The sequence below is a fragment of the Arenibacter catalasegens genome, assembly GCF_002909235.1.
GTDB lineage: Bacteria > Bacteroidota > Bacteroidia > Flavobacteriales > Flavobacteriaceae > Arenibacter > Arenibacter catalasegens.
Genome location: NZ_PHQQ01000002.1, coordinates 1 through 115,343, shown reverse-complemented (window position 1 = coordinate 115,343; position 115,343 = coordinate 1). Strand labels below are relative to the sequence as shown.

General features: G+C 38.9%; 96 protein-coding genes (1 of these 96 running past the window's edge). 48 read left to right on the top strand and 48 right to left on the bottom strand.

The window, feature by feature from the left end; genetic code table 11:
- The 3 genes from CWD90_RS02365 to CWD90_RS02355 all read left to right on the top strand — a co-directional run.
- On the top strand, positions 1-414 hold the 3' portion of the coding sequence (locus CWD90_RS02365; RefSeq protein WP_103474333.1) for an ABC transporter ATP-binding protein. It extends 297 nt beyond the left edge of the window; only the last 414 of its 711 coding nucleotides appear in the window; its start codon lies off the left edge, out of view; it ends in the stop codon at positions 412-414.
- Entirely contained in the window at positions 407-1,189 is a 783-nt protein-coding gene (locus CWD90_RS02360; protein WP_103474332.1) for an ABC transporter permease, read from the top strand. Before CWD90_RS02365 ends, CWD90_RS02360 begins: the two co-directional genes overlap by 8 nt.
- Before the next feature lie 77 nt (positions 1,190-1,266).
- A complete protein-coding gene (locus CWD90_RS02355) occupies positions 1,267-2,436 on the top strand; it encodes a hypothetical protein (protein WP_239986438.1) in 1,170 nt (389 codons plus the stop codon).
- Here the strand turns inward: CWD90_RS02355 and CWD90_RS02350 are convergent.
- The 9 genes from CWD90_RS02350 to CWD90_RS02310 form a co-directional block, all read right to left on the bottom strand.
- Positions 2,433-2,837, bottom strand: coding sequence for a group III truncated hemoglobin (locus tag CWD90_RS02350; protein ID WP_103474330.1), 405 nt, complete (start codon positions 2,835-2,837; stop codon positions 2,433-2,435). The two genes, CWD90_RS02355 and CWD90_RS02350, sit on opposite strands and share 4 nt — an antisense overlap.
- A 132-nt stretch (positions 2,838-2,969) precedes the next feature.
- Positions 2,970-3,311 (bottom strand): 2Fe-2S iron-sulfur cluster-binding protein, encoded by a 342-nt coding sequence (locus CWD90_RS02345; protein WP_103474329.1) that lies wholly within the window; start codon positions 3,309-3,311, stop codon positions 2,970-2,972.
- Between the two features lie 6 nt (positions 3,312-3,317).
- Entirely contained in the window at positions 3,318-3,611 is a 294-nt protein-coding gene (locus CWD90_RS02340; RefSeq protein ID WP_239986437.1) for a hypothetical protein, read from the bottom strand.
- A gap of 10 nt (positions 3,612-3,621) precedes the next feature.
- Positions 3,622-4,083, bottom strand: coding sequence for a hemerythrin domain-containing protein (locus CWD90_RS02335; RefSeq protein ID WP_103474328.1), 462 nt, complete (start codon positions 4,081-4,083; stop codon positions 3,622-3,624).
- A 188-nt stretch (positions 4,084-4,271) separates the two neighbouring features.
- Entirely contained in the window at positions 4,272-4,997 is a 726-nt protein-coding gene (ric, locus tag CWD90_RS02330) for an iron-sulfur cluster repair di-iron protein (protein WP_103474327.1), read from the bottom strand.
- Between the two features lie 5 nt (positions 4,998-5,002).
- Entirely contained in the window at positions 5,003-5,275 is a 273-nt protein-coding gene (locus tag CWD90_RS02325; protein ID WP_239986436.1) for a cupin domain-containing protein, read from the bottom strand.
- On the bottom strand, positions 5,253-6,215 hold the full coding sequence (locus CWD90_RS02320; protein WP_103474325.1) for a tryptophan 2,3-dioxygenase family protein: 963 nt from the start codon (positions 6,213-6,215) through the stop codon (positions 5,253-5,255). The genes CWD90_RS02325 and CWD90_RS02320 overlap by 23 nt, the downstream gene beginning before the upstream one ends.
- Before the next feature lie 3 nt (positions 6,216-6,218).
- The gene (locus tag CWD90_RS02315) at positions 6,219-6,656 is read right to left on the bottom strand and encodes a hypothetical protein (protein ID WP_103474324.1); all 438 of its coding nucleotides are present in this window, start codon (positions 6,654-6,656) and stop codon (positions 6,219-6,221) included.
- A 44-nt stretch (positions 6,657-6,700) separates the two neighbouring features.
- Entirely contained in the window at positions 6,701-7,135 is a 435-nt protein-coding gene (locus tag CWD90_RS02310) for an RrF2 family transcriptional regulator (RefSeq protein ID WP_103474323.1), read from the bottom strand.
- Positions 7,136-7,395: 260 nt separating this feature from the next.
- Here CWD90_RS02310 and CWD90_RS02305 point away from each other — a divergent pair, with 260 nt between their 5' ends.
- From CWD90_RS02305 to CWD90_RS02295, 3 genes are all read left to right on the top strand, one after another.
- Complete coding sequence (locus CWD90_RS02305; RefSeq protein ID WP_103474322.1) at positions 7,396-7,770, top strand: hypothetical protein; 375 nt, start codon at positions 7,396-7,398, stop codon at positions 7,768-7,770.
- A 210-nt stretch (positions 7,771-7,980) separates the two neighbouring features.
- Positions 7,981-10,044, top strand: a complete 2,064-nt coding sequence (locus CWD90_RS02300) for a TonB-copper family protein (protein ID WP_239986435.1) — start codon at positions 7,981-7,983, stop codon at positions 10,042-10,044.
- Positions 10,045-10,061: 17 nt separating this feature from the next.
- Complete coding sequence (locus CWD90_RS02295) at positions 10,062-10,925, top strand: hypothetical protein (protein WP_103474321.1); 864 nt, start codon at positions 10,062-10,064, stop codon at positions 10,923-10,925.
- Between the two features lie 67 nt (positions 10,926-10,992).
- Here CWD90_RS02295 and nagB read toward each other — a convergent pair whose 3' ends face one another.
- On the bottom strand, positions 10,993-12,921 hold the full coding sequence (gene nagB / locus CWD90_RS02290) for a glucosamine-6-phosphate deaminase (RefSeq protein ID WP_103474320.1): 1,929 nt from the start codon (positions 12,919-12,921) through the stop codon (positions 10,993-10,995).
- Positions 12,922-13,188: 267 nt separating this feature from the next.
- Here nagB and uxuA point away from each other — a divergent pair, with 267 nt between their 5' ends.
- A complete protein-coding gene (gene uxuA, locus CWD90_RS02285) occupies positions 13,189-14,376 on the top strand; it encodes a mannonate dehydratase (protein ID WP_205161192.1) in 1,188 nt (395 codons plus the stop codon).
- A 123-nt stretch (positions 14,377-14,499) separates the two neighbouring features.
- On the opposite strand, the gene CWD90_RS02280 is transcribed toward uxuA, so the two are convergent.
- A complete protein-coding gene (locus tag CWD90_RS02280) occupies positions 14,500-15,168 on the bottom strand; it encodes a bifunctional 4-hydroxy-2-oxoglutarate aldolase/2-dehydro-3-deoxy-phosphogluconate aldolase (RefSeq protein ID WP_103474319.1) in 669 nt (222 codons plus the stop codon).
- Between the two features lie 16 nt (positions 15,169-15,184).
- A complete protein-coding gene (locus tag CWD90_RS02275; RefSeq protein WP_103474318.1) occupies positions 15,185-16,207 on the bottom strand; it encodes a sugar kinase in 1,023 nt (340 codons plus the stop codon).
- A 324-nt stretch (positions 16,208-16,531) separates the two neighbouring features.
- On the opposite strand from CWD90_RS02275, the gene CWD90_RS02270 reads away from it, so the two are divergent.
- From CWD90_RS02270 to CWD90_RS02245, 6 genes are all read left to right on the top strand, one after another.
- Positions 16,532-17,263 carry a carboxylesterase family protein gene (locus tag CWD90_RS02270; protein WP_103474317.1) on the top strand — a complete coding sequence of 244 codons (732 nt, stop codon included), beginning with the start codon at positions 16,532-16,534 and terminating at the stop codon, positions 17,261-17,263.
- A gap of 88 nt (positions 17,264-17,351) precedes the next feature.
- Positions 17,352-19,463, top strand: coding sequence for a thioredoxin domain-containing protein (locus CWD90_RS02265; protein ID WP_103474316.1), 2,112 nt, complete (start codon positions 17,352-17,354; stop codon positions 19,461-19,463).
- 245 nt (positions 19,464-19,708) lie between these two features.
- Positions 19,709-21,430: a GMC family oxidoreductase gene (locus tag CWD90_RS02260; RefSeq protein ID WP_103474315.1), complete on the top strand. Its 1,722-nt coding sequence runs from the start codon at positions 19,709-19,711 to the stop codon at positions 21,428-21,430.
- Between the two features lie 3 nt (positions 21,431-21,433).
- Positions 21,434-22,153: a gluconate 2-dehydrogenase subunit 3 family protein gene (locus tag CWD90_RS02255; RefSeq protein ID WP_103474314.1), complete on the top strand. Its 720-nt coding sequence runs from the start codon at positions 21,434-21,436 to the stop codon at positions 22,151-22,153.
- 44 nt (positions 22,154-22,197) lie between these two features.
- Positions 22,198-23,031 (top strand): sugar phosphate isomerase/epimerase family protein, encoded by an 834-nt coding sequence (locus tag CWD90_RS02250; protein WP_103474313.1) that lies wholly within the window; start codon positions 22,198-22,200, stop codon positions 23,029-23,031.
- A gap of 121 nt (positions 23,032-23,152) precedes the next feature.
- Positions 23,153-23,908 (top strand): M15 family metallopeptidase, encoded by a 756-nt coding sequence (locus CWD90_RS02245; RefSeq protein WP_239986434.1) that lies wholly within the window; start codon positions 23,153-23,155, stop codon positions 23,906-23,908.
- An 87-nt stretch (positions 23,909-23,995) separates the two neighbouring features.
- Here the strand turns inward: CWD90_RS02245 and CWD90_RS02240 are convergent, their stop codons facing one another.
- From CWD90_RS02240 to tsaD, 7 genes are all read right to left on the bottom strand, one after another.
- Positions 23,996-25,183 (bottom strand): THUMP-like domain-containing protein, encoded by a 1,188-nt coding sequence (locus CWD90_RS02240; RefSeq protein WP_103474312.1) that lies wholly within the window; start codon positions 25,181-25,183, stop codon positions 23,996-23,998.
- Between the two features lie 7 nt (positions 25,184-25,190).
- Positions 25,191-26,279 (bottom strand): AI-2E family transporter, encoded by a 1,089-nt coding sequence (locus CWD90_RS02235; protein WP_103474311.1) that lies wholly within the window; start codon positions 26,277-26,279, stop codon positions 25,191-25,193.
- Positions 26,280-26,282: 3 nt separating this feature from the next.
- Entirely contained in the window at positions 26,283-26,933 is a 651-nt protein-coding gene (locus CWD90_RS02230; RefSeq protein WP_103474310.1) for a DUF4159 domain-containing protein, read from the bottom strand.
- Positions 26,934-27,078: 145 nt separating this feature from the next.
- Positions 27,079-27,795, bottom strand: a complete 717-nt coding sequence (locus tag CWD90_RS02225) for a 16S rRNA (uracil(1498)-N(3))-methyltransferase (protein ID WP_103474309.1) — start codon at positions 27,793-27,795, stop codon at positions 27,079-27,081.
- Positions 27,796-27,831: 36 nt separating this feature from the next.
- Positions 27,832-29,292, bottom strand: coding sequence for an outer membrane protein assembly factor BamB family protein (locus CWD90_RS02220; protein ID WP_103474308.1), 1,461 nt, complete (start codon positions 29,290-29,292; stop codon positions 27,832-27,834).
- A gap of 121 nt (positions 29,293-29,413) precedes the next feature.
- On the bottom strand, positions 29,414-29,761 hold the full coding sequence (locus CWD90_RS02215; protein ID WP_103474307.1) for a TfoX/Sxy family protein: 348 nt from the start codon (positions 29,759-29,761) through the stop codon (positions 29,414-29,416).
- Between the two features lie 117 nt (positions 29,762-29,878).
- Positions 29,879-30,904: a tRNA (adenosine(37)-N6)-threonylcarbamoyltransferase complex transferase subunit TsaD gene (gene tsaD / locus CWD90_RS02210; protein WP_103474306.1), complete on the bottom strand. Its 1,026-nt coding sequence runs from the start codon at positions 30,902-30,904 to the stop codon at positions 29,879-29,881.
- 108 nt (positions 30,905-31,012) lie between these two features.
- Here tsaD and CWD90_RS02205 point away from each other — a divergent pair, with 108 nt between their 5' ends.
- The 4 genes from CWD90_RS02205 to CWD90_RS02190 all read left to right on the top strand — a co-directional run bounded on the left by CWD90_RS02205 (position 31,013) and on the right by CWD90_RS02190 (position 38,462).
- Positions 31,013-35,320, top strand: coding sequence for a translocation/assembly module TamB domain-containing protein (locus CWD90_RS02205; RefSeq protein WP_239986433.1), 4,308 nt, complete (start codon positions 31,013-31,015; stop codon positions 35,318-35,320).
- Between the two features lie 194 nt (positions 35,321-35,514).
- Complete coding sequence (pfkA, locus tag CWD90_RS02200) at positions 35,515-36,501, top strand: 6-phosphofructokinase (RefSeq protein WP_103474305.1); 987 nt, start codon at positions 35,515-35,517, stop codon at positions 36,499-36,501.
- 24 nt (positions 36,502-36,525) lie between these two features.
- Entirely contained in the window at positions 36,526-37,527 is a 1,002-nt protein-coding gene (gene gap / locus CWD90_RS02195) for a type I glyceraldehyde-3-phosphate dehydrogenase (RefSeq protein ID WP_103474304.1), read from the top strand.
- Positions 37,528-37,610: 83 nt separating this feature from the next.
- On the top strand, positions 37,611-38,462 hold the full coding sequence (locus CWD90_RS02190) for an N-acetylglucosamine kinase (protein WP_103474303.1): 852 nt from the start codon (positions 37,611-37,613) through the stop codon (positions 38,460-38,462).
- On the opposite strand, the gene CWD90_RS02185 is transcribed toward CWD90_RS02190, so the two are convergent.
- The 3 genes from CWD90_RS02185 to CWD90_RS02175 form a co-directional block, all read right to left on the bottom strand.
- The gene (locus CWD90_RS02185; protein ID WP_103474302.1) at positions 38,455-38,835 is read right to left on the bottom strand and encodes a RidA family protein; all 381 of its coding nucleotides are present in this window, start codon (positions 38,833-38,835) and stop codon (positions 38,455-38,457) included. The genes CWD90_RS02190 and CWD90_RS02185 overlap by 8 nt on opposite strands.
- A gap of 208 nt (positions 38,836-39,043) precedes the next feature.
- The gene (locus CWD90_RS02180) at positions 39,044-39,823 is read right to left on the bottom strand and encodes a hypothetical protein (RefSeq protein ID WP_103474301.1); all 780 of its coding nucleotides are present in this window, start codon (positions 39,821-39,823) and stop codon (positions 39,044-39,046) included.
- A gap of 61 nt (positions 39,824-39,884) precedes the next feature.
- A complete protein-coding gene (locus CWD90_RS02175; protein ID WP_103474300.1) occupies positions 39,885-40,598 on the bottom strand; it encodes a class I SAM-dependent methyltransferase in 714 nt (237 codons plus the stop codon).
- A gap of 63 nt (positions 40,599-40,661) precedes the next feature.
- Between CWD90_RS02175 and CWD90_RS02170 the strand changes: the two genes are divergently transcribed.
- Positions 40,662-41,159: a YkgJ family cysteine cluster protein gene (locus tag CWD90_RS02170; protein ID WP_103474299.1), complete on the top strand. Its 498-nt coding sequence runs from the start codon at positions 40,662-40,664 to the stop codon at positions 41,157-41,159.
- Between the two features lie 95 nt (positions 41,160-41,254).
- On the top strand, positions 41,255-42,106 hold the full coding sequence (locus CWD90_RS02165) for a sterol desaturase family protein (protein ID WP_103474298.1): 852 nt from the start codon (positions 41,255-41,257) through the stop codon (positions 42,104-42,106).
- Here CWD90_RS02165 and CWD90_RS02160 read toward each other — a convergent pair.
- Complete coding sequence (locus CWD90_RS02160) at positions 42,097-43,344, bottom strand: exo-beta-N-acetylmuramidase NamZ family protein (RefSeq protein WP_103474297.1); 1,248 nt, start codon at positions 43,342-43,344, stop codon at positions 42,097-42,099. The genes CWD90_RS02165 and CWD90_RS02160 overlap by 10 nt on opposite strands.
- A 3-nt stretch (positions 43,345-43,347) precedes the next feature.
- Here CWD90_RS02160 and CWD90_RS02155 point away from each other — a divergent pair, with 3 nt between their 5' ends.
- From CWD90_RS02155 to CWD90_RS02140, 4 genes are all read left to right on the top strand, one after another.
- A complete protein-coding gene (locus CWD90_RS02155; RefSeq protein ID WP_103474296.1) occupies positions 43,348-44,589 on the top strand; it encodes an ABC transporter permease in 1,242 nt (413 codons plus the stop codon).
- Positions 44,590-44,660: 71 nt separating this feature from the next.
- Positions 44,661-45,440 carry an aldose epimerase family protein gene (locus CWD90_RS02150; protein WP_103474295.1) on the top strand — a complete coding sequence of 260 codons (780 nt, stop codon included), beginning with the start codon at positions 44,661-44,663 and terminating at the stop codon, positions 45,438-45,440.
- Positions 45,441-45,450: 10 nt separating this feature from the next.
- Positions 45,451-46,083: a Crp/Fnr family transcriptional regulator gene (locus CWD90_RS02145; protein ID WP_103474294.1), complete on the top strand. Its 633-nt coding sequence runs from the start codon at positions 45,451-45,453 to the stop codon at positions 46,081-46,083.
- A gap of 61 nt (positions 46,084-46,144) precedes the next feature.
- Complete coding sequence (locus CWD90_RS02140; protein ID WP_103474293.1) at positions 46,145-47,323, top strand: cytochrome-c peroxidase; 1,179 nt, start codon at positions 46,145-46,147, stop codon at positions 47,321-47,323.
- An 18-nt stretch (positions 47,324-47,341) separates the two neighbouring features.
- On the opposite strand, the gene CWD90_RS02135 is transcribed toward CWD90_RS02140, so the two are convergent.
- Positions 47,342-48,220 (bottom strand): 3-keto-disaccharide hydrolase, encoded by an 879-nt coding sequence (locus tag CWD90_RS02135; RefSeq protein ID WP_103474292.1) that lies wholly within the window; start codon positions 48,218-48,220, stop codon positions 47,342-47,344.
- A gap of 148 nt (positions 48,221-48,368) precedes the next feature.
- Between CWD90_RS02135 and CWD90_RS02130 the strand changes: the two genes are divergently transcribed.
- The 3 genes from CWD90_RS02130 (at position 48,369) to CWD90_RS23560 (ending at position 51,911) form a co-directional block, all read left to right on the top strand.
- Positions 48,369-50,093, top strand: a complete 1,725-nt coding sequence (locus tag CWD90_RS02130) for a SulP family inorganic anion transporter (protein ID WP_103474291.1) — start codon at positions 48,369-48,371, stop codon at positions 50,091-50,093.
- 208 nt (positions 50,094-50,301) lie between these two features.
- Positions 50,302-51,711: an MBL fold metallo-hydrolase gene (locus tag CWD90_RS02125; RefSeq protein WP_103474290.1), complete on the top strand. Its 1,410-nt coding sequence runs from the start codon at positions 50,302-50,304 to the stop codon at positions 51,709-51,711.
- Positions 51,712-51,782: 71 nt separating this feature from the next.
- Entirely contained in the window at positions 51,783-51,911 is a 129-nt protein-coding gene (locus CWD90_RS23560; RefSeq protein ID WP_262494938.1) for a hypothetical protein, read from the top strand.
- A gap of 43 nt (positions 51,912-51,954) precedes the next feature.
- Here CWD90_RS23560 and CWD90_RS02120 read toward each other — a convergent pair whose 3' ends face one another.
- The 8 genes from CWD90_RS02120 to CWD90_RS02085 form a co-directional block, all read right to left on the bottom strand.
- A complete protein-coding gene (locus tag CWD90_RS02120; RefSeq protein WP_103474289.1) occupies positions 51,955-53,334 on the bottom strand; it encodes an exonuclease domain-containing protein in 1,380 nt (459 codons plus the stop codon).
- 169 nt (positions 53,335-53,503) lie between these two features.
- Positions 53,504-55,069 carry a hypothetical protein gene (locus CWD90_RS02115; protein WP_103474288.1) on the bottom strand — a complete coding sequence of 522 codons (1,566 nt, stop codon included), beginning with the start codon at positions 55,067-55,069 and terminating at the stop codon, positions 53,504-53,506.
- Between the two features lie 11 nt (positions 55,070-55,080).
- A complete protein-coding gene (locus CWD90_RS02110; RefSeq protein ID WP_103474287.1) occupies positions 55,081-56,481 on the bottom strand; it encodes a neutral/alkaline non-lysosomal ceramidase N-terminal domain-containing protein in 1,401 nt (466 codons plus the stop codon).
- Between the two features lie 8 nt (positions 56,482-56,489).
- Positions 56,490-57,569: a sialidase family protein gene (locus tag CWD90_RS02105; protein WP_103474286.1), complete on the bottom strand. Its 1,080-nt coding sequence runs from the start codon at positions 57,567-57,569 to the stop codon at positions 56,490-56,492.
- Positions 57,566-59,932 carry a GH92 family glycosyl hydrolase gene (locus CWD90_RS02100; RefSeq protein ID WP_103474285.1) on the bottom strand — a complete coding sequence of 789 codons (2,367 nt, stop codon included), beginning with the start codon at positions 59,930-59,932 and terminating at the stop codon, positions 57,566-57,568. Before CWD90_RS02100 ends, CWD90_RS02105 begins: the two co-directional genes overlap by 4 nt.
- A gap of 15 nt (positions 59,933-59,947) precedes the next feature.
- Positions 59,948-60,898, bottom strand: coding sequence for an alpha/beta hydrolase (locus CWD90_RS02095; RefSeq protein WP_157941145.1), 951 nt, complete (start codon positions 60,896-60,898; stop codon positions 59,948-59,950).
- An 18-nt stretch (positions 60,899-60,916) separates the two neighbouring features.
- Positions 60,917-62,197 carry an MFS transporter gene (locus tag CWD90_RS02090; RefSeq protein ID WP_103474283.1) on the bottom strand — a complete coding sequence of 427 codons (1,281 nt, stop codon included), beginning with the start codon at positions 62,195-62,197 and terminating at the stop codon, positions 60,917-60,919.
- A 16-nt stretch (positions 62,198-62,213) separates the two neighbouring features.
- Positions 62,214-63,104 carry a bile acid:sodium symporter family protein gene (locus tag CWD90_RS02085; protein ID WP_103474282.1) on the bottom strand — a complete coding sequence of 297 codons (891 nt, stop codon included), beginning with the start codon at positions 63,102-63,104 and terminating at the stop codon, positions 62,214-62,216.
- 588 nt (positions 63,105-63,692) lie between these two features.
- Between CWD90_RS02085 and CWD90_RS02080 the strand changes: the two genes are divergently transcribed.
- Positions 63,693-65,081 (top strand): OmpP1/FadL family transporter, encoded by a 1,389-nt coding sequence (locus tag CWD90_RS02080; RefSeq protein WP_103474281.1) that lies wholly within the window; start codon positions 63,693-63,695, stop codon positions 65,079-65,081.
- Positions 65,082-65,208: 127 nt separating this feature from the next.
- Here CWD90_RS02080 and CWD90_RS02075 read toward each other — a convergent pair whose 3' ends face one another.
- From CWD90_RS02075 to CWD90_RS02060, 4 genes are read right to left on the bottom strand one after another with little or no spacing between them, the layout of a single operon-like run.
- Positions 65,209-66,237 carry a polysaccharide deacetylase family protein gene (locus CWD90_RS02075; protein ID WP_205161191.1) on the bottom strand — a complete coding sequence of 343 codons (1,029 nt, stop codon included), beginning with the start codon at positions 66,235-66,237 and terminating at the stop codon, positions 65,209-65,211.
- Between the two features lie 26 nt (positions 66,238-66,263).
- On the bottom strand, positions 66,264-67,181 hold the full coding sequence (locus tag CWD90_RS02070; protein ID WP_103474279.1) for an alpha/beta hydrolase: 918 nt from the start codon (positions 67,179-67,181) through the stop codon (positions 66,264-66,266).
- On the bottom strand, positions 67,168-68,553 hold the full coding sequence (locus CWD90_RS02065; protein WP_205161190.1) for a PhoPQ-activated pathogenicity-related family protein: 1,386 nt from the start codon (positions 68,551-68,553) through the stop codon (positions 67,168-67,170). Before CWD90_RS02065 ends, CWD90_RS02070 begins: the two co-directional genes overlap by 14 nt.
- 30 nt (positions 68,554-68,583) lie before the next feature.
- Positions 68,584-69,876: a hypothetical protein gene (locus CWD90_RS02060; RefSeq protein WP_205161189.1), complete on the bottom strand. Its 1,293-nt coding sequence runs from the start codon at positions 69,874-69,876 to the stop codon at positions 68,584-68,586.
- Positions 69,877-70,178: 302 nt separating this feature from the next.
- Here CWD90_RS02060 and CWD90_RS23555 point away from each other — a divergent pair, with 302 nt between their 5' ends.
- The 9 genes from CWD90_RS23555 (at position 70,179) to CWD90_RS02015 (ending at position 88,156) form a co-directional block, all read left to right on the top strand.
- Entirely contained in the window at positions 70,179-71,129 is a 951-nt protein-coding gene (locus tag CWD90_RS23555) for a PKD domain-containing protein (protein ID WP_103474277.1), read from the top strand.
- Between the two features lie 50 nt (positions 71,130-71,179).
- Positions 71,180-74,581, top strand: coding sequence for a SusC/RagA family TonB-linked outer membrane protein (locus CWD90_RS02050; RefSeq protein ID WP_103474276.1), 3,402 nt, complete (start codon positions 71,180-71,182; stop codon positions 74,579-74,581).
- 17 nt (positions 74,582-74,598) lie between these two features.
- Positions 74,599-76,254: a SusD/RagB family nutrient-binding outer membrane lipoprotein gene (locus CWD90_RS02045; RefSeq protein ID WP_205161188.1), complete on the top strand. Its 1,656-nt coding sequence runs from the start codon at positions 74,599-74,601 to the stop codon at positions 76,252-76,254.
- 121 nt (positions 76,255-76,375) lie between these two features.
- Positions 76,376-77,497, top strand: coding sequence for a metallophosphoesterase family protein (locus CWD90_RS02040; RefSeq protein WP_103474274.1), 1,122 nt, complete (start codon positions 76,376-76,378; stop codon positions 77,495-77,497).
- Positions 77,498-77,511: 14 nt separating this feature from the next.
- On the top strand, positions 77,512-78,783 hold the full coding sequence (locus tag CWD90_RS02035; protein ID WP_103474273.1) for a hypothetical protein: 1,272 nt from the start codon (positions 77,512-77,514) through the stop codon (positions 78,781-78,783).
- Between the two features lie 17 nt (positions 78,784-78,800).
- Entirely contained in the window at positions 78,801-79,457 is a 657-nt protein-coding gene (locus CWD90_RS02030) for a hypothetical protein (protein ID WP_103474272.1), read from the top strand.
- Between the two features lie 318 nt (positions 79,458-79,775).
- On the top strand, positions 79,776-82,904 hold the full coding sequence (locus CWD90_RS02025; protein ID WP_103474271.1) for a SusC/RagA family TonB-linked outer membrane protein: 3,129 nt from the start codon (positions 79,776-79,778) through the stop codon (positions 82,902-82,904).
- Positions 82,905-82,949: 45 nt separating this feature from the next.
- Positions 82,950-84,395 carry a RagB/SusD family nutrient uptake outer membrane protein gene (locus CWD90_RS02020; RefSeq protein ID WP_103474270.1) on the top strand — a complete coding sequence of 482 codons (1,446 nt, stop codon included), beginning with the start codon at positions 82,950-82,952 and terminating at the stop codon, positions 84,393-84,395.
- A 353-nt stretch (positions 84,396-84,748) separates the two neighbouring features.
- A complete protein-coding gene (locus CWD90_RS02015) occupies positions 84,749-88,156 on the top strand; it encodes a VCBS repeat-containing protein (protein WP_103474269.1) in 3,408 nt (1,135 codons plus the stop codon).
- Between the two features lie 124 nt (positions 88,157-88,280).
- On the opposite strand, the gene CWD90_RS02010 is transcribed toward CWD90_RS02015, so the two are convergent.
- The gene (locus CWD90_RS02010; protein ID WP_103474268.1) at positions 88,281-89,129 is read right to left on the bottom strand and encodes an AraC family transcriptional regulator; all 849 of its coding nucleotides are present in this window, start codon (positions 89,127-89,129) and stop codon (positions 88,281-88,283) included.
- A 301-nt stretch (positions 89,130-89,430) separates the two neighbouring features.
- Between CWD90_RS02010 and CWD90_RS02005 the strand changes: the two genes are divergently transcribed.
- From CWD90_RS02005 to CWD90_RS01995, 3 genes are all read left to right on the top strand, one after another.
- Positions 89,431-90,357 carry a dihydrodipicolinate synthase family protein gene (locus tag CWD90_RS02005; protein ID WP_103474267.1) on the top strand — a complete coding sequence of 309 codons (927 nt, stop codon included), beginning with the start codon at positions 89,431-89,433 and terminating at the stop codon, positions 90,355-90,357.
- An 86-nt stretch (positions 90,358-90,443) separates the two neighbouring features.
- Complete coding sequence (locus tag CWD90_RS02000) at positions 90,444-91,892, top strand: PHP domain-containing protein (protein ID WP_103474266.1); 1,449 nt, start codon at positions 90,444-90,446, stop codon at positions 91,890-91,892.
- On the top strand, positions 91,889-93,667 hold the full coding sequence (locus CWD90_RS01995; protein ID WP_205161187.1) for a TIM-barrel domain-containing protein: 1,779 nt from the start codon (positions 91,889-91,891) through the stop codon (positions 93,665-93,667). Before CWD90_RS02000 ends, CWD90_RS01995 begins: the two co-directional genes overlap by 4 nt.
- Before the next feature lie 27 nt (positions 93,668-93,694).
- On the opposite strand, the gene CWD90_RS01990 is transcribed toward CWD90_RS01995, so the two are convergent.
- Both CWD90_RS01990 and CWD90_RS01985 read right to left on the bottom strand, forming a co-directional pair.
- Positions 93,695-94,603 (bottom strand): glycerophosphodiester phosphodiesterase family protein, encoded by a 909-nt coding sequence (locus tag CWD90_RS01990; RefSeq protein WP_103474264.1) that lies wholly within the window; start codon positions 94,601-94,603, stop codon positions 93,695-93,697.
- Positions 94,604-94,655: 52 nt separating this feature from the next.
- Positions 94,656-95,900 (bottom strand): type IX secretion system plug protein, encoded by a 1,245-nt coding sequence (locus CWD90_RS01985; protein ID WP_103474263.1) that lies wholly within the window; start codon positions 95,898-95,900, stop codon positions 94,656-94,658.
- 148 nt (positions 95,901-96,048) lie between these two features.
- Between CWD90_RS01985 and CWD90_RS01980 the strand changes: the two genes are divergently transcribed.
- The 8 genes from CWD90_RS01980 to CWD90_RS01945 all read left to right on the top strand — a co-directional run bounded on the left by CWD90_RS01980 (position 96,049) and on the right by CWD90_RS01945 (position 103,669).
- Positions 96,049-97,401: a Na(+)-translocating NADH-quinone reductase subunit A gene (locus CWD90_RS01980; RefSeq protein ID WP_103474262.1), complete on the top strand. Its 1,353-nt coding sequence runs from the start codon at positions 96,049-96,051 to the stop codon at positions 97,399-97,401.
- A gap of 3 nt (positions 97,402-97,404) precedes the next feature.
- A complete protein-coding gene (locus tag CWD90_RS01975) occupies positions 97,405-98,673 on the top strand; it encodes an NADH:ubiquinone reductase (Na(+)-transporting) subunit B (RefSeq protein ID WP_103474261.1) in 1,269 nt (422 codons plus the stop codon).
- Positions 98,674-98,675: 2 nt separating this feature from the next.
- Positions 98,676-99,428: a Na(+)-translocating NADH-quinone reductase subunit C gene (locus CWD90_RS01970; RefSeq protein ID WP_103474260.1), complete on the top strand. Its 753-nt coding sequence runs from the start codon at positions 98,676-98,678 to the stop codon at positions 99,426-99,428.
- Between the two features lie 3 nt (positions 99,429-99,431).
- A complete protein-coding gene (locus CWD90_RS01965; protein WP_103474259.1) occupies positions 99,432-100,079 on the top strand; it encodes an NADH:ubiquinone reductase (Na(+)-transporting) subunit D in 648 nt (215 codons plus the stop codon).
- A gap of 23 nt (positions 100,080-100,102) precedes the next feature.
- Positions 100,103-100,840 carry an NADH:ubiquinone reductase (Na(+)-transporting) subunit E gene (gene nqrE, locus CWD90_RS01960; RefSeq protein WP_103474258.1) on the top strand — a complete coding sequence of 246 codons (738 nt, stop codon included), beginning with the start codon at positions 100,103-100,105 and terminating at the stop codon, positions 100,838-100,840.
- Between the two features lie 2 nt (positions 100,841-100,842).
- The gene (nqrF, locus tag CWD90_RS01955; RefSeq protein WP_103474257.1) at positions 100,843-102,150 is read left to right on the top strand and encodes an NADH:ubiquinone reductase (Na(+)-transporting) subunit F; all 1,308 of its coding nucleotides are present in this window, start codon (positions 100,843-100,845) and stop codon (positions 102,148-102,150) included.
- 150 nt (positions 102,151-102,300) lie between these two features.
- Positions 102,301-102,660: a Na(+)-translocating NADH-quinone reductase subunit F gene (locus CWD90_RS01950; RefSeq protein WP_103474256.1), complete on the top strand. Its 360-nt coding sequence runs from the start codon at positions 102,301-102,303 to the stop codon at positions 102,658-102,660.
- The gene (locus CWD90_RS01945) at positions 102,638-103,669 is read left to right on the top strand and encodes an FAD:protein FMN transferase (protein WP_103474255.1); all 1,032 of its coding nucleotides are present in this window, start codon (positions 102,638-102,640) and stop codon (positions 103,667-103,669) included. The genes CWD90_RS01950 and CWD90_RS01945 overlap by 23 nt, the downstream gene beginning before the upstream one ends.
- Here CWD90_RS01945 and CWD90_RS01940 read toward each other — a convergent pair whose 3' ends face one another.
- The 3 genes from CWD90_RS01940 to gpmI form a co-directional block, all read right to left on the bottom strand.
- Positions 103,670-104,434, bottom strand: a complete 765-nt coding sequence (locus CWD90_RS01940) for a class I SAM-dependent methyltransferase (RefSeq protein WP_103474254.1) — start codon at positions 104,432-104,434, stop codon at positions 103,670-103,672. It lies immediately after the preceding gene.
- Positions 104,435-104,596: 162 nt separating this feature from the next.
- Complete coding sequence (gene map, locus CWD90_RS01935; RefSeq protein ID WP_103474253.1) at positions 104,597-105,424, bottom strand: type I methionyl aminopeptidase; 828 nt, start codon at positions 105,422-105,424, stop codon at positions 104,597-104,599.
- A 78-nt stretch (positions 105,425-105,502) separates the two neighbouring features.
- A complete protein-coding gene (gpmI, locus tag CWD90_RS01930) occupies positions 105,503-107,020 on the bottom strand; it encodes a 2,3-bisphosphoglycerate-independent phosphoglycerate mutase (RefSeq protein WP_103474252.1) in 1,518 nt (505 codons plus the stop codon).
- A gap of 227 nt (positions 107,021-107,247) precedes the next feature.
- Between gpmI and CWD90_RS01925 the strand changes: the two genes are divergently transcribed.
- The gene (locus CWD90_RS01925) at positions 107,248-107,643 is read left to right on the top strand and encodes an ankyrin repeat domain-containing protein (RefSeq protein ID WP_103474251.1); all 396 of its coding nucleotides are present in this window, start codon (positions 107,248-107,250) and stop codon (positions 107,641-107,643) included.
- Positions 107,644-107,752: 109 nt separating this feature from the next.
- Here CWD90_RS01925 and CWD90_RS23155 read toward each other — a convergent pair whose 3' ends face one another.
- From CWD90_RS23155 to CWD90_RS01900, 6 genes are all read right to left on the bottom strand, one after another.
- Positions 107,753-107,920: a DUF6747 family protein gene (locus CWD90_RS23155; RefSeq protein WP_192877976.1), complete on the bottom strand. Its 168-nt coding sequence runs from the start codon at positions 107,918-107,920 to the stop codon at positions 107,753-107,755.
- Between the two features lie 125 nt (positions 107,921-108,045).
- Positions 108,046-108,813, bottom strand: coding sequence for a M48 family metalloprotease (locus CWD90_RS01920; RefSeq protein WP_103474250.1), 768 nt, complete (start codon positions 108,811-108,813; stop codon positions 108,046-108,048).
- A 39-nt stretch (positions 108,814-108,852) separates the two neighbouring features.
- Entirely contained in the window at positions 108,853-109,587 is a 735-nt protein-coding gene (locus CWD90_RS01915) for a M15 family metallopeptidase (protein ID WP_103474249.1), read from the bottom strand.
- Positions 109,588-109,882: 295 nt separating this feature from the next.
- A complete protein-coding gene (locus tag CWD90_RS01910) occupies positions 109,883-111,052 on the bottom strand; it encodes a gliding motility-associated C-terminal domain-containing protein (protein WP_239986432.1) in 1,170 nt (389 codons plus the stop codon).
- A gap of 4 nt (positions 111,053-111,056) precedes the next feature.
- Positions 111,057-112,829 carry an autotransporter outer membrane beta-barrel domain-containing protein gene (locus tag CWD90_RS01905; protein WP_103474248.1) on the bottom strand — a complete coding sequence of 591 codons (1,773 nt, stop codon included), beginning with the start codon at positions 112,827-112,829 and terminating at the stop codon, positions 111,057-111,059.
- A gap of 6 nt (positions 112,830-112,835) precedes the next feature.
- Positions 112,836-115,343 (bottom strand): beta strand repeat-containing protein (locus CWD90_RS01900; protein ID WP_205161186.1); only part of this gene is annotated, 2,508 nt, incomplete at its 5' end.

The window sequence follows — 115,343 nt, the reverse complement described above, 5'->3', positions numbered from 1 at the left end:
ATTCGGCAAAAACCCACTGATGAGCAAAAGCTTATCAGTCTATTTGGATTGGAACCTTTTTTGGATAAAAAGCTGAGCAATCTTTCTGGAGGAACCAAACAAAAGGTAAATATTGTCTTAACCTTTATGTTTGATAGTCCCTTGATTATTTTGGATGAACCTACCAATGGACTAGATCCCATGGCACTGATTCGCCTCAAGCAACTTATTGCTGAAGAAAAGGCCAAAGGCAAAACCTTTTTAATTACCTCCCATATTATGCAATTTGTTGAGGAGGTTTCCGATGAGGTTGTTTACCTACTTGAAGGTGAAATTTACTTTAAGGGAACTATAGCCGAGCTTAAGACCAAAACAGGACAAACCAATTTTGAACATGCCATTGCGGCAATATCAACTCACAATAAGCATGATTAAGATACTAAAATACAGTTTTTACGACCTAATGCGGAGCAGATGGAGTTATGTTTATTTCCTGTTCTATCTGTTGTTGGGGTTTGTATTGTTGTTTTTGAACAACGAGCTGTCCAAAGCCGTTATTACCTTAATGAATGTTATAATAGTACTGGTGCCCCTAATAGGAACCATATTTGGGGTTATGTACTATTACAACTCCAAGGAATTTACAGAGCTCCTTTTGGCACAGCCAATAAAAAGGTCGTCCATATTTTTGGGGCAGTATTTAGGAGTAGCAGGCTCGCTTACTATGAGCCTAGTCTTGGGTCTAGGAATTCCCTTTGCCTTATACGGCTTGTTTGAGAGTAATGCCATTTGGGATTTTTCATTGTTGTTGATTACAGGAGCATTTTTAACTTTGATCTTTACGGCGGTTGCTTTTAATATTGCCCTATCTAACGAAAATAGGATCAAGGGTTTTGGATATGCCGTATTAGCTTGGTTGTTTTTGGCAGTGATATATGACGGATTATTTTTAATGTCTTTGATCGTTTTTGAAGAATATCCCCTGGACAGTTTTTCTTTGGTGGCTACCATGTTCAATCCAATAGATCTATCCAGAACTTTAATATTGCTAAAACTGGATATTTCCGCTCTCTTAGGGTATACCGGAGCTATTTTTAAGCAGTTTTTTGGCACTAATTGGGGACTTGTCATGTCCATATGTATGCTACTGCTATGGACTATAATTCCTGTTTGGCGATTAAGTTATGTAGCTAAAAGAAAGGATTTTTAATAGTACCTTTGGAAGAACCCCTATAAAGCGTGCTTAACACTAGGTTCCATATTAAAGTATCATTAAGCTATTTTTTATTGGCGGCATTCCTGGGGGTTGTATTGCGCACTTTTGTGGTAGTGCCAATACCGGTCAATTACCGCTTTATAGTCCATACACATTCCCATATAGCCCTTTTAGGCTGGGTATATATTGCGTTGACCACCTTGTTATATCATCTTTTTTTGAATAAGGATGAGCTGCAAAGGAAATATCGAAGGATTTTTTGGTTTACACAGATTTGTTTGTTGGGTATGTTGCTATCCTTTCCCTTTCAAGGATATGCCTTGTTTTCCATTGTTTTTTCGACCTTATTTTTATTAGCGTCCTATTGGTTTTCCGCTTTTTTTATAAAAAATGCTCCCAATTCCATAAAGAATACCAAAGCCTATAGCTGTGTAAAGACGGCCCTCTGGTTTATGATAGGTTCCAGTCTTGGACCGTGGGCCCTAGGTGGCATTATGACCGTTTTGGGACCCGAATCTATATGGTATAGATTGGCCATCTACTTTTACCTACATTTTCAATATAATGGATGGATGATACTGGCGTTGGCCGGACTCCTTTTTTATCTGTTGGAACAACAGCAAATTATTATTTCCCACAGGGCTTTTAGGAACTTTTTCTGGACAACGGTTTTAGGAATTGTATTGAGCTTTTTTCTGTCTACCCTATGGATAGGGCCAGAATTGATATATTATATTTTGGGAGGGTTGGGTGCATTTTTACAATTGATCGGCTTGGGTATCTTGATAAAAATCTGTTATGGAAACAGGTTGGTATTGCAAGCTGTTTTATCCAATTTTCAATTTGGCATTCTAAAATTGGGGGCCGCATTATTGATTGTCAAAATGATATTGCAATTGCTCACGGCAATGCCTTACTTCGCCAATTTGGCTTCAACCGTTTTGGATTTTACCATAGGCTATTTGCATTGGACCTTTTTGGGGGTCATAACCTTAGGCCTGTTCTTTTTTATGGAACTATTTGGATTGATAAAGCTTTCCAAATACAGCTATATATTTTATTTGATGGGCTTTGCAATAACGGAGGTGCTTATTTTTTATAAGGGGATGGCAGCCTGGTTGGGGTGGCCATTATTTGAAGGGTACTTAAGACTCTTGGCCATAGGCAGTTTTTTAATTCCTATTGCTTTGATACTGCTACTTTGGCAATCCAAGGGCGACATTCCAAAGTCCAAGCTTTAATCACTCTTATTCCTTTGCCTATGCTCGTATATCTGCATATAGAGCATGGTAGACATTTTTTGGGCCCTGTTTTTGGCTATCCATGCCACTTCTCCTTCAAAAAGTTCATCAATGGTGGCGAACCATTCGTTTAACCAAAGTCCAAAATGTTCGGGGGTTATAGTATGGTTCATTTTCTCGTCTACCTCTTGGTGGACTACAATGGGGTTGCCCATGTATTTTCGTTGTAACAATAATTGGCTCTCCCAAAAATCGGTAAGCAATTCCAAGTGACTGTCCCAATCTTTGATTATGCCATTGAAAATGGGTCCCAATGTTGGGTGTTTTCTGATTTTGGCGTAAAAATTAACCACTAAAAGATTAACATCCTGTCTTGTTTTTATTTCCGATTTTAATGACATACGTTTAATTTAATTCTTTGGGCAGATTACAAAGGTAGTTGGTTGAATTTTTAGTTGGTGATAATTATTCTTTTTTAAATGGCAACGGGTGTTCTTAGTATCTATAATTTCTACTTCTCGTGGGTCCACTAATTAATTGGTTCCGTAATCATTTTCTGTTATTATTTTAAAAACCATATTGTGCAACTCCGCATTGACAGGAATTTGACATGCCAATCTACTTTGTACGGAGGCACCATCCAGTTTGTACAAGGTATGTTTTTCATCGTGCTGCATTTTTGAACTTAAAGAGCCTTCAAGAATTTGAATGTGACATGTTCCGCACCAGGCCCTACCTTTACAATCTCCCCATTCCTGTAGGTATTTGTCAAAAAGAAGTTCCATTAGGCTATGATATTCGTTTAGTCTGAAATCGGCAGAATTACTATCCCCAAATTCGTCGATATACGTAAAGGTATACTTCTCCTGCTCCATTTATTTTTAAATAAGGTTTCCAATAATGGTTATGATACTGAAAAATACGCTTAAAACGAGTAGGTTAAAGGTTATTTTGGCACTCAGTCTGGCCAAAACGGCACCATTGTAGGCCATACAGAAAATGGTAACTAGGAAAAGTAACGTTAATTTGATTATGGTGGGCATATGGTTCATAAGAAGAACCATAGCAGCAACAGATCCAATACAACTTTGGCCAATAATGGCAATGGTGGAATATCCTGTTTGTTCCCTTTTAAACTCGTTTAGCAATTGATTGTAAAGCTTCATAATGTTCATTTTTTCGTTTTTATTCCCAAAACTTATCAGTGGTGCTGTCCAAAAACGTGGTTTCGTTATGATGATCCATAATGAATTGTAATTGTTGTTCGGTAGCTACCTTCTGAATTTCATGAAATAGCACGCGTTCTTCAAACCGTATATGTTGTTCCAATTCCTCCTCTATACGATTTAAGGACTTTTCTATTTCCAAATTGCTATTAAATAACCGGTGCAGCCTTCGGTGTTGGGCAATGGCTTTTTTGACCAATACATTATCATTCCCCAAAATGGGAAATATGTATTTTTCCTCCACCTTAAAATGTGGACTTAAATGGGTTTTATAAAACCAGTCTATGTAGTTCTTTATGCGTTCTATAGAGATACCCTTGGCAAAGCCCGTTCTAATTTTCCAAGATAATAGTAAGCCTTGATGATGGTCCCTGCTCAAAGGCTGTAAGGCCTTGTGTCTTTTAATAGGTTTTGTTTTCATAGTCATTATTTCATTTTTAGAATCTAAATTACCTTGAGTGGACACTTTTATTGAAGGGGCTTTAAGTATCGTCTATTAAACAGGAACCAAGACGGCACGTCAGGGGGGAATGAGTAGAGTCTTAATCCGTGCCGAATTGGTTTGCCTGCCTATTTCCATAATCATACTATTGTCCTTTGGGACACAATTTATTGGTTTAACTCTTTTTCTAGGGCTATAGCATTTGGGAAGAGAATGTTATTCTCCAAATGAATATGCTGGTGCAGATCTTCTTCGAATTCCTGTAGGAGGGAAAATGTTACACGGTAGGTATTACAGCCGTCCTCGGGAGGGGTGTAATTATCACTTAACTCTGCTATTAGCCTAAAGCGATCGCCTTCGTTCTCATGTTCCTCCATCATCATTTGTATTGGATTCTGAATAGTGCCAAAATGTTGTTCGGCCAATGGATTTCCGTGTTGTTTACTCTGGATCATTTTACGAATGGCAGGGAAAACAATCAGTTCCTCTTTTTTCATATGGATGGCAAGCTCTCCGGCACATTTGTTGAAATGTGCGGTAATTTCCAGCAGTTCTGGATGTTGCTCTCCGTGGACTCTGCATAGTTTGGCCAGATATTGATTTAAAATGGGCAATTGGGACTCCACATAACGGTGATGCTTTTTCTCTATATAGTCCGCCAGAAGATCTAAGGGCCAAGTTTTAAAATCGATATTGTTGTCGTTCTTTTGATCCTGTACAGTTTCAATTTCATTTATAAGGAGATTGACATCCAGCTTATTTTTTTCAGCCACGTCTACGATGCTTCTGTTGCCTTTGCAACAAAAATCTATTTTATGATTTTTAAATATTTGGGCAGTGCGATAGTTTTCCGCTACTATTTCCCCAATGTTTTTGGTCATTAAATTTTCCATGATTATCAATTGTTAAAATTTATATTAGAATCTTTTGCCATAATGGCAACAGCCTGAAACTCTTTAAGTACGGCTAGACTGTGTTCCAGTCCTGCTGGAATGATCATTGAAGATCCTTTCTTCAAAGTATAATCAGCATCTTTCGTTTTAAGGATAGCCTCACCCTCTAGCACCACAATGACCGCTTCTTTGGTGCTGTGATGCATAGGCATGTCCATACCGGACAAGGCCTTGATTTGTAGTATTTTTAAATTTTCACCTACCTGCAGGTGAGTCAATTCGGGTTTGTTCAAAACTTCCATGATTTTCGTATTTGTTATTTGTTCCCCAGTTTTGTTTTTCTGTTTCCGTCCATAAATCTGGAAAAAATTTACGTTGCTGATATTTTGGGTGTAAATATTTTTTCCATTCAGAACCACCTGTAGCAGTTTTATTCTGCCCTTTTTTATCTAAGTAATGTTCGGCGGTATGTAAATGGACCAAGGGCCATTCAATATTGTAAAGCTTGTCAAACGTGCGAAGTCTCTTTCTTAGGGCATCTGGAATATAAGGCAGTTGTGCAAGCTTGTCCTCTAAGGTGTTGCCCATTAAATTTTTAGCGGTTTCTGTATACTGCTTGGAATATTTTTCCTCAAAAAGTTTTAGCGTCAATGTTTTTTGAGCTGTTTTGGGATTGGTCCCGGCGTCTTTCCAATAAACATGTTCCAAACACTCCCTTAAATCTGGATAAGCAGATAGATGGCTTTTCTTCCTAATGCTGATCAGGTTGGTCAAGGAAGTACAATGCAGTTCTATAAACCTAAATTGCGCCGATTGAAAACCGCTGGCAGGGGTTAGGGTAGCGCGAAATGTATTGTAATCATCATAGTCCATGCCCACCGTCATAATATCAAAGGAAGTGATCAGCATAGAGGTGTATTTTATTAGGCGATCCAGTTTATTGGTAAGGAATTTAAAGGTTGGTGTTGGTTCAGCTGTTATTTGCTGTAGCTCATGTAGCATCATTTTTAAAAATAGTTCGGTGGCCTGATGATACATGATGAAAATGGACTCATCCTTAAAATTGGTGCGTGGTTTTTGAAGGGAGAGTAGCGTGTCCACTTCAACATAATCCCAATAGGTGATTGGTTTTGCATGTAGCAGCCCCTGAAGGTAGGTTTCAGGATTTTCCCCATGGGATTGGTATTTCTCTGTTATTTTCTGAATAATGTCCAACATGGTTTAGGTTTTATTAATATTAATGCCATAGATGAATAGTGATGTTACCTTGACGATCTCCAGACCAACATAATATATATGGGCCTTGGATACGGTAATGGATTCATTTTCGATAATCGCTATGGCCCTTGCATCAAGGATGGGCAGGAGAATTACGGTCTGAAAAATTAGAATGGTCAATGGGATAAGAAAAAAGAGATTTCTCCATAAATAAATTCCCTCCGATGCACTGTGCAATTTTAGCAAAATGATAATCGCCAAGACTAATTCTACCTTATTTAGAGCATTGAAAACTAATTTTCCAATCTCCAGTCCCACAGGCAGCGTAAGCGCAGGCACTTGAAATTTTAACCAGGCCTCCATAAAGCTAATGGCTCCCACAAATCCGATCCATAAAAAAACAGAAGCCAATATGGGTAGTTTATTTGCTGTTGTCCTCATATAAAGATTTTAATACCCTTTTATCCTTTATTATTTTAAAAATATTATCTTTTCAGATGGGTTAGTCCAATTTCCAGACCTGTGGCCAATTCATACAGGCTAGTATTTTGCAGCATTATTTTTAGATTGTCCCGAATCACAATAAATTTATGATGGACCGGACAAGGCTGTTTGGCATCACATTGTTTTAACCCTAGACCACAGCCATTAAAAATTTCGTCACCATCAATTGCATGTACTATATCGTGTAATTTGATAGTATCTATTCTCGATTCCTCAATTTGAAACCCACCTGTTGGACCCTTATGGGAATCAATAATGCCACTTTTTGCCAATGACTGTAATATTTTTGCCGTAAATGCCACCGGTGAATCCACCTCTTCCGCAATCTCTTTTAAGCTTACACGTTCTTGGTGTAAAGACTTAGCGGCTATATATATGGTGGCTTTTATTCCGTATTCGCAAGCTTTGGAAAACATATCGACTCTGAATTAGATTGTTACAAATATAAGTCTTATTCTTATTTCGGACAAATTTATCCTAAATAAAATTCGTTCCGATTGGAAATTTTGTTTTTAATATTTATTGTTTAAACCCAAAATTCAGAGTTCATGATATTTGTCATCTTTTTATTTCTGCTATATGTTTTATCTTTGAAACACATTAAAGAAAAGGGTCTCCTGTTCTTTGAAAATTACGGCCAAAAAACAGTTGTAATTTAGAAGATTAAAAATAAATAATGAAACAAGTTATACTGTTTGTTGCGTTGATCATGCTAATAAAGCCGCTATGGCCTTTAGCTGAATATGCAGTAAATTATGACTACATTGTTGAGAATCTTTGTGAAAACAAGGATACTCCTTCCATGCATTGTGATGGCAAATGTTATTTGGCAAAACAATTGGCCAAAGAATCAGAAGGGAGTGATAAAAATCCGTTTGAGGGCAAGCGGTTCAACTTAGAAATCCAGTACATCTCTTCATTCGAACCATTAATGGTTTTGGGAGCTGGTAATGAAAACCTTAATGGCATTCAAAATAACTATAAAAGAGCCCAGATTCTAATTTCTGGCTTATATACTACAGATATTGCGCAGCCTCCAGAGCTGGGATAATTCAATTCTCGCCTTTGTAGTTCTGGAATTATTGTAATTCCTATGTTACTATTTTGGCTTCCTAAACGAATTGTATTATCTGAAAAATCAGAAAAACGGACAATAGCAGGTTTTGAAAATTTATTCTCATAAAGATTTTAATGTGAGGGTGAAGCTGTTGCACATCTTCTTAATTCTATTTTTTTAGATAATTAACTAAAAATTATACATGTGAAAATTATTAGATGTGCCCATAAGGCATGCGTACTACTTATGGCAACAAGTAAACCTATTTCTACATGGGTGCTATTCTTTGGAATATTTCTTCTACCCATTTACAATGGCGCGCAGGAGTTGGTTTTGCAAAAGGATTCGATTATTACCATCAATTTGGACGAAGTTATTCTCATATCGGCCAGAAAGGCTTTGGATTACCATCGCCAGCCCAAACCCTTATCTAGCTTGGACGAATATTTGGAATCCTCTAAAAAAGTGGATATGGTAAAACGGGGAGCCTATGCTTGGGAGCCAACCTTGAACAATATGTTCTCTGAGCGTCTTTCGGTTACTATAGATGGGATGAGGATTTTTGGTGCATGTACGGACAAGATGGATCCCGTAACTTCTTACGTGGATGTATCCAATTTGTCAAATGCCCACATAGCTTCTGGCCAGCAAGGTGCGGAGCATGGTACTACCATTGGTGGTGCCATTGATTTGGAACTGGACAGGGGCAATTTTAAAGAGATTGGATTATACGGTGGATTGGAGACGGGTTTTGAAAGTAACAACCAGATGAGTGTTATTGGTACCGAGCTTAACTATTCTGATTCCAAATTCTATGTGGATACGGATATTATTTATCGCAAGGCCGAGAATTATTTTGCTGGAGGCGATGAAGAAGTTCAGTTTTCCCAATTTGAAAAATACAATGTTTCAGCCAATGGGGGGTATAAAATAGGGGAACATCAGGCGTTAACAGCTAGTCTTATTTTTGACGAAGCCAGAGATGTGGGTTATCCTGCATTAACCATGGATGTTTCTTTAGCAAGGGCAATCATCTCATCCATTGGTTTTGAACAGGATGATTTATGGGGAAGTTTAAGCGATTGGAAATCCAAAATATACTTTAATAAAGTTACGCATGTCATGGACGATACCAAAAGGCCCGATGTGCCCATCCATATGGATATGCCAGGTTGGAGCAATACCTATGGATTTTTCTCACAAGCCGAATTAAAGCTTAAAAGACATCAATTTTTGTTCAAAACGGATGGTTATTACAACAAGTCACTGGCCGAAATGACCATGTACCCCAATGACCCCAATGAGTTGCCCATGTTTATGCTCACTTGGCCCGATGTGCGAACCGCCAATGGCGGTGTATATGTGGAAGATGAACTTAATTTAAGAGGGAGCTTCTTAAAAATAGCGACCAGAATGGCCGTACAGAATCAGAATGTTGCGGATGAATTTGGCTTGAACAGTTTAAGAATTTTTTATCCGGATATGGAAAAATCCAAAACACGCTTGCTCAAAAGTATTTCTGGGCTATGGCATAAAATGTGGATGCCCTGGCACTTAAATACTGGGATTTCCTATGGTGATCGGGCGCCTTCCGTAACAGAGGGATATGGTTTCTATTTGTTCAATAGCTTTGATAACCACGATTATATTGGGGATCCAGGACTTGCCAATGAAAAATCGATGGAAGCCAATACTAAGATTTCTTGGGAAAAATCCAAATTTAAGGTGAGTGCAGAGGCCAATTATTTCCACATTAAGGATTATATCATTGGAGAGGTGGACTCTTCCCTTAGTGTAATGACCATTGGTGCGGATGGGGTCAAGATCTATAAAAACTTGGAGTATGCAAATTTGTTCAATACTTCGCTAGATATAGAATACTCTGTCTTGCCAGAATTGAAATGGTCCGGATTGGTATCCTATCATCTAGGAACGGACAATAATAAGGAGAACATTCCTTTTATAAGTCCATTTTCATATCGATCAAGTCTTCAATTTAACAATAGATCTTTTTCAGCCGGCTTAAGTGTAACCGGGGCAGGAAAACAAGTGAACTATAATCCCAGTTTTGGGGAGGATCAGACTGAGGCATATACGGTTTACTCCTTGACTTTTGGGATGACCTTTAATTTTAATAACGATTCAATGTATGCAAAATTCGGGGTAGAGAATATTTTCGATGAAAATTATTCTACTTATACCGATTGGAAGAACATTCCACGTATGGGAAGAAATTTATTCATAACACTTTCTTATTCAATAAATTAAATTTTTAAAAAAACAAAATGAAAACAATAAAATTATTTATAGTAACATTCATAGTGGCCTTGGGATTAACGTCTTGTACTTCAGATGGGGACGATTCGCCAAAAATTGATATAAATCCAATGTCCGAATTTAATTTGCTGGCAAACATTGAGGCCAATGGGCACAGTTTGGAGCTGTATTCCGAAGGGAATGACAGTTTTAGGACTGGATATAATGAAATCTTCGTACGTGTAAAAGACAATGCCGATGAAAACTATTTTGCTAATCCGGAAATTACTTGGATGCCCGTTATGCATATGGTGAGTATGAACCATTCCTGTCCAAAATCAGACCTTATTATTACCGAAGAAAATAACACGGTTGTGAAGGGTTACCTGGTATTTCAAATGGCCGGAATCACAGATGAATTTTGGGACATCACTTTTACATACAAGGTGGAGGGTCAGGAATATTCTTTAACAGAAACCATTGATGTTATAGCTCCCAGTGATGGTAAACAGAAGGTTACTTCGTTTATGGGTAGTGATGATGTAAGGTATGTTTTGGCCATGGTTGAACCCTCAGAACCACAAGTTGCAGTTAACGATATACAGGCGATGTTGTTTAAGATGGAAAGTATGATGAGCTTCCCCCAGGTGGAAAATTACACCATTTTACTTGATCCACGCATGCCCGGTATGGGGAACCATAGTTCCCCCAACAATGTGGATTTAACCTATGATACCGCTGCCAAAAGTTATAATGGAAAATTGTCCTTGACTATGACGGGGTATTGGAAGCTAAGCCTGAAATTGCTAAATGGGACAGGAGAAGTGTTGAAAGGCGAAGATGTTACCGAAGAGAACGAAGCCAGTAGCTTATACTTTGAGTTGGAGTTTTAGGAAAACTTAACTTTATAAAAAAGGCTGCCCAATCGGGCAGCCTTTTTGTTTTACAACTAATATTTAGTTAAAACTTATAGCGGACAAATGCCTCCATGGCGGCGTAATGTGCCAATCCCAATTCATCGTATTTGGCAGCGGTTTCCTTGTTTCTGTCCTCTGCACGTTGCCAAAACTCCCTGGAATCAGATCCTTGGAATACAACGCCATCCTTTTGGGATTGATGTTTGAAAATTCCATAACGCTTCGCCACAACCTGGCTTGGACTCATAGGTACAGCCATTTCTATATCTTCAATATCCCATTCTTGCCATGCTCCTCTGTACAACCATACCCAGCAATCTTTCATATAGGATTTCTGCTTAAGTCGTTTTAGAGACTCAAAAATGATGTCCAAACACACTTTGTGGGTGCCGTGTGGATCCGCTAAATCCCCGGCAGCGTAGATTTGGTGGGGTTTGATTTGTTCAATCAAATCCATGGTAATTTTGATATCTGCCTCTCCTAGTGGGTTTTTCTCAATGGTGCCGGTTTCATAAAATGGCAAATCGTTAAAATGGATCTGCTCGTCTGTAAGGCCAACATAATAACTGGTAGCCCTTGCTTCACTTCTTCGTATAAGTCCTTTGATATTTCTTACCTCTTCAATATCAATTTCACTCGTCTTTTTGTTTTTTAGAAACTCAGTGGCTTTTTTATAAATTTCTATAGATTTTTTGTTGTCCAGTCCAAAAGAACGGTTGTAGTCGATCACAAAATCCGAGAAACGCAATGCTTCGTCATCGGCAACAGCAATATTTCCTGAAGTTTGATAAGCTACATGTACCTCATGGCCTTGGTTCTGCAAACGCATGAATGTACCACCCATACTAATGATATCATCATCTGGGTGCGGACTAAAAATAAGTACTCGCTTTTTCCCTGGATTTGCTCTTTCGGGTCTATTACTGTCTTCGGCATTTGGCTTTCCACCTGGCCAACCAGTTATGGTATGCTGAAGTTTGTTGAAAATTCTAATATTAATGTCATAGGCGTCGCCAACTTCCGTCAACAAATCGCTCATACCATTTTCAATATAGTCTGCCTCGGTTAGCATTAGCACTGCTTTCTCTAATCTCAAAGCTAGCCCAACAACGGCTTTCTTGATCATTTTTTCGTCCCACACCACCTTCTCTACAATCCATGGGGTGTTTATCCTGGTAAGTTTGGTAGAAGACCCTTTGTCTAATATAAACACACTATTGGGATGCTCTTGTAAGTATGATGCCGGTACTTGTTCTGTAATAGGGCCTTCTACGGAGGCCCTTATAATAGAGGATTTACCTTCACCCCAAGCCATAAGGATTACTTGCTTGGCCTGCATTATTTGTTTTATTCCCAATGTGATCGCCGTTTTGGGCGTACTGTAAAGTCCTTGGAAATCTTTACTGGCAGCAACTCTGGTAATATGATCCAGTGTAACCAGTCTGGTTTTGGAATTGGGAAGGGAACCGGATTCGTTGAAACCAATATGTCCATTACCCCCAATACCTAAGACTTGCAGGTCTATTCCACCCAAAGCATCTATTTTGGCTTCGTACTCCTTACAATAATCGGCAATATCCTTTTTTGCCAATGTTCCATCCGGTATATGATAATTTTCAGGTGCTATGTCCACATGGTTAAATAGCAATTCCTTCATAAATCGCACATAACTTTGTATGGCATCTGGCTCCATTGGATAATATTCATCCAAATTAAAAGCTATCACATTTTTAAAACTGAGATTCTCTTCCCTGTGTAAACGTACAAGTTCTGCATACATCCTTTTTGGAGTGGAACCTGTAGCAAGTCCAAGGACGCACATCTCGTTTGCTTTTTGTTTTTTCTTAATTAATGCCGCAATTTCAGCCGCAGCTGTTTTGGACGCAACCTCTGAAGATTCAAAGATGACCGTGTTGGTTTTTTCAAACCTTTTCTCAAAACTGGTTACCTTGTCGATTTTACTTTTAATCATGGATAGCTAGATTTTTTGTTCATTTTTGGTTGAATCAATAAAAGTAGTACAAACGATCTAATTGCGTCAAAAAGTTAAAGAATTTTAACCAAGTTTACTATTTAAATAACTTTAAAGATACTTTTTTGCCTTTATGTAATATTAAATTTGCTTTATTTTTAAAATTAATATATTGGTGAATTATTTATTTTGAGGAACAGTTGAATTGAAATAACTTTATCAAATTGCCGCTTTTGAAGCGATATTTTATTAAAAAAATCAAAATTAATGAGTTTGACTTTAGAAAATACTTGGAGATGGTACGGGCCCAAAGATCCTGTTAGCTTGTTGGATATTAAGCAATCAGGGGCTACTGGAGTGGTTACCGCTCTCCATCATATTCCCAATGGTGAAATTTGGCCTATAGCGGAAATTAAAATGCGAAAAGCAGAGATTGAAGCGGTGGGATTAACTTGGTCTGTGGTAGAAAGTGTTCCAATCCACGAAAGTATCAAGACTCAACAACTAGGTTATCAGGAATATGTGGAGAATTATAAGATTACCATTGCCAATTTAGCTTCCTGTGGGATCGACACCATTTGTTACAATTTTATGCCAGTTTTGGATTGGACGCGTACCAACCTGGATTATGAACTGGAAGATGGTTCCACTGCCTTGCGTTTCGAAAAAGATGCATTTGCTGCTTTTGAAATATTTTTGTTAAAACGTCCTGGTGCCGAAAAGTCGTACTCCCAGGAGGAGCAGAACGGCGCAAAGGAATATTTGGAAAAAACTTCTGAGAAGGATCAGAAGAAATTGGTCCAAAATATTATTGCCGGGCTTCCAGGGGCAGAAGAAGGTTATAGTTTAAAGGATTTTAATAAGATTTTGGCCACCTATGATGATATCGGAGCCAAGGAACTTAAGGAAAATTTGTTTTCTTTTTTGAAAAGTATAATCCCAGAGGCCGAAAAGGGAGGAGTGCGTATGTGTATTCATCCAGACGATCCTCCATATCCGATCTTGGGATTACCGCGGGTGGTAAGTACAGAACAGGATATTTTGGATTTGTACAGTGCTGTGGATAGCCCCAATAACGGACTAACCTTTTGTACCGGGTCTTTTGGTGCCAGAGCGGACAATGATTTGGTGGGAATGGTAAAACGTTTGGGACATCGTATCCACTTCATGCATTTGAGAAGTACGGCGCGGGATAAAAAAGGTAATTTTCATGAGGCCGATCATTTGGCTGGAGACGTGGATATGTTTGGTGTGGTGAAGGCTTTGGTGGAAGAGCAACTAAAAAGGAGTGCTTCTGGAAGGAAGGATTTGCGAATGCCGATGCGTCCAGATCACGGACATAAAATGTTGGATGACCTTAGGAAAAAAACCAACCCGGGGTATTCTGCCATTGGCAGGCTTAGAGGTCTAGCGGAATTAAGAGGGCTGGAACTGGGGATAAGAAAATCCTTGTAGGTTTAAATTAATAGTATTTAAAGTGAAATACTGAGTACGTTATACATAAAACCCTCCGTTTTGAACAAAAACGGAGGGTTTTTTATATTACCCCAAATTTTAAAGACTATTTAGTGGACCAATTTAATTCCGTATTTTTTTGATCAGCGCCAGAGTGTCCCTTACAGTCTGTTCCAGTCCGCTGTAATCCTTGTTTTCCAATACCGACTTGCTAATTAAGTTAGATCCCATGCCAACACAAGTAACACCTGCATTGAACCAATCTCTTAAGTTGGACTCTTCCAAGGTTACCCCGCCCGTAGGCATTACATTGGTCCATGGTTGAGGCCCCCTTATGGCTTTAACAAAGCTTGGTCCGTAATTGGCCCCGGGGAATAATTTTATGATTTCACAGCCCAGTTCCTCAGCTCTATTTATTTCAGTAAGGGAGCCACATCCGGGACTCCATAAAACCTTTCTGCGATTACAGACTGTGGCAATATCTTCCCGCAAGGCAGGGGTTACAATAAAATTGGCACCCATTTGCATATATAGCGAAGCGGCTCCGGCATCGGTTACCGATCCCACACCTACGGCCATTTCCGGTAATTCCTTAATGACAAACTTATTTAGTTCAGCAAATACTTCGTGGGCAAAATCCCCACGGGCGGTGAACTCAATTAATCTCGCACCACCGTCATAGCATGCTTTTAATATTTTTTTTCCCAATTCCACATCTGGATGATAAAATAAGGGAACAAGCCCCGTTTCTTTCATTAATGTGGCAACTTCAATTCTCGTAAACTGTGACATATAAATCTTCTTGTGGTTATCTGCTTACTTTTCCGGAAGATTCCCCTCCTGCCAAAAGTTCTACCTCTTCAAGAGTGGCCAAGTTGAAATCTCCTGTAATGGTGTGTTTTATACAGCATGCCGCTGCGGCAAAATCGATAGTGTGTTGATTGTCTATTGTATCTTGTAGCAGACCATAGATCAATCCTCCCATAAAGGCATCGCCACTCCCTACACGGTCTACTACGGGAGTTACTTCCCTGATTTTGGCGTAATGTATTTTTTTTCCATCATATAGTATTCCACCTATTTTTTGATGGGAAGCATTTACCGAATAACGTAATGTAGTTGCAACATAACTTAGATCGGGAGAGTTTTTATATAAGAGGTCGTATAACTCGGGCAAGGAGTCCATATCTTGATAATCCGGATCCTTCTTCTCCTGGCCCGTCATAAAAAAGGCCGTATCCAAATCACCTAAAATAACATTGCTGTACTTTAGTAGTTCCGGCATAATTTCTTTGGGTTCTTTTCCGTATTTCCATAATTTGGAGCGATAATTTAAATCGGATGAAATGGTGATCCCCATCTTGTGCGCAGCCTTAACTGCTTCCAAACAAACAGCCGCTGCATTGCTGGAAATGGCTGGGGTTACCCCGCTCCAATGAAACCAATCGGCGTCCTTGAATACTACCTCCCAATCTATGGTGTTTGTCTCTATTTCCGCAATAGCACTATTGGCCCTGTCATAAACAACCTTACTGCCCCTGGTGCCAGCACCAGTTTCCAAAAAATAAATGCCCAAGCGGTCACCGCCAACCTGTATGTTGGTAGTAGCTACATTGTATTTTCTTATTTCTTGAAGCGCACAATCTCCAATATCGTTCTTTGGCAAGCGCGTAACGAATTCTGTATCAAAACCATAATTGGCAAGGGATACGGCTACGTTAAACTCTCCTCCTCCATAGGTGGCGTTGAAATTGGTTGCCTGCGAAAAACGTAGGTGCCTTTCCGTTGATAATCTTAGGAGGATTTCTCCGAAAGTAATGACTTTCTTCATACTATAATGTTTGTTTGCACGATAAAAGTACCAAAGTAAAACTGAAAACTCTAATAGAAAATACATTTTGACTTTTATAACTATTATCCTGTTTTTTGTTTAAGGAATGATCCAGAATGTTAAATAAACCTATATACTCATTAATTTGAATAAAAATGCATCAATTTGCGGATTTCCAATCAATTTGGAATGGTGTGTGATAATAACAATGTTTCCCTGGAATTCTCACTAAGGAAACAGAAAATGGGCTCTAATAGAAATAGACGTAAGCCGATTGTTTTTGTAAACACCATAAGGGCTAAAACGAAGAATAAATTTGAATAGATGAAATCAATATTATTAATTTTTTGCAGCCTATTTATCTTTGAGGGCTGCGCCTCACAATCTTCTCCCGAATTGGTACATTCCGAAATGGAGGTTACTACATCTGAACTATTGAGATACTATCTTTATTATCCAGAGAATTACGAGTTAAATACGGATGAAAAATTTCCCATATTGGTTTTTTTACATGGCGGAGGCGAATCTGGGGGAGATTTAAAATCTGTTAAGCGCAATGGCCCTCCAAAACTTATTGCGCGTGGCAAGAAATTTCCTTTTTTAATTCTGGCTCCGCAGAATCCCAACGAAAAAATGTGGTGGAACACTAGAGCGGTAAATAAACTCCTTGATACTATTATAGCCCAAAACAAAGTGGACGAAAATAGAATTTATCTTACTGGACTTAGTAGGGGCGGTGGGGCCGCTTGGGAAATGGCGGTTCAATATCCAGAAAGGTTTGCCGCTTTGGCCGTGGTTTGTGGTATGACGCCCGTACCCTATGCTTCATGGATCAATAGAAATTTACCTATTAAGGTTTTTCACGGAGATCAGGATAAATCAATTCCCATTTCCGAATCTATAGAAATGGTAGCCAAATTAAAGGAAATGGGTTATAATGTGGATTTTACTATTTATAAGGGCGTCGGACACAATGCTTGGGACAAGGCATATGAAAACGATGAATTGTATGATTGGTTTGCGAAACAGAAAAAACAAGATACACCCATACATTAGGAATAATACTGCAATAGAACTTTATGTAAATCTTTAATAATTGAGATCAATTTTTGTATTTTTCAAGACTGAACAATAATACTTTTTTATGACCCGTAATGTATACATGAGGTTTTCATTCTATAATCTATTTTTTTTATCTGCCATGATCTTATTTTCCTGCTCAGATATTAAAGGTCAGAAAAACGACCATAAGTTCACTAATGACCTTATTAATGAAACGAGTCCCTATTTATTGCAACACGCCCATAACCCTGTTAATTGGAGGCCTTGGAGTCCAGAGGCATTGGAGGAGGCTAAACGGGAAGACAAGTTGGTATTGGTAAGTGTTGGTTATTCTTCCTGTCACTGGTGCCATGTTATGGAAGAAGAAACTTTCGAAGATGAGGAAGTAGCAAAATTGATGAATGAAAATTTCATAAGCATCAAAGTAGACAGGGAAGAGAGACCGGATGTGGATCATGTATATATGACCGCTTTGCAACTTATCAACGGTAATGGAGGATGGCCTTTGAATGTAATTACGTTGCCTAACGGAAAGCCTATTTACGGAGGTACCTACCATACCAAGCAACAATGGAGCAAAGTTTTGTCCCAGGTTAGCAAATTATATAAAGATGATCCCAAAAAAGCAAATGAATATGCCGACATGGTTGCGCAGGGGATACAGGAAGTAAATATCATAACGCCAGTTTCCGATCTAGGGATGTTGACCCCAGATGTTTTAAAGAAAAGTGTAGAAAAATGGAAAGATAACTGGGATCTGAAATGGGGTGGTAATAATGGGTCGCAAAAGTTTATGATCCCTGTTAATTTAGATTTTCTATTGGATTACGCCGTCCTGACAGATGATGAGTCCGCCAAAAAGTTTGTTAAAACTACACTGGACAGAATAGCCTGGGGAGGGGTCTATGATCATATTGCAGGTGGATTCTATAGGTATAGCACTGATTCGCAATGGAAGGTTCCACATTTTGAGAAAATGTTATATGATAATGCACAATTAATAAGCCTTTATTCCAAGGCTTATAAAGTGTTTAATGAGCCCCTTTATAAAAAGGTAGTGGAGGAAACCATTTCTTTTTTGGATAAGGAGATGAAAAATCCGGAAGGGGGTTATTATGCAGCCATAGATGCCGATAGTGAAGGTGAGGAAGGCAAGTTTTATGTATGGAAAGAAGAGGAGCTAAAGTCAATTTTAGGGTCAGATTTTGAATTGTTCGCCAAATATTTTAATATAGAGCGTTCCAATATTTGGGAAAACGGAACCTATGTTCTTTCAAGGACCACTGGCGATACGGAATTTATTAAGGAGAATAATATAGATTCGGAAAATTGGGAAACCTATCTGGGCAGATGGCAAGAGAAAATATTAACCGAGAGAAATAAAAGAATACGGCCTAATACGGATGACAAGATCATTACTTCTTGGAATGCTCTATTGATTACGGGCTTGGTGGATGCTTATAATACTTTTGGGGAGATAACTTATTTGAATAAGGCGGAGGAAGTGTTCCGTTTTATTAAGAAAAATAGTCTAGATAAAGATCAGTTGGTACACACCTATAAAAAGGGGAGTAAGAAGAGTGATGGATTTTTGGAGGATTATTCCTTTTTGGCCAATGCTAGTTTAAAATTGTACGGGTCAACAATGACTTCTACTTATTTGGATTTTGCCAAAAGCATGAATCAAATTGCAAAAACCAAATTTGCTGATGAAAATTCCGGCATGTACAGTTTCAACTCCAATAATGAACTAATTGCTAAAATAATTAAAACCGATGATGGCGTATTGCCTTCACCCAATGCCGTGATGGCAGAGAATTTACTCCTACTTGGTCATATAGATTATGATAAGGACGCCACACTTAAGGCGCGGTCTATGCTTTCGGCCATGATTCCCGTTTTAGAGGAAAATGCCTATAACTATTCCAAATGGAATTCCTTGTTACTCAAATCAGCATTGCCCTTTTATGAAATTGCCGTTGTGGGCGATGATGCCAAGCAGTTATTGGCAGAGTTGCAGCAGCAAAATTTGCCCAACACCTTAATAGTAGGAAGTAATAAGAGTAGTGATCTGCCTTTGTTCAAAGGGCGTTATGCCGATGACGGGACTTTTATTTATGTTTGTCAGGACCATACCTGTAAACTCCCGGTGGCTTCTACCAAGGAAGCTCTGGAGCAATTGAACAATTTCTAGAATGCTATTTAATAGTATAAAAAGGTATCATAAATTCAATTCCTGATTCTTTGGTTTATTTCTAAAGTAATTTGGGTGGTAATCTTCAAGAGTCAAATCTAAGGAATTGATTCATCTAATAACATATTATCAATTATTAATGGTTTTATGTCAAATTACATGAATTTTGAGGTTGTTTGGATAAAAAATTTTAATTTAAACTCTTTTTAAACTTATATTGAACCTCAAAATTAATTACTTATAGTATGCAGATAAAAGAATCCTCAGAAATTTATGATGTAATCATTGTCGGTTCGGGTGCAGGTGGTGGTATGGCTACAAAGCAGTTAGCTGATGCCGGCCTCAATGTTGCCGTTGTCGAGGCTGGACCGTTTTTTGATCCAGCAGACCCGAAAACCATGAACCAATTAAAATGGAATTACGAATCTCCAAGAAGGGGAGCGGGCACCACTAGGGCATTTGGCGAATTTGATGCCGCTTATGGCGGTTGGGAGATAGAAGGAGAGCCATATACCCGTGAACCTGGGACCGAATTTGATTGGTTCCGTTCACACATGTTAGGGGGACGTACAAACCACTGGGGGAGAATTTCTCTGCGTTTCGGACCTAAGGATTTTAAGGGGAAGACTAGGGATGGTCATGGAGAGGATTGGCCGATAGGTTATGATGATGTAAAACCGTATTATGATAAAGTAGATAAATTAATCGGGGTATTTGGCACGAATGAAGGCTTGGAGAATGATCCAGATGGATTTTTCCTTCCTCCACCAAAACCAAGATTACATGAAATTTTCTATATAAATGGGGCTAAAAAGGCAGGGATACCTACTATTCCGGGTAGACTTTCCATGTTGACCAAAAGAATTAATGCGGATCGTGGTGTGTGCTTCTACTGTGGGCAATGTTCACGTTCCTGTTCCGTTTATGCTGATTTCTCATCAGGAAGTTGTCTTATATTTCCAGCTCAAAAAAGCGGTGGGCGTGTTAAATTATTCGTCAATTGTGTAGTTCGGGAAGTGACCACCAATGAAGAGGGGAAAGCTACAGGAGTGTCATACATCAGTAAGGATGATAGAAAAGAGTACAAATTAAGAGGCAAAGTTGTGGTCTTGGCGGCTTCCGCCTGTAGCTCCGCGCGTATTCTCTTGAATTCGAAAAGCAAACAGCATCCTAACGGATTAGGAAATAGTAGTGACGTTGTTGGTAAATACCTGCACGATTCTACCGGTGCCAGTAGAGCTGCTTTTGTACCTGCATTGATGGACAGAAAAGTGTCCTATAATGAAGACGGGGTAGGTAGTAACCATGTCTACTCTCCGTGGTGGGGAGATAACTCTAAGTTGGACTTTCCAAGAGGGTATCATATTGAAGTCGGTGGGGGTATGAGAATGCCGGGCTATGGTTTTAGTTTTAATCCTAATGAGTTTAATAAGTTTTTTGGGCTCAAAATTGGAGGTTATGGAGATAGCTTGCGAGATGATGTCAAAAAATATTACGGATCCGTATTAGGAGTTGCCGGAAGAGGCGAGGGTATTGCCCGTAAGGACAATTATTGTGAAATTGACCCTACCACAGTGGATGAATTTGGTATCCCAGTATTGAAGTTTAATTACAAATGGTCAGATTTAGAGAAAAAGCAGGCCAAGCATATGCAGGACACCTTTGAGGAGATTTTCCACAATTTAGGGGCTGAACCGTTAGGCGATAAGCCAGGCAAAGACCGTGATTATGGGTTAGAAGCTCCTGGACGTATTATCCATGAAGTGGGAACCACTAGAATGGGTAATGACCCCAAAACATCGGTCACTAATAAATTCAATCAATTGCATGATGTGGACAATGTCTTTATTGTAGATGCAGGACCTTTTACATCCCAGGCGGATAAGAACTGTACTTGGACCATTTTGGCATTATCTTGGCGCGCCAGTGATTATATTATTGAACAATTAAAACAGAAAAATATCTAGACCATGGATAGAAGAAAGAGTATACAGACAATAATTCTTGGTGCGGGCGCATCTGCCTTGGCCTTTCATGGCTGTAAGACCGATGGAGTCGATACAGCGAACGAAGCCGTTGCCGCTGCCGATAACACCCATTATTTTGGCCGTACCCCTGAGGAATTGGAGCTAATTGAAAAATTAAATGCGGAACAGCTTTTTACCGAACACGAAATGGAAACCATAGCGGTGTTGAGTACAGTAATACTTCCTCCTAAAGGCCCCAATGGAGGTCCTATAGAGGCAGAAGTTCCTGAATTTATAGAATTCATGGGTAAGGATATCCCTGAGATGCAACTTACGCTTAAAGGTGGACTAATGTGGTTGGATCACAAGAGTAATACCGATTTTGGAACTGAATTTAAATTGGCGACCCTTGAACAGCAAAAGCAAATATTAGATACCATTTGTTATCACGATCCTAAAAAATCGTTGGAGGTGCAACCGCTTGAAATACAATTTTTCTATATGATGCGCGGATTGACCATTTGTGGCTATTATTCCTCCAAAGTAGGAGTAGCTGAACTGGGCTATAAGGGAAATACACCTAACGTCTGGGATGGTGTTCCTCAGGACGTGCTGGATCAGCATGGAGTAGCCTATGATCCCGAATGGATTGCTAAGTGTATCGATCAGAGTACTAGAAACGAAATCGCTACTTGGGATGACAAGGGGAACCTATTGACATAGGTATCCTTTTAAGGTGCTTAAAAATAGGAGTAATTATATATAAGATGAAGAAATTACAGGTACTATGGCTATTTTTAATAGCCATAGTTTTTTTCGGATCTACAAATGTAACCGCACAAGAAGTTGGATTGCAATTGTACAGTCTTAGAAATCAATTCAAGGAGGATATTCCGAGCACTTTAAAAATGGTCAACGATTGGGGTATCCGTATTGTTGAAGGTGGAGAATCCTATGGTATGCCAGAGGAGAAATTTAAAGGCTTACTTGCTAAAAATAATTTAAAGGTGGTTAGTATTGGTGCCAGCTTCGACGATTTAGCAAATACCCCGGAGGAGGTTATAAAAAAAGCCAAAAGTTACGGCGCTGCCTACGTAATGTGCGCATGGATACCGCACGATGGAAATAATTTTGGATTAGAAGACACTAAAAAGGCCGTTGAGGTCTTTAATAAAGCGGGAAAACTTTTAAGGGAAAATGGATTAAAATTGGCATATCATGCCCATGGATTTGAGTTTAGGCCCTATGGAGATGGTACGTTGTTCGACTATATGGCGGAGAATGCGAACTATTTCGACTTTGAAATGGACGTGTATTGGGTGCATCACGCCGGCGTTGACCCCCTTAAATTACTTAAAAAATATCCTTCAAAATTCATTTTAATGCATTTAAAGGACATGGAAAAAGGCACCAAAAAAGATGATACCGGTCATGCAGATGTTGAAACCAATGTGGTTCTGGGTACTGGCGAAGTGGATATCGCCGGGGTGGTGGCCGAATCCAAGAAATTGGGAATCAAATATATGTTTATAGAGGACGAGTGTTCCAGAGTAGTGGCCCAAGTGCCAAAAAGTTTAAAGTATTTGGAGGGACTAAAATAGTCACATACATTTAATGTCCGTTTAAACTTATCACAAAGGCCTCTATTTAGAGGCTTTTTAGATTATTTGACTAAGATTGAATAGTCAGTTGAGGATTGGTTGGTAGAGCTTAATATTGGTAATGAAAAAAATGAAAAGGATTTTGATAGGTTTTAAGGGAATAGCGGTTTTGGCTGCAATTCTTTTTTTTAGCTGTAAAGAAGTTACTGTAAATAATAAAGCTATTGAGGATGTTGAAACTGAACTAGAGATAAGGGATTCCGTAAAAATTACAATTGGGAAGAAAGAAGAATTGTCTGTGGCCAAACTTAAATCCCTTGAGGGTCTGGCCGATACGCTTTTTGTTCGGTTGGCCGATTTCAGTGATGATTTTGTATATGACCTGCGCTACGCTACGGAAAACAACTTTTTAAAAGCCAAGGTTTACGATTGTGCGGAATGCTACACTAGGGTGAAAACAGCCCGAGCACTTCTTTTGGCCAATAAGGAATTTATGGGGAAAGGATTTAAAATAAAATTTTATGACTGTTATCGCCCAAATGATGTGCAATATAAAATGTGGGCCATAGTCCCGAATCCGCAGTACGTAGCCAACCCAGTCAAGGGGTCTATACATAATAAGGGTGGTGCCGTAGATATTACCTTGGTTACCTTGCAAGGCGTGGAATTGGACATGGGTACTGATTTTGATTTTTTTGGAAAAAAGGCTTATCATGATAATTTGGATCTTCCTAAATCAGTTCTAAACAATAGGTTGTTGTTGAAGGAAACCATGGAAGAATATGGTTTTTGGTCCATTCGAACGGAATGGTGGCATTACAATCTTGGTACTGCATCTAACGATAAGGTGGCTAATTTTAAATGGGATTGTGATTGATCGGGGTCTTGGCTTTGGTTATTTAGATATGAGTTGCTCTTTTAAGGGGATAGCTCAGGGCTATATTCTTGGCTGATTCAAGCGATTCTATTTAGCCTCTGTTTTAAGACATTCAATGACAATTTTGTCACCTTTGGAATTGGTGGTAAAAAAGAGATATACTTCCCCGCCGTCCTTAATTTTATATTTTTTCCTCAGGTCTGCCACGTTCATCGGAAAATTACGCACCGTAATATTAGCCTTGGCTAAGTTAAGTTTTTGGATTTCTTTTTTATTGAAAGGAATGGTTTTTACAATCTTAAACACACGTCCTGGAAATTCGATTAATTGGTTATTGGTGTATAAATGTGAGTGATCGTGTAGCTTGTATAAATTAAATCTGTTCCCAACGGTTTTAAAAGCTCCGGACTTTAAGATGGCCGAATTGGGCTCGTACAAATATTTCAGTGGATCGGAGAAGTTGGAAAGGGCCATTTTCTCTTCTCCCTGTATAAAATGGAAACCTTCCATTGTTAATCCGTTGAGATTTGCTGTTTTTATAAGCACTTCCCCATTGTGCCCCCGTTCCAATATCCAGAGAATTTCCTTGACTTCATTTTTAACGGAAATAATATGAATTTCCTTAACGAAGTCCAACTCCTTAAGACCAGCCGACAGATCCAGAAGGGGAGAGGTCTTTATCATGATTTTCTTGGCCTTCCCAAGAATGGCTTCTAGATTATCGGGTACATTAGGAAGGCAATCGGACAACAAAAAAACCTTCCCCTTGGCATCATGTCGCCGAGAGGGGTCTATAAATACCCAATCAAAAACAATTTCTGAATTTTTTAAAAAATCTATTCCATCCATTGCATGTGTATGGATGTTGGCCCTACCCAATACCTTGAAATTATATTCGGCTATTTCGGATAGTTCCCTATTCATTTCACAATGATGGACCTGTTCTATGCCTTGACTAAAAAAATAACTGTCTACCCCAAAACCCCCTGTCATATCCAAAAGAGTTTCGCCACTTAACAACCCAGCTTTATATTGGGCGGTGATTTCGGATGAGGTCTGTTCTATATTCACTTTGTTGGGAAAGTAAATGTCAGGAGTGCCAAACCAAATGGGGAGTTTGTCCTTGCATTTGTTCTTGGCTTCAATTTGCTCCGCAACTTCTTTATTGGTTACACCCTTTAAATGCAATGGTTTTAAAAGCATAGTTATAAGGTTGCTCCCCAAATGTTCGCTTATATAATCTTGAATTTCAGATGTTAAAATATTTTTATTCAAGGTAGAATTATAGATTTTTTGTAAGCGATTTTACAATTTTATTATCTGCGAAAAATTCCTTTAGGATTACCTTTATAGCGGTATAACCTGGTACGGCAATAATCATTCCCGTGACTCCAAATAGTAATCCCCCAATAATGATGATCAGAAAAATCTCCAAGGGGTGCGACTTTACACTATTGGAAAAGATAAAGGGCTGGGAGAAAAAGTTATCCACCAACTGACCAATGATAAAACCTATCATTACATAACCAGTCTTAGGTAAAATCACGCTACTAAAATCCGCACCCACATTACTGGTCATAGTTAAAACAGCCATTAATAACCCACCAATTATTGGACCTACATAGGGAATTAGGTTTAAAAGTGCGCAGAGGAAGGCGATGACTACTGCATTTTCAATTCCAAAGACGAATAGTACTATGGAATATATGACAAACAAGATCAGGATCTGAAAAACTAGACCAACAAAATATCTGGAAAGCAGATTCTTAATGGTTTCCATGGAATTTTGAAATCTATTTTCATTGTTTTTTGGAATAAATGTAAGTATTGATTCCTCAAAAAGCTTACTGTCTTTTAAAAAAAAGAAGGCTATAAATAACACTGAAAACAGCCCTACACTAAAACTTCCTAATATGCCGATTACTGAATTTAGGAAATCTGGAATAATCCCAAAGTTAAAGTTCGAAAACAAATGTGAATCTTTGATGCTTTGTTCCAAATCTTTTGATTGAACGCCAAAATATTCAAGGAGCTGACCATATAGACCTTCAAAATTGTTTTGCAGGGCATCCATGTTAAGAAGAGATAAGTTTTGTCCCTGTTTAATTAACAACGGAACAAACAAAGCAATGACCCCGCCAACAATTCCTATAAGGAATATCATCGTTATAATAACCGCAATGGTGTTGTTGAATTTCAACTTTTTGCGAAAAAAAAGTACAATTGGGCGTCCAATTAAACTGGCCACAGCGGCTATGGAGATGTATACTAATACAGCGCTAATTTTGTGTAAGAAAACCAAAAGGATAACAATGGCTACAACAATTCCAAGTGCCCTTAAAATACCTTCGGCAATAGTCTTTGGTGTCATATATTAACTTTTAAAAACGTAGGAGATTATATTGGCCCCCATTTGCAAAGCCATTAGGCGAACCTCTTTGGAGTCGTTATGTACTTCTGGGTCTTCCCATCCGTCTCCGAGGTCGCTTTCAAAGGTGAAAAGTAATATCAGACGATTTTGATCGAAGATTCCAAACGCCTGGGGCCGTTTGCCATCATGTTCATGAATCTTTGGCAAGCCTTTCGGAAATTGGTATTGCTGCCGGAATATGGGGTGGTCGGCACCTAATTCCGTCAGTTCTTGGTCTGGAAATACTTTGGTCAATTCCTTACGCAAGTAAGGTTCCATACCGTAGTTGTCATCTATATGTAGAAATCCTCCAGCCAATAAATAGGTTCTTAGGTTGTCCGCTTCCTCTTGAGAGAAATGTATGTTTCCATGCCCGGTCATGTGTAAAAAAGGATATTGAAAAATATTTGAGCTACCTACTTCAACAGTATGTGGTTTGGGATCGATCGTAGTCCTTAATTGTTGGTTACAGAAATTTATTAGATTTGGAAGTGCAGTGGGGTTGGCGTACCAATCACCCCCGCCTCCGTATTTTAAAATGGCAATTTCTTGGGCATATAAGGTGGTGGCCATAAAAAAATTGAAAATTAACAGGATTGCAACTAGCTGCTTCATGTACACTCGGAAAATTAAGGTATTCAAATTTAAGAATATTAACGAGTTAAAAAACAATAAGGAAAGGTATATCTCACTATGGCGTGCTACCGAGAGGTTTTATCGCAGCCTATTGTTTAACAAGTATTGTTACTAAAAGATGCTCTTAAGGAGTTTTTTGCAAGTTAATTAATGCTATGGTGGTGCAGGCTACAATGGCGGCAGTTTCTGTCCGTAACCTAGTGTTTCCCAAAGCAACAGCTTGAAATTTGTTTTCTAAGGCCAATTTAATCTCTTCAGGAGAGAAATCCCCTTCTGGACCAATTAATATAGTAGTATTTTTATGGGCCAAGGCCGACTGTGATAGTTCCTTTTTTTTGTCTTCCTCACAATGTGCTATGTAGATTTCACCGCTTCTAGATTGTGTCATAAATTCCTTAAAAGTGATGGTAGGATTTAATTGAGGCAAGAATACTTGTAAAGATTGTTTCATGGCTGATTGGATGACCTTTTCCATGCGGTCCATTTTGATAACCTTTCGTTCGGAATGGTCGCAAATAACTGGCGTAATTTCATGAACCCCGATCTCTGTAGCTTTTTCCAAAAACCATTCGAAACGGTCGTTCAGTTTTGTTGGCGCAACCGCCATATGAAGTTGATATGGTTTTGGGGGTATTTGGGTTTTTGATATAATTTTAGCAACACACTTCTTGTGATCTGGGCTCAGTATTTCGGCTTCAAACCAAATACCCTTACCATTGGTAATTTGCAGGATATCTCCGGATTTTTTTCGCAATACCTTGGAAATATGCCGACTCTCATCAGTTGGAAAAATAAATTGGTCCGTGTTGTTTTCTAATTCAGGATGGTAAAACAGTTGCATAATTTTTGGATATTTCGATTTTGGGAAGACTTAGATTTAATGGTCGTATACCCCATTGTAATTACTGCCCATATAACTTCCCCATTTTATTTTTTGACTTATTGGGATATCTGTGTCTATCCTGTTTATTTGTAATCCATCAAAGGTATATGTTTGTTTAAGATTTGTACCATGAATATAAATGATATCCAAAAATCCATTATTGTCTAAATCTCCAACCCATGGCGTGGACGATAGATTATTGCCTTCATAATTTAAATTTAATTTGATGGTTTCTTTTTTGGAAAAATCGATAATGGCCAGATCATTATAAAAGTATTTCATTTGTAGGCTATCAAACACTTGATAGTTCATTGGTAAAATCGCCTCTTCTTTTCCATCATTGTTTAAATCTACCGCTATGGGTGTGCTCATCTGATAATATCCCAACGAGTCCTTTAATTCTACTTTGCCATTTTTTCCGTTAACCATAATTTGTTTGGACCATTCCAAGGTTGGCCACTTACCTTGGGCATAGGAGGTAAAAAAATCCGGAATGGAATCATCGGTGAAATTCCCTATGGCCATAGAACTATGGGCTTGGGTATCCGGTATGATCACGCTCCAAATGGGTTCATAGGTTTTACCATCAAATGCTAACATTCTGCCATCAAAAGTATTGGCCACAATGTCATGAACGTCATCATCATTTATATCCACCCAAGCAGCGGGTCCAATGAACCCTGTAGCTTCCCCAGAGGCCAATTTAACCGAGTTGGATATATCACCGGTCATGATATCTTTTATAGAAGTTGCATACAGATTACCAGCTATGGTTTCTCCGCCAGTCCCATAGATTACGTTTGTAAATTCTTGGGATTCATTAGGCAATATGGTTACGGACATATAGGTCTCCTTTCCATCAGGCATTGGTGCTTTCTGTATTAATTCACCATTTTTACTGTTCAAAATCACCAAATAGCCCACAGGCCTATCAGGGTCATAGGGTTCTTTTAGGACATTGCCTCCGTTGGATACCAAAATATCTTCCTGTCCATCATTATTCTGATCAGGAATAAATTGAGGATTGTAAAAGTTGAACCAATCTTTTTTTTGATTCTTTGGAGGTTTAAACCGCCAAATTATTTTTCCAGTTCTCCCGTTAATAGCCAATAATTGTGCTGATCGGCCACCAATAAACACATCATTTACTTGGTCATTGGTAATATCTTTGAGAGTAGCCGAACCGAATATTTGATCTTTTGCCGATACTTTCCAAAGTAATTTTCCGTCTATACCGCTTACGGCAATGACAGCAGAATCGGAGGACTTTAATTCTTCCTTGCCGGCCCCTATAATAATATCGCCAGTACCATCTTGATTCAGATCTGCTATTCTTGGAGAGGAAAAAGTCCCGATACCAGGTAATTTTTTCGCCCATGATTTTTGAGAAAATGCAGAATTTTGAAATACTAAGATCATGAGTACAAGGCCAATGTAAAATTTATTGTACCTCATATTTATTTTAAAATATGTATAAAATATTTTTTTTTAAGCTTATGGGTATGGTGAAATATAATAGTCAGTATTATCATCCCATTTAGTGCGATTGTTCAGATACATAGGTTAAAAGTGATGATTACAGATGCTTCAATTTTTGTTTTGCATGTTCCAAACCCAATTCGATATAATTCAATAACTTTTCCTCCGTGGCAATTCCTTCTTCGGAAACATAAATAAATTCTTTCATGGGGCGTTTTGTAAAATCCATGGGTCTCACGTGTTTGGATTTTAGAGTTTTTTCCATTTTGTCGGAGATGACCCTTACCATAAGATTGTCCTTTACAATACCAACGGTCATTTTTCCACTATACAAAAAGGCTAGTCCACCAAACATTTTCTTTTCTGTAATTTTAGATCGGACAGATTGGGGTTGCAATTCAAAACTCCCCCTAATACGTTGTGCAAATTGTTCGTTGTATGCCATAATATTTAAAAATATTAAGATACAAAATCCATGTAAATGAATTGCATTAAGATTACAGTATCTGTTGTGCAGTAACCTGAGGTTATAACCAATTTTATATTTTAGATAATGGACTTTTTATTCGATTACATATCTCGCCTTGGCGGTAACACTTTGATCTACAAAGTTTAATTCTTTGTATTTTAAATATCCCACTATACCGATCATGGCAGCGTTATCCGTACAATATTCAAATTTGGGAATATAGGATGTCCATCCCCATTTATCCTCCGCATTCTGCAAGGCCTGTCTAATGCCTGAATTAGCAGAAACTCCACCACCTATGGCTATCTGTTTTATCCCAGTTTGCTTTACAGCCTTTTTTATTTTATCCATTAATATATTGATGATGGTATATTGGATGGATGCACAGATATCGTTCAGGTTTTCTGAAATAAAATTTGGGTTCTTTTTGGTTTCCCGCTGAATAAAATAGAGTATACTAGTTTTTAATCCACTGAAACTAAAGTTGAGTCCATCCACTTTGGGCTTCGGGAAGGGAAAGGCTTTAGGGTTGCCCAATTGTGCATATTTGTCTACCAATGGCCCGCCAGGATAGGGAAGTCCCAATATTTTAGCGCTTTTGTCGTAAGCTTCCCCTACGGCGTCATCTAGAGATTCTCCTAAAATTTCCATTTTAAAATGATCCTTAACCAATACAATTTGTGTATGTCCTCCACTAATGGTCATTGCCAAAAACGGGAAGGAAGGTGTTTTGAAATTTTCTTCCTCAATAAAGTGCGATAAAATGTGGGCTTGCATGTGGTTAACCTCAATTAATGGAATGTCCAATCCCAGGGAAAGCGATTTGGCAAAGGAGGTTCCTACCAATAAAGAACCCATAAGTCCTGGTCCGCGTGTAAAAGCTATGGCGGATAACTGTTTTTTATCGATATTTGCTTTGGCTAATGCTTGGTGTACCACAGGGACTATATTTTGTTGGTGTGCCCTTGAGGCAAGTTCGGGAACAACCCCCCCGTATTCCTCATGTATTTTTTGCGTGGCCACAACATTGCTTAGTGTCCTATTGTTGCATAATACCGCCGCAGATGTGTCATCACAAGAGGATTCAATGGCAAGAATATAAATAGTTTTATTTTCCACTTTGTTTGGAATAAAATTTGAATGTACAAAGGTAAAACATAAAGCCCTATCAAAAAATTAAGAAAAATTCTAGTCAGAGTATTTTTGGTGCTCGTTCTTATTTGCGTTTTGGGTAGTGTAATACTTTCTCTGCCGTTTGTCCAGACCCGTTTTGCCAAGTATGCCACTACCGAGATCAATAAAGAATATGGCACTAATATTAATATTGAGCGCTTAAGGATTTCCTTAATTTCATGGGATACTTCGCTGAAGGGTGTTTATATCGAAGATTACAAACAGGATACGTTGTTCTACATAGATAATTTAAGTACTTCTATCTTGAATGTTCGCAACCTGGTGAATGGTAAACTGGAGTTTGGCGATATTGCCATTGAGCGACTCAATTTTAAGCTTAAAACCTACCAGGACAACAAAAACACCAATCTAGAGGTTTTTATTGATAAATTGGACGATAAAAAACCGCGTAAACCCGGAGCGCCCCCATTTTATTTTTCTTCCGCAGATGTAGAAATTACGGATAGTAAATTTAGGCTCATTGATGAAAATCGAGAGACCACGGAAATGCTGAATTTTAATAATCTAAACATTTCGGCCTCTGAATTTACTATAATTGGCCCGGACGTAAATTCTAATATAGAAAAGATGTCCTTTCGAAGTACAAGGGGGGTGGTGGTAGAAAAAATGGCTACCGAATTCAAGTATACAAAACAGCAAATGCGTTTTGATTCCTTAAGCATTAAAACGCCTCAATCGAATATATTGGGTAAAGTGGTATTCGACTATGATAGGGAAGACTTTAAAGATTTTTTAAATAAAGTAAAAATTGACGCTGAATTCATAGAGTCCACGGTGGCCTTGAATGAAGTGAACCTGCTTTATAATCAATTTGGGAGCGACAAAATAGTAACATTTTCCACTGTAGCAAGCGGAGTATTGAACGATTTGAATACGAACGACCTGTTTTTGACTATGGATAATACAGGTATGCGTGGTGACTTTAATTATAAAAATTTGTTCACCAAGGATGGCAAATTTGCCCTTATGGCCAATATGAAGAATGTTACTTCCAACTACTATGAACTAAGGGCCCTGCTACCCAATATTTTGGATGTATTGCCGTCTTCAATCCAGAGATTGGGCCAGTTCACCGTCCGGGGCGACGCCCTTATCACAGAATCCTCTATAAATGCCAAAGCCAACATTAACACCCTAATTGGAAGTAGTTATGTGGATCTGGAGCTTACAGATATTGATCACATAGACGATGCCTCGTACAAGGGGTTTGTTTCTCTAATCGATTTTGATCTTGGAAATCTAATCGAAAGGGAAGATGTGGGTATTACAAATTTGGATTTTAATGTGGAGGGCAAGGGCGTCGTTATGGAATATTTAAATACCGAAGTCATTGGGCAGGTATATTCCTTAAATTTTAATGGCTATGATTACAAGGATATTAATGTTTCGGGGATTATAAAAGAACAACTTTTTGATGGGTCCCTATTGTGTAGGGACGAAAATATTAAGTTTAGTTTTAAAGGTTTGGCGGATTTTGCCGAAAACAGAAATAATTTCAATTTTATTGCCTCGGTTGATTATGCTGATCTCAAAAAAATAAACTTTATAAAGGATAGTGTATCTATATTTAAAGGCGATGTAAATATGGATATTACCGGAAATTCCTTGGACAATATTGTAGGGGATATAAAGTTTTCCAAAACCAATTACCAGAACAAAAACGACACCTACTACTTTGATGATTTTAAAGTTTCATCCACCTTTGAAAATGATAGTACCCGAATTATTGATATTAATTCCCCGGATATCATTACGGGATATTTAAAAGGCAATTTTAAGGTAAAGGAACTCGGCAGGTTGCTCCAGAATTCTTTGGGGAGTATTTACACGAATTATAGACCTTTCAATATTTCAAGTAATCAAAGGTTGGCCTTTAATTTTAAAATTTATAATAAAATTGTGGATGTGTTTTTTCCAGAGGTGAAATTTGATCCAAATACTTTTATAAAAGGAAATATTATTGCCGATGAAGGCGATTTTAAGCTCACTTTTAAATCGCCCAGTATAGTGGCCTATGGTAATGAATTGGATAATATAGATATAAAAATAGATAATAAAAATCCATTGTTTAACACCTATGTTTCCATTGGGGACCTTGCAACTCCCTACTATGATGTAAAAGATTTTAATTTAATAAATACCACCTTAAAGGATACTTTGTTTTTTAGAACGGAATTTCGTGGTGGCAGTGAATACAACGATAGTTATAACTTAAATTTCTACCATACCTTTAATAAGGAGAACAAATCTGTTATCGGCTTAAAGACTTCGGATATCAATTTTAAAGGAAACAAATGGATACTGAACAAGGACGGAAATAATAAGAACAAGGTAATTCTCAACAAGACACTGGATAGTATTACTATTGAAGAAATAGTAATGAACAATAGTGAACAGGAGCAGATTCGGTTAAGGGGGCAGTTGGCCGACTCTACTTATAAGGATGTAGAGCTTCAGTTTAAAATTGTAACACTGGGCAAGATCACACCGGCCATAGATAGTTTAAAGTTGCATGGGGAGGTGAACGGTACTCTAAACGTTTTACAGAGGGACAATGTTTATCTGCCGTCCTCCAATTTAAATATTAAAAATTTTGGTGTAAACGATATTACTTTGGGAGATTTAGCCATTGGTATAGTGGGCAACAGGGATTTGACCGATTTTGTTGTGAATACGTCTTTGGTGGATAAAGGGAATGAAAAGCTGAGTGTGGTTGGCAATATCTCCAATCGGGAAGAGATTCCCCAGGCCAATCTTATAGTGGATTTTAATAAGTTTAACTTAGAGCCATTTAGTCCATTGGGAGAAGGCGTTATAACCAATATCAGGGGGTTATTGCAGGGTAGCGCCATATTAAGGGGGCCTATAAATAATCCCGATATGAGTGGTGTGTTATCCTTGAATGAAGCTGGTTTGGCTATTCCATATTTAAACGTAGATTATAGTTTTGCTCCTTTCTCAAAGGTTAGATTGTCCAATCAAACCTTTGATTTTCAAAAAATTAAACTTACCGATGTGGCCATGAATACCAAAGCCACCTTGGATGGTACTATAACCCATAAGTTATTTAGGGATTGGAGTTTGGATTTGGATGTTGATACCAATAATGATCGTTTCTTGATTTTGAATACACCGTTCAAGGAAGAGGTATTGTATTATGGAGCTGGTTATTTAAATGGTACAGGGAGGATATTTGGACCAACCAATGCCCTTACGATAAATGTAGATGGTGAAACGGCAAGAGGTACCTCTTTGAAAATTCCAATTAGCGATGTGGTTAGTGTTGGGGATTTTTCCTTTATCAATTTCGTTGGTAAAAAAGTAGAAAACACGGATACGGCACAACGCGTTTTAAAAGAGGTGGAGGGGCTGGAACTGGCCTTTAATTTGGATGTCACCCCTGATGCGGAAGTCGAAATTGTAGTGGATACCAAAACAGGCAGTTCATTAAAAGGCACAGGTGCCGGGATTTTGTTCATTGAAATCAATACCAATGGTAAATTTAATATGTACGGGGACTTTGTAGTGGTTACAGGACAGTTTCGTTATAAGTTTGGCGGAATAGTGGATAAAACCTTTAAAGTAAAACCAGGGGGTAATATAACTTGGGAAAGGGAGCCCCTAGCTGCACAACTAAATATGGAAGCCATCTATTCCTTAAATGCCAATCCCGCTCCGTTATTGGATAATCCCGGGTATACCAGGCGAATACCAACCGATGTGGTGGTAAGTCTTACCGGGGAATTGGAAAGCCCTATTATAGATTGGAGAATCGATTTTCCGGGTACCAATTCCATTGTTAAATCTGAATTGGAGTATAGATTGCAGGATCCAACCATTGCAGAAAGAAATGCATTGTTTCTTTTGGCGCAAGGATCATTTGTCAACGACCAGACAGGTATCAATCAACAAGCGGTTACAGGAAATCTTCTTCAATCTGCCTCAGGAATACTCAATTCTTTATTGGCTGGGGACAATGATAAACTCAATTTCGGATTGTCTTATGAACAAGGTATTTTGGATCGGAGTACCGATATTCAGACAGAAAATAGGGTAGGGGTTACTTTGTCTACCCAAATCAGTGATAGGGTGCTGTTAAACGGAAGAGTGGGGGTTCCGGTCGGGGGCGTTACTGAAACTGTGGTTGCTGGGGATGTGGAAGTCCAGATTTTACTTAACGAGGAAGGAACTCTAAGTGCTAAAATATTTAATAGGGAGAATGAAATTCAACAATTCTTAGCAGACCGTCAGGGTTATACCCAAGGTGTTGGACTTTCCTATCAGGTAGATTTCAATAGTTTTAAAGAGCTATTGCGCAAAATTTTAGGAAGGAATAAATAGCTGCTTTTAGGGCTATTTTTAGTCGTTTTCGGTAATTTGGAAAAAATCACTTTTTGCTAAGAATTGATTATGAATTTAACAATTCCCAAGAAAATATTCAACGCAAACGTTTTAGTGCTCCACTATTGTCAAATTAAAGCCAAACTCTCGTATTTATTGGAATAAGTTTGCTAGTTTTGCCTTTTAAAATTTTTATGGCTTCAGCAATAAAAAAGATTGGTGTATTTACATCAGGAGGAGACTCACCGGGAATGAACGCTGCTATTAGGGCAGTCGTGCGTACTTGTGCTTATTTAAAAGTAGAATGTGTTGGTATCTATAGAGGATATGAGGGCATGATGGAAGGTGATTTCAAAGTAATGGACGCGCGTAGCGTAAATAATATAATTAATAAAGGAGGAACCATCCTTAAGTCGGCCCGTTGTATGCCATTTAGGACCAAAGAGGGTCGCCAAATAGCCTATGACCAACTAATTGCTGCAGGTATAGATGCCTTTGTAGTTATTGGTGGAGATGGTAGCTTTACAGGAGCATTGACCTTTAATAAAGAGTTTAATTTTCCAATTATTGGAATTCCTGGTACCATTGATAATGATATTTTTGGGACCACTTATACCTTGGGTTTTGATACAGCTTTAAATACAGCTGTTGAATGTATAGATAAAATTAGGGATACGGCCAGTTCACATAACAGACTTTTCTTTGTAGAGGTTATGGGAAGGGATGTTGGTCATATAGCCCTAAATGCTGGTGTTGGTGCAGGGGCAGAAGAGATTTTGATTCCAGAGGAAAACCTTGGTCTTGAAAGATTATTGGAATCTTTAAAGCGCAGTAAACAATCCGGGAAATCCTCTAGTATTGTAGTGGTTGCGGAAGGGGATAAAACAGGTAAAAATGTTTTTGAACTTAAAGAATATGTGGAAGAGCATCTTCCTATATATGATGTTCGTGTTTCTGTATTAGGACATATGCAACGAGGGGGTGCACCATCATGTTTTGATCGTGTTTTGGCCAGTAGAATGGGTGTTAAGGCGGTAGAGGCATTGTTGGAAGGGAAAACCAACCTAATGGTGGGTATTCAAGATAATACCATTACACTTACACCGATCAGTAAAGCAATAAAAGGACATACAAAAATTGATAGGGAGCTAATGAGGGTTTCTGATATCATGACAACATAATTTTAAACATTAAAAACAAACAAAATGTCAAACTTGAAAATAGGGATTAACGGTTTCGGAAGAATTGGAAGATTGGTCTTCAGAGCTACTGTAGAAAGAGATAATGTAGATGTAGTTGCTATTAACGATTTGTTGGATGTTGAACATCTTGCTTATTTGTTGGAATATGATTCAGTGCATGGAAAATTCAATGGTACTGTTGAAGTAAAAGATGGTCATTTGGTAGTAAACGGTAAAACCGTTAGAATTACAGCTGAAAGAGATCCTAAAAATTTGAAGTGGGATGAAGTTGGTGCAGAAATCGTTGCTGAATGTACCGGTATTTTCACCACTTTGGAAACTGCGCAATCACATATTGATGGTGGTGCCAAAAAGGTAGTTATTTCTGCTCCATCGAGCAATGCTCCTATGTTCGTAATGGGAGTTAACCATAAAGATGCCAAAGCATCGGATACAATTGTTTCTAACGCTTCTTGTACTACTAACTGTTTGGCTCCAATGGCGAAAGTATTGAACGATAGTTTTGGTATCGAAGAAGCTTTAATGACTACTGTACACGCTACAACGGCTACACAAATGACTGTAGATGGTCCTTCTAGAAAGGATTGGAGAGGTGGTAGAAGTGCACTTTTGAATATTATTCCTGCTTCTACAGGGGCAGCTAAGGCTGTAACCAAGGTTATTCCATCGTTATTAGGTAAATTAACAGGTATGGCTTTCCGTGTTCCAACTGCTGATGTTTCTGTGGTGGATTTAACGGTTCGTTTAGAAAAGGAAACTTCTTATGAAGAGATAAAGAAGGCGTTTAAAAAGGCTTCTGAAGGAGAATTAAAAGGGATTTTAGGATATACTGAAGAAGCGGTTGTTTCTCAAGATTTTATTGGTGATGCCAGGACCAGTATTTTTGATGCTGGAGCAGGAATTGAATTGAATTCTAAATTCTTTAAGGTTGTTTCTTGGTATGATAATGAGTCTGGATATTCCAACAAATTGGTTGATCTAGCGCAATACGTACACAAATTATAATCTTATTGGTATTAATTTAATGAATCCTGAAAGTGAGCAATATTTTGCTTATTTTCAGGATTATTTTTTAATAAACTTGTTATATGATATTGATTGTAGATAGTGGCGCAACAAAATCGGATTGGATTGCCCTGGATGAGAAGGGAAACCAGTTGTTCATGACCCAAACTTTAGGATTAAGTCCAGAAGTATTGACCCGTCCTGTAATCGAAGACCGTTTGGCCAATAATTTTGAACTTTCCAAGAACAGGGAGAATGTAACTCAGTTATTTTTCTATGGGGCCGGTTGTGGTACAGATAGGATGAAAAATTTTTTAACAGAGATATTTAATGATTTTTTTCCTAAAGCAAAAGCAGAAGTCAAGGAAGACACCTATGCTGCAATATTTGCAACTACAAAATTAGGGCAACATGGAATAGTTTGTATTTTAGGTACAGGCTCCAACTGTAGCTATTATGATGGTGAGCAGTTACATCAAAAGGTCACCTCATTGGGCTATATTCCGATGGATGATGGTAGTGGTAATTTCTTTGGAAGAAAATTGATACGGGACTACTATTTTAACAAAATGCCGCAAGATTTGGCTACCAAATTCGCCAAGGAATATAATTTGGATGCCGACGTAATCAAGGAAAATTTATACAAACAACCTAACCCCAATACGTATCTTGCCACTTTTGCTAGATTTATTGTGGAAAATAAAAATCATCCTTATTGCAGGGGGGTTATTGACAAAGGCTTTCAGCAGTTTATTAATAACTATATCATGCAGTTTGAATTGGCTACAAAAGTTCCAGTAAGTTTTGTGGGCAGTATTGCCTATTACTTGCGTGAAGAACTAGCAACCGTTATTGAGAGAAATGATTTAGTATTGGGTGTTATTAGGCAAAGACCAATTGAAGGTCTTGTTGATTTTCACAAAGCCTCTATTTAACAGCAATCATAGATATTTCCACGTTTACAAACTTGGGCAGATTTGCTACTTCAACAGTTTCCCTTGCTGGAGCAGTGTCCGCATCAAAATAAGCACCATATACTTCGTTTATTTGTGCAAACTGGTGCATGTCCTTGACAAAAATTGACGATTTAACAACATTTTCAAAAGTCATTCCTGCCTCGGTAAGAATGGCTTTTAAATTTTGCATGGATTGCTCCGTTTCCTTTTTGATATCCCCTGATACTAATTCTCCTGTTTTAGGGTCTAATGGAATTTGTCCGGAAATGTATAAAGTGTTACCTGTCAGAACCGCCTGATTGTATGGTCCTATTGGGGCAGGGGCATTATTTGTGGTGATTATCTTTTTCATAAAAATGGATTCTATGTCTATTTAATTGTAAAATTAGGGATTATTATTTAAGAAACTAGAATTTGACGTGTGTGTAAGTGTAAATGAATTCGACGGTATAATTCTAAGAATTTAAATCCGTTAACATGGGATCCTTTGTTTCTATTGTTGCTCTTATCCGGAATGTCTAGAGTTGGGAATTACTTGTATTGGGCAATTGGTTTTAGTGCTATTTTCCGCCATTTGCTTGTAGATCTAGAATACATTCCACACCAAAACTTGGAATTGCGCCATTTTTAGAAGTCAACATTTTAGCCATTCCCCAACCAAATTGGAGTTCTGCGCGCATTAGGCAATTTTGCACATTACAGTGGCTTTTAGCCTCGGTATCCTGATGCTCGTTTACGGAAGGGGTTCCTAATTCTACTAAGCCAAATAGGTGGCCTGCTTCATGGTTTAAAGTGGCAGATTCAACTGTAGAATTATTAATTAGGGTACTCCGAGCGGCCAATTTTCTAATAGTGGCTTCATAAATAACCATGGACGTATTTCTGTAAACAGCCCCAAGGGTTACCAAATCTTCTTCTGGCTTGTCATCATCGGAAGGTGCATCGGTAAAATAAATGTAAAGCCCTAAGGTGTCTCCGTTATTGAAAATAGTTCTATTTTCTTTTTCCAAATCGGAAATTTCTTCAATGGAAAGACTATCCTTTTCTGGGGAATCCAATTCCTTATAAATAATGCTAATATTATCTTTGTGGGCTCGTTCGTTCAAAAGGTCCACAAAATTCGAGATAGCCGTCTCTGTAGGGCCAAAATTGGTTACATAACCAATTTCGATTACTAAATTTTTAAATTTGGAGTCAGAAAGTAGGTCATTGGCAGAATCGCCCGGACTTTTTAAATTTGCTGTCTTGTCTACCTTTAGGGTTTCGCTTTCATTAGAGTCTTTAGAACAGCCTAGAATAAGTGCAAAGGTCAAGAAAAGTAAAATGGATAACTTCTTCATTTTTAATAAATTTGGAATAAGGGCATGTTACTTTAAAGATAACGACAAATTTCCATAGGTATTACCTTATTTGTGTAAGTTTAGCTAGATAGTCGTAATGTTTTCCTTTGCTTACAAGTTCACAAGCCAAGTTATTGGCGTTTGCCGCACGTTGTAAGGTGTTGTAATCCAAATACAACCAATCTAGAGGTTCGCTTTTATCTCCTTTATATTCCATTTCGAAGGTCACCTCTCCATAATAATTTTGGTCCTCGGGAATCCAGTATCCGCCATCCTCATCTTCATCATACATATAAATAATATCGCTGGAATCCAAGAGTATTTGACCTTGAGGTTTTAAAAGCGATTTTAAATGGGTAAAAAAGGAGTCGATGTTTTTTAACTTCCCCACAATACCTATTCCGTTCATAAGCATTAGTAGGGTGTCAAATTTTTGACCGTCAAAATCATGGATACCGGATAGAACGGTGTGCTCTACTCCACGTTGCCTACAGGTTTCTATGGCTCCGGCAGAATAGTCCAAGGCCGTAACGGGAAAGCCTTTTTTTTGTAAATAAAGACTATGGCTACCTGCACCACAGCCAATATCTAGGACACTGCCTTTGCAAAGCTTCAAGGCTTCTTGTTCTAAAGGCGGCATTTTTTTAAAGTCCCTGAATAAGTAGGGGATAGGGATAATGTCCTCTTCGTCCAAGGAAGAATAGGTCTTGATATCTTCGGTGTAATTCCCTGATTGATACTCCAATAGTGCCTTTCCTAGAATGTCCTTATTCATTTAAATTTGTAATTTACATGCAAATGTGAGACTTTTAACCAACTTTTAAAAGTTTATTCCATAATGCATGAAGTAATTAAGCATCTTCCCAAACTTGCACAAGAGAAGCATAATGAGAACAAAAAATTCTTTGGTAAATTAAAGAAAAAACCACCAAAGGATTTGGATTATATTATGCAAGACCTGCATGACACTGAATTTAAAAAGACCAATTGTTTAAACTGTGCCAATTGCTGTAAGACTACCGGTCCCTTGTTTACCAATGCGGACGTGGAGCGTATTGCCAAACATTTCAGGATGAAGCCCCAAAAATTTATTGATCAATTTTTGAGATTGGATGAGGATAATGATTACGTGTTGCAAGGGGTTCCCTGTACTTTTTTGGATGCAGATAATTACTGTTCCATATATGATGTTAGACCCAAGGCCTGTCGTGAATTCCCTCACACCGATAGGAAGAAGTTTCAGCAAATAAGTAATCTCACCCTAAAAAATGTGGCTATTTGCCCTGCGGCATATAATATTGTAGAAGAAATGAAAAAAATAATACATCTTAAGTAATTGGGTTTTATAGTATTTTTAATAACAGTAATTCGAAATCATCCAAATCATTTTTTTGCATCTAATGTCAGGTAACTATTTTATAAATTTAAAAAATGGAATCCATTTATACATATTTTGAAACTATTCCTCCCGCACACCGAAGTATCATATTGGTATCAGGAATTGCCTTTTTTTGGATATTGGAATATATTATCCCCTTGTTTCAGTTAAAATATAGCAAGATAAGACATGCCGGCATTAATATCTTTTTCACTCTTACTACCATCCTTGTAAATTTCCCATTGGCTTTTTTACTCTTAAAAACTAGTGATTGGACCATGGCCAATAATTTTGGGGTGCTCAACTGGTTACCCATTATGCCGATTTGGCTAAAGGTATTGATGGGGGTAATGTTGTTGGATTTATTGAGTGCATGGTTGGCCCATTGGGTAGAGCACAAGGTTAAAGTGCTATGGGGCTTTCATCTAATTCATCATACCGATCATGAGGTAGATACTACTACGGCGAATAGGCACCACCCAGGGGAGAGCGTGGTTCGCTTTGCATTTACCTGCTTTGGGACCTTGGTGGTTGGAGCGCCCGTGGCCGTAATAATGATATATCAGGCACTTTCGGTTGTTTTGTCGCAATTTAACCATGCCAATATTTCACTTCCAAAAAAGGTGGATGATAGGTTGAGTTGGATAATTGTCTCACCGGATATGCACAAAGTGCATCATCACTATAAATTGCCATACACCGATAGTAATTACGGTAACATCTTTTCTATATGGGATCGTCTCTTTGGTACTTTTTTGAAGTTGCCCAACGATCATATTGTATACGGCGTGGATACCTATCCCAATGAAAAGGAGAATTCGGATATACGGGCTTTATTGAAAATTCCATTTAAACGTTATAAAGCTCCAGAAAAAGTGGATTTGAAATCCACAGGTCAATTGTAAATTAGGTATTTAGCCCTTATTTCTTTGAAACGATTGATGTCGTTTTGCCAAGTTTTCTTAATTTCTTTTTGGGAAAGTCCGGCTTCTATCTGCTTTTGTAAGCTTGAAGTCCCCGCATGTTTGGTAAAGCCACTGGTGTTGAAAAATAGGCTCTTATCTTTGGTATTCCCATAAGCATCCAATATATAATCCAAATCCACAGTATTCATTATGGGAGTTTGTGACAGGTTCTTGCCGTAACAAATTTTTCCGTTGTGTTTAGGGTCCTTAGACCCAAAATTTGGGACGGGAGTATATTTAAAATCGTACTGGGTACTGTCCATAAAGGGAGCGCCATAACGCTGAAATTGAAATTCCGTTCCACGACCTGCATTAACATTGGTGCCTTCAAACAATCCCAAACTTGGATAAAGATAAATTGAGGTATTGTTTGGGAGGTTGGGAGATGGTCTAATAGGTAATATATAATCTTTGTGATGATCGTAGTTCTCCATGGGTATAACGGTTAGGTCTGCTACAACTTTATTTTTCAACCAGCCTTCTTGATTGATCATATTGGCATATTCCCCAATGGTCATCCCATAAACCAATGGGATATTGGTCATTCCCAAGAACCCTCTATGCTCGGTTTCCATGGTAGGACCATCCACATAATGACCATTTGGATTTGGTCTATCCAAGACAATTATTGGAATATTGTTTTCGGCACATGCCTCCATGACCAATTGCATGGTAGCTATATAGGTGTAAAATCGCACCCCTACATCCTGAATATCGAATAAAACAATATCAAGATCTTTTAATTGTTCTTTGGAGGGCTTACGGTTTTTTCCATACAAAGAAATTATGGATAGTCCGGTTTTTTCGTCCTTGCCGTCGCTTACCTTTTCTCCAGCATCGGCTTCACCCCGAAACCCATGTTCTGGTGCAAATACTTGTTTAATATCTATGTTCCGTGCCAAAAGCGAATCCACAATATGGGTAAAAGAAAAGGGTTCGGTATCCTTAAAGATAACACTGGTCTGATTGGCTACAATGCCGACCTTCTTTCCTCGGAGTATAGGTAGATAAGTTTCGGTTCTGTTGGCGGCAACCACTATGGGCAAATCAGTTGCAAGGGTATCTTGTACAACTGTGGGATTAAGTTCCTTATTATGGGCTTTGGTGGGGTTTCCACAAGAAGAAAGTGTAAAAAACAATAATAAAACTGTATTTTTGAAAACGGAAAAAACTACCATAAATTGAATTTAGAATTTTTTATTGCCAAGCGCCTTGTTATAGGTAAGGAGCATAAAATTAGTATATCTGCACCAATAATAAAAATAGCTATTGCAGCAATTTCATTGGGTGTAATCATGATGTTGGTGGCCATAGCTACAGGAGTTGGATTAAAACATAAGATACGCGAAAAAATAGCGGCTTTTAATGGTCATATCCAGATCGAGAACTATGACAATAATACTTCAGATGTGTCTATGGTGCCCGTTTCCCTTGATCAAGATTTTTATCCGGAATTCAAATCGGTCAGTGGTATACAACATATTCAGGCAGTAGCCACTAAGGCGGGAATAATAAGGACGGAAGAGACTTTTGAAGGTATTATAGCCAAAGGTGTTGGGGCAGATTATAATTGGGAAGTTTTTCAAGAGTTTTTGGTGGATGGGGCCCTGCCCAATTTTATGGAAGAGGTCAATGATGAAACCATGATATCCAGGGTTTTGGCCAACCGACTAAAACTGAAAACGGGGGATTCGTTCGTTGCGATTTTCTTTAAAGAAGATGATGAATCCAAAATGCCGAATCAAAGGAAGTTTACGATAACAGGTATCTACGATAGTGGTTTTGAAGAGCTTGATGGCTCCTATATTTTTATAGACCTGCGGCATATTCAGCATATGAATAAATGGGCGGATAATGAAGTGGGGAGCTTTGAAATATTTGTCGATAATTTTGATGAAATAGACAATAAAGCCAAAGAAATTTATGGAAAAACTTTGTCCGATCTAGATACACAGACCATAAAGGACAAGTATTATAGGATTTTTGAGTGGCTGGGTCTGTTCGATTTTAATATAGCACTGATTATAGGGATTATGATTATAGTAGGAGGTATCAACATGATTACCGCACTTCTAGTTTTAATTTTGGAACGGACCCAGATGATAGGGATTTTAAAAGCTTTGGGGTCATCTAATTGGAGTATACGTAAGATATTTTTATATAATGCTACTTATTTAATAGGTGTTGGATTGTTGTTGGGGAATATTATAGGATTGGGTATCATCGGGTTGCAGTATAAATTCCGTATGTTTAAGTTTCCAAACCCAAAGGAATATTATATAGATTATATTCCTGTGCACATTGATGTTTTAACGGTATTGTTCCTTAATCTTGGTGTGTTGGTTTTATGCTTATTGATGTTGCTTGTACCGTCCTATATTATCACTAAAATTTCTCCGGTAAAAGCCATACAATTCGAGTAGCACTATTGAACAATTTTATTGGTGATACAAAGACCGCAAATTGGTGAATTTCAAATAAAAAGTGAAAGTACATGGTGAATTTGGAACTACATAGTCAAAAAGTAAGAATCGACGCTGGTGAATTGATAGGTTATGAAATTGGTGGGCACGAGTACATTCACCAAAAGGGTAGTGCAGGTTGGCGAAACTCCGATACCGAAATGTTTCCAGTTATAGGCCCCACGAGTGATGCAAAATATAAGGTTGCTACCCCAAAAGGAATCGCTGTGCAGGATCAACATGGCCTATTGCGGGATATGGAATATGTACTTGTTTCTGAAACCAAAACAAACGTAATTTTTAAAAAAGAATATGTTTCGGGCACTCTTATAAAAAATTCTAAATATCCTTCTAAATCCACGGAAGAGTATTTATCATGGCCATATAGTTTCCAATTCCAAAAGTCCTTCGAAATCTTCGAAAATGGCCTGAAAATTCAATTTAAGATCAGAGGTGAGGAAGGAATGCCTTTTATGTTGGGGTATCATCCAGCCTTTAAGTTACATTCTGAAAATGTTTCGATAAAAACCATTGATAAAACAATTTCTTTGCAGCAGGTCCTTGATGCAGGAAGTAGGGCGCTACCAATATTGGAATGTAATTCCATTACCTTATCGGATGTTGGGGAACTTAGAATAAAAACAGAAGGTTTTGGTAATTTTATGTTGTGGACAGAGGTTCCAAATATGCTCTGCATAGAACCTATTTCCTTTTATCCCTATTCAGTAAGTCAGGAACAATTGCATACCGGATTTCAAAATATGAATAAGTTGGATAGGATTTTTTCGGTAATTATACAATCAATTAGTTGATACGGTAAAGATGATAGAAGCATTGAAATTACATTATGGTTATCTTTTTGAACCAGAATTGTTGGAGGAAATCAGGAAAGTTGGTTCATATAAAAAAGTTAGTCAGGGCCAAACTCTAATGGAAATCGGAGGGACAATTAAGTTTATGCCCTTATTGCTGAACGGAGCCATTAAGGTTATGAGGGAGGATGATGAGGGTAATGAACTGCTGCTTTATTTTGTTGAAAAAGGGGATACTTGTGCCATGACTTTTTCCTGTTGCATGGGGGACAAAAAAAGTGGCATAAGGGCAGTCGCGGAAACCGATACAGAATTATTAATGATTCCCGTTGGTTATTTGGAGACTTGGATGGGTAAATATAAGACTTGGCAAAGGTTTATCTTGGACAGTTACCATGCTAGGATGATAGAGCTTATGGAGACCATAGATACGCTTGCTTTTCTTAGAATGGACGAAAGACTGTTAAAGCACTTGCAGGATAAGGCCAAAGTTACGCACGATGAATTTTTGTACGCCACCCATCAGGAAATTGCCTATGATCTTCACACCTCCCGTGTTGTAGTGTCACGACTCTTGAAAAAAATGGAAAATGAAGGTAAAATAGAACTTTATAGAAATCAAATAAAAGTTTTGGATTTATAGGTTTAAGCCTTGTTATTGAGAATATTATGTGTTAAACTTGTCTAGGAAAAAGTTGAGATATATGAGGATTGATTTTGGTAAGTACGTCATATTCCTGTTTTTATTATTAACGGGATGCGGCAATTCTACAAAGGAAAAGCATAATGATGCGATTCAACCTAGGGAAATGGCTAAAGTTGCCGCCTTGCCAAAGAACATTAAAACGCCTATAGACAATCCAAATTCCAAGGAGAAGGAACTTTTGGGAAAGCTATTGTTCTACGACCCTATACTTTCTGGGGGTAAGGACATTGCCTGTGCTACTTGTCACCACCCAGCAACCGGCTATGCAGAGTTTTTGGATCTTTCCATTGGAAGTAATGGTCTAGGGTTAGGCAGTAAAAGGGTATTTAAGGAACCCAATAATATCCCCTTAATGAAACGCAATTCTCCCACTATTTTGAACACTGCATATAATGGGATTCATGGGAAAGAGGATTATGATCCTGAGAACGCTCCAATGTTTTGGGACGACAGGGTAAAGAGTTTGGAAAAACAGGCATTGGAACCTATAAAGACCATGGAGGAAATGAAAGGAGTCCATTTTTCAAAGTCGCAAATTTTAACGGAAGTATCAACAAGACTTCAATCTATTTCCGAATATAAAAATCTATTTGCAGAGGCTTTTGGCCCGGATACTCCAATAGATAGTATCCATATAGGGAAGGCGATTGCAGCCTTTGAAAGGACTTTGGTGGCCAACAATTCCCGTTTTGACCAATATATGGCAGGTGATGTAAACGTCATCTCCCATGCTGAAAAAGAAGGTTTGGAACTTTTTAAATCCGTGGGTTGTATCAATTGCCATAATGGCCCCATGTTTTCAGATTATAAGTTGCATGTATTGGGCGTGCCCGAGAATAAGAAAGTATTAGAGCCCGATAGTGGATTTGAGGAAAGTTTCGCATTTAGGACGGCCTCTCTCAGAAATTTACGTTTCACCGCACCGTATATGCACAATGGCGCCTTTCAAAATTTAAAGCAGGTATTGGAGTTTTATGAGGATATCTCCTTTGGGAAAACACGAAATCCGTCTGTGTCCAAGGATATGTTCGACCCCTTTGTGAAAGAACTTCAACTCAGCGTTAAGGATATGTCCTTGATTATTTCTTTTTTAAACACCCTTAACGACGACAATTTTGACAAGGAAATTCCTGAAAAAGTCCCCAGTGGATTGCCCGTTGGGGGAGATATACAATAGACCTAGGGGAGCGTAGTGTTAATTATACTTACAATCCTCGGGGTCAGATTTAATATAGTATTTCCTATAATTCGAGGCTTTGGGGTCCATGCATCCCTTTAAGTTCTTAATTTCCACTTTTCTAAAATCTATGGGTTGCCCTTCCGCCTGTAAGGCAATAAAGCCATCCTTCAATAATTTACCATCGATCTTGATTGCCGGATCATAGCGGTTGGCAACACCGCCGCCTATTTGTGGTTTGGTATATTGTAATACTTGATCACCATTAATAATATGGGTTACTATGGAATCCCCCATAACGATAGCCTCTGCACGCACCCATTGATCACCGAAATAGGTTTTTGAAGAGGAATTAATACAATGTCTAGGATCTATTTTACCTTCGTATACCACATCTGTTCCAGGCGAACACATATTTCCTGTGGGTCGTGACTTTCCTTCTTCCAAGCCAGCTAACAATTGCAATTCCACTGATATGGGCCAGTCTTGCTCTTTGGGCATGGTCCTGGGGTCTTGGGAATGAAACATTACCCCACTATTCTTTATGGTATAGCTGGGGGCCCCTGGATGTAATTCGCCTACAAAGCGATATTCCACAACAAAATGATAGTAGGAATAGGGGGTATTATAATATAGGTGTCCGTATCTTTCGTTAAAATCACCCTCATAATTGTCATAGCGTACTTTAATGATACTGTCTTCCACTCTAAAGGTATCTCCATAATTATCCCCAACGTCATAATGGTGAATTTTAGTGGTCCAATCATTAATGTCCTTTCCATTGAACATGGCAACCCAGCCATCGTTTTTTTCTTGGGCAACAGATTTTATGGTGGTGCATTGACTAAGAAGTAAGGAAACTATGAGGCAACCAATGACAGTTGTGAATTTTTGCATGTTTTATGGAATTATCTGATTTGAAGGTACAAGATAAATTATTTAAACTTTATTTATATCCAATTCCAATGAAGGAATAGATTTTTTAAATTAATAATGTGTAACCATCGTTACACACAAATTAGGTATTTAACATTAAATTTGGTGAATGAGGAGATATTTACCTTTTCTGGATTGGCTTCCAAAATACAATAAAAACCTTTTTGGAAAAGATTTGGTGGCCGGGATAACCGTGGGTGTGATTTTAATTCCCCAGGGTATGGCCTATGCCATGATTGCCGGACTACCTCCTGTTTATGGCTTGTATGCCTCATTGTTTCCTATTTTAGTATATGCCTTTTTGGGCACCTCTAGGCAGATTGCTGTTGGACCCGTAGCTATGGATTCACTTTTGGTGGCAGCAGGACTGGGAACCTTGGCCATAACAGGTGTTGAGAATTATATTCTAATGGCCTTGTTCCTTGCTTTTATGATAGGAGCTTTTCAGATGCTGTTGGGTTTTTTACGTATGGGGTTTTTGGTGAATTTTATGTCCAGACCCGTAATTAGCGGATTTACCTCGGCCGCAGCAGTAATTATTATTTTCAGTCAACTAAAGCATTTATTGGGCGCGGATATTGCCAGTAGCAATCAATTTCATAGATTGGTAATTAACGCTTTTCAACATATTTCGGAAACCAATATCTATGATTTTGGGATTGGGATTATTGGCATACTAATTATTGTTTCTTTTAAAAAGTGGTTTAAAAAATTTCCGGCTATTCTTTTGGTAGTTGTATTAAGTAGTTTGGCCGTTTACTTCTTTAACTTAGAAGCCTATGATGTTCAGGTAGTAGGGGAGGTACCGGCAGGATTGCCATCATTCAAAATCCATAATTTTAGTTTTGAAAAGTTTAGGGATGTCTGGCCCATTGCACTTACCCTGGCCTTTGTGGGTTATTTGGAGGCCATTTCCATTGGTAGGGCATTTGAGGAAAAAAATAAGGTTGAAACCATAGACCCCAATCAAGAATTGATTGCTTTGGGGGCTTCAAATATAGTAGGTTCATTTTTTCAATCGTATTCGGTCACCGCTAGTTTTTCTAGATCAGCGATTAATTACGAAGCGGGTGCAAAAACGACAATAGCCTCTGTAATAAGTGTTGGTATGGTGGCTCTGACACTTTTATTTCTAACCCCTTTATTTTATAATTTACCAAAGGCAGCACTCGCATCTATTATTATGGTTTCAGTTTTTGGATTAATAGATCTTACCTATCCCAAAAAATTATGGAAACAACGCAAGGATGAGTTTCTAGTACTTCTGGTCACTTTCTTAATTACACTTTCAATAGGTATAGTAGAGGGAATTCTAGTTGGGGTATTACTATCTTTATTATTGATGGTCTATAGAACATCCAAGCCACATTTTGCAGTATTGGGAAATGTAATAGGTTCTGAATACTACAAGAATATTGAGCGTTTTGGGCAAGAAGTAGAAGTTAGACCAGATCTTTTAATTGTGAGGTTCGATTCGCAATTGTACTTTGGAAATTCAACTTATTTTAAAAGTCAACTCTCTAAGTATATTAAAGCCAAAGGACCTGGATTAAAAGCAGTGATATTAAATGCTGAAGCTATTAATTACATAGATTCAACGGCTTCCACAATGTTAATGAATGTTATTGATGAGATTCATCAAATGAATATTCAGTTCTACATTGCAGGAGCTATTGGTCCAACAAGGGACATTATTTTCGAAAGTGGAATCGTCAAGAGCTTGGACAAGAAGTATCTTTTTGTAAAAATAAAAGAGGCCGTAGCTTATTATGACGATCCCAATACCATTAACGGTTTAAGGGAAAAAGTCGCATATCAGAACCTAAGTAACTAAAGTTACAGACTCAAAGGGTTAGATTATTTACCTTTGTACAGGTAAATTTCCATTTAATTTTTTTTGATTATTTTATAATAATACTTCACAAAAAACGAGGAATATGACATGTACCATAACAATTTTGGTTACCAACGAAAATGTATAATGGTGAATTACTCCCGATAAATATTGGGATGACCTTTTAAGAACTTATAAACATAAACAGATGAAAATAGAACAGATATATACAGGATGTTTAGCGCAGGGGGCATATTACATAGAAAGTAATGGAGAAGTGGCCATAATTGATCCTTTGCGGGAGGTAGAGCCCTATTTAAAAAGAGCCAAAGCAGATAACGCATCTATAAAATATATATTCGAAACCCATTTTCACGCAGATTTTGTCAGTGGTCACGTAACCTTGTCAAAGGAAACGGGTGCGCCAATTGTTTATGGACCCTCTGCCAATCCTTCTTTTGATGCTATTATAGCTAAAGATGGTCAGGAATTTAAGCTTGGGGATATCACCATAAGGGCATTACATACTCCTGGCCACACTATGGAAAGCACCACCTATTTATTGAAGGATGTAAACGGTAAGGATTATGCTATATTTTCGGGGGATACCTTGTTCCTTGGTGATGTGGGTAGACCAGATCTTGCTCAAAAGGCCGCCAATATGACCCAAGAAGATTTGGCAGGTTTATTGTTTGATAGTCTTAGAAATAAAATTATGCCTTTGGCGGATGATGTTGTGGTATATCCAGCCCATGGTGCGGGATCTGCCTGTGGAAAGAACATGATGAAAGAAACGGTGGATACCCTCGGGAATCAAAAGAAAATGAATTATGCCCTACGTGCAGATATGACCAAGGAGGAGTTTGTTAAGGAGGTTACAGATGGTCTTTTGCCACCTCCCAAATATTTTCCACTTAACGTAAAGATGAACAAGGAAGGCTATGAGGATATAGCCGAAGTATTGGAAAGAGGAACAACCTCCTTGTCTCCAGATGAATTTGAAGAGGCTGCTAATGCAACGGACGCCATAATACTGGATGTGAGGCATCAAAACGATTTTGTTCAAGGATATGTTCCTAGATCTATATTTATTGGATTGGATGGGAGTTTTGCACCATGGGTAGGTGCTCTTATTGCCGATACCAAGCAACCTATCTTATTGGTGGCGCCTGAAGGTAGGGAAGAAGAAGCCATCATTAGATTGTCTAGGGTTGGATTCGATGCGACCGTGGGCTATTTAGAAGGAAGTTTTAAGGCTTGGAAAACCGCCGGAAAAGAATACGACACCATCACTTCCATTCCTGCCAAGGAGTTGAAAGATACTCTTAAGAACGAAGAAAAGCTGGTTTTTGATGTGCGTAAGGAGTCCGAATATCTTTCCGAACATATAGAAAATGCAAATAATACCCCATTGGATTTTTTAAATGATCATATGGCGGAATTCCCCAAGGAGCAAACCTTTTACGTGCATTGTGCAGGAGGGTATAGGTCCGTAATTGCGGCTTCAATTTTAAAAAGTAGGGGAATACATAATCTAGTGGATATTGCAGGAGGATATGCGGAAATTAAGGATTCTGGATATGCAGTAACCGACTATGTTTGCCCAACGACGCTTTAAAAGTGATATTTATCATATTTTAAATTTGGGTTTGTATATATTTTAGCCTACTGAATCTAAAATACGTATCTATGATTTTACAGTACTTTCCTTTAGTGAATTGGAGCAACGGAATAATAATGATTGCGGTTTTTGCAGCTGTTTGTGTTGGTTTGGTTGTAGCCGTATTGATGTTGATGAACAGTGGCAAGAAGAAATAGATAGGGGCGCATCCTTAGTGTGATAATTTTCGGCTCCTTTTCTTTAAATGGAAATAGTGGATAACAGAATTGCTTTGTTGGGGTATTTTCTTAAATACCCTGAAAGAATTCGTTTTGTGTCCATATTTTCCTTTTGGAGTTCCAAAAAATTCTCCAAATGGTCCACGGTAATTACTTGTTCATTTTTTGGTATAAATCCGTAGCCTCTATATTTGTTGTTGGTAACCAAAACAAACCCTTCTTCCTTTTTATACCTTCCCTTTTCTTTGATTACGATATTTTGATTTTTGAGCATTAATTCCTCAAGGGCCGTTTTTACTTTGAAATTATATTCAGTAGGAGATTCCGTTCCTCTACAGATTCCTGTGCAGTTACTTATGCTATAATGGGAACAACTGGAGATGTTTTCCTGTAAATGGCAGAATTTTGGACATAGCCCATAGGCCTTGCACAATTCTTCCATAAACAATCTACATTCTGTTATGTTGTTAAAAGTCGCTAAGGGATTGGGGGCCAATTTTAATTTATTGTAGGCCAAGTGCAGTATGCCTTTTCTATCCTCATAGGAGAAAATAGCATATTCCTGAGGCGTTCGTTTTTGACTTTGATTGTACACTGGGAAATGTTGTTTTATAGCTGCAGACTCCATTAATAAGGCAACCAGCTCACTACCCGATAATTCAAAATATATATCATGTATAGCCTTGCACTTGAGAATTTCTTTGGTGGCCTTGTCGTAAAAATGACTCAATACCCGTTTTTTTATATCAATGGCCTTACCCACGTAAATAATGGTTCCTTTTTCATCCTTAAAATAATATACTCCGGGAGAATTGGGCAATCTTTCAAAGATTTCCTTAGCTAGCGAAGGAGGAAGTGTGGCCTCTTGTGAACGTGAATCCAAAAAGGACTTAAATACTTTTTCGGCACCATCAGAGCGTAGTAATTTTATAAATAAAAGTACTGTTGCCTGGGCATCTCCTTTCGCCCTATGGCGATCGGTCAGGGGTATATTTAAGGAGGTGCATAATTTGCCTAAACTATATGAATTTAGCCCCGGAATCAATTTTCGGGATAATCTAACGGTACATAATTTTTTACGGGAAAAATTAATTCCGATATTCTGAAATTCATTTTTAATGACGTTATAGTCAAAATTTACGCTATGGGCTACGAATATGGTGTCTTGGGTCATTGCCAGGACCTTTGGAGCCACTTCTTCCCAAGTGGGGGCATTGCGCACCATATTGTCATCAATTCCTGTTAAACCGGTTATAAAGTACGGAATTTCACATTCGGGATTTACTAAGGAAGTATATTCATCCAGTACCTCATAACCATCAAATTTGAAGATGGAAATCTCCGTAATCTTATTGCCTTTTATTCCGTTTCCGGTAGTCTCAATATCTATGATGGTGTACATGAAGTATGGTGATGGGCTAACAGAACTTTAAAGTTATGGCAAATTGATCAAAAAATGTGTCCCAGCTACATAAATCTCGATAAGGATGTTTTATTTTTTAGAAAGCATTTGTAATTACAATTAATAGGAATTGTCTTTTTGAGGCGGCCTAGGGGTTGCGATTGTTGTGCTAGTTTAGATCCTTGATGACTTCTGTTAGCGCCTTGTAAACGATTGGTCCAGTTTCTGGTCCCAATGAATTTTCTTCCCCATAAGTGTCCCCTTCGTCATTGTAGAGATAAGGTTTTCCCGTATCCCATTCACTTTTGGGAATGATATATCCAATTTCATCATTGGAGAGTCCTAAATAGAATTTGTACTTGTCAGTGATCAATTCCTGAAGTGGAGGTATCTCCATAGGCTGGATGTCAAATTCACGCCCTTCCGGAGCTTCAATTCCGCCATAAACAATTTCTGGATATATTTCTCCAGGGATACTCAAAAATAGGGCAGGGCCTATACGAATGGCACCTACCTCCGTTCTGGATTTGAAGTATTCTGGCATGCCCATTTTAATCAAGCCAATGCCACTGGCAATTTTAAAGGTGGTATTGTCCAAGGGCGCCAATATGGTTTTTGCCCTTAACGAAATATTGGAATTGGTTAGGGTATCTCCTTTTTGTTTTAGGGCAGCTAAAGACATTAGGGCAATTTGATCTCCTAGCGCTTTGGTTTTTTCAAAAGTGGGTTCAAAATATTCTTCTGCTGTAAAGGGATTTTGAATGCCTAAGGAAGGATGGGGGGCCATAAGGCCGCCAATTGCCCCTGAAAAATAAATGGCGACTCCACCTAGTCCTTCTTGCATCAATTCCTTTCCATTGTATACGCCATTTTCTATAGCTTCACGTATAAAATGTGGAAAATCGGAACTGATCAGTAAATTTTGGGACCATAACGTTTCGGGGTGATTTGCCCAATTGACAATAGTCCCCATGGTAGTATCGTTTTCGGCATCTAGAACCTGCATTAAATGAATTCCTGTGGCTTTTACAATGGGTTTTCGAGTGTCTTTGATGAGTTTGCCATCTTCACCGGATAGATCTTCGGCGAACACCAGTTTTGCCGGACGTAAATTATGTACGGCCTCCGTAATAGCGGCAACCGTTTGGGATTTCACATATTCCATCATTTCAGGATTTACGCCGGAATTGAAAATATTTTCTCCCCAGATGCCTACAAGGTCATTGCTCTCGTGCGTATGGGTGGAAGATAATAAGGTGTAATCTATTCCCAACTCTGCAGGTAAACGTTTTCTGATATCGATGACATCACCATGTAAAAAACCAATAGCATCCATAGAAATCATTGCGATCCTGCTTTTGCCATCGTCGATTACCATAACACGGGACCATACATCGTCATGGACACCCTGCGCCGGCTTGGCATTGCTCATTCCGGCTATCCAATAAGCATCAAATTTTCCATTATTGTTGTTGTCATTGAAGGTGTCGCCTTCGTCTTTACTGTATTTGTTGTTTCCATTGGCATCGTTCCAAGTATCCACGATGGTAGGCGTTATGGGTTTTTTGGCAAATCCGGCCTTTATGGGTTGAGGTGTTTTGTTTTCGATTTTTAGATCGATTGCATAATCGGGATGGCGATCACGCCAATTATACATCACGATGGATGCCCCGATCAACAATAGTAAAAGGATAGATATCCCGAATATTTTCAACCCCTTTTTTAAAGTTTTCATTAGATATAGTTTTATAGCTTGGTATGTGTTAATTCGTTGGCCATTTTATAATTGAGCTCCATTAGGTAATCACCCATGGTTGGGCCATACCATCCCATTAATCGGGCTTCATAAGTGTCATAATAGTAATATTTTTGAGGTACGATATAACCTAGATACTGCCCATTAAAACTGCTGAGCACGGAATTATAACCCTGCAGCTCTAAGGCGTTTTTTAGATCCAAGCCATATTCGCCGCTAAGTTCGTAGGGCAGGGCAAGCCAAATCAGGTTATTTAGTTTAAGGGCTTGCACATGAATAGGGTTCATTACGGGCATTAGCTTCCTTGCCAAGTAGGGTGTAAGTCTTAAACGGTCAGAGATATATAGGAATTGTAACTTTGGTATTTCGATTTCCGAAGATATCGCCGTTAAATCCATATTTCCGGAATGCTCCATTTTGTTTAAGGCCACTTGGGCCGAATCGGCAAGCGTTTCCCCTATGTATTTTGCCTTTTCAAATTTCTCGCCTATTCCCTTGTTGGAATGACTTCCGACCGTACCAGCGAAAAACATGGCGAGGTCCACCCCGTTTTCTTCCAAATGCCTTTGGAAATATCCGGGATAATCTCCGGTATACAGTTCATTATCGGTACCTATTACGGTGGCATGCGCGGAAAAAGCACCAATAGTGGCCCTTCTGCCATTTTCTTGAATAAAGGACAAAAGATCTAGTTTATCATTTAGTCGCCCCGACTCTCCTATGATTCTATTTCGAACCAAATTAGGGACTTTAATGTAGCCCGATGAAAATTGAGCAGGCTGTTTGTCTGCCAAAGCCTTTAAAATAAGGTCGGAAAATTTTTGGCCAAGCCATGCGACCACCTCTGGTTGATATTCGCCCCCAAAACTTTTGCCCACATAGCCGGGCATGCAATTGCCAATACTGGAATGGGTGTGGGTAGCTCCAAAAAAAAGTTGTTTCCTGGATATCTTTCCTTTTAGGATTTCGGTTACTTTTAAGACAAGATCTTCGGGTATGGCTACTAGATCCGCGTTGATCAGTACAATGGACTCATTGTTGACATCTATGGCGATTGCTTTGGCAAATATGGAATCGTGAACACCTGTTGCAATTTTGCCACTACCATAACCAGCCATTTTAATGCTGTTGAATTCCCCGTTATTGGGGTCTGGAGTTCCGCTTACAATTTTGGGGGTGATATTTGTTCTTGCAAATCCAGCTAGTAAAGACCCTTTGGCTTCCGTTTTATTTTTAACGGCTTCCTCTATATTTTCAATGGTATTCTTGTAATATTGCGTTTCAAAATACGGAGTGGTATCTATAGTGCTGGTACCTAAAAAGAAAAGAATAACTAGGAGCAGGATAAGTGCTCCAAAAATTTTAACCAATATTTTTAACCATTTTACCATGATTGTTTTTAATTAAGTTTTTGGGGGTCTAAAACGATATATTTTACCGTTTTTCTGTTCCACGTATAAACAATGTGCACCTTACCGTCTGTAGCCTGTATCATTGTTGGGTATGAATATTCTTCCCCTTCCTTATCCGTATTTTCCCGTAACGGTTCCAAGTCCAATACCCTCTTCCAATTTTTACCATCATTGGACAGGGCCAAACTTAAAGGTACCCTATCGCCCCAATTTTTACCAGTAGGATTGTATATCAATAATTGTCGCCCATCTTTTAAACTTACGCCATCAACTCCAGAATTGGGGTTGGGTAATGATGTGGCTTCCATTTTACTCCAAGTGCTGCCATAATCCGAAGACCAGTTTTCCGTGATAACTTCATTTTCCGTTCTGCTCAGTAGCTGTAATTTTCCATTTCCATAATTTAAGACCACTGGTTGAATGGCACCAAATTCCTTACCATCATTAAGGGCCTGTGTCTTGGACCAAGTCTTTCCGTTATCAGAACTAAGTTCAAGATGTATTTTCCAGCCGTCAGTGTCATCTTCGGTACTGGACGGAGAGAGTATTTCCCCACTTGCCAATTGTATGGGTTGATTTTTTATAGGTCCTAGAATGCCATCTGGAAGCATTGTAGGGCTGGACCAGGTTTTGCCATCATCCTCAGAGGTCATATATAGCCCCCACCACTCAGTTGGGCTAGGCCCTACCTTGTAAAATAGAATTAATGGTTGGTCTCTTGGTTTAAAGAGTATAGGGTTCCAACATGGGTATCTGGAACCATCTTCTTGCACACCATTTACAACTTCGATAGGGGTAGACCATGAACCGGCTGTTTTTCGGGATACCCAAATCCCCACATCGTCGTTCTTTTCTTCCGTTCCACCAAACCAAGATGCAATAACAGTCCCATTACTTACTTCTACAGTGGAAGCATGACATTCTGGGGTTAGCGCATTCTTTATTTCATAAACAAATTCCTGTTCCACTATAGCGGGATGATCTAATGGAACTACTTCAGGTAATTTATCCATTTTTCCTTTACATGATGCTATTAACAAAGTACATAATAAAAATAAAAGTCTCATAAGGTCGATTTTGATGATTGTTCGTTAATTGAATATTCTGGTTGTTTGGCCATGATGAATGTTAAATTACCACCATTGGCTATTTCTTTATGGTTGATCCAGGTGCGGCCCAAGGGTATGTTGTTGAGCAGCACTTGTTTTACATAGATATGTTTTGGGTCATAGTTTTTCGTACTAACGGTCAATAGGTTTTTACCCATGTTAAGAACTGCGCTTTTAAACAATGGTGCACCAAGTAGATAGATATCCGTTCCTGCAATGGGGTAAAAGCCAAGTGAGCTAAAAATATACCAAGCGGACAGTGTTCCTGCATCATCATTGCCGTCGATACCTACGTAGGTATTATCGTATTTATTATCCAAAATCCAACGGACCCATTTTTGGGTCAGGTCCGGTCTTCCAACAGTGTTGAAAAGGTAGGCGGCATGAATATCAGGTTCATTTCCATGCCAGTAGTAAGATCCTGGCGACCAAGTGGCTTTTTTAGGATCGGCCTTGGCAAAGAAATCGTTAAGTTCACTAATAAAATAGTCTTTATCTTTAAAAAGAGACACCAATCCATCCGTATCAAAAGGTACGGCCCATCGCCATTGAAGTGCGCTTCCTTCCGTGTAATCTTTAGTATACTCCTTGTCCCAATCCGTATATGTAAGTTGCAAAGGTTTAAATTTTTCTACAAAATGCCCATTCTTATGTCTGGGCTGGAAATATTGTGTTTCCGGATTCCATACATTTTTATAGAATTTGGAATGATTTTCAAACAATATTTGGTCTTCGTAGAAATTCAGTTCCTTGGCCAAAAGGCTTATAGAATAATCTGCCCAAGCGTACTCCAAGGTCTTGCTAACAGCTTCATCCCCAAATTCGGTAGGGCAATAGCCATAGGTAACATATTCGTTTATTTCTTCACGGCCTGTTGCAGAACTATCTTTTGGAATGGGCTCCAAGGCAACTTGTTTCATTTTTTGATAAGCAAGGTCCACATCAAAATTGCGGATACCTTTTATATAAGATTCTGCAATGACCATATCGGCTGGAGAGCCTAGCATGGAATTGCTATATCCGTAACCTGAGGGCCAGCGTGGTAGGCTCCCCCCTTGTTTGGCCATTTCTACCAAAGAAACCAACATGTCCCGTTGTTCTCCCTTGGCAATTAAATTAAATAATGGATGTACTGTTCGAAAGGTATCCCACAATGAAAGATCCGTATAATAAGTAAAGTCATTGGCCATGTGGACCTTTTTGTCGAAGCCCATATATTGTCCATTTATATCATTAAAAGTAGTGGGCATTTGAAAACTTCGATATAAGGCACTGTAAAAGACTCTTTTTTCCTCCAGTGAGCCACCCTCAATTTTGATTAAATCCAATTTGCTTTCCCATTTGTCCTTCGCAATTTGGAGTATATCCTCAAAATTTAGATTACCCACTTCTGTCTCAAGGTTTAAACGTGCATTTTCAATGCTAACATGGGAAATTCCAACCTTTACCAATATCTTTTCTTGGGCAAAATTCAAGCATACCTTTAGACTATCACTTTGGTCGAAAGTTGCATTGGTTTTATATTTTTTTCCATTCCAAATTCCATAGTTGGAAAAAGTTTGATCAAATTTAGCTACAAAGTATACTTTTATTCCTCCAAAACGACCTGCGAAGCTGCCGAATGTTTTAACGGAGCCTTCCAGTTCATTTTTTTTGGGAAGTATAGTAACTGCACCGTCTTGAGCGCTGTGGTTACCAGTGGTATTGGTAATATGGATAAGTATATTTTTATTACTGTCTTTGGTAAAGGTGTACCTATGCAGTCCGCATCTCTCCGTTGCCGTAAGTTCTGTTACGATGTGCTCTTTCTCTAAATTTACTCGGTAATACCCTGGAAAAGTAATCTCGTTGTTATGGGAGAATTTATGGGTGTAGTCCTCTTTGTAGTTAATATTGCTACTGGGTGTAGTTGTCGGAGTAAATAGAAAATGCCCTCCATCCGTAGCTCCTGTCCCGGCTAATCGTGTATGGCTAAAACCAAGTATTTTATTGTCTCCATAGTAATATCCTGAGGTGCTAAAATCTTTGGTATTGTTATAGCTGGACATGGTTTCAGGACTAAGTCGGACCATGCCGAATGGAACCGTTGCACCCGGAAAGTTAAATCCACAAACCCAAGGGGGGAAACCGCCGGTACCTATAAAGGTGTTTACATATTTACCTAATTGTCCTGGTTTTAAATTTTCTGTTTGATTTTGTGGTGTGGCATTTACAATGTTTTTATATTTCCAGCTAGCAATGAAAATAGCAATAAGCGCAAGGCATATGACCATTCCAATAGAATAGGCAGTGATTTTTGCTATTTTTTTCAACCTTTTCATTACGTATCCTTGGGATTAGTTTATAGGGATGTACTTTTCAAAAAACGCATCCATATGGTACTGGCAATACGCATTCACTTTTACGGATGCATCCATGGTATGTGGCCAGCCTTTAAGTTTGTGATAGTAAGAAATAGCTCCTGCTTTTTGTAGCGTGGCATGTAATATATCCGATTGCTCATAGGGTACCAATTCGTCCAGGGTACCTTGGAAGGTAATGGTTGGTGGGACATTTTTTGAAACCAGAAATAGGGGAGAGGCATTTTTATACAGTTCAGGGGCCTCCTCATAGGATTTACCTATTAAATATTGTACCGAGGCTGCTTTAATGGCAGTTTCATCCGTAAGATTGGACGGACCATAAAAATTCACGATGGCTTGTACAGCGGCAGATTTTCCGTTCTTATCTACATCTTGGGGAGTGTTGGAATAGGCGTTCATCATTGCCAAATGCCCCCCGGCGGAACCCCCTACCATGGCTACTTTTTCAGGATTTATATGGTACTGGTCCGCGTTTGTTTTTAGCCACCTTACAGCATCTTCCACATCATGGAGCTGGGCAGGATATTTAGCTACATCGGTTAACCTATATTGAATGGTAGCCGTTATATATCCTTTTTTGGCATAACTGATCAAATACGCCAAATAATCGTGTTTGTTACCTTTTTTCCATGCCCCCCCATGGATGAAGATAATTAAAGGAGCGTCTTTTTTAATATCCTTGGAGTGGTAGAGATCTAACTTCAGATCAAGGGAATCTATTGTTTTGTAGGTGACATCCTTGTGTTCCATTATATCTTCCGGAATGGGAAAATCGGTTTCTATTATTTTTAAGGCCCCAGTTGCGTAGGCTATTTTTAGGGTGGTATTGCTAGAGTAGCCTTTTGGGGGTACAGAAACATCATATTGTTTTGCTTTACATCCAACAATTAATAAGAATATCGATAAAATAAGTACTATTCTCATGCCCATGATTATTTTAACTTAAGGTTCCGATGTTTTTCCAGTGCCAAAAAATTCTTTAAGACTTATGGTTTTGTTGTTTACCAGAGGTTTGGCCCAAAATCCGATGCTAAAAATAAAACCTAGGGTTAGGTATAAAAAAATCATACCTCCTTTTAGACCAACCAGATCGCCAATAGCCCCAACTATAAGTGGAACTATGGCCCCGCCTACAATTCCGGAACAAAGTATTCCTGATAGGGCGCCGTGATTATCTTTAACCGAGTTCAATGCAAGGGAAAATATTATGGACCACATGACCGAAGCAAAAAAGCCAACCAAGGGGAATGCTAAAACGGCAATTTGTGCAGAGCCGAAAAGTCCTGCGGTCAAACTCAAGATGGCCGCCGCTGCAAATATTTTCAGGACCAATTTACTGTCCATAAATTTTAATAATAGCAGTCCCAAAATACAGCCAACAGTTAATAGCCCCCAGAACATTGCAATAGCGCTGGCTCCTTCAACCCTTGGGTCCAATCCATGATATTCCGAGAGAAATTGGGACATCCAATTGGCTACCCCTTGTTCAGTACCAACATAGGCGAACAATCCCATAAAAAACAAGATCACTTTTTTGTTTTTTAACAATTCTTTGTTCGTGGCCCATGTACCAGCTTTCTCTTCTACATTCCTTTCTACTTTGGGTAGTTTTATAGGATATATAAAAAGGAGCATAAATAATGAGATAATGGCAAATATCCAGTATAAGGAAACCCAGGGCAAGTTCTCTGGTACAATGTTGTGAAACGTATTGATGATAAAATTGGAATTGTCAGGACCAGAGTAATTTTCCAAATTGAGTACAAGATAGGAGAAAAGAAAAGGGCTAATAAATGAGGCCAGGCCGAAAGCGAGCTGTCCCATTACTGAATTAAAGGCAAAATGTTCTTCACCACCTGCAACCCGAAGCAATGGATTTATGGCCACTTGTAACATGGCCATTCCAGAGCCGATTAAAAATAGGGATACCAGCGCTATAGGGAAATTGGGATACATTGAAAATAAAATAGCGCCAAAAAAAGAGACCAAAAATGCAGCTAATATTACTTGTTTTTCGCCATAGCTTTCGACCGCTACTCCAGAGGGAATGGAAAACACACCATAGGCTACGAAAAAGGCAAAAGGTAATAGCGCTGCCATGGTTAAACTAACCTTGAAATCCGTGATGATATCCGGTATTAAGGGTCCTAAAATATTGGTAAGGAAGGAAATGACAAAAAAGATGAATAAAATAAGGACTACAATGAAGTAATTTTTTTTCATTTTTTGGGCACAAAGATTAATTGGCGGTGTCTTTTTTTAGGCTTAATTCATCTTTAACGCCAAGGGGTTTTCTGATAAAAATAATTACGGTAGCGGTTATAAACATTAACAATCCATAGATGGCAGGAACAATGGAGTATTCTGCATTATTCAAGGCAATTGTTGCCAGGGTTATGGCCAGGGTTCCATTTTGGATTCCTGTTTCAATCGAAATACTAATGGCCTGTGGTCTATTTAGTTTGAATAATACGGCCATTAAAAATCCTATGGTCATAGTACTCACATTTAATAGTATGGCCGGCAGACCAGCTTCGCTAAGATAGCTCATGAAAACGTCCTTAACACTTATGGTCACCCCAATAATTACCAAAACAAAAATTATTGCAGAAGCTATTTTAACAGGTTTGTCCATCTTGTTCGCGAAGGTTTCGAATTTATTCTTTATCAGCATCCCAATTCCAACGGGTATGATCACTATAATCATTAGTTGTTTCACCATAGTTAAGGCATCAACAGTAATGGCCATATTTTTATTGGAAAACTCTTCCAAGGCAAATTGCACAATAAAAGGGATGGTTAAAATGGATAAGATACTGGAAACTGCCGTAAGGGAAACGGATAAGGCCAAATCTCCTTTAGCTAAGTAAGTGAGCATATTGGATGTAGGTCCACCCGGACAGGCAGCCAATAACATAATGCCAATGGAGGTGGTTGGGGACAAGCTTAGGGAAATAGCGATGAAATACCCAATTAGTGGTAGTAACAGCATCTGGCAAAGCAGCCCTACGATCATGGCCTTGGGATAAGTAACCACTCTCTTGAAATCGGATAGGGTCAAGGATAGACCCATCCCAAACATAATAATGATCAAAGAAATGGCAAGGATAATTCCAGAGGTTGAATTCATGATAAATAGGTTTTAAAGAAATGCATTATCATTGTCCCGTAATTGGGTTACACACAAATAAAACTTTTTAAAAGGTATTTTCCTTATTATATTTTATTTGATTTACATTATATTTTACCTAAAAAGTATAATTATCTGAAATAATTTTAAAAAAGTGTTAGAATATTTGAAATTTCGAACCACTTTGTTTACCTGCTAAAATAGAAAAAACGGAATAAAGGCACAGCTGATGATGTCCTCAAGCTATTTTAGACTTAAGGCGCCAATGGTCCCATCGTTGGGCATTGATTTTAATCCTAAAACAGGTCTTGCTTTCGGGTTATGGACTTGGGTAGAGCCATAAGCTATTTGAGGTTGGTTATGCGGATAAGCGTTAATTATCCGGGATAAGGTGGAGGTGACTTTAGTGTTTATTTCTGGTTTACCTATTTATTGATGTTTCCTTTCTATACGTTAATATGCCATGAGTATCTCCTTGTAAATATATTAATAACCTATTAAGCCTATAGATTTTATTTTGTAGTTTTGCGCCTGCTAAGCTGGGTCCCAAGAATGGGATTGATATAAAATTTTAAACAACGGTCAATAATGGATAAATTAACAAGTAACATTTCGAATTTTTCTGGGAATTCCAGAGGACTTTTTTTAATATTTATTTTACTAATATGGGGCACAAATGCACAAGCCCAAGTAGGGCATGTACTGCAGGGGGTGGGAAGTGTTAATACCTCTATGGGTGGTGCTGCCACAGCCCAGCCGCTGGATATTAGCGGAGCTTTACTCTGGAATCCGGCCTCACTTTCATCTTTTGACGGACAAATACTATCTGTTAATGCAGGTTTGTTTTTTTCGGATCCTTCCATTTCATCTACCGTGCCTACCCAAAACGGGCCCTTCAGTGGATCCACGGGAGATGACAGGGGTGTTTCAATACTGCCGGCCCTAGCTTATGTCTGGGGCAAGGAAGAGAGCAAACATACCTTTGGATTCTCGGCCTATGGTGTTTCCGGTTTTGGCGTTACTTTTCCTGAAAGTCAGAATAACCCCATAACAATGCCACAGAGCTCAGGAGGGTTTGGCCGCATAGAATCGGATTATGCGCTACTGCAGGTAAGTTTTGCCTATACCTATCAAATAACCGACAAGATTTCTTTGGGGATACAACCGAATTTTAATTATGCCACTTTGGAAATTGGACCAAACCCACTAGCTGCACCAAGTCAGTCCCTAGGTTACCCAAATAGTGATAAAGCCGAGGCCGTTGGCATAGGGGCACAGTTAGGTGTTTTTTACGATTCCGGAAGCGGATTGAAGTTAGGTGCTTCTTATAAATCCAAACAGGTTTTTAATGATTTCAGTTTTAGCAATACGTATCTAGATGGAACCGAGGCTCCTGGCGTAGATTTTAATATGGACTACCCAGCAATTTATTCGGTAGGACTAGGATATTCTAAAGGGGATTTTGATTATGCCCTGGATTATAGATACATTGACTATGACAATACGGATGGCTTTAGAAAGTCGGGCTGGCAAATAGCAGAAAGTGGCGATTTCGCAGGATTTCCTACAGGTGCTGTACAGGGATTCGGATGGCAAAGTATCTCTGTCATCTCTACGGGTCTTCAGTATAAGGGTATTCAAAGACTGCCTTTGCGTATAGGGTATACTTACAGTGAAAATCCCATTCAGGAAGAATTTGTTTTCATGTCCTCTCCTGCGACCGCAATCATTAAAAATGCGCTTCAGTTTGGGCTCAGTTACAAGGTAAACGAGCGATTGAGCCTTGATGTTGCCTATCACCACGGAACTAGCAGTGGCCCCACAAGTGGCCCGTTGCTAAATCCAATACCTGATAGCTCAGGAGGTCCATGGAATGCGAACACCAATCCTACCGGGGCTATCCCGGGAAGCGAAGTGGCCTATGATATGACCACTGATCTTGTGATTGTAGGGTTTAGCTATGCCTTTGGACAGTAGTAATCGTGTTTAGTAGAATTGGGCAAATTCTTGGCTACGAACCAATGTATATTGGTGGTGGAAAGAAATTGCCCAATACTTCCTTTTTATGTTTAGGTGATGAATATTTAATAACTGGATATTCTTTTTATTTCATAGAATTGAACCGACTCATGATCTCTTTCCAATTCGTAAAAATAATATCTTCGTCCTTAAAGAAATTTATTAGGTCTTGGTCGGCAAATATTTCTGTTTCCCAAACCCTTTGTTGCCATGATCCCGTAATACTTCTTAAGTTATCGGTTTCTACGGAAGGGTGAAAAATGACTTCTGTTAGACCTGGTTGTAAGGATTTTATCAATTCTTTAAAGCTTTCCAGCTTTTCTTCATAAGTATCCGCCTTTGGTGCACTTGTAAAATAGTCCAATTTGGGCAGGGTATATGCTTCGGACATTTTAACGACAGAATCATCCATTGGATACCCTTTGGCCCTGAACTCTGCCAGTACGGAAGGTACGGAAAGATCAATAATATTTGCAGGAATACCGTATTCCTGGGCCACTTTAATGTATGCCTTTACATAACTGGGGTCGCCGAATAAAGTACCCATGTGGGTGTCAATATGATCTGGTCTATAGCCCCATGCTATAGATTGTTCTATTTGGGCCCTTATTTCCTTTTCAACTTCCTCTGCAGTCGCATGTTGGACTACTTCAGGTACGCTCCGCCATAGTTTGTTTTCCGGGTCCAATAGTCCTGGGACTTGTACCTCTGGAGTTATTGGGCCCCAACGATGTTTTTTCCATTCACTTGTAAGGGTTAGGTGTAGCCCTATATCCATATTGGGATGTTCTTTGGCCCAAGTGATGAATTCTTCCGCATTGGGACATGGTATCATTACTGCAGCAGATTGGATATGCCCGTTTGTCAATAATGCATCAGCGGCCATATTTGCCTCTGGACACATCCCGATGTCATCGGCATGAAGCATTATTACCTTTTTGCCGGCAGGCCATCCTAATTTTTCAGCCCAAGTTTTAATCTCGGCCGATGCCTTTTGTTCTGTAGATTCGGAATTTGTGGCTTCATCAGTATTTTTTTTCTTTTCACCACAACTAATTAGTAGCAGGGCCATACAAAGGACCATGTACAAAGTGATTGAATATGACTTTTTCATTTTAATTATTTTTTTGATGTATAGATTTATAAATATTTTTTAAACCAGTTGAGCCCGTCCCCGAAAATTATGTCCAACGGGGCATCCCTGTGTTTGGCATCGTACCATATAATTTCCTTAGGTTCCTTAGCTCCTTTAAAAAGTAAGGTGCTCATTAAGGGAGGTACTATTTCATCATTTTTTGCATTTAACATTAGGAACGGACGGGGAGCAATGTGTTTTACAAAGTTTAAAGGCTCTATGATGCTAACAAAATTTTTTGCCTCTTTGGAGAGGGCTTTCTTTTCGTACAACAAATTCAATTGTCCACCTGCCAAAGCCACTATTGGAACCTTCACACGGCTTTCAACCCCGCAAAAAACAGTGCCGGTAATTCCACCAAGGCTAATGCCGTAATATCCTATTCTTTGGGCATCCAATTCCTTGCGGGTCTCAATAAAATCGACTGCCCGTCTTAGGTCAAATACGGTCTGACTAATGATGTCCCTGCTCCAGTGTTTATAATTCCCGGTCAGATTAAAATCATAAACATCATTCTTCCGTTCGCCGTGCTGACTAAAATCGATCCGTAATACAGCATAGCCGTTTTTCAGGAAAAGTTCGTTACCATAGGATACATAATCCACACTCTTGTTGTCTCCCAAACCGTGCATTAAAATAATTACGGGTAGGGGAGAGGTGCTGATTTTAGGCAGACTTAATAAACCGGTCACTTTTTTGTCGTGCACACTGTAGTAGGAAACATGAAAAAGGGTATGGTCTGTAGTATCCTTCAATAGCGTTATGGAATCCTTAAGTGGTATGGCCTTGTCATAACCGTAATACTCACTCACAGGGAGGTTTTCGCTGGTATCACTTGCGTAAATGAAGGTAAAGGCCAGCAGCAAAAGAATGGTGATAATTCCTAAAAACCAATATGCCTGTTTTTTACTAAAGGATTTCATCGTCGTCAGCTACATACATTCTAGTGCTCTTGGTGTATTTTCCACCATTGGGATCGGCGTATTCTAAATCTATATAAAAAGCCTTGAAGCCACTTTTTGGGAATTTTACCTGCTGAAAAATATGTTCATGATCTTTTGAATCTATTTGTTTTGAGGTCCATTTCTCGTCCCTAAAGTCTCTGTCAGAGGAATCTGCAGACCATATATAGGCATTCTGAAGTTCATCGGAAGTAGTTTTGACCGTTAAGGTCGCCGAGGTTTTATCCGTTTTAAGATCGTAAGCTAAGGACGTCTGAGGTGTCTTTTTTAGTGATTTCCCCCAAAAGGCACTCAGGGCTCTCACAGCCTGTTCGCCACCACCCAGATCATGACCGGCATTGGGCACATAGTGAATGTAATTTTCACCAGGGATATCGTTAATGTAATTCTTAATGGCATCTACGGGCCAATATTCATCATTGGTGCCAATAAAGATTAATTTTGGCATGGTCAAATGGGTCCTATAGGAATAGGGGTCCACCATTTGGGTTAACGCTTTACCATCTTCGGTTCCTACGGTTTGCGGAATTTCCAATTTAATGTAGTCGTTGATTTGTATGCTATACTCGTTCCAAGCTGTAATTTGGTAATCCAAACTAACGGGCATATTTAAAACATCTATTACCATTGGCGCTATGGTCTCGACCCTCTTGTCGTTCGCACCTGTTAGCCAAGTGGTCCAGCCTCTCTTGGAAGCTCCTGTTACGGTAAAGCGTGTAATATCCTTTTGTAGGTTTTTACTGCTGAATTCTTGAACTGCATCCATAGCCCTAACCGCACTTTTTACCATGGGGAAAAGTAAAGGCCATGTTGGGTCTTTATCATTTTTATAATTGTGAAGGGTAAAAGAAATAAGCTCGTCTTCCGTTAAACCGTCATATAGCGGTTGATTGGGAACCTGTCTTACGATAGCCACTATGGCCTTATTCTTTTCGGCTACCTTCGCAAAACTAATCGATTTACTGTCCTCTTCATTAGAAGACCAATTGGGCATACCTTCTTTTACGCTTCCTCCGGTAATTAATAATAGGGCTCCGTCATATGAAACCTCTTTGGGTACCAATACCGTGAGTTCATGTGTCCAGACATGCTCTCTCCATTTCTGGGAGGTCAGTAAGAGTTCGTAGGCGGTTACATCTCCTATGGGGTAATTCTCTTTGAGTTCCCACTTAAAGGTTTGGTCGTCATTTTTTAGGTAACTCTGCAGTGCTATTTCGGGAGTTACTATCGCTTCGGTTGGGACAACATTTTCCACTATTTTTTTTGGACTGTCCTTACAGGAGGATATACATAATAAGGACATCGATACAAAAAGAGAAAGCATTTTTTTCATAAAGTTATTTTGTTAGGATTAGCAATTATTTTACTTCTTGGGTTTTGGATTGTTTTTAATTAGGGTCAAAAGTTCATTGATGAGGATTTCTCCTGTTTTTTCCCCTAGGCTGGTGCGACTTACATATTCATATCTTTTAAAACTGTTGAAATCTTCCTTGGTCAATATATACCCAAAGGCATCGTTGGTCAATCCAAAAAGGAAAGGATGTTCTGTAGGCATATTTCGTTTTAAATAATATCCTATATTGGGTAGGGCTTCCCCGGGAATGGTCAGTATTTGGGCCGATCCAATATTTATAAGGTTAAGGGTGGTACTAATACTACTCTCAGAATTCCCCATTTTTAAAGGCGAATTATTAAAAATGTATCGCATCATTTCGGAATCTATAGGGAATTCGGCCTGTTTGGAGGTGCAGTAAAGTTCAGGATTCTCCTGGATATTGGCAGCTGATAAGATTCTTAAGGCCTCATCTGCCAACAAATTTCCGATGCGGTTGCATTCTTCCCAATCATAGGCCTCAGCATTGTTGTCCAGCCTATTGTCTGCAGTGACCATTCCTCCCTGGGCACTATTCATAAAAACTGCCATCCCGCCGGTCTTGGCCTCAATTCTATCGTATAGTGGTCCAATAAGATCAGGGCTCAAAATTCCACGATCGCTGCCTATTACTTCCGGATGTATGGCATAGTTTACCAGAGTAACAATTGGCTGGTCTTTATTTTTTCCTCTGGTACCCAAGGCTTGTATTACCCCACATCTTGGATCGTATAATTCTGGAGCGTAATAATTGTAGGCTATTTTGCCCTTGGCTTCCCCAACTGCTATTTTTAGCTTGGCGGGTTCTAAATTTTTTGAAGCTTCATTCACCGCATCTGCAATTTGGTTTACGCACCAATCAAGGTATTCTAAATCTGCTGCAAAATTGCCTTTTTCGTCCGGAAAAGCATAGGCATCTGGAGCGCTATGGGTATGTGTTGCTCCTATTAATATATTATTGAAAGGTATGTCCTTGATCAATTTTCGTGATTTATTTCCAAGCGCTGCTGGCCATCCCAAATTGTCGATATTAACAATCGCTATTTTTTCTTCCCCCTTTTCTATCACCATGGCCCTAACGTATAGTTCTCCTTTTTTTTCAATAGCGGGCTTGGGAGTTCCTACACCGCCAGAAACCGGAATTAATGGGTTGGGAGTAATTATACGTTTGGCCGCACCCACCTTTAGTTGTTGTGAATGGACATTTAGGGAAACTAGAAAGAAAAATGGAATAAGTAAAAATATCAATTTCGCCTTACATAAGACGTAAGATTTTTTTTTCATAAATCTTCACATTTAAATGTTAAAAATGCTCTTATTATGCATGCATAAAAGATAATAAGAATATTGACTTATTTCACAAAATTATATTTAATTTATTAAATCGAGGGTTAATATTTAATGCATATTTAATAATATATCTGAATTGTATTGAAAAATTTAAATATATTTTTGATAAAAGTGTAATTAAATGGTTCTAATATTAACGTATTGTTAACTGGGGTCATCAAGTTGGGAACAAGATTCAGGTAATTAGTAATATTTAACCCTTGATTACATAAAAAACTAACTTAAAACTATTATTTATGACTAAAAAAAATCTAATACTGCTGTATGGAGTTTTGTTTTCAATGATGCTGTCCCTGTCTTCTTGTAGTTCAGATGATAGTGGTAGTTCGGAAATTATTCCACTTTCCGCTGATATTTTTCAGAGTACGGTAGGAAAGAAAGTAGCCTTCCAAGGGTTGACCAATAACGCGACCTCTTGGTTGTGGGATTTTGGTGATGGGGTTACAAGTACAGAAAAGAACCCGGTACATGTCTTCACAGAAGGAGGATATTACAACGCGAAGTTGACAGCTACTGCTGCAGATGGAAGTTCTGTAAGCAAGGAAATTAGTCTGGCGGTAGATTTAACACCTTATATATTACTTACTGGAGGGCCAACGGCTACCAATGGTAAAACATGGAGGATATCTAGTGGACATTCAGATGGTGATTATTTTGCCAATGCAGATGCAGGTTTAACGCCTTATGCTGCAGCTCCCACACCACTTCCAGCAGGCATATTGGGAGCAGGTTTAGGATTGGGTGAAGTTTACCAGGATGAATATACTTTTCATTTTGATGGGAGTTATTCCATGGATATAAAGGATGGGGCTGCATTTAGTGGTCTGGTCTATCAATTTTTGACCACAGGTGGTGCGGGAATTAAAAATCCTAGTTCGAACCAAGATTTTGGTTTGTGTACCGGATTCTTTACCCCCGAGCCAAATTCAACTTTCACCTATGAGGAAAGTGCGGATTTAACGGTGTCATCTGTATATGGCCCCGGCGGAGCTATGACCTATAGTGGGGTTAGTACATTGGAATTTTCAGGTGACATGTTTTTTGGAATGATAGATTATGAGCGAAGGGTGATTATTAAGGAGGTTAAGGATAATACAATGAAGGCAATCATGTTTATATCTGCCTCTCCGGATTTTGCGCCACTTAATACCCACGCTCTTGTGCTTACTTTTGAGGTCGTGAAATAAGCAGTTATGTGGAAATTCAATCAAAAAAAATAACTAACTAAAATAATTCTATGAACACATATTTAAAAAATAAAATACAGAGGTTGGGGCAATTGTTCTTGCTGATGCTAGTTGTTGGTACAACCTCTGTAATGGCCCAATCCGCACAACATACGGTATCGGGTAATTTAACATCCTCCGAAGATGGTATGCCTTTACCAGGGGTCAGTATCGTTTTAAAAGGAACCACTCAGGGTGTATCTTCTGATTTTGATGGAAACTATAGTATTAATGTCCCCAATGGAAATGGGGTATTGGTGTTTACTTATATAGGTTTTGAAGCCCAAGAGGCGGCGGTTAATGGAAGAACTTCCATTAATATTGTCATGGATCCAAGTGCAGAGGCCTTAGATGAGGTGGTAGTAACTGCTTTAGGTATTAAACGGGCGGACAAATCTTTGGGTTATTCCGTAGAAAATGTAGGAGGTGAAGAACTTACTAGGGTTGCTCAAGAGAACGTGTTAAATTCTTTATCCGGTAAGGTAGCGGGTGTTACCCTAAACTCTACAGGAGGTACGGGTTCTTCTGTAAGTATGGTAATAAGGGGGGCTATTTCCTTGAGTTCTGACAACCAACCTTTATTTGTTGTTGATGGGGTGCCCATAGCCAACTCGGTAAACAATGTTGGTGGTTTTGGTAGCGACAACCGCGTGGATTATGGAAACGCCATTTCGGATTTAGATCCGGAGAGCATAGAAAATGTAAGTATCCTTAAAGGACCAAGTGCCGCTGCTTTGTATGGCTCGCGAGCTGGTAACGGGGTTGTGTTGATTACTACAAAAAAGGCAAACGAGAAAGAAAAGATGAAAGTCTCCTTCACATCCAATACGGTTTTTGATGTTCCTTATAAATATTTGGAGCAACAAACTCGTTTTGCCTCCGGTTATTTTTCATTTTCCCCTGAATCCCAAGGTGGTAGTAATATTATGCCGCCAGTTGCTCTTTCTGGAGGAAATTCAGGACCTGAGTTAGATCGTGGTTATTTTGCGGTACAATGGAATGCGCCCTTGGATGCCAATGGCACGCCTATCCCTACTGAACTAAAATCGTATCCTAATAACATCAAGAATTTTGTGCAGACCGGTATCACTACTACCAATAGTTTAACGGTAACCAATAGTACAAAGGCAGTTAACTATAGAATGGGAGTTACCAATATGGAAAATACAGGGCTGGTTCCTAACTCTGACGTAAATAGAAACAGTTTTTCCTTGTCGGCTTCGTCCAATTTAAACGATAAATTGGAAATAAGTACCAATGTCAATGTAGTGCATAGTTTTGCCGATAACAGACCTGCCTCAAATAGGGGGGCAAATCCTTTACAATGGGCTTATGCCATGCCTGCAAATATCGACATCCTGAAAATTAAAGATTACGATTTGCCCGGTACCGATGTGCTTAGTGTTTCGGAGGATTACAATAACCCATACTTTTTGGCCAATGAGATAAACAACAGTTTTTCCAGGTACAGAATTTTCGGTAATATGGCGTTGGATTGGAAAATTTCTCCCTCATTTAACATTAGAACAAGTTATAATTTAAATAGCTCCAATGAGACACAAGAAACCAAAATGTCGCCTGGTTATAGTGCGGAATCCAACAATGGTACCTATGGTATTTCCAAAACAGATGGGGTAGAGACCAACGTGGATCTATTGGCAACCTTTAAAAAGGAATTGGGTGATTTTGATATGTCCATTTCTGGAGGCGGTAATTTAATGTATCAAAAAGGTTCCGGTATAAGCAATTCGGCCGCATCTAGGGTGGGACTTATAGTTCCAGACCTCTTTACCATAAAGAATATAGCCCCTACCGCTTTGGTATACTCCAGTTACTTAAGTGAAAGAGCAATAAATAGTGTTTATGGTCTTGCTAATTTTGGATTTAAGGATATGTTGTATTTGGACGTTACTGCCAGGAACGATTGGTCAAGTACACTGCCTATAGATAATCGCTCGTATTTCTATCCATCCGCTTCCTTGAGTTTCTTGGTGAGCGAGTTGGTAGATATTCCTAAGGTGGACCTTTTTAAACTTAGGGGTGGTTGGGCCAGAGTTGGTAACGACACCAGTCCATATCAGTTAGGTGCTTATTATAATAACGCAGGGCAATGGAATAATGCTATCCTTTACAGTGCATCTGGAGGTTTAAGTACGCCAACCTTGGAGCCTGAAGAGGCTACCTCAAAAGAATTTGGGGTGGATCTAACCATGTTTAACAATAGGTTCCGTTTTGAGGGAACTTATTACACCGTGGAAAATAAAAATCAAATTGTACCAAGCGTACCTATCCCAGGATCATCTGGTTATAGCAGCGTAAGTATAAATGCCGGAGTCTTGGAAAGTAAAGGTTATGAACTTTCCTTAGGATTTACACCGATTAGAACTGAAAATTGGAACTGGGATTTAAATCTAAATTACACAACCAATGAATCTCAGATAAAGGCCCTTGCCGACGGTGTGGATTACATTGAGTTTTGGAGCGAGAACAAAAGTGTTTCTAGAGGCTACGTAGCCAATGCGGCCACTGGGGAAGATGGCTTGGTAGGAAACCTATATTCTCCTAAGATCAAAAGGGTTACCGATACCAGTTCACCTTATTTTGGATATCCTTTATTGGGTGAAGGTGAGGATGCTGAATGGTTGGCCGAGGATGAAAGGGTAAAAGTGGGTAACTATAATCCAGATTTTGTTATGGGATTACAGTCTAGTTTCTCCTACAAGAATTTTTCCTTGAACATGACCTTCGACTGGCGTTCCGGTGGGCAATATATGTCACAAACCTCCAGATATATGACGGAAGATGGGTATAGTCAACAATTGCTGGATAATTTGATTAATCCAGGAATTGGCCAAACTGGTCCAGAATTGAAACAATGGGTGCTGGACAATGCAGATCTTTTAATTTTCGGTGAAAATTTTATCTCTATCGGTGGCCCTCCAGGTGATGGTGGATTTCCAGAAGCATTGGGAGGTAGCGTTGTTTATGACGGTGTTTTCAATGCTGGTGTAGTGGGTTTTCATGATGAAAATGGTAATTTTATCTTGGAAAATGAAAATTTAGGTCTGGATGGCACAAATTTTATTCCGTTTTCCGTGGCTAATGCATGGGATTTTGGAACGCCCCATATGTTTGATGCCGACTATATAAAATTAAGGGAGATATCACTAGGATACGACTTGCCACGTAAGTTTGTGGAAAGGGCAGGTTTGGATAATGTAAACGTATCCGTGTATAGTAGGAACATTATGTTATGGACCAAAGATTCCGCTTTTGGAGTAGATCCGGAAAGGGCGTATCAGGCTGAATCTGGACAAGATAAACGCGGTACACAATTTAAGCAGGGTATAGAGCGCTACAATGTGGATCCATGGGTTGTTCCAGTAGGTTTTAAAATTGGTATAACATTTTAATAAAAAAAACTAAGATCATGATGTATCAAATAAAAAGTAAATTGGCCATATTGGTTTTGGGACTCACCGTTTTGGTTTCTTGCCACGGTCTGGAGGACTTAAATGAAAACCCAAATCAGATTGGCTCAGAAAATGTAGATCCCAACCTGTTGGTGCCCACGGTAATCAGTGGAGCTGCCAAAACTACTTTGGGATTGGGCTTTGGGGATATTGCCGGAGTTATGCAGCATACCCAAAAAGATGGTTGGTCCAGTGGACATAATGCATACGACTGGAGCAATGATTCCCACAGTTGGAATGGATACTACAGTCTGTTGACCAATAATAAGACCCTAATAGAAAAAGCCGAAGCCGATAATTTGGAATTTCATAAGGGAGTTGGTTTGGTTATGAAAGCCTATTTGTTTGGGATGATTACCGATTTATGGGGAGATGCTCCCTATTCCGAGGCCCTAAGGGGAGATGAAGGTGCAGAGTTTTTTGACGCTGCCTTTGATAATCAAAGGGATATTTATTTGGGTATTTTGGCCGATTTAAGTGAGGCTAATACACTTTTGTCCAAGAGCCAGAGCGCATATTTCAGTATTCAGGCAAATCAAGACGTTCTCTACGCAGGGAATGTTTCCAAATGGAGAAAATTCGCTAATTCATTGGCGCTGAGGTATTATATGCGTATATCTTCTAAAGAAGCTACATTGGCCGAAGAAGGCATTAGAAGAATTACATCCAATGCCGGACAATATCCATTGATTTTGAATGCCGCCGACGATGCCGCCATGTCCTATGTAGGTAATACTGGGAACGATTCCTGGCCTACTAATACCAAGTTCGACACAGATTCACAGGGAGCGTATTTCAGAATAAAAATGGCAGAAACTTTGGTAGATGTATTAAAGGAGTTAGATGATCCCCGTTTAGGTGTATGGGCCAACAAAGTTGGGATACCCTTGGTTTTGGACGTAGGAGCTCCAAATGGCACTGATTATATGTTGAATGGGGAGCGACATGTTTCCCAGGATATCGTGGATGCCTATGAAGCAATTGTTAAGGTTCCTGTAAACTACTCCAAGGATTATATTGGCTTGCCAACAGCTATTACATTAGGTCCAGCGTATAATTTAAAGGAGGAATTTAAACAAGGGTCTTATAACCCATATGTTTCCCAGTTAAATAATATTTATAAAGCCGCTAGTGGTCCGTTATTGAAAGCTCGTTTACTTTCTGCGGCCGAGGTTCATTTTATTATGGCGGAAGCAGCTCTCAAAGGATGGGTGAGCGGTGGTCCTGAGGCCCATTATAACCAAGGTATTAAGCAGTCCTTGGAAGCTTGGGGTGTTGGTGGCCAGTATGACAGTTACATAGCTGGAGCTGCCTATGGAGGATTGGAAGATATCATGGAGCAAAAATGGATAGCTAGTTGGTCTGCGGCCACAGAATCTTGGTTTGACTATAGAAGAACGGGGCTTCCTAATTTGCAAACTGGACAGGCTTCCAAACGCGATGCATTGCCGCTGAGATTTTACTATCATATAAATGAAACTGATACCAATTCTGAAAATGCCGACGCGGCCATTCAGAAATTGGAAACCACTCCATTTAAAGGAGAAGATACCAGTAATAACAGTGCATGGTCCAAAATGTGGTTATTACAAGGTACAGGAAAACCGTATTAACAGTAATTATTTGAGTTAGTTTAGCAGCTATTTTTAAGGAGGCATTCCGTAAGGACTGCCTCTTTTTATTATATTTTTTCAAACATCGGATTAAAAGTTCCGAACTTTAAATTTTAAAATCATGCAAAAAGTATTTTTCTTATCTCTTTTATTTATCAGTTTCATAGGTGTTTCACAAGAAAAAGATAAAATTGCCTTTGGCCCATATATTCAGCAAATGGGGACCAAAGATGCTACTGTATGCTGGTCTACTTTAGAAAGTGCTCCAACAATTACCGATAAGGATGGCAACGTTAAAACAATAGGGGAGTATAAGCACCATAAAATTCATTTAGGAGGGTTGGAGCCCAATACCGAATATAAATATGATGTACTTAATGATGGTTCTGATGAAGGTAAAGGTACATTGACCACCTATCCGGATAAAATAATGCCTTTTAATTTTGCGGTTACCGGGGACTCCAGAAACAGGCACGATGTACATGCGAAAATAGTGGCCAAAATTATGGAAACTAACCCACGGTTTATCATCAATTCAGGAGATTTGGTGGCCAATGGCAGATCTATTAGTGATTGGGAAGCTTTTTTTGGGGTGAACAAGGAGCTAATGAGAAGTACACCTTACTATCCTGTATTGGGCAATCACGAAAAGGATTCTCCCTATTATTATGATTTATTCGATCTTCCCAACAATGAAAAGTACTACTATTTCACTGTTGGTGATGCCCTCTTTATAGTTTTGGATAGTGAGGGGAAGCAAATTTCGGAACCGGAATTTGTCTCTGAAAAGAATAGTGACGCTTTTTGGCAAAGTGCCTTTTCGGAGTATTTTAATACCCAAAAAAAATGGTTGGATAACGTTTTGGATTTAAATAAGGAAGCGGGTTTTGTTTTTATTTTTCAGCATAAACCTTTGTATAGTGCCATGAAAAATAGAAAGGCCGAGGCCGAACAGACTCGTAAGTTTTGGGGCGATATTTTTGAAAGACACAATGTACAAGTATTTTTCAATGGGCATGATCATCATTACCATCGTGCTTTTAAGAACGGAGTGCATTATATAACTTCAGCCGGGGCCGGAGCACCCTTGTACGATATTGATTTTGATCTTCCAGAGACTAAAAAATCCAGTAAAATTGAGCATTTTGTAAATGTACAGATTGACAAGAAAAAGGCCTATTTGAATGTTACGGATATAAATGGAAACGAAATTGAGACCATTGAGATAAAAAGAAGAAAATAATCTAGGGCAAAGTCATGAAAATCAATAAAATAGGAATGCCAATATTGATCGTAGCAATGGCACTCGCTACAGCATGGGCTATACGGGGTCAGTTTGGACATGAACAAGGTGCCGCCTGGGCAGGCGCAATTGGAGGACTTGCCCTGGTACTCGTTTCAGGGCGAAAGGATTGGTATAACAAGATGATGCTAGTTGCTTTGGCTTCGGCAGTAGGTTGGGGAGCTGGAGGCATGATCAGTTATGGAGTGGTGGTTGGTTATGGTTTTGCCGATAACTTTATCAATGCCTACTACGGTCTTGGAATGCTCTTCGTTATTGGCGGCCTGTTCGGATTATTAGGTGGAGGTCTAGTTGGCTTAACTTTAGATTCTACAGAAAGTAATAGGGTTAAATGGGGGCAATTGCTATCTATGATGGTTGCTGGCGGACTAGTAAGCTACTATTTTTTAGTGGAGCAAATTGGCTTTAAAATGACCCCACCGCGATCAGAGGCTTGGGCCCTGTGTTTTGGAGCTGGTTTGGCCATGTTGTGGTATATGGCCAAGGAAAAAAGAAACTCCGCTATTAGAGTAGCATTATTCTCTATGTTGGGTGGAGGTATTGGTTTTAGCTTTGGTAATTTTTTACAGGTTCTGGGAAATACATGGGAAATACCGTTTAACATGTGGAATGTTATGGAATACAGTATTGGGTTTTTCGGTGGATCTGGAATGGCCTATGGGGTATTTAGTTCCAAATGGCCTAAAGAAATTCCAAGTGCAAAAAAATGGGAAAACTGGTCTGCCTTTATCATTGTAGTGCTCTTTATTCCATTGATCGTTTATAGGGAATCTTTAACCTATGGTCATATTGCTAGACGTTTGGAGAGTTTGCCCAATATAGAATCTATTGCCTCAACCAGTACTTTAATGGTGCTCTTGGTTTTATGTGCAATGGTCATCACTATCTTTTGGAAATTTAAAAAAGAAGAATTCTCACAAAAAGACGTTTTGGTTACATTTTTTGCCATGCTTGTTGCATACACGTTTGTGAGCTATGCTGTAACGGGTATATTTGGAGGGGAAATGCACCTGAACCATCATCTTTATGTGTTAAATATTATAGTGATTTTCGCTTTGCTCCGATTCAAGAGCATACAATTTTCATTTGGAGATATTGATAGGTTGGACCTTAAAAAATGGCTTGTTTACTTGATAGCTGTACTTGTGGTAATCGCTATTTTGGCCTTAATAGCCATAAGCGTACATGGGGATTTGGGTGACAGGAATAGATTTCCTATTAATTAAATTGAGAATTGTTTTTTATGGTTGTAAGTGAACAAAGAAAATACATCAGGTTAATATGGACTGTTTTAGGTGTCTCCATGGGTTATGCTGTCTTGAGATACAATGTGGTGGGCACGGTAGCATGGAAAGATTTGCCCATATTTATTTTGAACAAAGGGGTGTCATTGGCAGCAATCGTATTGCTGGCCTTTAGTTTTTCAATTAGACCCCTAACCAATTTGGGAATGACCCATTTTAATTTGGGATTGGAAAGCAGAAAGGTACTGGGTATATCCGGTCTACTGTTGACCATATTTCATGTGCTCCTTAGTTTTTTGATTTTCAATCCTCAATATTATCCAAAGTTTTTTGAAGGAGATAATACGTTGTCTGTAATCGGGAATTTTAGTTTACTCAGCGGAATGGTAAGTTTTATGGTATTGGGGCTTTATCATTGGTGCTTTAGAAACCGAAGTAAGGGTAAAGAAATGCTAATAGAAATTATTACCTCAAAAATATTTTTATTAGGACTGCTATTTCTGTTGGGTGTACATCTTTTTTTTATGGGATACTCCTCTTGGTTTACACCTTCCAAATGGCAAGGTGGTTTGCCTCCAATAAGTTTGATTTCTTTTTTGGTGGTGCTTTTAGGATTTGTTCTAAATGTATTTGGTAGAAGGCCAAGGAAATCATAGATAATGAGCAGGATTCCCTAGCTGTATTTACCTGAATGGTACGAGTACTATACCAAATTCTTAATTGTTTAGAGCAGATACTAGGTTGTAAATAATGAAAATTTTTATTTGAAAATAGATATCGAATTCATCTTTTTATTACCTTCGAGTTATAATATTTGTAAAACTGCTGTAGTATAACTCAAAGTGATTTTATTGTTAAGAATAGGTAAATTCCTTTAGAGCACAAAAGATTTATTTATTTTAGCTTAAACGTTATACTAAATTCGAGTGCTATTAATAACAAGTATACTAATTAACCAACTAATTAAATTGTAGATGAAAAAACAAGAACACGTGGTATTTTCCTTTTTCTTACAAAGATGGAGGGATTTATCTTTTTTACCAAAATTGGAAATTAAGCACTTTCTGTTGCTTTCTACCCTTCTTTTTGGGATGGGTGTGGAGAATGGATGGGCCAATTTGTCCTATGCTCTGATTGATTACCCCCAAGATCCGGTTACAGTGCGGGGTAACATCACCGACTCACAGGGAACGCCGCTTTCAGGAGCATCCGTGCAGGAAAAAAATACCAGCAACGGGGCTGTTGCGGATTTTGATGGTAATTATGTCATTGAAGTAAGCTCTAGCAATGCCATATTGGTATTTTCCTATTTAGGGATGCAGACTTTAGAAAGAACCGTAGGACAGGACACCAATATCAATATTCAATTGGAAGAGGATGCCAATTTTTTGGATGAGGTGGTAGTTGTGGGTTATGGTACCACAGCAAAGAAAGACGTTACCGGAGCTATTTCCTCCATTAAGGGAGACGATTTCAAGAATCTACCAGTATCCGGAATTGATAAGGCCTTGCAAGGAAGAATGGCCGGTGTGCAAGTAGTGCCTAACGGAGGTGCGCCGGGTGGTTCTGTAGCCATAAGAATTCGTGGAACAGGTACGGTTAACAATTCGGAACCTTTATATGTTGTTGATGGAATACCAACAGCAAACATCAATGGAATTAACCCAAACGATATTGAGTCCATCCAGGTCTTGAAGGATGCCTCGGCTTCAGCTATTTATGGTACAAGGGCTGCGAACGGTGTTGTTATCGTAACTACCAGAAAAGGAAAATCAGGGGAAAAGCTGAACGTGAATGTTGATGTATATTCCGGTTTTTCCAATGTAGTAAAAACCCTTGACGTGTTGGATGCATCCACTCTGGCCGAAATAAAAAGGGAACGTTATGCCAATGATGGTATTCCAGTAAACCCAATTTGGCAAGATGCACAATATCAAACACAACTTACCAATTGGCAAGATGCCGTTTTTTCAACGGGAATGACCCAGAATGTTGATCTTAACATCAGCGGAGGAAACGATAATTCAACATTTTTGTTTGGTCTGGGTTATTACAATGAAGAAGGTATCATTGAGAGATCGGCAGCTGACAGGATAAGCTTGAGAATTAATTCTGACCATAAGGTAAAGAAGTGGTTAAAAATAGGTCAAACAATGTCTTTGTCCTCTAGGACCAACACTGGCTTCAATACTACTTCCGCCCAAAATGGATTAATTTGGAGCGCGATACGTTTTCATCCAGGTTTACCTATTAAGGATAGCAATGGTAATTATAGTTCCAATCAAATTAGTGGTGAGTTTGGGGATATCAATAATCCTCTTTTCGAAATTGAGAGACTGGATGCTGATGACCGTATAACACGGTTACTTACAAGTGTTTCACCTGAGATTTCGTTGACCAATGATTTAAAATTCAAGGCCAATTTTGCAATAGATGCCTTGGTCAGGGATAGAAGAAGTTTCAATTCACAGGTTTTAGATCAGATTAGGACTACTAATGAAAATAATGCCAATAGGAATTACGATGAAGAATTTTCCTTTTTAATGGAGTATTTTCTAACCTATGATAAAATATTTGGAGATCATAGAGTTGGATTTGTAGGGGGGTATACCCAGCAATCATTTGATTATCAAGGTTTTTCTGCGAGTTCGAAAAATTTACCGGATGAAGATCCTAGCCAACGCCTACTTAGTACTGGGGAGTTGAGCGGGAACAGCGAATACAAGGCGCATGATGGACTCGAATCTATTTTTGGAAGACTTAATTATTCTTATCTAGATAGATATTTATTAACGGCTACCGTAAGATCTGATGAATCTTCAAAATTCACTGAAGGAAACAGAACGGGTGTTTTTCCTGCCTTTTCTTTGGGCTGGAGAGTTTCTGAGGAATCCTTTTTTCATGTCCCTTTTATGGATAACTTAAAAGTTACCGGAGGCTGGGGAGAACTTGGTAACCAAAACATAGACAGACTCCAATACTTAGCAAGAATAAGTCGAGGGCAAAGATACTCCTTAGGCCTGGACGGCAGTGTTGATTTAGTTGGTGCCAATCAATCCAGTTTTGCCAATGAGGACATTAGCTGGGAAACGGTAAGGATGACCAACTTTGGTGTTGATATGGGTTTCTTGGATAACAAATTAACAACCAATTTCAACTATTTTATTAAGGATACGGACGATATGTTGCTTAGGCCGCCAGTAATTGGATCGCAAGGTAGTAATCCCTCCCCTTTCCTAAACATTGGAAAAGTTAGGAACAAAGGATTGGAAATGGAATTGAACTGGCAGGATTCCAAGGGCGACCTTGGATATAGCATAGGAGCCAATGCTTCATTTGTTAAAAATGAGGTAGTAAAATTGGTTAGTGGAACCTTTTTGGGAAGCCCATTATATGGTAGACCTAATCAAGAAATAGTGCGTACCTATGAAGGTAATCCAATTAGCACATTTTACGGATGGAGAGCTGATGGTCTTTTTCAAACTCAAGGAGATATAGACGCTCACGCGGTGCAGCCTGGAGCGCTTCCTGGTGATGTACGATTTAAGGATTTAAATAATGATAATGTTATAGACGATAAGGATAGGGAAATTATTGGAAGTCCTCACCCAGGTATGACTTATGGGATAAATGCAAGTGCAAATTATAAAGGCTTTGATCTAACCATGTTCTTTTTAGGAGTGGCTGGGGTTGAAATTTATAACGCAGATAGAATGCAGGGACTAGATGCCAGTTATCCTTTTAATTTGTATTCGGACATTACCGGGCGTTGGACAGGGCAAGGTACAAGTAATGAAATCCCTAGGGTTTCTACTTTACGTACTAATTTAAACCACAGAACATCGGATTTATTTATTGAAAAAGGAGATTTTTTTAGGCTAAAAAACCTTACTGTTGGATATACTATCCCTTCGGATATTACGGATAAAATTGGACTTTCAAGGCTTCGGTTCTATGTCACTGGACAAAATGTATTTACCATTACTGGTTATTCCGGGTATGATCCTGAATTAGGAATAACGGATGGGAATCAAATAAATGTGGATTTTGCACAATACCCTCAGGCAAGAACATATTTATTGGGCGCTAATATTGGTTTTTAATCCATTGGTATAGATTCAATTTAATAAATAGAAAACTTAAAAATCATGATAAAGATTATAAAAAACAGATACATATTGCCTCTAGCGTGTTTATCGCTATTGGTTGCCGGCTGTGATAAGAATATACTGGATACCACGGCTTATGGAGAATCTACTTCAGCAACGTTTTGGCGTAATGGGGAAGATGCAGTAGCAGCGGCAAATGCGATGTACACGCTTTTACGTGAGGAAGATTCCTATGGTCATAACGAAAATGTATTCGACAATTGTGCGGATGATATTTTTAGGGCTGGGGATCACGGTTATGAAGAAGCCATGGAGAATTTTACTATGGATGCCAGTAACAATGGTGTAAGAGCCGGCTGGAAAAATAAATACGAAATGATCAATAGGGCCAATGCGGTGCTTATTAATGTTCCGGGAATTGAGGGCATGGACGAAACCTTAAGGAATAGGGTTTTGGGAGAAGCACATTTCCTTAGGGCATTCGGATACTGGAGATTTTCGGTAATTTATGGTGGAGTTCCATTAATACTTGAGCAGAATATATTGGAAAGTAATTTTAATGTTCCAAAAGCTACTCTTTCAGAGGTACAGGCTCAAATAGAGACAGATTTAATTGCGGCCGTAGGTTTATTGCCACCCACCCATACCAGTGAAAATTTGGGAAGGCCAAATAAAGGGTCCGCTAATGGACTTTTAGCAAAACTGTATCTATATCAAGAAAATTTTGATGGCACCATTGCTGCTGGGACAGAGGTCATAAACGGCCCTTATCCTTTGGCAGATAACTTCAGGGATAATTTTACACCTGCTACAGAAAATAACCCAGAAATGCTCTTCGCAGCACAAGGATCTGATTGGTCGGATAACCCACAATATTTTGTAACTCCAAGACCATGGGGTGGATGGGATTTTCACAACCCGGTTCAAAATGTAGTAGATGAGTTTGAGGACGGAGATCCGCGCTTGGAGAATTCTATTTTTAAACCTGGTGATATGGTGCAAAGAGGCCCGGAATTAACAGAATTTACTGCGGATTTGACCCAGACCGGATTTAGCCTCTCTAAATTTACCACCTTTAATGACGATGGTAGTCTAAGCAACCAGGCCAATGTGCCAATTCTTAGGTCTGCCGATGTGTATTTGTTGGTAGCGGAAGCCAAGATTAGAAAAAGTGGTCTTGGAGCCGGGGATGGTGAAATTAATGTTGTTCGCGATAGGGTAGGATTGTTGCCGGTATCCAACGCAGGAATGCCGGAATTGATCCATGAGAGAAGGGTAGAATTAGTGGGCGAAAATCAACGTCATCAAGATCTTATGAGATGGGATAAGGCAGGAATTGTGGATATAGTTCAGATTTATGGTGAAGATAGAGGCCAATTTGACCCTGTAAGAGTCTTTACTAGGCCCAAAAATTATTACTTCCCTATTCCTCAGAACGAAATTGACCTTAGTAATGGGGTCTTAATACAAAATCCCGGTTATTAATTCCGTGAGGTGATAATTTTAGAATATGAATGGTTCTCGTAGGTTGGAATAAGGACAAACTTGAACGATTCAGTTGAAATTTTCTTAGTACTGACAGATTTTCTTTAAAGGGCAATTTAGCTTTTCAAAGTAAATCTGTCAGTACTTTTTAATAATAGACTAATGCTGATGGGAGAAGGTGCAAGGATTCAATATCTTATATTTGAGGCTTTTGATTGACCCTGATTCATGGCCTAAAAGCGCTAGGGTTGATACTATTTTAAGTAAATTGAAATTTATTTCACATTGGAATCATAGGTAAACCAATGCAAGGTTTAATGGCCAAGTCTTTTATAAAATAATACTTATAGATAATGAACAAGAGTAGTATCATTTTGGGTTTAATTTTCTTATTTCTTAGTTGTGGAGAAAAGAAAGAGATGCCAAGAACGGATGATAGTAACCAAGCCTCTGTTGAAGCTCTATTTACACTATTGGGTCCTAATGAAACCAAATTAAATTTTATAAATGTCATAAACGAAAGTCCAACAGTCAATGGGGTGCTTTATGAATACCTATATAATGGAGGAGGTGTAGCCGTAGGGGATTTAAACAATGATGATCTTCCCGATATTTACTTTATTTCAAATTTATACTCGAATAAACTCTTTATAAATAAAGGTAATTTGACTTTTGAAGAGACCACTTTGGTGTCAAAAGTGAAGGGTTTAAATGGTTTTCCCACAGGTGTAACCATGGTGGATATTAATTCAGATGGACTTTTGGATATCTATGTCTGTAAATCCGGTGATTATAATAATTTGGATCAAAGGAGAAATGAGCTTTACGTAAATAAAGGAAATAACAAAGAAGGAATACCTGTGTTTGAAGAGGAGGCTTCCGAATATGGGCTGGATCTTCCGCATTACTCTACCCAAGCTGCATTTTTGGATTATGACAAGGATGGGGACTTAGATATGTTCTTGATAAATCATGGCATTGAGCCTGCAGATGTGGAACCTAAACTAAGCACGCTTATTAACGAAAAATCTGATTATAGTAGTGAACGGTTATTTCGCAACGACAATGGCAAATTTATAGATGTTTCAGAGTCTAGCGGTATTGTAAATAATTCAATCGGTTTCGGCCTGGGTATTTCGATTGGGGATTTGAACAATGACCAATGGCCGGATATATTGGTGGGTCAAGATTATTCAGAAAAGGACCATCTCTATTTGAATCAAAAGGATGGGACTTTTAAGGAAGAGATTTTGAAAGCTACCAACCATATTTCAAATTTTTCGATGGGTAACGATATTGGGGACATTAACAATGATGGTTTACTGGATTTTATTTCGGTGGATATGGTATCCAACAACAATTATGACCTTAAGACCAGTATGAGCGGTATGAGCATAAAGAGGTTTCAGGATATCGTAGATATGGGCTTGCACCACCAGTACATGTTCAATACCCTACAATTGAACAATGGAAATTTTAAGGAGGACGGTGTTCCTGCATTTTCGGAAATTGGGAAGTATGCCGGAATATCCAATACCAATTGGAGTTGGGCCCCTCTTTTATTTGATATGGACAACGATGGTTGGCAAGATGTTTTTGTGTCCAACGGTATTTTAAGATCGTTTAGAAATAACGATTTTGTGATTTATAAGCGTAAAAGAGTAGATCAATTGTATAAAGATCTTGAAATTTATAAAAATAAGGATTCGCTAATTAAGACATATTACGATGATGTTCTAGCACGAATGCCGGAAAAGAAGGAAGTAAATTTACTCTACTTGAACAACAGGGATTTTACGTTTTCGGCAATGAATGAGGCTTGGAACTTAAATACCCCGAGCTGTACCAATGGTGCGGTTTACGCCGATTTGGATAACGATGGTGATCTGGATATCATTGGGAATAATATTAATGACCCGGCCTTTGTTTACAGGAATAATTCCAGCGAGTTGTTGCCCAAAAACAATTATCTTAAATTGAAATTAAATGGCCCTAAAGGAAATAGTATAGGTCTTGGAGCTAGGATTACTGTTGAAACTAAGGATGAAAAGCAGACCAAGGAACAATATTTGTCCAGGGGCTTTCAATCATCTGTAAGTGAAATAGTGCATTTTGGTGTGGGTGCAGTGGACAATATCAAGAGTTTAAATATTGTTTGGCCCGATGGGAAATCCCAGCTTATAAGTGGTTTAAACGTAAATCAGCAGCTGAATTTAAACTATTCGGATGCCACCGTTTCCAAGAATCCAATAAAAGAAATTTCTAAACCTATTTTTCAAGATGTAACAAACATTGTTCAAGCGAATTATAAACATGTGGAGAATGATTTTGACGATTTTAAGAGGGAAAGTTTATTACCACATAAATTTTCTGAAAACGGACCTGCATTAGCTATTGGGGATGTAAATAACGATGGCCTGGATGATTTTTTTGTGGGAGGTGCAAAAGGCGAAATAGGAGAATTGTTCCTACAGCAACAAAGTGGCAGTTTTACATCTGAGCAGCGGTCCCTATGGGCAGGGGATAGGGCACATGAAGATGTGGCCTCTGTATTCTTTGACGCAGACAAGGATGGTGATCTTGACCTATATATCGTATCGGGAGGCAATGAGGAATTGCTACAGAATGAATATTATCGCGATCGCTTTTACGAAAATTTAGGCAAAGGCAAATTTGTGAAAAGCCAAAATGCCCTTCCAGATGATCTGGTTAGTGGCTCCTGCGTTAAAACAGGGGATTTTGATAATGATGGAGACCTGGATTTATTTGTGGGTGGTAAATTGATTCCAGGTAAATACCCACTTCCTGCCAGTAGTTATCTATTAAGAAATGATAGTAGCAGTGGAAATGTGAAGTTTGTTAATGTAACTGAGGAATTGGCTCCATTTATGGCCAATTTGGGGATGGTCTCGGATGCGGAATGGGTAGATGTGGACCATGATAAAAACCTAGATCTTGTCATCGCCGGGGAATGGATGCCCATCAGAATTATTAAAAATACCGGGACAAAATTCACCGATATTACTGAGCAGTCAGGTTTGGAAAATGAGACTGGGTGGTGGTTTAGTATTGCATCGGCCGATTTTGATAATGATGGCGATATGGATTTTATGGTTGGAAATTTGGGATTAAACTATAAATATAAGGCGTCCATGGAAGCACCTTTTGAGGTATATGCCAATGACTTTGATCGGAATGGAAGTTTGGATATTGTACTTAGTTATCAAGAAAAGGGGGTTGCTTATCCGTTAAGGGGTAGGGAATGTACTTCCAATCAAATGCCTTTTATTAAAGAGAAATTTCCTAGTTATCATGATTTTGGAATAGCAGATCTATCTACCGTATATGGAGCTGAGGAATTAAAGAAGGCCACTCATTATAAGGCAACTACATTCGCTACTACCTATGTTGAAAATTTGGGCAATTTCAAGTTTAAAACCCATATGATAGAAGGGCCGGTACAATTCTCTTCCGTCAATAGTATTTTGATAGAAGACTATGATAAAGATGGTAATTTGGATGCCTTATTATCAGGAAATTTATATCAGTCCGAGGTAGAGACTCCAAGGAATGATGCCAGTTACGGAGTTGTACTAAAAGGTAATGGGAAGGGGCAATTTTCAACCCTTTATCCAAGTTCAAGTGGTTTATTGGTTAAGGGAGATGTGAAAAATGCAGGAATTTTAAGGACACAGGATACGGATTTGAAACGTATAGTTTTTGCAAAAAACAAGGATGGGTTACAATTTATAGAGTATTGAGGAATTGATTGGTATTAAAATGTTTATTTCAGAATGATCTGTAAATTCATAATGAACGTAATCCATTTGAGAATAATTAAAAGTCTAATACACTAAGTTAAATGTAGAGGAGTTCCCCACAAGGTTACCGAAATGTTTTTCGGTAATCTGATGGCGTTTTGCCCATTATATGCTTAAAGTAGTGGTTAAAATTGGCTAGATTATTGTAGCCACTTTCAAAGCAAATCTGTGTTATTTGCTTATCGGTCTCTGCCAGTAATTTGGCCGCAATACCCACCCTAACGCTTTTTACATATTCCATAAAGGTTAGATTGGTCTTCTTCTTAAAATATCTGCAAAACGAACTAGGTGCCATATTCAATACAGAGGCAGCTTCTTCCAGTTTAACACCTTCCTGAATATTTTGGAAAACATATTCGTACACCTTATTTATTTTATCAAGGTTTTTGGAGAATATGGCAGAACTGTTATTGGGATTGGAGAGATTCTCCCTTTCCTCTATTTGTAGTAGAAAATTAAATATTTTAAGCATTTCAATATAATACTCCAGTCCTTGTAATTGCGTCATTTTCTCTAGACTGTGTCTTATGTGACTGTCATTTTCTAGTTTAAAACGAAGTCCTGTGCTAGATTGTTTTAGCAAATCCACAACCCTTTCCAACTCTGGCATTCTAAAGAAATCGGAGTTAATAATGTCCTCGGAAAAGTGGGTAACAATACAAAAGGGATCATTTTCTTTTTCAAAATCCAAAGCTTCCCAACAGTGTGGTAAATTGGGCCCCAATAAAACTAGGTCACCTTTTTCAAAACCAGAAATGTTGTCCCCAACAATTCTCCTGCCCGATCCCGTGGTGATAAAGTTTAGTTCAAAATTTTTATGGGAATGTATTTTAGCATTTGATGCCAAAGGCAGCTTTCTTGATATAAATGAATGTTTGTTGGGGACAAATATTTTTTCGAAGATAAATTCCATAAGTTGGTATATTGACAATATTGGACTAATATAATTAAATTATTCAGAATTAAGGTTAAAATTTAATGTAATTAAAACAATATTGTAGTGGCGAGAGATGTTAAATTGATTTTAATTTGTTATAACAACAATTCATGTCTCAAATCTTTAGAATCTGTAAGTCCTGTTGTTAATTTCTAGGGTTTATTACTAATGATTGGATTCATGAACTACCTAAAAAACCAACCACTATGAATGCAATTATTACAACAATTTATCAGTCGGGGAGGTCTTCCTATTTATTTAACCTATTAAATATATAATGATGAATTTACCTGTGAAAGGAATAATACCTCCGATGATTACTCCATTGCTGGAGAATAAAGAACTGGATTTGTTAGGATTAAATAAATTGGTTAATCATTTGTTAGAAGGTGGTGTCCATGGCATTTTTATTTTAGGAACCACTGGTGAAGGCCCTAGTTTAAGTTATGAGGTTAGGAAACAGCTTATAACGGAAACCTGTAAAATTGTAAACAAAAAGGTCCCGGTAATGGTAGGGATTACAGATACCTCTTTTGATGGTACCTTGGCAATCGCAAACCATGCGAAAGAAGTGGGGGCAGATTCATTGGTTGTTGCTCCGCCGTACTATTTTCCAATTTCCCAAGAAGAAATGGGAGATTATCTTGATAGTCTGTTACCAAAGTTGCCATTACCTTTTATGTTATATAACATGCCAAGTTGTACAAAGCTTCATTTGTCCATTGAGGTCGTTAGACGGGCAAAGGAGTTAGGGGCAATTGGTATAAAGGATAGTTCAGGGGATCTTAGCTATTTGTATATGTTGATAGAGGAGTTTAAAGGTGATCCGCTATTTTCAATAATAGCAGGAACAGAATTGTTTTTACCGGAAACAATTATGAACGGAGGACATGGTGCAGTTGCAGGTGGGGCCAATTTTTTTCCAAAACTGTTTGTAGATTTATACAATGCCTCAGTGGATAGGGATTTGGAAAAAGTAAAATCATTACGTGACCAAGTGCTTAAGATTCATACCACAATTTATGAGGTTGGTGACTATTCTTCAAGACACATCAAGGGAACCAAGTCGGCATTGTTGGCAATGGAAATTTGCCAGGATCACACTGCAGAACCACTTCAGAGGTTCAGTGAGGTACAACGTAATCAGATTAAAGCATATATTGCCCAATTTAACTATGAAAATGAACACAGTCCAGTTCACTAAAAGCGTTGGTGGGGAATCTTGATCATGCTTCATGAACTATGTTTTTTCTGTTATAGAAAAGAGGACTATCTTGAAGCCTTTTGATAATGGATAATCATAAAATATTTAAAAAATACTTTGTTGTAATTCCGCTGTTTATTATCGCTGTTCTAGCGCTTTTAATTCATTTGGATTTACATATTATCAATGCCCTTACTTTAGAAACTGACCCTAATTTTGGAGTAGAGATCCAGATATGGCGTATACTTTTTGAACCTATTTTGGGGTTGTTACTTTATTTTAACCGTTCCCTTTATCCATTAGTGGAATTGCCTATAACATTATTGTGGATCGTGGTTTTTTACATAGGCTTTAGCCTAATAAAAGTTTTTAAAGTTCCTACTGGCACACATAGAAAACAGAGGTTGCTATGGCTTTTGGGTAACATACTGTTATTGATAGGAATTTGTTTTGCTGCCTTTGTTGTTATTCTTTTCCTTCCGTTACCTAATAATACTATAGTTAATAATACATCGGATGAGGTGTTGGTCACTACCCACGCCCATACCGAGTTTAGTCATGACGGATTAATATCACAGGATAATATGTGGGCATGGCATAAAAGAAATGGCTTCGATGCCTTCTTTATTACTGATCATGCCAATCATAAAAAAACATTGGATTTCTCCTTAAAACAAAGAAATAACCAAGTTCCAAGGGAACCATTGATCATGGTAGGCCAAGAACATTCAGGTTCCAATCATATGAGTTTATTGGGGTTGAACGGAAATTTCGAAACCAAGGATAAATCGGATTCCCTTATAGTAAATTTGGTGCATAAGTACGGGGGAGCAGTTATCATTAATCATTGGTTCGATGGTAAGGGTAATGATAAGGAGTTTTATAAGGACCTTGGTGCTGATGGCTTTGAAATTGAAAATGTAGGCAAGGAATTGTATTACGATAGAGCCATCTTTAAGGACCTAAAAGAATTTTGTGAAGATAACAAGCTCCTAATGATTGGTGGACTTGATTTTCATGGTTACGGGCGGGCCTGCGGTATTTGGAATGCTTTTAAAATTCCTAATTGGCATCAAATGAATCCTGATAAAAAAGAAAAATCTATTCTGGAAATCATCAGAAATAGAGATCAGAGTAAGGTTAAGGTGCTTATGTACCAAGATCGACCTTTTTATATTGAAGAAAATCTATTGTTTCAACCCTTTATTACCTTGGTCAATTATTTTAGGACGCTGAACTTTTTTCAAGTTTTATCATGGGCCGTTTGGTTGGTTTTGTTCCAATTGCTTTGGAATTACAGGAAGGATCATTTTATTCCAATGCATAAAAGAATGGCCTTGACAGGATTGGCGAGCGCACTATTCTTGGTTGCCTTGGGCTTGTACTATATGGTAAGGGGCAATGCCGTTAAGGGCTATAGTAAAGTGTTCGCCGAATACAGTTCCATGTTGTTAACCATTGGCGCTGTCTTTATGATCTATTCTCTTTTGATCGTTTATGTTAGATTCTTCAGAAAATTAAAAGCCAAAAATTGAAAAAAAAGATACTAAAGATCGGTGTTTTGGTTTTACTGATTTTAAGTGTAATTTCTTATTTTTATTGGGTTTTGCCAGTCTGGGGAATGCCATTCAATGACCATCGACATGGAAATCCGCCTTTGACCCCGGCATGGGCATTGGAATGTTGGCTATGGGAAGATGATGTAAATACTTCAGAATATGTGGATGAGTTATTAACAGGGTATAAGGATAACGATATTCCTGTGAGAACCATTATTTTGGATAGTCCGTGGTCTTTGCGCTACAACGATTTTGATGTTGATACTACTCTTTATAAGAATCCGGACCAATGGTTTAAGAAGCTTCAGGATAATGATTATAGGGTAGTGCTGTGGATGACCTCTATGGTGAATAGCTTTAGTAAGGACACCCAAATAAAGGATTCCAAGGATTGGTATAAGGAGGCTATGGAGAAAGGCTTCTTGGTAAAATCCAATAGCCCTAATAAATGGTGGAAAGGCGAGGGTGGTTTTATAGATTATACCAATACAAATGCCATGAACTGGTGGAGAACCTTACAACAAGACGTTTTTGATTTGGGTATTGATGGATGGAAGTTGGATGGTACTGCAACCTTATTCTGGAGTCAACTGGGGCCAATACCCATATTTTACAAGAAGACTTCCAAAGGAATAATGACCACTAGAACTTATATGGATCATTATTATAGGGATGAATACCGGTATGGACTTACCCAAAATTCAGAATTTGTTACCCTATCCAGATCTATAGATCGTGGGTTTCATCCCGAAGGTTTTTCGCCAATTGATGCCTCTCCAGTAAATTGGGTTGGAGATCAGAAGCACGAATGGGTGACGGATGAAATGATAATGGAAAGTGGGGAGGAAAAAGTTGATATAGCCTTGGATGGGGTTCAAGGTTACGAGTCGGCTATAGAGAGTATCCTGAAAAGCGCCGAATTGGGCTATAATATTGTAGGGTCCGATGTGGCTGGATTTTCGGGAAGTACAATTCCTCCAAGACTTTATATGCGGTGGACGCAATTTTCAGCCTTTTGTGGTCTGTTCATGAACGGTGGACATGGCGAAAGGCGACTTTGGAAGAGAACGGTGGAGGAGCTACAGGTAATACGAAAGTTTTCCTGGTTGCATACTGAATTAGTGCCTTATATGTATCACTATGTGGTAACGGCCCATGATGGAGGCAAAAGGTTGCAGACACCCTTAAAAGAAGGTAAATATCACTATATGTTCGGAGATGATTTTCTGGTTGCACCGATTTATAGGGACTCAAAAAATAGAAATATTACTTTGCCCAAAGGCCAATGGAGGTACTTTTTTGATGATAGGGAACTCATTGAAGGAGCCCAGGATATTCAAGGTGAATTTTCAATGGACGAATTTCCAGTTTATGTAAAGGAAGGTGCCATTATCCCAATGGATATTAAGCGTTCCTATACTGGATTAGGGGATGTGGATTCAGAAGGGTTTACTACAATTTTAGTATATCCCAAAGGTGAAAATAGCTTTGTTTACTATCATACGGATGCTGTGGGTGAAACTAGGATTTTATATTCCACCTCAGCTAATAGATTAAAACTTTCGTTGGAAGGGATAAAAATACCCCATATTTTAAGAATCCATTCCAACCACATTCCGGAATCCATCACCTTGGATGGGCGTCTATTGGAAAAGGACGTGTTTTGGAATTACGACACCCAAAAACATAAACTAATTATTAAGAACAACAAGGAATATAAGGACGGGGTTTACAACATCAGTTTCCGATGATTTCTTTCCTGTATCTAAACAGTTGATCTATCGGTGTAGGTTCCTCGACCTAAGATAGGTAAGCAGTTCTTCCGGTAAATCGGTTTGAATTACGTTGACGTATTTTCGAGTTAATAGGGCATCAAAACCTGAATCTTTCTTTTTACTCTCCATCGTATCGTACTTGCCCAGTGCATTTATCCATACTCTATATCCGGATTTTATCGTCCTGCGCATGATGCCATTTTTGTAATAGCTTTCATCAATATGAATAATGGAAATATCCTCTAATTTTTTAATGGCCCTAATGTCTTTCCTAGAATAGGCCCGGGGCATTATTTTTATGTTTTTGTTTAACTTTTGATATTGTGTAGTTTCAGGATAATCATAAAGGAAAAATAATATCTGATCCTCCATTCCGTATTTTTCGATCAAGGCAAACGTTTGTTTTACCAAGGCCTCGCCTTCTAATTTGAAATCTACGTCAAGAATAATTTTTCCCTTAGTTAGCTGCAATACTTCCTCAAAGGTTGGAATTTGCTCCTTTGTAATGTCACTACCAAATTTAAGACGGAATTCTTTTAGCTCGGCAAGGCTGAAATCATCCACTTTACCACTGCCATTTGTGGTTCTGTCAATAGTTTCGTCGTGCATAATTACGAGTTCGCCATCCTTACTTTTTCTAATATCTATTTCTACGATATCTACCCCAATACGAATACTTTCCGCTATGGCGGCCAGGGAATTTTCTGGGTAATTGGGATTGGTGGCCCTGTGTGCAGCAACAAGTATATGTTCCGGATGATTGCTATAATCATCTAAAAGACTGTCCAGTTTTGTTTCCTGTGCCAAAGAGGTAAGGGATAAAAACAAAAAGGATATAACGAAGAATATTTTTGGCATTGGATTGGTAGCGATATTCATAATGTAATTAACTGGGGTTTGCTTATAGGTCATGGTAGATCTTGTAATTGTAGTATTGACTTTTTGGCAGAGTAGCTTTTGAACTTTAGTTGGTAATGGAACGGGAATTAGCAGAGCCTACTCCAATAATACTGTCGTAGATATCTCCAAAATTACGATAATATACCAAGATTAGATAGTTGTTTTCAGTGAAATGAAAGTTTCCGGAAATAGTGTTCATGTCAAGTACACCTTCGTTGTTTTTCATTACATATTTGTAATTATAAAAACCTTGTTTCATTTTAATAACCGCTTCCATATTACCGGTATCCTCATTATAGGTCATTTTATTTTCTTCTTCCAGTGCATAATTGTTGAATTTCCCCATGACAAACACATCATTCAGGCCAATTTTATCGGTGTAGGGAAGTGTAAAGTGTACGTAGCTATATTCGGCTTCCCTAGAACTATCGTCTCCTTGCAGTGTCCTGACCACAAAATCCCCATTAACGTCGGGATAATAGGTATAGGGGCGATCATCCCTAAAGTAATCTGTAAATAAATAGTGACTGTAGAGTTCGTCCAATTCTATGCGGGAGATAGAAGAACTGGGAGCCCTTAAATCTTTTGTGTCAAAATTAAAGTACTCATTGCCGCCAAAAAAACTGGTTTCCTTATCATATTTATATACCAATTCTGTACCCAGGATAAACTGAGGGCTAATATTGCTGATAGTGGTAGGCCATTGATAGTTTTGTATAATGGCAACCTTGACTTCTTTGTTGGGGTTTACCAGTTTTACCTGATTGGTATTAATGGTAAATTGTACAACTTGTTTTTCATTTAGGTATGTAAAATCCCTTGATCGCTTTACGACCCCGCCCACATTTACCAAATCCTCATATACCAAAAATCTACGTGAAAATTGAAGCTCATTATAGCTATTGTAAATTTCTAACAGGTAATTTCCACTGACTTTTAAACGTGTGTTGTCATTAGGGATAGTTAGCTTATAGTTGGAATAGGGCTGCAATGTAGAATAACTATTTTCGTAATCCACAATGCGTTCGTTGTCCATTCCATTTAGATATTGTGATTTTAAGAGGGACGAGGGGGTCCAGTCGTAATCGCAGTGAACAATCTTGTAATAGTAATCCTGTTCATTGGCCAAAAGATCATCAAATTCCAAATTAATGGGATCGCCCAGGTTTACCACTGGAAATTGGTCATCGGTGGTGCCTTTAAATATAATAGACTTAATATTGTTGGGAGGGTTAATTTCCAACTGCACCTGAGTATAAGCTAAATGGGCAGAAAGGAGCAGTAAAAGCGCATAAAGATTCAATCGCATTTGGTAATATTTTCTCGTAAAGGTAAGCAAAAAGCAAGCCTAAATGGGTAAGGACGGTTTAATCTCTAAATTTATAAGTAATAATTATGAAAACTTTTTATTAAGTAGTAAATTTGCTCGAAATTTGATAACCTAAGGTCTACTAAATATGTCTAAAGACATCCGAATTAAAAAAGGCTTGAACATTAATCTTATTGGTGAGGCGGAGAAGACTACTTCCAAAGCTGTTTTAAGTAATGTTTATGCAATTAATCTTCAGGATTTTCACGGAATTACCCCTAAATTAATAGTTAAGCAAGGCGCCGAAGTTAAGGCGGGAGAACCACTTTTTTATAATAAAAATGTGGAAGAGATGCTTTTTGTTTCCCCCGTAAGCGGAGAACTGGTGGAGGTAGTAAGAGGTGCCCGAAGAAAAATCTTAACCTTGAAGATATTGGCCGATAAAAGCCAAGAATTTGTTTCACATGCATCTTTGTCTCCTAGAAGTGCCAAAGCAGAGGATATTAAAGCGTTGCTTTTAAAATCTGGATGTTGGCCTTTTGTTAAGCAAAGACCTTATGATATAATAGCTAATCCGGATGTAACTCCAAAGGCAATATTTGTCTCGGCCTATGTAACTAGTCCTATGGCAGCAGATTTGGATTATTCACTAAAGGGTAAGGAAAAAGAACTGCAGGCAGCAATTAGTGCGCTAGGAAAATTAACTCCAGGCAAGGTTCATGTTTCGGTTGGTAAAGGCGGGCAGTCCATTTTTGCTAATTTAGAAGGTGCTGAAATTCATAATGTTAGTGGTCCTCATCCAGCTGGTCTGGTAGGAACGCAGATCAACAAAATTGATCCGATAAATAAAGGTGAAGTGGTATGGACCATTACACCACAAGATTTGGTTATTATTGGAGAGCTGATGCTAACGGGAAGGTATAATCCTGAAAGGGTGGTAGCTTTGGTTGGGTCTAGTGTTAAGGCACCAAAATATTATACTACTAAAATAGGGTCTGAAGTTTCTACTTTTCTTTATGCCAGTGGTGTTAATACAGAGAATTTTAGAGTGATCAATGGAGATGTGTTAACTGGAACCAAAACTAAGCCAGATGGTTATTTGGGTCATTATAACAATACTGTGACGGCTATTCCCGAAGGTGATGATTATGAACTCTTTGGTTGGAACAAGCCCGTTTTTAATAAAGTTTCTACGACTAGGGCACTTACTTTTTCATGGTTGCAGCCTAAAAAGAAATATGATTTGGACACTAATACCAATGGTGAACATAGGGCATTTGTGGTTACCGGATTATATGAGGAGGTTTTTCCAATGGATATCTACCCGTTACAACTTTTAAAAGCTTGTATGGTGAAGGACCTGGATGAAATGGAGCAACTTGGACTTTACGAGGTGGCTCCCGAAGATTTTTCACTTACAGAATTTATTTGCATCTCTAAACAGCCCCATCAACAGATTATTAGGGAAGGGTTGGATTTATTATATAAAGAAATAGGATAAAAGATGAGCTTAAAAAGTAATTTACATAATCTAAAGGAGAGGTATAAGGGCAAAAAAATGGCACCAGCATTCAATGCTATCCATACTTTTTTGTATGCTCCTAATGAAACAACACATTCCGGTTCCCATGTACGCGTTGTAGATGATTTAAAACGGACCATGAATACGGTAATAATGGCCTTGGTGCCCGTACTTATTTTTGGAATATTCAATGCTGGATATCAGCACTATGCTGCTGTAGATGCCGCAAATGGTGTTCTTAGGCAAGCTTCGGTTTTCGGAAACTTCTTAACTTTTGAAAACTTTATCATGGGGGCATGGACAGTCCTGCCTTTGGTAATCGTTTCTTATGCCGTTGGACTTGCAGTGGAGTTTTTGTTCGCTGTTATAAAAGGTCATGAAGTAGAGGAAGGGTATTTGGTAACAGGGATGTTGGTACCCTTAATAGTTCCTATTGATACTCCTTTATGGATGTTGGCAGTAGCCGTTGTCTTTGGAGTTGTTATCGGTAAGGAAGTTTTTGGCGGTACAGGCATGAATATCTTGAATCCCGCACTTACTATTAGAGCCTTTTTATTCTTTGCCTATCCTACATGGATGAGTGGTGATAAGGTTTGGGTGCATCAAGCTGTTGATTTGGCAGGTGGGCCGGATGCTATTTCCGGAGAAACCATATTGGGTTATTTGGCCCAGGGGAAAGGTGCTGAAATGAGTTATTCTGTTTCCGATATGTTTTTTGGATTTATTCCTGGATCTGTTGGCGAAACTTCTACTATACTAATATTATTGGGGGGTCTATTCTTGATCTTTAGTAAGATTGCCAGTTGGAGGATCATGGTGAGTGCAGTGGCAGGAGCTTTGGTAATGGGACTTATCTTTAATGGTGTAGTTGATGCAGGCTGGATAACAGAAACCAGTAAATTCTACGGATTAATGAGTTTTGCTTTTTGGCAACATTTGATCGTAGGTGGTTTGGCCTTTGGTATTGTATATATGGCAACCGATCCGGTTACTGGGGCCCAGACCAATAGAGGAAAATGGATCTATGGATTCTTTATAGGTTTTATCTCAGTATTGATAAGGGTGTTCAATCCCGCTTACCCTGAAGGCGTTTTCTTAGCAATTTTGTTGATGAACGTTTTTGCACCTACAATTGATCATTATGTTATTAGAGGAAATATCAATAGAAGATTGAAGCGTGCTAAGAACGCTACTATTTTGCCTAGGGACAGTGAAGGGAAAACACAAGAATTAAAAGCAGAAACAGTATAATCATGGCAGTTAATACAGATAAAAATAGTTACACCGTTATTTTTGCGGCCATTATGGTGGTAATTGTAGGGTCGCTCTTGGCATTTTTTGCATCATCACTTAGTGAAAAGATTCAAGAGAACGAACGGTTAGAAAAACAACAGAACATTCTTTATGCCATGGGCGTAAACGCAAATGAGGATGAAGGAAGTGTTAATTTTATTTCCACCGACAATGTAGCTGGTGAATTTCAAAAATACATTATTGAGCAATTGGTAATTGAAGGAGATCAGATTACAAAAAATGATCAAGCCTATCTTATTGATCTTAAGAAACAGGAAACAGAGGCCAAGGCGGGGAAAACAAGAAAGTTGCCGTTGTTTATCGGTGAAAAGGATGGATCCAAATTTTATATCATTCCTATGAGAGGTAAAGGTCTTTGGGATGCTATATGGGGCTTTGTTGCCTTGGATAATAATTTGGTGGTGAAAGGTGTGTATTTTGACCATAAGGGAGAGACCCCTGGGTTGGGAGCAAATATAAAGCAACGCTACTTTATGGATGATTTTGCGGGAGAATCTATATTAAAAGGTACGCAATATGCTGGGATTGCTGTAGCAAAAGGCAATAACGATCCTACCAACGAAATTAAAGATGACAATGAAGTTGATGCATTGGCAGGAGCCACCATTACCGGTAATGGTTTGTCCGCAATGATCAAAGAAAGTGTAAACCTATATAAATCCTATTTGGAATCAATAAGAGCTAAAAAATAAACTATGGCACTACTTTCAAAAAAAGATACGAGTCTAATATTAGACCCATTGGCCGATAACAACCCCATCACTATTCAAGTGTTGGGAATTTGTTCTGCACTGGCAATTACAGCAGAACTTAAGGCATCCATTGTAATGGCCATTTCCGTAATGTTCGTATTGGGTATAGGGAATGTTGTTATTTCATTAATGAGAAACATTATACCATCAAAGATTAGAATTATTGTTCAATTGGTCGTTGTAGCCGCCCTTGTAATTATGGTGGATCAGGTGTTGAAGGCATTTGCCTATGAATTGAGCAAAACACTTTCAGTTTTCGTTGGGTTAATTATAACCAACTGTATCATTATGGGGCGTTTTGAGGCTTTTGCCTTGGCCAATGGCCCTTGGAGGTCCTTCTTGGACGGTATTGGGAATGCAGCGGGATACGGTTTAATTTTGGTTGTAATAGGTTTCTTTAGGGAGCTCTTGGGTTCAGGTACTTTGCTTGGATTTAAGGTGTTGGGAGATCCTATTGAAAAAACAGGATTATATGCTATCGGTTATGAGAATAACGGATTTATGTTATTGTCGCCAATGGCCTTGATCGTAGTTGGACTCATTATCTGGGTACAGCGTTCTCGTAATAAAGCATTAATTGAAGAAAACTAGTAGTCATCATAAGATAAAATGTTATGTTAGAGCATATTGAATTATTTTTTAAATCCATATTTATAGACAATATGGTATTTGCCACGTTCTTAGGAATGTGTTCTTATCTAGCCGTTTCTAAAAAAGTGACTACAGCAGTTGGTCTTGGAGCAGCGGTAATATTCGTATTGGCGGTAACAGTGCCCTTAAACTGGTTGTTGGATCAATATATTTTAAGAGATGGTGCCTTGGCTTGGTTAGGTCCGGAATACGCCGATTACAACCTGAGCTTTTTATCTTTTATACTATTTATAGCAACCATAGCAACTATGGTGCAATTGGTAGAGATCGTTGTAGAAAAGTTTTCTCCTGCACTATATAATTCATTGGGTATATTTTTACCGCTGATTGCAGTAAACTGCGCTATTTTAGGTGGTTCATTATTTATGCAGTCCAGGGATATACAATCTTTGGGGTTGGCCTTTAATTATGGGCTTAGTTCTGGAATTGGCTGGTTCTTAGCTATTGTGGCCATAGCCGCTATTCGAGAGAAAATTAGATATTCCAATGTTCCACCACCACTTAGAGGTTTGGGTATAACCTTTATTATTACAGGACTTATGGCTATTGGTTTTATGAGTTTTGGTGGTATGTTGACTGGGGGCGATGAAGCACCAAAGGAAGTGGAACAGAATACGGCCCAGAAAGTAAAGGAAGAGAAGATAATAAAGGAAGCCAAGGAGAATACGGTTTCTTATAACAACGCTATAATAAACGAGTAAAAATGATTTTAGCTACAAGTACAATTGGAACAATACTGATAACGGTAGTTGCTTTTTTAATACTATTGTTATTATTGGTGGCACTATTACTGTTTACCAAGGAAAAATTATCTCCATCAGGACCAGTTACCTTAACCATTAATGGTGAAAAGAAAATTGAAGTAAGTTCAGGTGGATCATTGTTGTCCACTTTGGGAAATCAGAAAATATTTCTTCCTTCTGCCTGTGGAGGTGGAGGTACCTGCATTCAGTGTGAATGTCATGTACTTTCCGGAGGAGGGGAAGCCCTGCCAACGGAAACACCACATTTCTCCAAAAAAGAATTAAACCATGGCGCTCGTTTGGCTTGCCAGGTAAAGGTGAAGCAAGATATGGAAATTACCATTCCAGAGGAAGTTTTTGGAATTAAGAAATGGCCAGGAACCGTAGTTAGAAATTACAATGTGGCTTCGTTTATTAAGGAATTTGTTATTGAGATTCCAGAAGACATGGGTTATAAGGCCGGGGGGTATATACAGATCGAAATTCCTCCTTGTGAAGTGAAATTCTCTGAAATGGATATCACGGCACATCCTGAGGAACACGAAACTCCGGATAAGTTTCAGGCGGAATGGGACAAGTTTAACCTGTGGCCGTTGGTTATGAAAAACCCTGAAACAGAGGAAAGAGCTTATTCTATGGCTTCTTATCCTGCTGAGGGGAGAGAAATTATGTTGAACGTGCGTATTGCTACTCCACCATGGGATAGAGCTAAAAATGGCTGGATGGATGTAAATCCAGGTATCGCATCGTCTTATATCTTTAACTTGAAAAAAGGCGACCCTGTAACCATCTCAGGACCTTACGGTGAGTTCTTTATCAACGAATCGGATTCGGAGATGTTATATGTTGGTGGTGGAGCAGGAATGGCTCCAATGCGATCTCATTTATATCACCTTTTCAACACTTTAAAAACTAACCGAAAAGTAACCTATTGGTATGGTGGTAGATCTAAGCGTGAATTATTTTATTTAGATCATTTTTATAGACTTGAAAAGGAATTCCCGAATTTCAAGTTCTATTTAGCGCTTTCGGAACCTTTACCAGAGGATAACTGGAAAGTGAAAGAAAATATTGATGCACCAGGAGACGGATTTGTTGGATTTATACATAATTGTGTTATAGAGAATTATTTGAACCATCATGATTCGCCGGAAGATATAGAACTATACTTCTGTGGTCCTCCATTAATGAACAAAGCGGTTCAGAAAATGGGTGAGGATTATGGTATCCCTGATGAGCATATTAGATTTGATGATTTTGGAGGTTAATTTTTAAACTTCCTGATTTCTAAGACCTAGTAGGTCTAATTATAGACCTGTCAGGTTTTAAAAATCTGACAGGTCTATTTTTTTTGCACAATATTTCAAGGATGCCAAGATTCAATTATGGTATCGGTTTTTAATTTTGAATTTTAGAAAATGGGTAAACCTTTAACGGAACAGGAATTGCACAATTTGGCTATGAATATTGTTGGAAAACAATTGGAGGCGGAAGGGTTCGAGTTTATGGGGATTAATAGCAAACCTAAAAAGAACCCTCAATTTGTATGTCTTAAGGATAAAAAACTTTTTTTTATTGTAGTAAGGAGTGTTCAACATCCGCAGGAGCCGAAAGCATATGATGTCCCATTAATGGAAACGATCAGGGAACATGCCTTGGCCCAAAATGGGGAGGCTTATTATGCCGGAGTGGGTCTTTATAATGCCGAGGATAGAAATTTGCCAGTTTATCTCAATGAAGAATATATATTGGAATATGAAGGACTTGTTAAAATATAGTTACCGCTGTATAGGAATATTGGTTTTGCTCTTAATTTGTAATGGGTGCAAGACTGAAGAGGGTAAATGGATCAAGAATGTAAATTCCGGAGCTGCCCTAGGTACTTCTTATAACATTATTTATTTGTCGCATGAGGAATTGGATTTTGAACGGGAAATCGATTCTGTTTTTCAAGTATTAAATAATTCCATGTCCACTTATATACCAGCTTCCGATATCTCAAGAATAAATAAAGGGGACTCCACTGTTATTGTGGATCAAATGTTTCGGGATGTATTTGAACTTTCCGCAAATATATATGAGGCCACTGACGGTTATTTTGACCCTACTGTAGGGGTTTTGGTAAACGCATGGGGATTTGGCCCCGGAACCGAATTGGAAATGGACAGTGTTAGGGTAGACAGTCTTTTGGATTATGTGGGCTTCGATAAAGTTAGCCTTGGTGCCGACAACAAGATTAAAATGACCAGTCCTGGTATGTACTTTGATTTTAATGCCATTGCCAAAGGATATGCTGTGGATCAACTAGGAATTTTGTTGAAAGAAAAGGGGATTGCCAATTATTTAATTGAAGTAGGAGGGGAGTTGGTCTCAAAAGGAGAGAATACGATCAAGGAAAAAAAGTGGGTAGTAGCTATAGATGACCCCATGATGGAGGAAAGCAGGACATCTAAGAGAACGGTTTATATGAAGGATATTGCGATGGCGTCTTCAGGAAATTATAGAAAATTTAAAATTGATCCAGAGACAGGAGCCAAGTATGTTCATACTATAGATCCCAAAACGGGTTATACCAAGAATTCCAATATTCTGGCGGCTACTATTATGGCCAAGGATTGTGCCACTGCAGATGCTTTTGCCACCGCTTTTATGGCCATGGATCTGGCAAAAACAAAGGCCATATTGAACCAGCATAAAGACTTGGAAGGCTATATAATTTATTTAGACCCAGAAGGGAATGTAATGGAATATATGACCGATGGATTTAAAAAAAATGTTCTGGAGTAGTTATTTGGATACCAAGGGAATAATTTCCCCTGTAGCCAAGCGATAATTATCAACTTCGGTATTGGAAAGCTTTTTAGTGTAATCTACCTCTTCTACCTTAAAGCCTATGGATCTAAGTTTTTCAAAATAATCCCTTCCGTATATACGGACATGATCGTATTGTCCAAATATTTTTGCCCGTTCCTTTTTGTCGGTAATACTATTATCCTCGTAGGTGTCTGCTCTGCCAAGGTCTTGAGGGATTTGAAAAATCCCCCATCCTCCTGGTTTTAATATCCGGTACAATTCATTCATAGCTTTGGTGTCATCGGGAATATGTTCCAAGACATGGTTGCAAAAAATAACATCAAAGGAATTGTCGGTGAAGGGTAGGTCGCATATATCCGCCTTTACATCTGCCAATGGCGAATTTAAATCGGTAGTGGTATAAACTATGTTTTCTTGGTTTTTGAATCTTTTGTAAAAGGCTTGTTCGGGAGCAAAATGCAATACCTTAAGTTTGGCCGTAAAAAAATTGGTCTCATTTTTTAAGTAAAGCCACAAAAGCCGATGCCTTTCAAGGGATAGGGTAGAAGGGGATAAAACATTTTCCCTGGGATGTTCATAACCATAGGGGAGAAAGCTTTTAAATTTTTTTTCATCTATGGGGTCCGTATAACGGTTTCCTCGCATAGTAAACGCCATAACTGGGCCCACCAAATAACTAAGTTTTATTAGGATGGGTCTCGGAATCGTATTTAGTATATATTTAAATAGTTTCTTCAAATTGTTATCCGGAATAATCCAGCATAATCACGATGATTAACTGAAGAATGTTATCATGTAGTCTTAAAGGTGTATCTCACCATTAAATTGCTTATTGGCTAAATAAGGAGAGGGCTGAATAATTGCCCTGTAAATTTCAAAGCCCTTCTACAGAAGTACTTCCTATTTTGTGTTCAGGACCAATGCTTTTTGTCGAAATTCCGCTTCCTCATCACTTTGTATTCCCAATGCTTCGTATATGTAGGCAAAAGTGGAAAGTATTTCAGGTTTGCCATCAATAATGGCTACGTCATGTTCAAAATGTGCACTTGGTTTACTGTCTGCCGTAAGTATTGTCCAACCGTCCTTTAATTGTTTTATTCTTCGAGTGCCTAAATTTATCATGGGCTCTATGGCTACCACCATACCCTCTACAAATTTCTTGCCCCTACCACGTTTTCCGTAATTGGGCATTTCTGGATCTTCATGCATTTCTCTCCCCAATCCATGACCCACCAATTCCCGGACTACACCATAACCTTGGCTTTCTGTAAATTGTTGAATGGCATAACCAACATCGCCTACGCGATTCCCAATTTTAAATTCTCTGATACCAACATAAAGGGATTCTTTGGTTACGTCCAATAATTTTTTTGTTTCTGGGCTAACCTCACCAACCTCAAAGGTATAGGCATGATCACCGTAAAATCCATTTTTAAGAACACCGCAGTCAATAGAAATAATATCGCCGTTTATCAAAGGGGTGTTATTTGGTATTCCATGGACTACTTGGGCATTGGGACTCATACATAGTGAATTGGGAAAATCATATAATCCCAAAAATCCTGGGACCCCTCCATGGTCTCTTATGAATGCTTCTGCCAAGCCGTCTAAATGTAGGGTAGTTACACCAGGTTTTACCTCACTGGCCAACATCCCCAAGGTCTTGCTAACAATCAATGCACTTTCGCGCATTAATTCTATCTCCTCTAAAGTTTTGATCTTTATCATAGCATGCAAATGTAAAACAATACTTTTAAAACTGCAGATCCGTACTTATTAACCAAAAGTAGTGGACGTGCATAATTATTATATCAATGGCTTTCTGGTCATTAATTCTGGTTGGGGAACGCCTAATAGTTTAAGAATGGTCGGAGCAATATCACCCAAAACACCATCCTTTATACTTTTCAATTCATTATCCACTAAAATTAAAGGTACGGGATTTGTGGTGTGGGCCGTATTGGGGCTTCCGTCCGGATTGATCATAGTTTCACAATTTCCATGATCCGCGATGACCAAAGTGGTATATCCATTTGCCAAGGCAGCTGTAATAACCGACTCCGCACAACTATCCACTGTTTCACAGGCCTTTATGGCTGCTTGCATATCTCCGGTATGGCCTACCATGTCAGGGTTGGCGAAATTAAGGCATACAAAATCTACCTCCCCCTTTTTTAATTCTGGAATTATAGCATCCCTAATCTCATAAGCGCTCATCTCTGGTTGTAAATCGTAGGTAGCTACTTTAGGTGAGGGACATAAAATTCGCTCTTCACCTTCAAACGGAATTTCCCGGCCGCCATTAAAGAAGAAGGTTACATGTGGATATTTTTCGGTCTCGGCAATTCTAATTTGCTTTTTATGGGCCTTGGCCAAGGTCTCGCCCAAGGTTTCTCTAATGTTATCCTTGTCATAAACTACCTTCACGCCTTTATAGGAATCATCGTAGTTCGTCATGGTTACATAATACAGATCCAGTTTGTGCATATTAAGTTCATGCATGTCTTCCTGACTTAGAACCTGGGTAAGCTCTCTACCACGGTCTGTCCTAAAATTGAAAAAGATAACGACATCGCCATCTTTTATAACCGACAATGGAGACCCTTGATCATCCGAAACCAATAAGGGTTTTAAAAACTCATCTGTAATGCCAGATTCATAACTGCCCAATATGGATTCTTCAATGTTCTTTGTTTTTTGGCCCTCACCGTTCACCAAAAGGTCATAGGCCAATTTAACACGTTCCCATCTTTTATCCCTATCCATGGCATAATATCTGCCAATAACACTGGCCAATTTGGCATTCTTATCAGCACAATATTTATTCAATGCACTTACATAGCCAATACCACTTTTAGGATCCACATCCCTACCATCGGTAAAGGCATGGATATAAGTTTTCTTCAAACCATAGCTTTCACTGGCGTCGATTAGGCCTCTTAGGTGAGATGTATGGCTATGAACACCCCCATCACTAAGCAATCCTAAAAAATGCACTGGCTTGTCATTTGTTTTGGCAAATAAGAGCGCATCTTTCAATACTTGCTCATCTTTTAAAGTGTCTTGGTCAATGGCCAGGTTAATTTTGGCCAAATCTTGGTAAACGATACGACCGGCACCTAGGTTCATGTGACCTACCTCACTATTGCCCATTTGTCCTTCCGGTAGGCCTACATTCATTCCATCTGTCAAAAGATTGGAATTGGCGTATTTGGTATAAAGTGAATCTATAAAAGGGGTGTTGGCATTTTCTATGGCAGAGACTTTGGGGTCTGGGGACTTGCCCCACCCATCCAAAATCATTAAAATAACTTTCTTATTCATAATGTGTTTGTTGTTGACTTCAAAAATAAAACTATTGTATTGGGATTGCTAGGATTTATGACACCTTTTTTAAAAAAATAACATTACCTTAATTGCCTGTACGAAAAGAAGCTCCCCCAAGAGAATTTATGTTAAAATTATGTTATTTAGCCTGAGAAATTGAAACATTTCTGGCTATAACTAGTCTATTATAGTAATCAATAACATTTAATTAAATCATATTCATCATGAGAAAAGCAATTCTAACAGTGGCCATGGCATTATTATTCATGGTCTCAGGCGTTCGAGCCGAAAGTAGTACCAACCCTTACAGTCTTAATGAAACGGCATTAATGGGCAATTCTAGAGATATTAACTCCTTTTGTAAGGCAATAGTTCAAGGGGATTTGGAAACCGTTAAGCGACTAATTGAGTTGGGCGAGGATGTTAATCAAAAATCCTTGGGGAAAACACCTGCAATTTTTGCAGCCCGTTACAATAAGGCTGAAATTTTGGAGCTCCTTATCGCCAATGGCGCGGATTTAAAAATTAAGTGCGACAGTGGTTATAGCGCAAAAAAGCATGCGGAGCTTTCCAATGCCAAAGAGGCATTGGAAATTATCAACGCTAATCTCAAGAAGTAGCAATTGTTGTAAACCCGTAATAAAAAAACCTATCGAACTTAATCGATAGGTTTTTTTATTACTTCTATTTGCTATTATAGTGTTCAGGTAAAAGAGCAAATTTAATTGTCTAGAATTCAAATCCGGTAAAGGCCCTAAATAAAAATGCATAAAGTGCCATGGATAACATTGCAACACAGAATACTGAGTAAATCTTTAAAAATATTACTACAATTTCTGGTTTACAATTTTCGAATGCCGCTAAGTAAATGTTCTTAAAGTGTAATAATGTTCCCATATAGTCTCGTTTAAATGATTGTAAATCAAAGCTATAATGGTTAAATGTTTTACGGTAATAGGATTTGGTTCCGGTGCAATATACTAATTATCCCTTTAAATCCTAAACAAGGTCAAGGAAATTGGTCATTGCTTACCGTTATATCGTTCAATGGCCTCTTTTATCAGTTGAATTCTACTTTCTGGGTCTGGATGTGTGCTCTGAAATTCAGGTACCCTGTTGGGGCCTGCGGCAGCTTTCAAAATTTCCATTACTTTGATCATTTCGTATGGATCATAACCTGATCGAATCATAACAAGCCCTCCTAGGTCATCACTTTCCAATTCATCCTCCCTACCGTTGGTCAATAGTGTGTTCTGGCCAATACTGCCAACAATTCCACCTGCATCGGCACCAACCGAAGCACCCATGGTTACAGTTTGCCAAAAACTGCCATCGGCAATCCTTTCTGCGGAATGTCTTCCAATTACATGTCCTATTTCATGGCCCAAAACCCCCGCGAGCTGTGCTTCGTTTAATTGGGAAAATAGGGCGTAGGTAATAAAAACTTGTCCGCCAGGTAGGGCAAAGGCATTGATGGTTTGATTGTCTGCCAATAAATGAAAATCATACTCATATGGAGTTTCCCTAGCAATACTGTTATTTACCAATTTTACACCTATCTGATCTACAAAGGATTGTAGACGTTCATCCGGATATAGACCACCATATTGTTGAGCAACCTCAGGAGCGCTCTGCAGGCCAATGGATATTTCCTGTTCAGTACTCATGTTTATATTTTGAACCCTCCCTGTATAAGGGTTTTCCTCTTTATTGTTGCAGCGTTGGATAAAGGCAAAGGCCACAATGGCCAAGCCGATAAATATTCTAATTTTCCAACTTCCTCTTCTCATAATAAGGGGATTAAAGGAGTTAATAATCTATTAGTTCATTTATAAAAGGTCTGGGTTAATATCCAATATATTGTTTTGTATATATCCTTTTAGAAAACCGGAGGTAAAATTTTCTTTCCCTATAATATCTTCTTCAAGAAGTAATTTAAAAATATTCTTTCGTCTAAAACCCTTTAGCATCGGAATAGAAATAGGGGCATAGCTATAGTGCCATGGCTCGTATTTAAATCCTTTTCTTTTGGGATTATCGGTATAGACCAAATAGAAGCCAAATTTGTTGGCGTTATCATCCATCCATTTCTTTAAGAGCTCAAAAGGTCCACCTTTCCCAAATTTTTCAGGAACCAAAACGTCTCCAGTGGTTCTTGGATAACCGTCTATTATATCAATATCGGTTCCCCAGTGATGCCTGCTGGTACCGGGAATGGTAGAATATTGTATGATCTTTTCTATAGCACCCAATTTAGTCATCCCTTTTTCTTCGGTATATTGCAAATACTTTCGTTCCCAAATAGCTTCCTGTCGATAAAAATTACGGTAGCTCGAGACTATTTTAAGATCCATTCCTTCACTGTAAGCTGCCTTTTTCATTTCCAAAAAGGCATCATGGGCCTCTTTCCTTAAGTCGATACCCTTACCATATAGCTTAATATCTTCCTTGCCCATTAATTCGGCTAAGGAATATACTGTTTCTTGGGATAGGGTAAGACCTGGCAATAAGGATAAGGCCAAGCCTGAATAACCACTTTTTTTTATAAAAGATCTTCTATGCATATGGTAGTAAGTAATTTAATAAAATCTATTAAGGTATCTCAAAAATACTGCCACTTTTTAAAAAGGGGTAATCCATATAATTATGGACGTATGAAATTGAATTTATTAGAAACCATAAAGTTACTTATTTTAAACAAGATTGGGCATTGATCAATATAGGAATTGAAGCAAAGGATAGGCCTGAAATGACTTTAAATGCAAAAAATTGATGGGCATTTACCTTTAAAGGCCAATGGCATTCTTAAGAATTAAGGCTAAATAACAATATGTATCTAAAAAGTATATTTGAGAAATTTTAATTTTTCACTGCCTGGGATAGGTATAGGTATCCTTGATGTTTTATTTTTAGAGCATTTAATATTATGATATAATAATAAACTCCCGAGGGCAGGCCTATTTGACCCTTTACAAGCATATTACGGTTGGATAAGCCAACAAATTCATCCCTGTAATTTTCTTTGTAATACACCATTACTCCGTATCTATTGAAGATTTGTAGTATGTTGTTGGGCGATTCATCAATACCGTCAATAACCAGGTAGTCATTTGTACCGTCACCGTTAGGAGTCAAATAATAGTTGCCCAGATCCAAAGTAGTAAGCGTTTCATTTAAATCCACGGCACCGCCAATAGTAATAATTTCGTAGTCGTTGGGCACAAAGGTATCGGAGGTTATTGATCCGAAGGAGAACTCTCCTTCCAAGGCCGTGTTGCCCAAGTTCATCCATTTCTGTTGGTTTTTGCTCCAGCCGACCACAGTAAGGTCACTGAGGTATTCCCCAAGCATGTTAATGTTGCTCATGTCATCCCAGCTCAGGGTAGCGATCGTTGGTGTATCTCCTTCCAAGCGCCAAAATTCTTTGTTGCTAACACCCAGGACATTGAAATCTCTTATTCCAGTATCAAAATTCTTATCGAAAGTAGATTGGGTATTGGGGTTTTGAAAGAAATAAGCGCATTTGGCCATTTCATTAATGGTCTCTGAGGTTATGGTCAATGGTCGAACACGATTGTCATCCCCAACTGGAAACCTAAAGGTATCTTTGTTTTTTATAGATCCATAACCGTCAATTTTAGTATTTTTTCCTTCACCCACATAAAATGAATCTTCATAAAAGTTAAGGGAAATATTGGAGCGATCTCTTGGCGTGTAAACGTTGCCATGAATAAAATTAAAATTGTTTAGAATCCCTACGTTTGTCTCCAAATAGAGTCCGTCGTTGATCGAAACTTCCGTGTCGTAAAAAACAGGGGTAAAGGCACCGGAAACCGTAATAGGGTTATTTTCATTATAAAACCCTACCAAACCTAAATTCTCATCAAAGGTTCCGTCGTTAATAACATCCATATGAAAACCCACCATAGCAGCATCATGTATCTGTATGGTACCATAATTATGCACAGCATCTTGGCCCATAATGGCATGCATGGTAAAAAATAATAATACAAAGGCCTTAATTCTCATCTACCTATTTTATTTTATTGATATTGAAGCTGGAAGCACCACTTCCGGAAAGGTGTACATCCCCGCTATCTCCTTCTCTTTCTACAATAATCGTAACATCGTCGTTGGCATTCAATTGTAATATTTCGTTTAGGGCAATAGTGGGCATGAACTCATTTTTATATCTAAAATAGCCAGTTGCTCCTATAGCTCCGACAGCAGATCCGTTAATATGAATCCTAAAGGTTAAGCTAATTTTGTCATCATCAGCCCACAAGAAAAGATTGGCTCTAATGTCATATCTGCCCGCTTCCTTTATCCTTAGGGTATTTCCTGAAACCTGATATAAATTGTTGCCATCGTCCTTATAATTTTCATTGCCAAAAATTGGCACAGATGTACCATCGTTATTTAAATTAGTAGAGGTGTTAGTGTTGGTCCATCTGCCCCCTCTATTTATTTTTAAATAGGCTCCACCGTCTGTTCCGGTTGTAATAATATTGTTGGCATCCGTAGAGACTACAGTGCCGGAGGATGAGCTAGAGCCAGATGCGGAAATTGAATTCCATGTGCTGCCATTGCTCTGTACCCAAAGTGTACTTTGGGCACTAATTTGGTTAGAAGTGACACCAGATCCATTAACGTAATTGCTTATGGTCCTTGAACTACTGGTTGTATTTTTTAAGACATAGACTCTACCTGTAGCGCCATTAGCGGCAGGTAAAGTAATGGAAATATTGGAATTTATAACTAGGGTATGATGGCTTTCATCCAAGGTAACATTGCCGTTTGCCGTAGTAATGGCAGTAGACAAAGAACCGTTTACCTGTAAGGTGGAATTAGCGAGACTACCGGTATTAATTCCTACTCTAGGCAGCGCATTTTGGGTATCACTGCTCCCTTGTATACGTAAGAGTTCCTTGAGCAAGTTATCCCTGTAATCATACCTCTTAAAGATAAAAGGTTCTGCCCCGTCATCACCAATGATAAACTCTACTTGTCCATTGTTGGCGGTCCCTGCAGATCCTATCTCGAACATATCAGTTCCTGCAGCACTACCTTTAAGTCTAAAATTGCCATCAGAATTGCTATAGAACATGGGCTTGTAAAAGGAGGCTGCGTCGGCCTGAAATTGTATAGCTGAAACACCGTTACCACCTCCAACGTAGGTTAAATATTGATTTGAATCCGTGTAATCCGGAAAGGCTTGAACCAAGCCTAGGGTTTGACGCCTGCCAAACTTTAGAACACTTGTATTGTTAGTTCGTATGTCCATAGCCACATCGTTTTTAGTTCCTAAAAATGATGCTCCGGCCACTGCTGTATTCCCGTCCAATAACCAGTTGTCATTAGAGGGGGTTACCCAATTGGTTCCATTATAAAAGTATATTTTTTTATCAGTTGTATTGTAGAGCATGGACCCGGTAATGGACCCACTTATTGCATTCATTTCCGTGGTGGTCGCCGTATTTAGTCCCAATAAAAGGTTTGGATCTATTTGGGCATGGGATACAAATTGAGTAGTGAATAGTAAGGCACAGAACAAATTAAGGATCACCCTGTTAAAATCAAGCTTTCCTTGTTTTATTTCCTTACTACTAAGGGTATGTTTCATATTGTTGAACATTGTAAATGTATGTTTGCTTTTAATTATATTATAGGCCTGTCCCATGAACAGATTTAGAACGCCATTGGGTTCTGATTTATTTGGATTGCGGATCAATAAATTATTAACACGCAGTTTCTCCAAATTTTGGGTAAAACGGGACAATTTATTTAAGGGATGTTTTGGTTCCATATTATTTTAAAAATCCAAAATCATAAACATAAATTCAGAATTGAACCTTACTCTGTTCGATGCCCCATTGTCATTGTCCCCAATAATCACTTCAAAACTAGTAGAGGTTTGGTTTATATATCCTATTCCTGGGTTGTCATTACCAGCTCCATTCCGATCCGGTTGCGTTAATTGAATAATATAATTTGCAGTGGAGACCATACCAGAGGGGAGGTTAACTCTATAATGACCGTTACCTGATAATTTTGTTACGGTTATTCCAGTTGTGGCTTTAATAATTCCACCTGCTGCTGATATTTTTCCTATTGCTTTGATCATATTATCTCCTTGAGGACCTGTTGGTCCAGTTATTCCGTCTGCTCCATTAGTTCCATTACTACCATTAGTTCCTGATGGCCCCGTAGCACCCGTAGCCCCGGTAGCACCTGTGGGACCTGTTGCTCCGTCAGCACCTTTAGGTCCAATGGCACCATCAATACCATCTGAGCCTGCCGGACCAGCTGATCCAGTAGCACCAGTGTCACCTTTAGCACCTGTGGCTCCAGTTGCCCCAGATATACCTATTCCTATAGGTCCTTGTGCCCCAGTTGCACCTGCATCACCTTTGGTGCCAGTAGCTCCTGTTGCCCCAGTGGCTCCAGTGTTCCCTATATCACCTTTTACACCTTGAATACCTTGGTCTCCGGTTTCACCCTTAACCCCTTGGATACCCTGTATTCCTTGATCACCTGTAGCTCCAATGGCTCCGGTATCTCCAGTATTTCCTTTGTCGCCCTGGTCGCCTTTGGCTCCGGTCGCACCAGTAGCTCCGTCGTTTCCGTCTGTTCCATTGGTACCTGCAGCACCAGTATCACCTTTTGCACCTTGAATTCCTTGGTCACCAGTTTCTCCTTGGATTCCCTGAATACCCTGTGCGCCCGTGGCTCCAGTAGCACCAGTTGCTCCGTCGTTTCCGTCTGTTCCGTTGGTACCTGCAGCACCAGTATCTCCTTCTTCTCCTTGGATCCCTTGGGCACCATCAGCTCCGGTTGCACCAGTCGCGCCAGTGGCTCCGTCATTTCCATTTGTTCCATTGGTACCTGCGGCACCAGTATCACCTTTTTCACCCTGAATACCTTGGATTCCTTGGTCGCCAGTTGCTCCGGTTGCACCAGTAGCTCCGTCGTTCCCGTCTGTTCCATTGGTACCTGCAGCACCAGTATCACCTTTTGCACCTTGAATTCCTTGGTCACCAGTTTCTCCTTGGATTCCCTGAATACCCTGTGCGCCAGTGGCTCCAGTAGCACCAGTTGCTCCGTCGTTTCCGTCTGTTCCGTTGGTACCTGCAGCACCAGTATCACCTTTTACACCTTGGATTCCTTGGTCACCTGTTGCACCAGTGGCTCCAGTGTTACCAGTATCTCCTTTTTCACCTTGGTCACCGGTCTCACCCTTATCTCCGGTAGCACCTGTTACACCTTGGATTCCCTGAACACCAGTTGCTCCGGTTGCTCCGTCATTTCCGTTTGTTCCATCAGTACCATCGGCACCTTGAATACCTTGGATTCCTTGGGCACCATCAGCTCCGGTTGCACCAGTCGCGCCAGTGGCTCCGTCATTTCCATTTGTTCCATTGGTACCTGCGGCACCAGTATCACCTTTTTCACCTTGGATTCCCAGAATACCCTGTGCGCCAGTAGCTCCGGTATCTCCTTTATCACCTTTGTCTCCAGTTGCACCAGTAGCTCCGGTTACACCTTGAATACCTTGGTCACCAGTTTCTCCTTGGATACCTTGAATTCCCTGAATACCTTGTGCTCCGGTTTCACCAGTCGCACCGTCGTTTCCGTCTGTTCCATCAGTACCAGCGGCACCTGTATCACCTTTGTCTCCAGTTGCACCAGTAGCTCCGGTTACACCTTGGATTCCTTGTGCACCATCAGCACCTGTAGCTCCAGTATCACCAGTTTCTCCTTGGATTCCCTGTATTCCTTGTGCTCCGGTTTCACCAGTTGCTCCGGTTTCACCAGTTTCACCTTGTATTCCCTGAATACCTTGTGCTCCGGTTTCACCAGTCGCACCAGTGGCACCGTCGTTTCCGTCTATTCCATCAGTACCAGCAGCACCAGTATCACCTTTATCGCCTTTGTCTCCAGTTACACCAGTAGCTCCGGTTACACCTTGGATTCCTTGTGCACCATCAGCACCTGTAGCTCCAGTATCACCAGTTTCTCCTTGGATTCCCTGAATACCCTGTATTCCTTGGTCACCTGTAGCACCAGTGGCTCCATCATTTCCATTTGTTCCATTAGTACCAGCGGCACCTGTATCACCTTTGTCTCCAGTTGCACCAGTAGCTCCGGTTACACCTTGGATTCCTTGGGCACCATCAGCACCTGTAGCACCAGTTTCACCAGTTTCACCCTGTATTCCCTGAATACCTTGTATTCCTTGGTCTCCTGTAGCACCGTCGTTTCCGTCTGTTCCATCAGTACCTGCGACACCTGTATCACCTTTGTCTCCAGTTGCACCAGT

Coding starts and splice junctions, on each gene's coding strand:
- CWD90_RS02295 (WP_103474321.1), top strand. CDS start 10,062: ATGAAAACAATAAAATTATTTATAGTAACATTCATAGTGGCCTTGGGA.
- CWD90_RS02000 (WP_103474266.1), top strand. CDS start 90,444: ATGGATAATCATAAAATATTTAAAAAATACTTTGTTGTAATTCCGCTG.
- CWD90_RS02145 (WP_103474294.1), top strand. CDS start 45,451: ATGATAGAAGCATTGAAATTACATTATGGTTATCTTTTTGAACCAGAA.
- CWD90_RS02275 (WP_103474318.1), bottom strand. CDS start 16,207: ATGAAGAAAGTCATTACTTTCGGAGAAATCCTCCTAAGATTATCAACG.
- CWD90_RS02235 (WP_103474311.1), bottom strand. CDS start 26,279: ATGACACCAAAGACTATTGCCGAAGGTATTTTAAGGGCACTTGGAATT.
- CWD90_RS02215 (WP_103474307.1), bottom strand. CDS start 29,761: ATGGCATACAACGAACAATTTGCACAACGTATTAGGGGGAGTTTTGAA.
- CWD90_RS02315 (WP_103474324.1), bottom strand. CDS start 6,656: ATGAGGACAACAGCAAATAAACTACCCATATTGGCTTCTGTTTTTTTA.
- CWD90_RS01950 (WP_103474256.1), top strand. CDS start 102,301: ATGGGTAAACCTTTAACGGAACAGGAATTGCACAATTTGGCTATGAAT.
- CWD90_RS23155 (WP_192877976.1), bottom strand. CDS start 107,920: ATGGGAACATTATTACACTTTAAGAACATTTACTTAGCGGCATTCGAA.
- CWD90_RS02170 (WP_103474299.1), top strand. CDS start 40,662: ATGCATGAAGTAATTAAGCATCTTCCCAAACTTGCACAAGAGAAGCAT.
- CWD90_RS02020 (WP_103474270.1), top strand. CDS start 82,950: ATGATAAAGATTATAAAAAACAGATACATATTGCCTCTAGCGTGTTTA.
- pfkA (WP_103474305.1), top strand. CDS start 35,515: ATGGCTTCAGCAATAAAAAAGATTGGTGTATTTACATCAGGAGGAGAC.
- CWD90_RS02095 (WP_157941145.1), bottom strand. CDS start 60,898: ATGAGAATAGTACTTATTTTATCGATATTCTTATTAATTGTTGGATGT.
- CWD90_RS01965 (WP_103474259.1), top strand. CDS start 99,432: ATGGCACTACTTTCAAAAAAAGATACGAGTCTAATATTAGACCCATTG.
- CWD90_RS01905 (WP_103474248.1), bottom strand. CDS start 112,829: ATGGAACCAAAACATCCCTTAAATAAATTGTCCCGTTTTACCCAAAAT.
- CWD90_RS02270 (WP_103474317.1), top strand. CDS start 16,532: ATGAAATCAATATTATTAATTTTTTGCAGCCTATTTATCTTTGAGGGC.
- CWD90_RS02360 (WP_103474332.1), top strand. CDS start 407: ATGATTAAGATACTAAAATACAGTTTTTACGACCTAATGCGGAGCAGA.
- CWD90_RS02255 (WP_103474314.1), top strand. CDS start 21,434: ATGGATAGAAGAAAGAGTATACAGACAATAATTCTTGGTGCGGGCGCA.
- CWD90_RS02305 (WP_103474322.1), top strand. CDS start 7,396: ATGAAACAAGTTATACTGTTTGTTGCGTTGATCATGCTAATAAAGCCG.
- CWD90_RS02040 (WP_103474274.1), top strand. CDS start 76,376: ATGCAAAAAGTATTTTTCTTATCTCTTTTATTTATCAGTTTCATAGGT.
- CWD90_RS02015 (WP_103474269.1), top strand. CDS start 84,749: ATGAACAAGAGTAGTATCATTTTGGGTTTAATTTTCTTATTTCTTAGT.
- CWD90_RS02150 (WP_103474295.1), top strand. CDS start 44,661: ATGGTGAATTTGGAACTACATAGTCAAAAAGTAAGAATCGACGCTGGT.
- uxuA (WP_205161192.1), top strand. CDS start 13,189: ATGAGTTTGACTTTAGAAAATACTTGGAGATGGTACGGGCCCAAAGAT.
- CWD90_RS02005 (WP_103474267.1), top strand. CDS start 89,431: ATGATGAATTTACCTGTGAAAGGAATAATACCTCCGATGATTACTCCA.
- CWD90_RS02065 (WP_205161190.1), bottom strand. CDS start 68,553: ATGAAAAAAATGCTTTCTCTTTTTGTATCGATGTCCTTATTATGTATA.
- CWD90_RS02265 (WP_103474316.1), top strand. CDS start 17,352: ATGACCCGTAATGTATACATGAGGTTTTCATTCTATAATCTATTTTTT.
- gpmI (WP_103474252.1), bottom strand. CDS start 107,020: ATGAATAAGAAAGTTATTTTAATGATTTTGGATGGGTGGGGCAAGTCC.
- gap (WP_103474304.1), top strand. CDS start 36,526: ATGTCAAACTTGAAAATAGGGATTAACGGTTTCGGAAGAATTGGAAGA.
- CWD90_RS02115 (WP_103474288.1), bottom strand. CDS start 55,069: ATGAAAACTTTAAAAAAGGGGTTGAAAATATTCGGGATATCTATCCTT.
- CWD90_RS01925 (WP_103474251.1), top strand. CDS start 107,248: ATGAGAAAAGCAATTCTAACAGTGGCCATGGCATTATTATTCATGGTC.
- CWD90_RS01915 (WP_103474249.1), bottom strand. CDS start 109,587: ATGCATAGAAGATCTTTTATAAAAAAAAGTGGTTATTCAGGCTTGGCC.
- CWD90_RS02350 (WP_103474330.1), bottom strand. CDS start 2,837: ATGTCATTAAAATCGGAAATAAAAACAAGACAGGATGTTAATCTTTTA.
- CWD90_RS02080 (WP_103474281.1), top strand. CDS start 63,693: ATGGATAAATTAACAAGTAACATTTCGAATTTTTCTGGGAATTCCAGA.
- CWD90_RS02045 (WP_205161188.1), top strand. CDS start 74,599: ATGATGTATCAAATAAAAAGTAAATTGGCCATATTGGTTTTGGGACTC.
- CWD90_RS02110 (WP_103474287.1), bottom strand. CDS start 56,481: ATGGTAAAATGGTTAAAAATATTGGTTAAAATTTTTGGAGCACTTATC.
- CWD90_RS02125 (WP_103474290.1), top strand. CDS start 50,302: ATGAAAATAGAACAGATATATACAGGATGTTTAGCGCAGGGGGCATAT.
- CWD90_RS02230 (WP_103474310.1), bottom strand. CDS start 26,933: ATGAAGCAGCTAGTTGCAATCCTGTTAATTTTCAATTTTTTTATGGCC.
- CWD90_RS02220 (WP_103474308.1), bottom strand. CDS start 29,292: ATGAGGTACAATAAATTTTACATTGGCCTTGTACTCATGATCTTAGTA.
- CWD90_RS02120 (WP_103474289.1), bottom strand. CDS start 53,334: ATGTACACCATCATAGATATTGAGACTACCGGAAACGGAATAAAAGGC.
- CWD90_RS02010 (WP_103474268.1), bottom strand. CDS start 89,129: ATGGAATTTATCTTCGAAAAAATATTTGTCCCCAACAAACATTCATTT.
- ric (WP_103474327.1), bottom strand. CDS start 4,997: ATGGAAAATTTAATGACCAAAAACATTGGGGAAATAGTAGCGGAAAAC.
- CWD90_RS02345 (WP_103474329.1), bottom strand. CDS start 3,311: ATGGAGCAGGAGAAGTATACCTTTACGTATATCGACGAATTTGGGGAT.
- CWD90_RS02085 (WP_103474282.1), bottom strand. CDS start 63,104: ATGAATTCAACCTCTGGAATTATCCTTGCCATTTCTTTGATCATTATT.
- CWD90_RS02280 (WP_103474319.1), bottom strand. CDS start 15,168: ATGTCACAGTTTACGAGAATTGAAGTTGCCACATTAATGAAAGAAACG.
- CWD90_RS02105 (WP_103474286.1), bottom strand. CDS start 57,569: ATGAGACTTTTATTTTTATTATGTACTTTGTTAATAGCATCATGTAAA.
- CWD90_RS02130 (WP_103474291.1), top strand. CDS start 48,369: ATGAGGAGATATTTACCTTTTCTGGATTGGCTTCCAAAATACAATAAA.
- CWD90_RS02260 (WP_103474315.1), top strand. CDS start 19,709: ATGCAGATAAAAGAATCCTCAGAAATTTATGATGTAATCATTGTCGGT.
- CWD90_RS02175 (WP_103474300.1), bottom strand. CDS start 40,598: ATGAATAAGGACATTCTAGGAAAGGCACTATTGGAGTATCAATCAGGG.
- CWD90_RS23555 (WP_103474277.1), top strand. CDS start 70,179: ATGACTAAAAAAAATCTAATACTGCTGTATGGAGTTTTGTTTTCAATG.
- CWD90_RS02030 (WP_103474272.1), top strand. CDS start 78,801: ATGGTTGTAAGTGAACAAAGAAAATACATCAGGTTAATATGGACTGTT.
- CWD90_RS01910 (WP_239986432.1), bottom strand. CDS start 111,052: ATGAGAATTAAGGCCTTTGTATTATTATTTTTTACCATGCATGCCATT.
- nagB (WP_103474320.1), bottom strand. CDS start 12,921: ATGATTAAAAGTAAAATCGACAAGGTAACCAGTTTTGAGAAAAGGTTT.
- CWD90_RS02165 (WP_103474298.1), top strand. CDS start 41,255: ATGGAATCCATTTATACATATTTTGAAACTATTCCTCCCGCACACCGA.
- CWD90_RS02310 (WP_103474323.1), bottom strand. CDS start 7,135: ATGTTTTCCAAAGCTTGCGAATACGGAATAAAAGCCACCATATATATA.
- CWD90_RS02135 (WP_103474292.1), bottom strand. CDS start 48,220: ATGCAAAAATTCACAACTGTCATTGGTTGCCTCATAGTTTCCTTACTT.
- CWD90_RS02025 (WP_103474271.1), top strand. CDS start 79,776: ATGAAAAAACAAGAACACGTGGTATTTTCCTTTTTCTTACAAAGATGG.
- CWD90_RS02245 (WP_239986434.1), top strand. CDS start 23,153: ATGAAAAAAATGAAAAGGATTTTGATAGGTTTTAAGGGAATAGCGGTT.
- CWD90_RS02190 (WP_103474303.1), top strand. CDS start 37,611: ATGATATTGATTGTAGATAGTGGCGCAACAAAATCGGATTGGATTGCC.
- CWD90_RS02090 (WP_103474283.1), bottom strand. CDS start 62,197: ATGAAAAAAAATTACTTCATTGTAGTCCTTATTTTATTCATCTTTTTT.
- CWD90_RS02100 (WP_103474285.1), bottom strand. CDS start 59,932: ATGAAAAGGTTGAAAAAAATAGCAAAAATCACTGCCTATTCTATTGGA.
- CWD90_RS02180 (WP_103474301.1), bottom strand. CDS start 39,823: ATGAAGAAGTTATCCATTTTACTTTTCTTGACCTTTGCACTTATTCTA.
- CWD90_RS02320 (WP_103474325.1), bottom strand. CDS start 6,215: ATGTTGGACATTATTCAGAAAATAACAGAGAAATACCAATCCCATGGG.
- CWD90_RS02070 (WP_103474279.1), bottom strand. CDS start 67,181: ATGAAATCCTTTAGTAAAAAACAGGCATATTGGTTTTTAGGAATTATC.
- CWD90_RS01980 (WP_103474262.1), top strand. CDS start 96,049: ATGTCTAAAGACATCCGAATTAAAAAAGGCTTGAACATTAATCTTATT.
- CWD90_RS02075 (WP_205161191.1), bottom strand. CDS start 66,237: ATGAAAAAGTCATATTCAATCACTTTGTACATGGTCCTTTGTATGGCC.
- CWD90_RS02250 (WP_103474313.1), top strand. CDS start 22,198: ATGAAGAAATTACAGGTACTATGGCTATTTTTAATAGCCATAGTTTTT.
- CWD90_RS01975 (WP_103474261.1), top strand. CDS start 97,405: ATGAGCTTAAAAAGTAATTTACATAATCTAAAGGAGAGGTATAAGGGC.
- CWD90_RS02185 (WP_103474302.1), bottom strand. CDS start 38,835: ATGAAAAAGATAATCACCACAAATAATGCCCCTGCCCCAATAGGACCA.
- CWD90_RS02060 (WP_205161189.1), bottom strand. CDS start 69,876: ATGAAAAAAAAATCTTACGTCTTATGTAAGGCGAAATTGATATTTTTA.
- nqrE (WP_103474258.1), top strand. CDS start 100,103: ATGTTAGAGCATATTGAATTATTTTTTAAATCCATATTTATAGACAAT.
- map (WP_103474253.1), bottom strand. CDS start 105,424: ATGATAAAGATCAAAACTTTAGAGGAGATAGAATTAATGCGCGAAAGT.
- CWD90_RS02160 (WP_103474297.1), bottom strand. CDS start 43,344: ATGGTAGTTTTTTCCGTTTTCAAAAATACAGTTTTATTATTGTTTTTT.
- CWD90_RS01990 (WP_103474264.1), bottom strand. CDS start 94,603: ATGACCTATAAGCAAACCCCAGTTAATTACATTATGAATATCGCTACC.
- CWD90_RS02340 (WP_239986437.1), bottom strand. CDS start 3,611: ATGAACATTATGAAGCTTTACAATCAATTGCTAAACGAGTTTAAAAGG.
- CWD90_RS02140 (WP_103474293.1), top strand. CDS start 46,145: ATGAGGATTGATTTTGGTAAGTACGTCATATTCCTGTTTTTATTATTA.
- CWD90_RS01970 (WP_103474260.1), top strand. CDS start 98,676: ATGGCAGTTAATACAGATAAAAATAGTTACACCGTTATTTTTGCGGCC.
- CWD90_RS02225 (WP_103474309.1), bottom strand. CDS start 27,795: ATGCAACTGTTTTACCATCCTGAATTAGAAAACAACACGGACCAATTT.
- CWD90_RS01920 (WP_103474250.1), bottom strand. CDS start 108,813: ATGAGAAGAGGAAGTTGGAAAATTAGAATATTTATCGGCTTGGCCATT.
- CWD90_RS01945 (WP_103474255.1), top strand. CDS start 102,638: ATGAAGGACTTGTTAAAATATAGTTACCGCTGTATAGGAATATTGGTT.
- CWD90_RS02335 (WP_103474328.1), bottom strand. CDS start 4,083: ATGAAAACAAAACCTATTAAAAGACACAAGGCCTTACAGCCTTTGAGC.
- CWD90_RS02035 (WP_103474273.1), top strand. CDS start 77,512: ATGAAAATCAATAAAATAGGAATGCCAATATTGATCGTAGCAATGGCA.
- CWD90_RS01985 (WP_103474263.1), bottom strand. CDS start 95,900: ATGCGATTGAATCTTTATGCGCTTTTACTGCTCCTTTCTGCCCATTTA.
- CWD90_RS23560 (WP_262494938.1), top strand. CDS start 51,783: ATGATTTTACAGTACTTTCCTTTAGTGAATTGGAGCAACGGAATAATA.
- CWD90_RS02050 (WP_103474276.1), top strand. CDS start 71,180: ATGAACACATATTTAAAAAATAAAATACAGAGGTTGGGGCAATTGTTC.
- nqrF (WP_103474257.1), top strand. CDS start 100,843: ATGATTTTAGCTACAAGTACAATTGGAACAATACTGATAACGGTAGTT.